Raw genomic sequence first — 104,551 nt, 5'->3', positions numbered from 1 at the left:
CACCTCTTTCACCGTCGGTCTTCGTTGCCGTAGTCGCAAGGTATCAATGCGGCTATCTGTTGCTCGACTGGATCTTCTGCATGACGACGTTCTGAGTCGCTCCGAACTCACCGTCAGGCAGGTCCGCTGCTTCGCGTAACCAGTGCCCATCCAACGGACCTGCCGAGTGACGATGGCCTTGAGTGAGCGGACGGGTTACAGAGTGACACAGCATCCATTGATCACAGAGATAGCTAGACTTGGTTGTCGTGATCGGAGGTACCTATCAGTGACGCCCGTATATAGGGGAAAACAGCCCAGCCACCGGGGAAAGCAACCCAGCCTGGCGCAGCTCCGTGCCTTCGCCGCCGTGGCCGAGTACCTGCACTTCAGGGATGCCGCCGCGGCCATCGGCATGAGCCAGCCCGCGCTGTCGGGGGCCGTGTCGGCGCTGGAGGAGACGCTGGGGGTGCAGCTGCTGGAGCGGACCACCCGCAAGGTGCTGCTGTCGCCCGCCGGGGAGCGGCTGGCGGCGCGTACCCGGGTGGTGCTGGACGCGGTGGGGGAGCTCATGGAGGAGGCCGACGCGGTACGGGCGCCCTTCACCGGGGTGCTCAGGCTCGGGGTGATCCCGACCGTCGCGCCGTATCTGCTGCCGACCGTGCTGCGGCTCGTCCACCGTACGTACCCCGAGCTCGACCTCCAGGTGCACGAGGAGCAGACCTCGTCGCTGGTCGAGGGGCTGACCGCCGGGCGGCTCGATCTGCTGCTGCTCGCGGTGCCGCTCGGGGTGCCGGGCGTGGTCGAACTGCCGCTGTTCGACGAGGAATTCGTGCTGGTCACGCCGCGTGAGCACTGGCTCGCGGGGCGCGAGGACGTCCCGCGTGACGCGCTGCGCGAGCTGGATCTGCTGCTGCTCGACGAGGGGCACTGCCTGCGGGACCAGACGTTGGACATCTGCCGGGAGGCGGGGCGGTCGGACGGCGTCCCGGTGACGACGACCGCGGCCGGGCTCTCCACGCTGGTCCAGCTGGTGGCGGGCGGCCTCGGGGTGACGCTGCTGCCGCGTACGGCGGTACGGGTGGAGACCGGGCGCAACGACCAGCTGGCCACGGCGTACTTCGCGGAGCCCGCGCCGATGCGGCGGATCGCGCTGGCGATGCGGGCGGGGGCCGCGCGCCAGGAGGAGTTCACGGCGTTCGCCGGGGCGCTGCGGGAGGGCGTACGGCCGTTGCCGGTGTGGCTGGCGTAGGCCGCCGCCCTCCCGCGGCTGGCGTCGGCCGCCGCCCTCCCGCCGTCCGGCCCTCCCGCGTCCCGCTACTCCGTACGCAGCCCCTCGGGCCGCATCAGCCGCCACAGCGGCGGCATGCTGATCGCCGTCACCAGGACGACGACACCCGCGCCGATGCCCGTCAGGGCCGTGACCGCGGACCAGTCGACGGTGACGGTGTGGCCGACCATCCGGAGCAGGACCGTTCCCAGGCCCAGCCCCACGGCCGCGGCCAGCACCAGACCGAGCGCGACCGGGACGGCGGTCTGCCACAGCACCGACCAGCTCATGGTGGAGCGGCGGGTACCGAAGGCCGCGAGGGCCGCCAGCAGCCGCCGGCGGTCGCGGAGCTGCTCCAGGACCGAGACGAGCAGGCTCGCGCCGATCAGCAGGAGCACGGCGGCGGCGCCCATGTACAGGCCCTTGCGGACGCCCGTGAAGCGGCTGTCCTCGCGGACCTCGTGCAGGGCGACGGTCTCGATCATCGGGTTGTACCTGGCCACGGTGTTACGGACCAGCTCGGTGGCGTCCGTCGCCGCCGGGTCGACGGTGACGTAGACCGTGCGCAGCATGGAGAGGTCCTTGGCCGGCGGCAGCGCGCCGGGGGTGATCAGCACGCCACCACCGCCGGAGCTGCCGGCCGGGTCGGTCCGCAGGCTCACCGAGCGGGTCCCGGCGGGCAGCGTCCAGGGGACCTGATGCCTGGCCTGTCCACCGAAGGACGAGCTGAGGAAGAGGTGCCTGCCCGGCTTGGCGATCTTCGGGAGGTTCGCGTCCCAGCCGCCGGTGGTGACGAACGTGTCGCCGTCCCTGCAACTGGGGAGGGTGGCGATCTCGCGCAGCGCGGTGCAGTCCCCGGAGAGCACCTCGCTGATGTCGCCCGCGGACTTCGTGGCCGAGACGGAGGCCCGGCTGACCGGCAGCGCCTTGGTGACGCCGGGCGTCCTGCGCAGCGCGTCGGTGATCCTGGTGCCCGAGTCGTCGTTGGTGACGACCAGTTGGGCGCGGGTGAGGTCGGCGCCCGTCTCCTTGCTGTAGTCGCTGTCGACCCCGGCGAACAGCATCTGGAGGGCGATGGCTCCGGCCACCGCGACGGCGATGCCGTTGACCAGGCGGGCCGCGTTTCCACTCGTCAACTGGAGCCTTCGGATGGCGAGTTGCCAGGAAGTCGGGCCGCCGCTGAGGCGGTTGACGACAGCTTCGACCAGCCAGGGCAGCAGCGCCGTCACGCCGATCAGCAGCAGCACCGTCCCGGAGATGACCTGGGCGTTGTTGAAATTGCCGTGGGTGCGGCCCGTGCCCGTCATCGGGAGGAGCAGGGCGAGTCCGGCGACCGGCAGCAGGACGCGCCACCAGACGCGGCGGCGGCGCGGCACCGACGTACGGACGACACCGAGCGGTTCGATCACCACGCCGCGCAGGGTGAGCAGGGTGACGCCGACGGCCGAGGCGGGCACCGAGGCGGCGACCAGCACGGCCAGGCCGATGCCCGGGTTCAGGTCGGCGGGGAAGAGGTTGATCCCGGCGACGTCGATGTCACCGGCGAAGCTGCGGGCCACCAGGAAGAACACGGCGCCGAGGAACAGCCCGAACAGGGAGCCCGCGAAGGATTCGCCCGCCGCGATACGGCGGGTCATCCGGGAATCCGTACCGATCAGCCGCAGAGCGGCCAGCCGGCGGTCGCGGCTGTCGCTGCCGAAACGGACGGCGGCGGCGATGAACACACCCACCGGCATCAGCAGGACGACGAAGATGATGACGACGAGCAGGCTCAGGACCGGGTCCATCGCGGGCTGGGGCGGTACGTCGGAGAACGCGTTGATGCGCCGTACGGTGCCGCCGTCCGACAGATCGAGACGGTCGCTGCCCGCGTAGTAGGCGAGTTCGTGCGGCCCGGTCAGCCCGGCGTCGCCGATGGTGCCGGCGATCCGGTACGGGATCCGCTCGCGCAGCAGCTTGCCGTCGGACGAGCCGAGCAGCGCCTTGAGCGCCGGGGACGCCAGCATCTCACCGGCCTTCGGGGCCGCCGGGATACCCGCGGGCACCGGCGCCTGCGGGCCCTCGGGCTTCATCAGCCGGCCGCGGACGTCCTTGCCCCGGTACGTGGTGTCCGACATGCCGAGCAGCAGCGTGTCGTTGCCGCGCTTGTCGACCATGGCGGCGCCGAAGTCGTTGCGGTTGTCCTTCCGCGCGTCCCGGGCCGCGAGCGCCCCGGGGATGGCGGTGGTGACCAGCAGCAGGGCCACGCCCAGGCCCACGCCGACCGCTGTCAGCAGCGTACGGGTCCAGCCCTCACGGCCCCCGCCGACAGCGAACTTCATGCCCATCGTGAGGTCTTGCGTCCAGCTCATACCGCGTGCTCCAGGTCCCGGGATCTGCCGTCGCGTACGACGACCTCGCGATCGGAGTAGGCGGCCACCCGCGGCTCGTGCGTGACGAGCACGACGGCCGCGTTGGCCGAGCGGGCGGCCTGGGTGAAGAGTTCCATGACGCGTTCGCCGTTGAGGGAGTCGAGCGCGCCGGTCGGCTCGTCCGCGAACAGCACGCGCGGCCCGGTCACCAGCGAACGGGCCACGGCGACCCGCTGTCCCTGACCGCCGGAGACCTCGCCGGGCCGCTTGTGCCCGAGGTCGGCGACTTCGAGGCGGTCCATCCACTCCAGCGCGCGACGCTCGGCCTCCTTGCGCTTGAGACCGTTCAGCCGGAGCGGCAGCGCGACGTTCTCCGTGCAGGTCAGCTCGGGGACGAGCTGCCCGAACTGGAAGACGAAGCCGAACTCGCTGCGGCGCAGGGAGCTGCGCTCGGAGTCCGACATCGCGGACAGCTCGCGCCCGTTGTAGGTGATGGTGCCCGAGTCGGGGCGGACGATGCCGGCCAGACAGTGCAGCAGCGTCGACTTGCCGGAGCCCGACGGGCCCATGACGGCGACGACTTCACCGGCGTGGATGGAGAACGAGGCGCCGTCGAGCGCGGGGGTCGGCCCGTACACCTTGTGCAGGCCGTCGGCGTGGAGAAGGGAGCCGGCGGGAGTCATGCGGACACCTCCGTGGCGAGCTGGTCGAGCCGGGCGGCGGTCAGTTCCAGCCAGCGCAGGTCGGCTTCGAGATGGAACAGGGCGTGGTCGCAGATCAGCTGGTCGGCGAGGTCGCCGCGGCGCTTGCGGTCGGTGAGGATGCGCATCAGCCGCAGGTGTTCGGCCCGTTGGGTGTCCAGCAGGTCGGCGGCGCTGCGTCCGGTGAGCAGCGCCAGGACGACCTTGGTGTACAGCGTGGACTGGAGGTACGGCTCGGGCTTCTCGGGCGACGCGAGCCACTGGTCGACGTCGCTGATCCCGGCGTCGGTGATCGCGTACCGCTTGCGCTCGGGGCCGCCGCCGGCTTCCACCCCGTCGACCTCGACGAGGCCGTTCTTGAGCAGCCGGGACATGGTCGAGTAGACCTGCCCGTAGTGCAGCGGTCTGTCATGACCGAACTTCTCGTCGAAGGCGCGCTTGAGGTCGTAGCCATGGCGCGGCCCCGACTCGAGGATGCCGAGCAGTGTGTGGCCGATGGACATGTGCGTGGCCCTTCCTATTCGGTACGGAGGCCGTCGGGGCGCATCATGCGCCACAGCGGAGGGAGGCTGAGCAGGGTGACGAGCAGGATCACTCCCGCTCCCGCACCGGCCAGCGGGACGAAGCCCCACCAGTCGGTGACGGACTTGCCGATGAGCCGCAGCAGTGCGGCGCCGAGCCCGAGACCGCCGGCGACGGCGAGCGCGAGGCCGAGCACCACGGGCAGCGCGGTCTGCCAGAGCACCGACCAGCCGAGGGTGGTACGGCGGGTGCCGAAGGCCACCAGGACGGACAACAGCCGCTTGCGTGCGCGCAGTTGCTCCAGCTGGGAGACGAGCATCGAGGCGGCGATCAGCACCATGGTCGCGGCGGAGGCGGCGAGCAGCGCGTTCTCGATGCTCGCGTACTGCTTGTCGCGCTCGACGGCAGAGATGTCCCACACCCGCATGAGCGGGTCGATCCCGGCCGCCGTGTTGCGTACGTGATCCGCGGCGTCCGGCACCGAACGGTCGGTCTTCACCAGGGCGGTGGTGTCCGCGTCCGGCAGCATCGACAGATCGATCGCGGACGGGGTGAGGAAGATGCCGTCGCGCGTCTGGCCCATCGGGTCGACGCGGGCGAAGACCGTGGGCGTGGACTTCGGGAGCGTCCAGAGCCTGGGGTGGCCGTCGCGGCCGACGTTGAGCTTGCCGCCCGGCCGTACGGTCTTGTCCACCCAGTCGTTGGACTCCTTGTGCCCCTTGATGTGGACGACGAAGGAGTCGCCGTCCTCGCAGGAGGGGAGGGTGGCCAGTTCGCGCAGGGTCGCGCAGTCGCCGATGGTGAGGGAGGTCGTCGGCCAGGGCCCGGCGGCGTTCGGGTCGCCGTCCGGCTTGTCGGCGTAGCCCTCGATGGCGCCGATGACGGCCTTGACGCCCTTGGTCTGCTGGAACGCGTGGATCATCTGATGGGCCCGTTCCGCGCTGGGGTACGACGCGCTGATGTGCATCTGGGCGCGGGCCGGGTTCTGGCCGGTGATCCTGTTGAAGTCGTCGTGCAGCCCGGCGAAGTACATCTGGAGCGCGACCGCCCCGGCGACGGCGACCGTGATGCCGCTGACCGCGCGGGCCGCCGATCCGCTGTTCAACTGGAGCCTGCGGGTGGCCAGCTGGAACGGCACGGGCCCGCCCCGCATCCGGCCGACGACCGCCTCGACGACCCAGGGCAGCAGGACGGTGAGCCCCGCGAGGATCAGGATCGCGCCGCCCGCGATGGGGTACGGATCGATGAACTCGGTCTTGTTGGTGACCCGGTTTGCCTTCAGCAGCAGGGCCAGTCCGGCGAGGGGCATCACCAGACGCCACCAGAACCGGCGGCGGCGGGTGGTCGTCTGCCGTGCGATGCCCAGCGGTTCGACCGTCACGGCGCGCATCGCGAAGAGGGTCACGGCGATGGCCGACAGCGGTACCGCCACGACGATCAGCGCGGCCAGCATCGGCACCGGGTCGAGATCGGACGGGAAGACGGACAGGTTCCACACCTGGACGCCGCCGATCAGCTCCCGGCCGATCAGGAAGAAGACCCAGCCGAGCAGCACCCCGAGCACCGCTCCGGCGAACGCCTCACCGGCCGCGACCCGCCTGGTCGTACGGGTGTCGGCGCCGACCAGCCGCAGCGAGGCGAGGCGCTGGTCCCGGCGGTCGCTGCCGAAGCGGACCGCGGTCGCGATGAACACGGCCACCGGCGTGAGCAGGACCACACAGCCGAGCACGGAGAGCACGACCAGGAACGGCGACAGCGGGACGCTGTCCGGACCGCCGCCGAAGTGCGCGAGCCGGTGGGCGCCGGTGTGCGGGGTGAGGGTGGAGCTGCCCGCGTAGTAGAACAGCTCGGCCGGGTCGTTCAGCCCGGCGTCCCCGATGGTGCCGGCGATCCGGTACGGGAGGCGCTCGCGGAGCAGCTTGCCGTCGTCGGATCCCAGCAGGTCCTTCAGCGCCGGCGAGACGAGCATCGTGCCGTCGGCGGGCAGTGCGGAGATCCCCGGCGGGACGACCGGGTGCTTGCCCTCGGCCCGGAGCAGATAGCCGTCGACGGTGGTCTTGCGGAACACGCTGTCGGCGTGGCCGTAGAGCACGGTGCTGTCGCTGCGCGGGACCGAGTGCCCGAAGGGGGGCTCGGTGACGGTGCGCGCGTGTGAGCGTTCGGTGCGGCTGTTCATCGCGTTCGGCACGGACGAGGCGGTGAGCAGCAGGGCCACCCCGAGCGCCACACCGACCGCGGTGAGCACGGTGCGCACCCAGGACTCCCGGCCGCCGGCCACGGCGAACCGGACCCCCATGGCGAGGTCGCTGCGGCGGCTCATGAGGCGAACTGCGCGGCGCGGTCGCGGGACTTGCCGTCGCGTACGACGACCTCGCGGTCGGAGTAGGCGGCGACCCGGGCCTCGTGGGTGACCAGGACGACGGCCGCGTTCGTGGAGCGGGCCGCCTCGGTGAAGAGCTCCATGACGCGTTCGCCGTTGAGGGAGTCGAGTGCGCCGGTCGGCTCGTCCGCGAACAGCACGCGCGGTCCCGCCACCAGCGAACGCGCGATGGCGACCCGCTGGCCCTGGCCGCCGGAGACCTCACCCGGCCGCTTGTGCCCGACCTCGGTGACTTCCAGCCGCTCCAGCCATTCCCGCGCCCGGCTCTCGGCCTCCTTGCGCTTGACGCCGTTCAGCCGGAGCGGCAGCGCGACGTTCTGCACACAGGTCAGCTCGGGGACGAGCTGACCGAACTGGAAGACGAACCCGAAGTCCGTGCGGCGGAGCTCGCTGCGGCCCATGTCGTTCATGCCCGTGAGGTTCAGGTCCCCGTACCGGATGGTCCCGGCATCGGGCTCCACTATCCCGGCGAGGCAGTGCAGCAGGGTCGACTTGCCGGACCCGGACGGTCCCATGACGGCGACGATCTCGCCGGGCGCGATGGCGAAGTCCGCACCGTCCAGGGCGGGGGTCGGGCCGTAGGCCTTGTGGAGGTCGGTTGCGCTGAGCAACGGAGGCTGGGATGGCATGCCGAGGACTATACGCACTACGTATACCCACGGTGTATACCGGGGGTGCATAGTGACCGGAAATGCTGACGAAGACTCTCAATTCGGGCGACTTTTGTGAGGAATTGATGAGGTGCGGCAACCTTGCGAGGGAGATACACGTCGGTTCCCTATGAGACGGGTGCTGATTGTCACGTACGGAAAAGACCGGATCGGGCGCCCTATGTCCGCAGGTGCGGTGTTAGCTTTCGACAGCTGACCTGGGTGAGAAGAAGGCGGAGTCACAGAGCGATGGGCCGTGCGGACGATCGACGGGCCCGGCAGCGCGGGGCGCGCCGGGCCAAATCCACGAAGAGCGGCATACGCCGGCTCTTCACCTGGAAGAAAATCCTGGGCAGCTTCTTCGTGCTCTGCCTGCTGGTGATGGGCGGCTTCGTCGCGCTCTACCTGTACGTGCCGATGCCGACGGCCAACGCCGACGCGGAGCTGCAGAGCAACGTCTACAAGCTCAGCAACGGCAAGGTGCTCGCCCGCACGGGCAAGGTCAACCGCGAGAAGGTCGACCTCTCGGAGGTCCCTCTCGACGTCCAGCACACCTTCGTCGCCGCCGAGAACATGTCCTTCTACAAGGACCACGGCGTCGACTTCCGGGGCACTGCCCGAGGGCTCTACAACACCCTCCAGGGCAGGAAGCAGGGTGGCTCGACGATCACCCAGCAGTACGTGAAGAACTACTACCTGAGCGCCGACCAGACCGTGACCCGCAAGCTCAAGGAGCTGGTGGTCTCGCTCAAGGTCGACAGGAAGTTGACCAAGGAGGACATCCTCGCCGGGTACATCAACACCAGCTACTACGGCCGGGGCGCCTTCGGCATCCAGGCCGCGTCGCAGGCGTACTACGGGATCGACGCCAAGAACCTGAACGTCAGCCAGGGTGCGTACCTGGCGTCGCTGCTCCAGGCGCCGAGCCAGTACGACTGGGCGGTGGCGACCGACGAGGGCAAGAAGCTCGTCCAGGAACGCTGGGGCTACACGCTCGACAACATGGTCAAGATGAACTGGCTCGACAGCGCCAAGCGCGGCGAGCAGAAGTTCCAGATACCGCAGAAGCCCAAGCCCGAGGAAGGTCTGAAGGGTGAGACCGGGTATCTGGTGAAGGCGGCCAACCAGGAGCTGGAGGCGCAGGGCCTCTCCGAGGCGGAGATCGACGCCGGCGGCTGGACGGTCACCCTCAACATCGACCCGAAGAAGCAGGCGGCCCTGGAGAAGACGCTCAAGGAGCAGCTGACCGACAAGCTCACGCCCAAGACGCGTCCGGTCGACGCGGACATCGAGGCGGGCGCGGTCTCGGTCAACCCGCACACCGGCGCGATCGAAGCGCTCTACGGCGGCCAGGACTACCTGAAGCACGAGATCAGCAACGCCAAGCGGACCGACTACCAGCCCGCTTCGACCTTCAAGCCGCTGATCCTCGCGGCGGCCCTGGAGTCCGGCGCCAAGACGCAGGACGGCAAGCCGATCACGGCCGACACCATCTACAACGGTGACAGCAAGCGCCAGGTCGTGGACAGCAACGGCAACAACGTCGGCTTCGACCCGCCCAACGAGGACGACCACAACTACGGCCCCATCACCGTCCAGACCGCGATGAACAACTCGGTCAACTCGGTGTTCGCGCAGATGGGTGTCGACGTCGGCCTCGGCAAGATCAAGACGCTCGGCGCCGACCTCGGCATGAGCCGGATGAAGACCGCGCAGGCGGTCCCCGCCATGACCCTGGGTTCGTACGGCGCCAGCCCGATGGAGATGGCCGGGGTGTACGCGACCCTCGACAACCACGGCAAGAAGGTCACGCCGACGATCGTGAAGTCGGCGACCCGGCCGGGCCGGGAACCGCTCACGATGCAGAAGGGCATCGGCGACCAGGTCATCAGCCGTCAGACGGCGGACGCGGTGACCTCGGTGCTGACCGGTGTGGTCGACCAGGGCACCGGCAAGGTGGTCAAGAACAAGGACCAGCAGGTCGCGGGCAAGACCGGTACCTCGGACGAGAACAAGTCCGCCTGGTTCACCGGCTACACCCCGAACCTGGTCACCTCGGTCGGTCTGTTCGGTGAGGCCGCCAAGACCCACACGGTGAACGGCAAGACCGTCCACCAGGGTGACCAGGTCACCATCAGCGGTGCGGCGGGCAGCCCGACGGGCCGTATCAACGGTGGTGGCTTCCCGGCCCAGATCTGGGCCGCGTTCACCTTCGGCCTCGATCTGAAGCCGAGCAAGTTCGACCTGGACACCGACCAGGGTGCGGCGGTCAAGCCGGACTACACCCCGCCGCCGCCGCCGTCGAACACGCCGTCCCCGCCCGCGAAGGACACTCCGCCCGCGTCGCCGCCGCCCGTGTCGAAGACCCCGCCCCCGCCGTCGGACCCCGGGACCCCGCCGCCGTCGGACCCGGGAACCCCGCCGCCGTCGGACCCCGGGACCCCACCCCCGCCGCCGGACCCCGGGAGTTCGCTGAACAACCAGTTGCAGCAGAACCAGCAGAACGGTCAGCAGCGCGACCGCTGACGTACGGGGAAGGGCCCCGCGGCTTCGTGCCGCGGGGCCCTTCCCCGTATGCGTGGCAGCAGCTCAGCCGTTCGGCTTGGCCCTCGCCGCGATCCGGTCGCCCGTCGCCTTGTCGATGTTGCGCCAGTACTGCAGCGCCCGGTCGAGGACCGGCGCGGAGACCCCCTGGGCCAGATGGCCGACGACGTTGTCGACGAGCCGTGCGCGCTGGTCGTCGTTGAGGACCTGGCGCACCATCGTGCCCGGCTGACCCCAGTCGTCGTCGTCCCGGCGCAGCGTGTACGCCTCACGGACCATCTCGCCGGCGGACTCCCACCCGGCGGGCTCCCCGTAGCGGGCGGTGTCCGCGGCGGGGCCGCCGTAGGAGTTGGGCGCGTACGGCGCGGACGCGGCGGACGGCTCGTACCGCATCGGCCCGTCCTTCGCGTACGAATTGACCGCCGAGCGCGGCCGGTTGGGCGGCAGCTGCGTGTAGTTCGGCCCGATCCGGTAGCGGTGCGTGTCCGGGTACGAGAACATCCGGCCGAGCAGCATCTTGTCCGGCGACGGGCCGATGCCGGGGACCATGTTCGAGGGCTCGAAGGACGCCTGCTCGATGTGGACGAAGTGGTCCTCGGGGTTCTTGTTCAGGGTCATCCGCCCGACATCGATCAACGGGTAGTCGCCGTGCGGCCACACCTTGGTCAGGTCGAAGGGGTTGAAGCGGTAGCCGGGGGCGTCGTCGAACGGCATGACCTGGACCTTCAGCGACCACGACGGGGCGTTCCCCGACTTGATCGACTCGAAGAGGTCCCGCCGGTGGTAGTCCGTGTCGACCCCGGCCATGGCGTCGGCGTCGGCCTGCGTCAGGAAGTCGATGCCCTGGTCGGTCTTGAAGTGGTACTTGACCCAGAACTTCTCGCCCGCGCCGTTCACCCACATGTAGGTGTGCGAGCTGTAGCCATTCATGTTGCGCCAGGTCTTGGGGATGCCCCGGTCGCCCATCAGCCAGGTGACCTGGTGCGCGGACTCGGGCGAGAGCGTCCAGAAGTCCCACTGCATGTCGTTGTCGCGCAGCCCGCTGTCGGGGCGGCGCTTCTGGCTGCGGATGAAGTCCTGGAACTTGATCGGGTCACGTACGAAGAAGACCGGCGTGTTGTTGCCGACCATGTCGTAATTGCCGTGCTCCGTATAGAACTTGAGGGCGAAACCGCGGGGGTCGCGCCAGGTGTCGGGGGAGCCCATCTCACCGGCGACCGTCGAGAAGCGGGCCAGCATCTCGGTGCGCCTGCCCGGCTGGAAGAGGTCCGCCTTGGTGAACTGGCTGACGTCGTTGGTGACTTCGAAGGTCCCGTACGCACCGGAACCCTTCGCGTGCACCACGCGCTCGGGGACCCGCTCCCGGTTGAACTGAGCCATCTTCTCGATGAGGTACGCGTCGTGCAGCAGGATCGGCCCGTCGGAGCTGACGGTGAGCGAGTGTTCGTCGCTCTCCACCGGAATTCCCGCGTTCGTGGTGGTGAAGGTGGCCTTCTGGGGTGCCTTGCTCACGAGCGTTTTCCCATCGTTCGAGGGGGTTGGGGGCGCTTCGTCCGCGAGCCCCAGTGAACCCCTCCGACGCCGGGTCGGCAACATGTGAACGGGCCCCGGGTGAGTGCGCGGGCAGCGGAACGGGCCCGCCCCCAGCAGGGGACGGGCCCGTTCCGTATCCGGGTCCTGTCACTCGTCAGGAGGAGCCGCGCGCCCCTACCGTGACGTCGTACCGATCTCGAACCACACCACCTTGCCGGTGGAGAGCCGGGTCGCCCCCCACCGCCTGGCCAGCCGGTTCACCAGGAAGAGACCCCGGCCGCCCTCGTCCGTCTCCCGGGCCCGGCGCTGGCGCGGCAGCTGCGGGGAGTCGTCGCCGACCTCGCAGCGCAGCACGTCGGTCCGCAGCAGCCGCAGGGTCACCGGCCGCTCGGCGTACCGCACGGCATTGGTCACTACCTCGCTGACCAGCAGCTCCACCGAGTCGGACAGCTCCTCCAGGCCCCAGCGCTCCAGCGCCTGGCGCACCAGCCGCCTGGCCCGGCGCGGGGCCTGCTCCTCCGGGTCGAGGGACCAGTACGCGACGTCGCTCGGCGCGATCCCGTCGAAGCGGGCCGCGAGCAGCGCGATGTCGTCGTCACGGTCGCCGGGGCCCAGCATGTCCAGGACGTCGTCGCAGAGGGCCTCCAGCGGCGGCGAGTGGTCCGGGCCGGTCAGCTCGGCGGTGGCGGCCAGCCGTTCCCGCAACTGCTCGATCCCGGTCCAGACGTCACGCAGCCGGGACTCCACGAGGCCGTCCGTGTAGAGCAGCAGCGTGGCGCCCGCGGGCGCGTCCAGCTCGACCGCCTCGAAGTCCACCCCGCCGACCCCGATCGGGGCGCCGGGCGGGACCCGCAGCACCTCCGCGCGACCGCCCAGGTGCAGCAGCACCGGCGGCGGGTGGCCCGCGTTGGCGATGGTGATCCGGTGCGCCACCGGGTCGTACACGGCGTACAGGCAGGTCGCCATCCGGTCCGAACCGAGCCGCTGCGCCTGTTCGTCCAGATGGTGCAGCACCTCGGCGGGCGGCAGATCCAGCTGCGCCAGCGTCTGGGCCGTCGTCCTGAGCTGGCCCATGATCGCGGCCGATGTCATGGAGTGCCCCATCACATCGCCCACCACCAGCGCGACCCTGCTGCCCGGCAGCGGGATCGCGTCGTACCAGTCGCCGCCGACCCGCGCGGTCTCGGCCGCGGGCAGATAGCGGGACGCCAGCTTCACGCCGGTCGGCTGCGGCAGCGAGTCCGGCAGCATCGTGCGCTGGAGCTCGTCGGCGATGTACGCCTCGCGCCCGTACAGCACCGCCTTGTCGATGCCCAGCGCGGTGTGCGTCGCCAACTGGGCGGCGACCAGCAGGTCGTTGGGCTCGAAGGGGGGCCGGTCCGGACGCCGTACGAAGACCGCGGCGCCGATCACCCGGCGCCTGCCCCGCAGCGGGGCGAGGATCGTGCGGTGTCCGTTCGGCACGGTCCGGTCGGGGCCCAGCAGCTCGGGCAGCGCGGCGCGGGCCGCGGCGGAGTCCCCGAAGACCGGGCGTACGCCCCGGAGCACTTCGGCGAGTGCGCCCCCGGGCAGCACTTCGCACAGCTCGGCGGCGAGCGGCTCCAGCGGCTCCTCCGCCTCTTCCTCGTCCACTAACCGCAGCCGGTCGGTACGGCGCAGCCGCAGCACGAACGGCACGGCCGGCCGCTCGTCACCCACCGGCAGCGGGTCACGGAGGAAGACGAGTATCGCGTCGGAGAACGTCGGCACGGTCGCTCTGCACAGGCCGAGCACGATCTCGTCGAGGTCTATGCCACGGGCGATGCGCCGGGTGGCGGCCCCTACGAAACGGAGTCTGTCGCCCTCGCTGCGGCCGGGCGAGGCCGTCGGCGGTGGCAGGGGCGCGGGGATGGCCCCCGCGGCCGCCACGTCGGCAGCCTGCTGCCGCGGGCGAGTGTGTTCGAGCGGCCTGGCAGCTGCTGGCTGTCGGCCTTCGTGGGAGGTGGTGTGCTCCGTCACGCGAGGGATTCCGTCCGTCCGAGGCAGGTGTGCGATGCAACCGCTTCGACGGTTCGTATACCCGCTGTCATGGCTGCACCCCCCTGTAGTGACATTCGGTCAGTTCATTTGCTGTACGGGATCGTTGTAGGGCGCGGCCCGGCGGACGACGATCCTACGTTTGGCCCCCGGGGGCGCATCAAGGGTCTCACGACGGCATGCGCGCGGGCGTGCGGTCCCAGTCCGCCGGGAGTGCGGGCACGGTCCACCGTGGGTCGGGGCGCCACTCCTCCCAGCCGTCGGCGAACGGCGACCCCCAGGCCTCGATCAGCTCGATCGCGGCACTGCCCGCCGCCCGCACCCGCCGGGCCTGCCCGGCATCCATCAGACCCACCTGCTGGGCCTGCGCGAACTCGTCCTCGTCCAGCCACTGCCAACTGCGGTCGGGCAGCACGGAGATGTCGAGGAAATGATCCTCGGAGTCGATCCCGCCGTCCCACCGCAGGTGCGGCTCCTCCAGGTTCACGTACCAGCTCTTGAAGCGCCAGTCCCGCTCCCACCACAGCCACACCGACCAGGGTTCACCGGGCCGCACCAGCTTCAGCACGCCCATGCCCCACCACCGGTCGCGCACGACGGTACGCGGTCTGGTGTAGCGGGTGGCCAGCGGCTCCCGGTGTACGGGAGTTCCGTCCGCGAGCGCGGGCTTCATGCACTCGGTGCCCGGGGCGACCCAGGCGGCGAGCAGCTCGTCCGTGTCCTGAACGACCGTCACCGGGCGGCAGATGTGCAGGCTGTCGGACGCGTTGCCGCGGTAGCGCCAGAGGATGTGGTCCCCGGGCGTCCAGTGTCGTGTTCCTCCTGCACCTGTCATGGAGAGATCCTAGACCTGTCCGCCCCTGCGAAGCCCTACGGCCGTGTCATCCCCAGCACGTCCAGCGCCGCGTCCAGTTCCGCCTCGGTGAGGACACCCCGGGACACGTAGCCGCCCTCCACCACCACCTCGCGGATCGTCTTCCGTTCGGCCACCGCCCGCTTCGCCACCTTCGCGGCCTCCTCGTACCCGAGGTACTTGTTCAGCGGCGTGACGACCGACGGCGAGGACTCCGCGTACTCCCGCGCCCGTTCCACATCCGCGGTGATCCCGTCGACCGTACGGTCCGCGAGCAGCCGGGAGACGCGGGCGAGGAGCCGTACCGACTCCAGGACGTTCTTGGCGATCACCGGCAGCATCACGTTCAGTTCGAAGTTGCCCGCGGCTCCGGCCGCCGCCACCGTCGCGTCGTTGCCGGTGACCTGCGCCGCCACCATCAGCACCGCCTCCGGGATCACCGGGTTGACCTTGCCCGGCATGATCGAGGAACCGGGCTGGAGGTCGGGCAGGGAGATCTCGGCGAGGCCGGTGCGCGGGCCCGATGCCATCCAGCGCAGATCGTTGGAGATCTTGGTGAGGCCGGCCCCGATGGTCCGCAGCTGGCCGGACGTCTCGACGATCCCGTCCCGGGCGCCCTGCGCCTCGAAGTGGTTGCGCGCCTCGGTCAGCGGCAGCCCGGTCGTGCGGGCCACCTCGGCGATCACCGCGGCCGAGAAGCCGGGTGGGGTGTTGATGCCGGTGCCCACCGCCGTACCGCCGAGGGGGAGTTCGGCGAGGCGGGGCAGCGAGGCGTGGAGCCGTTCGACGCCGTAGCGGATCTGCGCCGCGTACCCGCCGAACTCCTGGCCCAGGGTCACCGGGGTGGCGTCCATCAGGTGCGTACGCCCGGACTTCACGACCTCCGAGAACTCCTCGGCCTTGCGCTCCAGCGAGGCCGCCAGATGGTTCAGCGCCGGGATCAGATCGCCGGTGACGGCCGCGGTGGCCGCGATGTGGATGGACGAGGGGAAGACGTCGTTGGACGACTGGGAGGCGTTGACGTGGTCGTTGGGGTGCACGTCACGGCCCAGCCGCTCGGTGGCGAGCGTGGCGATGACCTCGTTCATGTTCATGTTCGACGAGGTGCCGGAGCCCGTCTGGAAGACGTCCACCGGGAACTCGCCGTCCCACCGCCCGTCCGCCACCTCGGCGGCGGCCTCCTGGACCGCCTGCGCGAGGTCCTTGTCGACGACCCCGAGCTCGGCGTTGACCTTGGCGGCTGCCGCCTTGATCCGGGCCAGCGCCTCGATGTGCGCCCGCTCCAGGGTCTGGCCCGAGACGGGGAAGTTCTCCACCGCACGCTGGGTCTGGGCGCGCCACTTGGCGGCGGCGGGGACCCGTACCTCACCCATGGAGTCGTGCTCGATCCGGTACTGCTCAGTCATCGTCGTACCTCCTTGTCGGACAGCAATGCCCCGGAGACGGGTGTTCCCGGCCGTACGCAAAAGATCACCCCGCACCGCCGGACGGCGGTGCGGGGTGATCCCGGGCAGTACGGCGGTCACGCCTGGCCGGGCGCCCTGACCGGGATGTTCAGGATCGTCGGCGCCCCGGCCGGCGCCTGGAAGAAGTCGTTGCCCTTGTCGTCGACCACGATGAAGGCCGGGAAGTCCTCCACCTCGATCTTCCACACGGCCTCCATGCCCAGCTCCTCGTACTCCAGGACCTCGACCTTCTTGATGCAGTCCTGGGCCAGCCGCGCGGCGGGGCCGCCGATCGAGCCGAGGTAGAAGCCGCCGTGCGCGCCGCAGGCGTCGGTGACCTGCTGGGAGCGGTTGCCCTTGGCGAGCATGACCTTCGAGCCGCCCGCGGCCTGGAACTGCGCCACGTAGGAGTCCATCCGCCCGGCCGTGGTCGGGCCGAACGAACCGGACGCGTACCCCTCGGGGGTCTTCGCCGGGCCCGCGTAGTACACCGGGTGGTCCTTCAGGTACTGCGGCATCTCCTCGCCCGCGTCCAGCCGCTCCTTGATCTTGGCGTGCGCGATGTCGCGGGCCACGACCAGCGGGCCGGTCAGCGAGAGCCGGGTCTTGACCGGGTACTTGGTCAGCTCGGCGAGGACGTCGTCCATCGGCCGGTTCAGGTCGACCTCGACGACGTCACCGCCCGCGTCCAGGTGCTCGTCCGTGGTGTCGGGGAGGAAGCGCGCCGGGTCGGTCTCCAGCTGCTCCAGGAAGACGCCCTCGGCGGTGATCTTCGCGACGGCCTGGCGGTCCGCCGAGCAGGAGACGGCGATGGCGACGGGCAGCGAGGCGCCGTGCCGGGGGAGCCGGACCACGCGGACGTCGTGGCAGAAGTACTTGCCGCCGAACTGGGCGCCGATGCCGATCTTCTGGGTCAGCTCGAAGACCTTCTGCTCCAGCTCCGTGTCACGGAAGCCGTGACCGGTCGGGGAGCCCTCGGTCGGCAGCTCGTCGAGGTAGTGCGCGGAGGCGTACTTCGCGGTCTTCAGCGCGAACTCGGCGGAGGTGCCGCCCACGGTGATCGCGAGGTGGTACGGCGGGCACGCGGCCGTACCCAGCGAACGGATCTTCTCCTCCAGGAACTTCATCATGGACGCCTCGTTGAGGACGGCCTTGGTCTCCTGGTAGAGGAAGGACTTGTTGGCCGAGCCGCCGCCCTTGGCCATGAAGAGGAACTTGTACGCGCCGCCGTCGGTCGCGTACAGCTCGATCTGCGCGGGCAGGTTCGAGCCGGTGTTCTTCTCCTCCCACATGGTGAGCGGGGCCATCTGCGAGTACCGCAGGTTGAGCTTGGTGTACGCGTCGAAGATGCCGTGCGACAGGGCCTCCTCGTCGCCGCCCTCGGTGAGGACGTTCTGGCCGCGCTTGCCCATGACGATCGCGGTGCCGGTGTCCTGGCACATCGGGAGCACACCGGCCGCGGCGATGTTGGCGTTCTTCAGCAGGTCGAGCGCGACGAACTTGTCGTTCGACGAGGCCTCGGGGTCGTCGATGATCTTGCGCAGCTGGGTGAGGTGGGCCGGGCGCAGGTAGTGCGAGATGTCGTGCATGGCCTCGGCGGCGAGCGTGCGCAGTGCCTCGGGCTCGACCTTGAGGAAAGTACGCCCGTCGGCCTCGAAGGTGGAGACGCCCTCGGCGGTCACCAGCCGGTACGGCGTGGTGTCGGCTCCCACAGGAAGCAGATCGGAGTACGCAAACTCTGGCATGACGGCCATTCCTCACTCGGCAGACGCGGGCTGGCCGCTATCGGCACAGCGTTCACCAGCGTAGAACCCCGGAGGGGGTGCGTGGCTGTGAGGTAGGGCTCAACGCCGGTGGGACCCCCGGGAAGGCGGGGCCGCCCAGTTGGCCCGGCGAAGTGCTAGTCGCGATCTATCGCGTTTGGGTACGCTGGGCCGGTGGACCTCGAAAAGCAGCCCCAGCAGCCGCAGCCCGTCGGCATCCGTGCGTCCGACGCCGACCGCGACCGGATCGCCGACATCCTCAGGGACGCCCTGGCCGAGGGGCGTCTGGACGCCGAAGAGCACTCCGAGCGGATCGAGTCGGTCTACCGCGCCAAGACCCTCGGCGAACTGGAGCCGCTGGTCCAGGACTTGCCCGGACACAGCAACCGCCGCGAGCCGGGCGCCGCGGGGCACCCGCTCCCGTCGGACGACTCCGGCACGCCGGTCACCGCGGACAACCTGATCGCGGTCTTCTCCAGTTCGACCCGCAAGGGGCGCTGGCGGATCGGCCGCAGGACGAACGCGTTCTCGCTCTTCGGCAACATCGAGATCGATCTCACCGAGGCGCTGTTCGAGCAGCGGCTCACGGTCATCAACGCCACTTCGATCTTCGGCAACGTCGAGGTCACGGTCCCGGAGAACATCACGCTGCGCGGCAACGGCACGGGGATCTTCGGCAACTTCGAGGTCGACACCCTCGAATCGGAGAACCCGGAGGCGCCGGTGGTCGTGGTGAACGGCTACTCGGTCTTCGGCAACATCGAGGCCAAGCCGAAGCGCGGCAAGCTGATCGCGGACCTGCACGACCACATCCAGAAGAAGCTGCGCAAACACCTCAAGTAGGCGGTGTGACGGCCCCGATGGGGCGGTCCGGCACCCCCGGCGGGACGGCCGCGTCCTTCGGTACACAGTGCATAGGCGCGCGCACAGCGGGTAGGGACTGCTGCATCGTCTCTCGCTCGCGAAGCCGTCGTCAGGAGTAGACCGTGCTGCATCCGCCGCATCAGTCCTTGCAGGTCGCTGCCGTGCCACCGCAGCGTCTTCCGGCTCGGGAGGATCAGGCAGGGCCCTGGCATGCGGAGGCGGTGTGCCGCCGGGACGAGGCGGGGCTCTTCTTCGCCCCGTCCAAGGAGCCGACGGCCGCCCGTCTCGCCCGCGAGGAGGCGGCGAAGCGGGTCTGCGCCCGCTGTCCGGTGATGGTCGAGTGCCAGGAGCACGCGCTGCTGCAGCCCGAGCCGTACGGAGTCTGGGGCGGGCTGACCGCGGCCGAGCGCCGCGTCGTCCTGGCCCGGCGCCGACGGCGCGAGGTGGAGCTGAGGAGCGCGGCGGCGGACCCCATGGCGCAGGCGGGCTGACCGCGGGAGACCCACGGCATGCGAGAAGGGGCGCCCCCGCCGCACACGGGGGCGCCCCTTCCGCCGGATTCCGCTTCGTCCGGCCCTCTGCGGCGCCGGGCTCCGCACCTGCTTCCAGGCGCTACTTGGCGCGGTCGAAGTCGACCGCGCTGTACGCGCGCAGCTTCGACAGCCGGTGCGTCGAGTCGATCTGCCGGATGGTGCCGGACTTCGAGCGCATGACCAGGGACTGGGTGGTCGCGGTCTCGGCCCGGTAGCGCACGCCGCGCAGCAGCTCGCCGTCGGTGATGCCGGTGGCGACGAAGAACACGTTGTCCCCGCTGACCAGGTCGGTCGTGGACAGCACCCGGTCCAGGTCGTGGCCCGCGTCGAGGGCACGCTGCCGCTCGGCCTCGTCCTTCGGCCAGAGCTTGCCCTGGATCGTGCCGCCGAGGCACTTGATCGCACAGGCGCTGATGATGCCCTCGGGCGTACCGCCGATGCCCATCAGCAGGTCGACGCCGGTGCCTTCCCGTACGGCCATGATCGAGCCGGCCACGTCGCCGTCCGAGATGAACTTGATCCGGGCGCCGGTCTCCCGGATCTCCTTGACGATCCCGTCGTGGCGGGGGCGGTCGAGGATGACCACGGTGACGTCCTCGGGCGACGACCTCTTCGCCTTGGCGACCCGGCGGATGTTGACCGAGACGGGGGCGTTGATGTCGACGAAGTCGGCGGCCTCCGGGCCGGTGACCAGCTTGTCCATGTAGAACACCGCGGACGGGTCGAACATCGAGCCGCGGTCGGCGGCGGCCAGCACGGCGATCGCGTTCGGCATGCCCTTGGCGTTGAGCGTGGTGCCGTCGATCGGGTCGACGGCGATGTCGACCTCCGGGCCGGTGCCGTCGCCGATGTGCTCTCCGTTGAAGAGCATCGGGGCTTCGTCCTTCTCGCCCTCGCCGATGACGACGACGCCGTTCATCGAGACGGTGGAGACGAGCGTCCGCATCGCGTTGACCGCGGCACCGTCCGCCCCGATCTTGTCGCCCCGCCCGACCCACCGGCCGGCGGCCATGGCGGCGGCCTCGGTGACCCGGACGAGCTCCAGGGCGAGGTTGCGGTCCGGGGCCTCGGGGGAGACCTCCAGCTGCGAAGGGAGATGATGCTCGGTCATCGGCACGCACCTTTCTGATACGACGACGGCCGTATGTAGAGGGTTCGTTCGATTCTATCGTCAGGCCGACAAAATGAGCAGCGGGCCCCACGTATGAGCGAGCGGGCGACCTGAGAGCATGGGGCCGTGGCAGGTACGCGAAGCAACAAGACGGTGCGGGGACTGGTGCAGTCGATGGCGGTCATCGGCGCCGCCGCCGCATGTATCTACGTATTCGTTCCGCATGCCGGGACTTCCGAACCGGTGAAGACGGTCGACTACCGCGTGGAGCAGCTCACGGCGCAGCGCGCGGCGCCGTACCCGGTGCAGGCGCCGGTCGGGCTCCCCGGGGGCTGGAAGGCGACGTCGGTCTCCTACGAGCGGCAGAACGGCAATGCGTGGCACCTGGGGTTCCTGGACCCGGAGGGGCAGTACGTGGCCGTGGAGCAGTCCACCGGCCCCGCGGCGGAGTTCGTCACGGCCGTGAGCAAGGACGCGTCGAAGACGTCCGGTACGCAGCAGGTGGGCGGCGAGACCTGGCAGCGCTGGAAGGGTGCCAAGTACGACGCCCTGGTGCGCCACGACAAGGGTTCCACCACGGTGGTGACGGGGACCGCGTCGTACGAGCAGCTGGCGAAGATGGCGGCGGCGCTCAAGTCCGGACAGGCGTGACGTCCCGGCGGTGCGAGCCGCCGGGTACGCCGAGAGGCCGCCGCGCCCCTGTGGGGTGCGGCGGCCTCTCGGTATGCCTGGGGTCCTGACGGACGGGTCAGACGGTGGTGATGACCTCGTCGAGGGACAGGCGCGGGGAGCGGGGGAACCACGCGTCGTCGCCCGGCTTGCCGATGTTGATGACCATCAGCGGGGTGTGGTCGTCGTCCAGGAACTCCTTCTGGATGCCGGCGAAGTCGAAGCCCGTCATCGGACCGGCGGCCAGACCGGCGGCGCGGATGCCGACGATGAAGTAACCGGCCTGGAGTGTGGCGTTGACCAGGGCGGCCTGCTCGCGGACCGGGCGCTCGGAGAAGAACGCGTCCTTGGCCGCGGGGAAGTGCGGGAGCAGCTGCGGGAGCTCCTCGTGGAACTCGTTGTCGGCGGAGAGGATCGCGACCAGCGGGGCGGTGGCGGTCTTCTGCGCGTTGCCCTCGGCCATGTGCTGCACGAGGCGCTCACGGGCCTCGGGGGAGCGGACGAGGGTGATGCGCAGCGGCGACTGGTTGAAGGCGGTCGGCCCGAACTTGACCAGGTCGTAGATCGCCTGCACCTGCTCCTCGGTCACCGGCTCGTCGGTGAAGGTGTTCGCGGTGCGCGCCTCACGGAAGAGGAGGTCCTGGGCGGCGGGGTCGAGAACGAGCGACATCTTTCGTACCTTCCGGGCATACGGGGGATCCGGGTGGTGGATCACGGGGGATCCAGGCGGTGGATCGCGGGCGTCCTCGACTGTACGACCGAGATGTATTAAGTTTCAACTAAATCCGCCCCGACGTGATCGGCCTCACAACCGGACCGGCCCTCCGGATACGGCCCCCCGAACGTCGGCCCTCACCCCGCTCCGCCGGGGCCGTCAGTCCTCGCCCCGCTCCGTGCCCTCGGCCAGCGCCGCGTCCAGGCGCGCCCGCGCCCCGTCCAGCCAGCCCCGGCACACCTTCGCCAGCTCCTCGCCCCGCTCCCAGAGCGCCAGGGACTCCTCCAGCGTCGTCCCCCCGGTCTCCAACCGCCGCACGACATCGATCAGTTCGTCGCGCGCCTGCTCGTAGCCCGGCGCCGCTTCATCCGTCTTGGCCATCTCGTCCACCCTTCGCCTTCACTCGTGCTCTTCGTCCGGTCGCGTCCGTTCTTCGCCCGGTGGTACCGCCGGATCCCTCGGTGCGACCGTGACGTCCAGCTCGCCCCCGGCCACCCGGGCCCGCAGCGGCTCTCCGTCCGCCACCTCGTCCGGGACCCGCACCACCGCCCCGTCCGCCCGCTGCAACACCGCGTACCCCCGCTCCAGCGTCGCCGCCGGGGAGAGCGCCACCACCCGCGCGCGGGTGTGCGCGAGCTCCGAGTCCGCACGGTCCAGCAGGTGCCGCAGCGTGCGCCTGCTCCGCTCGACGAGCGCGTCGACGACCTCCTCGCGCTCCTCCACCATCCGCCGCGGTCGCTCCATCGAGGGCCTGGCCAGTGCGGCGGCCAGCCCGCGCTGCTCCCGGTCGAGCAGCCCCTGGACGGACCGCAGCGCGCGGTCCCGCAGCAGCCGGACCCGGTCCAGCTCCTCCCCGACGTCCGGTACGACCTTCTTCGCCGCGTCCGTCGGGGTGGACGCCCGGACATCCGCCACCAGATCCAGCAGCGGCGAATCCGGCTCGTGCCCGATCGCCGAGACGACCGGCGTACCGCACGCGGCCACCGCCCGGACCAGCTGCTCGTCGGAGAACGGCAGCAGATCCTCCACGCTGCCCCCGCCCCGCGCCACGATGATCACGTCCACGTCCGGAAGCCCGTCCAGCTCCCGCACCGCTTCGACCACCTGCGGCACGGCGTGCACCCCCTGCACCGCCACATTCCGCACCTCGAACCGCACGGCGGGCCAGCGCCGCCGTGCGTTCTCCAGCACGTCCCGCTCCGCCGCCGAGGCCCGGCCCGTCACCAGACCGACCAGCTGCGGCAGGAAGGGCACCGGCTTCTTACGGTCCAGGGCGAACAGGCCTTCCCCGGCCAGCGTCCTCTTCAGCTGTTCCAGGCGGGCCAGCAGTTCACCGATCCCCACCGGCTTCATCTCCACGGCCCGCAACGACAACTGGCCGCGCGGCGCGTACCACTCGGGCTTCGCGTGGACGACGACCCGCGCGCCCTCCGCCACCACGTCCGCGACCGCGTCGAAGACCTGCCGGAAGCAGGTCACGGACACCGAGATGTCGTACGAGGGGTCGCGCAGCGTCAGGAACACCACCCCCGCGCCCGGCCGGCGCGACAGCTGGGTGATCTGCCCCTCGACCCACACCGCGCCGAGCCGGTCGATCCACCCCCCGATGAGCCGCGACACCTCGCCCACGGGCAGCGGTGCGTCCGCACTCGTATTCAGAGCCATGCACGCAGGCTATGCGGTGCCACTGACATCGACGGCCGCCGACGGGTCCGGGGTGAGCCCGCCGACGGATCCGGGAGAGACGGCGGGGCCGCCGGGAAAGAACCACGGATCCGCCGGGAAGGACAGCGACAGGTCCCGTCAGGAGAGACAGGTCCCGTCAGGAGAGACCGCCGACCCGGCGCCCGCGCTGCACGGCGAACACCACGAGCCCGGCCGCCAGCCAGATCAGCCCGACCCACTGCGCCGTGCTCGTCGCCTCCACGATCACCGCGACCGTCACCGCCGCACCCAGCACCGGCATCAGCACATGCCGCCACCAGACCGGCGGCCCCTCCTCCTTCTTCACCGCGAACCAGCCCACCACCGAGGCGTGCAGCAGGACGAACGCGGTCAGCGCCCCGATGTCGACCACCGACACCAGCCGGTCCAGGCCGTCGTCGCGCCGCGCCGCCCACACCGCCGCCACCAGCGTCACCACCGCGGCCAGCAGCAGCGCGACCCGCGGCACCCCGGACGGGCCGTCCACCTTCGCGAGGACGCGCGGCAGCCGCCGGTTGCGGCCCATCGCGAAGAGCAGCCGTCCCGCCGCCGCCTGTCCCGCCAGTGCCGCGAAGGCCGCCCCGATCGCCTTGCTCACCGCGACCAGGTCGTGCAGCCAGCTGCCGACCGCGGAGTCCACCGTGTCGTAGAAGGCCGACCCCTGCGCGGCCGGATCGGCGGCCAACTTCGCCGACGACACCGGCTCCAGAACCGCCGCCAGGTACCCCTGCACGATGAACAGCACACCCGCGAGCACCAGGCAGAACAGCACCGCCCGCGCGACCTTCGCCGACCCCCCGGTGACCTCCTCCGCGAACGAGGCGATCGCGTCGAACCCCAGGTACGACAGCACCGCCACGGACACCGCCCCGAGCACCGCCGACAACGAGAACCCGGTGTCGGCGGTGAACGGCGTCGCCCAGCCCTGCCGCGGCCCGTGCTGGATCAGCACCACCACCGCGGCCACCACGAACACCCCGAGCACAACGATCTCCAGCGCGAGCACCGCGAAGCCGACCCGGGCCGCCGCCCGTACGCCCCAGAGGTTCAGCAGCGTGGTCACCACCACGGCGAGCGCGGTCCACACCCACCGCGACACCGAGGGCACGAGCGCGTTCAGCGCGATCCCGGAGAAGAGGTACGCGACCGCCGGGATCAGCAGGTAGTCGAGCAGCGCCATCCACCCGGCGATGAAGCCGGGCCCCTCGCCGAGGCCCTTGCGCGCGTAGGCGAAGACCGATCCGGCCTGCGGGACGACCCGCACCATCTGGGCGTAGCTGAACGCGGTGAATCCCATCGCGATCGTGGCCACGACGTAGACGAGTGCCACCGCGCCGTGCGCTTTCGCGTCGAGGGTGCCGAAGATCCCCACGGGCGCCATCGGGGCGATGAAGAGCAGCCCGTAGACGACCAGATCCCGGAAACCGAGATTCCGTCGAAGGGTAGGCGCTGCCCCACCACTGTCCGTAGTCGTGCCATCGGTAGTCATGACGCCAGTCTTCCCGCAAGCGCGAGCCCCGGCCCGCAGGGCACGGCCTTACGATGGACGGTATGACTGCACAGACTGCCCGTCGTGTCCTGCTCGCCGCCCCCCGTGGGTACTGCGCCGGTGTGGACCGTGCCGTGATCGCCGTCGAGAAGGCCCTTGAGCAGTACGGTGCGCCCGTCTACGTCCGCAAGGAGATCGTGCACAACAAATACGTCGTGCAGACCCTGGAGAAGAAGGGCGCCGTCTTCGTCGACGAGACGCAGGAGGTCCCGGAGGGCTCCATCGTGGTCTTCTCCGCGCACGGCGTCGCGCCCGTCGTCCACGACGAGGCGGCGCAGCGCAGTCTCGCGACGATCGACGCCACCTGCCCGCTGGTCACCAAGGTCCACAAGGAAGCCGTCCGCTTCGCCAACGACGACTACGACATCCTGCTGATCGGCCACGAGGGCCACGAGGAGGTCGTCGGGACGAGCGGTGAGGCGCCCGAACACATCACGCTCGTGGACGGCCCCGAGGACGTCGCCAACGTCACCGTGCGCGACGAGTCGAAGGTGGTCTGGCTCTCCCAGACCACCCTCTCCGTGGACGAGACCATGGAGACGGTCGACGCGCTCAAGGAGAAGTTCCCGCAGCTCATCTCGCCGCCCAGCGACGACATCTGCTACGCCACCCAGAACCGGCAGACCGCCGTCAAGCAGATGGGCGCGGACGCCGACCTGGTCATCGTCGTCGGCTCCAAGAACTCGTCGAACTCGGTACGGCTGGTCGAGGTGGCGCTCGGCGCGGGCGCCCGCGCCTCCCATCTGGTGGACTTCGCCGAGGAGCTGGACGAGGCCTGGCTGGAGGGCGTCAGCACGGTCGGCGTCACCTCGGGCGCCTCGGTCCCGGAGATCCTGGTCGACGGCGTACTGGAATGGCTGGCCGCGCGCGGCTTCGGCGATGTGGAGATCGTGAAGGCGGCCGAGGAGTCGATCACCTTCTCGCTCCCCAAGGAACTCCGCCGTGACCTGCGAGCCGAGGCGGCGAGTCTCTCCGCCGACGCGGCGGGGAGTCACCCCGCGGAGCCTTCCGGCAAGTGACGGAGCGTTCCGCGCCGTAACGTGGGAGCCATGCAGATCTTCGGTGTGGACATCGGCGGATCCGGGATCAAGGGCGCTCCCGTGGACCTGGACCGCGGAGACCTCGCGCAGGAACGTCACAAAGTGCTGACCCCGCATCCGGCCACGCCCGACGGTGTGGCCGACGGGGTCGCCGAGGTGGTCAAGAACTTCGCCTGGACCGGCACGGTGGGGATCACCTTCCCCGGTGTCGTCACCGAAGGCACCGTCCGCACGGCGGCCAATGTCGACAAGAGCTGGATCGGCGTCGACGCGGCGGCTCTGATCGGCGGCAGGCTGGACCTGCCGGTGACCGTACTCAACGACGGGGACGCCGCGGGCATCGCGGAGATGACCTTCGGGGCGGGCCGCGACCGCACGGGCACGGTCATCCTGCTCACGCTCGGTACGGGCATCGGCTCGGCCGTCTTCCGTAACGGGAACCTGCTGCCCAACACCGAGCTGGGCCACCTCGAACTGCACGGCCACGACGCGGAGACGCGCGCGTCGACGAAGGCCAAGGAGGACGAGGACCTGAGCTGGCACCACTGGGCGCACCGCGTGCAGAAGTACCTGGCGCACGTGGAGATGCTCTTCTCGCCGGAACTCTTCATCATCGGCGGCGGCGTGAGCCGCAAGTCCGAGAAGTTCCTTCCCCTGATCGAGGGGATCCGCGCGGAGATCGTGCCGGCCCAGCTGCAGAACAACGCGGGCATCGTGGGCGCGGCGATGGCGGCGTCCCGCCGCTGACCGGTTCCGGCCCGGAAGCCTGGGGCCCAGGGTTCGATCCCGGCCGCCCCTCCGGCCCCTGAGGCCCCTGACTACCGGTACCGCCGCCGGATCATCCGTACCTTTCGCACGGTCGCGATCACCCCGGCGACCAGCGTCCCGCCGTACAGCCACCCGGCGTTCAGCGCGAGCGTCGTGATCACGGCGAGTACCCGCCCGCCGACCCCGCCGGTGCCACCGGCGATCGGCAGCGTGCCGAAGGCGAACGCGATCGGCACGCTGACCGGCGCGGTGACCAGATCGGCGGGGCGCACCCAGACCGCGGTCAGTGCGGCGACCGGCAGGAACAGCAGCCCGTACATCAGCGGCCCGCCGTCGAACAGCAGCCAGTCCACGCAGCCGAGCAGGAACATCACCCCCGCGGCGAAGATCCCGCCGCCCAGGCCGGTCAGCCGCGGATTCGGCAGCCGCCGCAGCGCGACCACCACCGGCGGTACGGGTCGCCGGGCCCGGACCGGGGCCGTCCGGTAGACGGTCGCCGACGGGGGCGGAGGCGGGGGCGCCGCGATGCTGCTCTCGGAAGGACCGTCCGGCTGAGACGTACGAATCCTGGGTCGCTGGTCCACTTGACCAAAGTAGGTTGCGGGACGGGATGAATCCGGCGTTGGACACGCGCTTTGAGCGAGCTTGGCGATCAGTTCGATGACACGGGGCGCCGGGTCCCGTACGACACGCCCGTAAACTGGGCGATCGGCCCACCTCCGGGCCGGGTACATCAGCTCTCGCTACGGGAAGTCGCCAACGTGTCGCTCACGATCGGAATCGTCGGTCTGCCGAATGTCGGCAAGTCGACCCTGTTCAACGCCCTGACCAAGAACGACGTGCTGGCGGCCAACTACCCGTTCGCCACCATCGAGCCGAACGTCGGCGTCGTCGGTGTCCCCGACGTCCGCCTGGCCAAGCTCGCCGAGGTCTTCGGCTCCCAGAAGATCATCCCGGCGACGGTCGACTTCGTCGACATCGCGGGCATCGTGCGCGGGGCGTCGGAGGGCGAGGGGCTGGGCAACAAGTTCCTGGCGAACATCCGCGAATCCGATGCGATCTGCCAGGTCATCCGCGCCTTCAAGGACGAGAACGTCGTCCACGTCGACGGCAAGGTCTCGCCCAAGGACGACATCGAGACGATCAACACCGAGCTGATCCTCGCCGACCTCCAGTCCGTGGAGAAGGCGGTCCCGCGCCTCACGAAGGAGTCCCGCCTCCAGAAGGAGAAGGTCGCGGTCCTGGCGGCCGTCGAGGAGGCCCAGAAGATCCTCGAAGCGGGCACCACGCTCTTCGCGGCAGGCATCACGGCCAACACCGAGAAGGGCCGCCTCCTCCACGAGCTGCACCTCCTCACCACGAAGCCCTTCCTGTACGTCTTCAACGTCGACGAGGACGAACTGGTCGACGAGGACTTCAAGAACGAGCAGCGCGCCCTGGTCGCCCCCGCCGAGGCGATCTTCCTCAACGCCAAGATCGAGTCCGAGCTGATCGAACTCGACGACGCGGAGGCGCTCGAACTCCTCCAGTCGATGGGCCAGGAAGAGCCGGGCCTGGCCACACTCGGCCGCGTCGGCTTCGACACGCTGGGCCTCCAGACGTACCTGACGGCAGGCCCCAAGGAGTCCCGCGCCTGGACGATCAAGAAGGGCGCGACGGCTCCCGAGGCGGCCGGTGTGATCCACACCGACTTCCAGAAGGGCTTCATCAAGGCCGAGGTGATCTCGTTCGCGGACCTGATGGAGACGGGCTCGGTCGCGGAGGCACGCGCGAAGGGCAAGGCCCGGATGGAGGGCAAGGAGTACGTGATGCAGGACGGGGATGTGGTGGAGTTCCGCTTCAACGTGTAGTTGATCTAGCGAAAGGCCGTCTGACCTGTGGCGGAGTGGGTTGGGCGGCCTTTGCGGTCCGCACGGAGTCCGCAGCGTGCTGACTTCGGTCAGCGCACGGGGGAGCGGTTACGCCGCTTCGTCGACCTGAGGCTGGGCCTCGGCGGACCGGTCCGCGTACGCCTTGTCGACGGCGGCCCGGGTCCGCTCCTCGGAGTCGGGCCACAGGTGTAATGGTGACGTCGGGTATTGGAACTGTCCGAATGCCTTGGGCGTGATCGCACCCGATGACACCCTTGGCCATGTAGGTCACTCATCCCAGTCCAACGTGAACTCGCCGGTAGCGCTGTCGCGAGTGGCGTGGCAGCGGCGGGGTGCCAGAGAGAACTCCGCTTCGGCCCACCCGGCGATCGCCGGCGCGAGGGCCACCTCTGCGTAATCGACCTCGAAGATCTCCAGTGCTCGGACTGCGATCAGTATGTAAGGGCTGCTTTCGACGAGTTCGATGTCGCCAGAGACCTTGCCCAGGCCGACTCGCAGCGTGGCGACTTCACTCTCGGTGAGTGTCAGCCGGTTGCCGTAGTAGGCGTTGTTGACCTCGGAAGCGTCTAGCCAGACCCGGTCGCTGACGGGGGCGCCGGCAGTTGGCGGGACCGTCAGCCGGATGGCTTCGGCTGCGATCCCGAGAAACAGTCCGAAGCCACTCTTCTGCACCTTGTAGCGATAGGTTCGCATTGGATCTCATTCGTGTCGTGAGTCGCGGCACCGGTCGCCGGACGCGATTTCGTGGTCGTGGCGACTTGCTCTGTGGCTGATCTCGGCGGCGTAGGTGGCCCAGTCGCCCGCGGAGAGACGTTGCCAGGCGACGGCGACGTCGGTGTGGATGCCCAGGGTGCGGGCGAGGATTGCGGCAGGAATCTGGGTGGCGAGCTGGAAGAGCGCGGTGCTGCGGGCCTGGTTGGGCCGGATTCCGAGCTGGTTGAGGCGATGTGTCAGCTGTGTGGTGCTGATCGGCCGTCCGGGCTGGCCGCCGGGGAAGAGCCATGGAGACGGGGCCAAGGCCCCGATGGTCGCGTGCCCCTTGCGGTTCGCGGCGACCGCGCGGGCCAGCGCGGCGACGGGCTCAGGCAATTGGACGGGGGCATCGCCGAGGTGGAGACGTACTTCCTGAGCGCCGACCTCGACGTCCTCGATGGTCAACCGGCTGATCGCCGACGCCCCTTGGGCATAGAGGAGGAGAAGCAGTCCTGCGAGGCGGTCTTCGGGCTTGAGGGTGTAGTCGTGCAGGAGTCGGCGTGCGACGTTCCAGCGATGCTCGTCATCGAGCGGCTGAGTGGGGCCGTTCCAGCGGACGGCGGGGACGTGGACGGTGGTGAGCTTGTTGGTGCGAGCCCAGCGGATGAAGTGCCCGGCCGTCTGGCGGTAAGTGGCGGAGTCGTCGGTGAGCCACCGGTCGAGGTCGGGCTGCCGACAGATCTCCAGGGTGAGGTCGTGGGCCGCCAGCCAGTTCAGGAAGGCGACGGCCGCGTGGGTGCGTTGACGTGCAGATATGAACTGCTGCGGGGTGATGGGGCGGCCGTTGTTGCGTCGGCGAAGTCGCCGGAGCAGGTGCCAGATCGCGTACCGGTGTAGGACTTTGCGTTGTTCGGGGTCCTGATGGGATGCGAGGAGGCCGGTGAGGAAGCGTTCGAGGCGGACCATGTACTCGTCGCGCTCGGGCAGGGCACCGACGCCGACGAGGACTTGGCGGAGGTGGGAAAGGGGCGGGCTGTCGGGCAGTTCGTCGAGGGCCTCGTGGGTGAGGGCTCGTCGGCCGACCGCGAGGTCGGACAGGACCGGGGAGACGGACGGCTTGTTCAGCCACCGTCTGGCGGTGATGGGGTGCTCGGTGGTGGCGATGTTGTGCCGGAGGGCTTCGAGGCCGGGGTGGAGGGCATCGGACGGAGGGCCCAGCAGTTCGTTGAGGCGCCGGTTGATGAGGCAGCGAGCGCACTGGCCGGGGTGCGGGTAGTCGGGGTCGTCGCAGGTGGGACAGGTGTGCCAGACCTCAGGGGCGGTGCAGTCCACGCAAAGGGGCTCGGTGAGGGTGCCGGAGACGACCGCCGCGACGCCTCCGCAGGCCGAGCACGAGGCTGACAGGCGCTGACATTCCGGGCACCACGGTCGGCCTGTGGTGCGGGAGGTGCCGCAGGGCTTCTCCTCGCCGCAGATGCTGCAGGCCATGGTGGGGAGCGCGGGGCAGCTCGGGCAGAGCGGGCCGTCCGGCGTGCGAGTGCTCACTACCTTTCGTCTGCCGCAGTTGATGCAGGTCTCCAGGTTCGCCGGGTCGCTGACCAGGCAATTGGGACACAGCGGTCGGCCATGGTCGTCGCGGGTGGCCGGCTCGCGTCGGGCTCCGCAGCCTGAGCACTCCTCGATGCGGGAGTGGGAGATGCAGGTGCGGCAGACCCGCTGTCCGTCCAGGGGCTTGTCGATGCGTACGACTCTGTGGCAGCCGGGGCAGGACGGCCGGACGATCCCAGTGACGTCGGCCTCGTGCAGCAGGTCGATGAGTCGGAGGATCGCGCGGTGAGGTGCGAGATGGCCGTCCCCGGTCAGCAGGGAGGGGTTGGATTCTAGGGCCCAGGCGAGTTTCTGCTGGTAGGAGGGGCGGGGTGCCGCTCGGTGGACCGCGTCGGCGATCACTTCCTGCAGGGCCTGCGGGTCAAGTTCGGTGATCAGGGCGCCGATCACCGCGATGGGGTCGCGTCCATCGGTGTCCGGGCACTTGCCGCATCGTGGTCGTCCGGCCCGGTCGCGTGAAGCGACCCGGCGGGTGTTTCCGCAGGAAGCACACGGCTCGGACAGTGGTCCGCAGTTCCAGCAGTACCAGTCCTGGCCGCGGCGCTGGAGGGTGCGCATCTGTCTGCCGCACTCGGCGCAACACGGCGGCGACACCGTCTGGGCGCCGACCTCGCGCAGGGCGATGAGCAGGTCGCCGACGGCCCTGGGCGCCGGAGAGCGGCCGTCGGTCAGCACGCTGGGATGCTCGACCAGATGCGACGCGAGGCGGCGTGACTTCGAGCGGCCGCCCGCGACGCTTATGACCACGGCGCGGACCCGGTCGGGCTCCAGGTCATGCTCGACGGCCCCGACCAGGTCCACGATCAGCCCAACCGGAGAGGAGCCCTCACCTCTGCCGCGGCTATTTCCTTTCGGCCAGGCTGTACGGCCTCCAGGCCACTCCGGTCTTGTCAGGTCCCCAGTATTCGGCGTACTCCGCGTCGTCAAGGACGCCGGATACGCGGAACACGCCGGGGACGGAGCCCGGGTCCTTCACCTGGAGGGAGTGCTTGATCCCCTTGCTGTCGATGTAGTCCACCCTCAGGTGGTACTCGACGTACTCCTTGCCCATCAGCTTCGACTCCACGGCCATGACGAAACCGTCGCCGGTCTTGAGGGTCTGCGACTGCCGGGAGAAGTAGGGCTTTCCGTGCTGAGTGAACTTGGGGTACCGGTTGTCCAGGTCGAGTTCCGCCGGGATGTTGTCCGATCCGATCCCTCCCAGAGGTTCGATCATCGTGGTGCTGATCGCTTCGGTGCGCCGTGTGATCACGGGCACGATGTCCACCACCCTGATGGGCGTGGAGGACACATTGGTGACCGTCAGCTTGTAGGCGGTCTTGTTGACGGAGACCGCGGCGATCTTCCGGAGCAGATGGTTCCAGGACTCCGGAGTTCTTGTGCCTGTGAGTACGGCCCTGTCTGCAGCGCCGGTGACTTTGTGGTCCGAGACCATATACGTGCCGCCCTCCTCCCGTACGACCGCCACCTCAAGGGGAGTGGACGCTCTCGGATCAGGTCGGGCTGAAGCGGCCGGCTTGTCGTCACCCGAGAGCGCGTCGGTGACGAACCCCTGAAGCGACGACCCCAGGCCGGTGATGAGGCTCACGACGACGGCGGACAAGCCGGTGAGAACAGCAGCCACCAGTGCGGTCCGGGTCGATGGCTTGTTGGATTCGGGTTCTGTCGCAGTGCGATGCCGTTCGGACACGCGCCTAAGGTGTCCACGCTGACCGGTCCGCCGCGCCATGTTGCCCCCTGTGTCCATGACCTGTCGTCAGGGCGGCGTGCTCAGGATCTGACCTGAACCGGTCCGTTTCCTTTGCCTCGCTCATGTCTGCGCGGGGCAGGCACGAGCACCCCCTGCACCGGAGTGTCGACGACGTGTCAGAGTATCGAAAGTCCTTGATCCTAGACCGGGCCGGGCGCGGCGGGCCAGCGGATTGCATGGCGCCGGATCTCCCCTGCGGCGCTCACTGTCCCTTCGCGTCGGCGGCGCCGAAGAACCGTGGCCCGTCCCGCCTCTTCGACCCTCCGACGCTTCGAACTCGACCTGTACGCACGGGACATGTTCACCGGTGAGCCTTCAGTGCGCTCTCGGCGGCTGCCAGCACCGTGCGGGTCTGGTGTTCCACCTGATGGCGCACAGGCACTCGGCGTACCTGCAGCGCCTTCTCGAAGTCCGTGCACCATGCGGTGAAGAGCGCGTCCAGCTCGTGGTGCAGTCCCGGGGCCGCGTCGTCGTCCGCAGCCTTCAGCAGTCGGAGCAGCAGGCCCGCCGCCCTGAGCGGTTGGCGGCGGGCCACGATGTCCAGAGCGGACACCTGGGCCGTCGTCAACTGCCGTGGATCGTCACCGTGCGACGCTGCGGCTGCCTGCCGGGCGAGCGGTTCCCAGGACGTGGCGACCAGGTCGTAGAGGCCGTCGGACATCCACTCCACCACGCGTCTGAACGGGCTGTCCTGGGCCGGCGGCAGGAATCCGCGTGCCCTGTCGAGGACGGCGGTGACCTGCCGTCCGCCGTCCCGTACCAGCTCGGCCAAGTCGCGCAGTGCCCGGTCGGCTCCCGGGTACGGGGACAGGTCCGCGGCCATGTCGGTCGCCCACATGGGCACTTCGACGATCGCCGTGACGCCGCCGTACTCCAGCGGCGCGCACCAGGTGGACAGCCCAATGTTCTCCGACCCGGCCGCCAGGCGGTCGGAGCTGTCCGGCGGGGGCAGGACGTAGACCGCAGGGCTGGGGTTCTCCCAGTACAGGGCGTCGTACGTGCCGTGCTGGAGCGGGATTCCGAGCTCTTCAGCGGACGAGTGGAAAGACGCGGCCAGTTCGGGGAGGTCTCGGGTCAACTGCAGCCAGCTGCCGCCCACATCGGTGCTGTGGAGGGAGCACTGGAGAATCGGGCGCAGTTCGTCGATCACATCGAACAGCGTCCGGCTCTCCGGGAGCGGCTGCGAGGCGATCGGTGCCCACTCCGGCTGTTCCGCCGCGACGGGCCGGTAGGCGGTGCGGTAGTAGCTCTTCAGGGTGTGGCCGGCCGCAGCTGTCGTCCCTTCGGTTCCGCCCTCGCTCAGCGCGGCGCCGTCCGGGTCGAGGCACAGGACGATGTCCCAGGTGACGATGGCGGGGTCGGTCGCCGCGGACAGCCGGTCTCCGCGTGCCACCTGCTCCGCCAGCGCGAGGGCGGTCGCGCCGCCGACCGGCTCGTCGGGGTGGGGTCCGGCGACCACCAGGACGTGGTGCGGCCCGTGCCCCACGGACAGCATCAGGATCGGACGTCCGGCGCGCGACATCCCGATCCGGCGCAGCCTGCCGACTCCCGGGAACCGGGAGACCAACTGCCGCGCCGACCCGGTGACCTCCGCGCCCGTGGGGTAGCGGTCCATCACGTCGATTCCGGTCAGGAGCCGCCGTTGCCACCGCTGTCGCTGGTGGTCTCCTTCTTGTCCAGCGGACGGATCTCGATCTTGTTCGCCATGCCGTGTCCTTCCGGTAGCAGGTGCGGCGTGCAGTGAACTGAGGTGCTCTTGCCAGGATTTGCGCAGGGAGTGAATGTTGTCAACGACTGTTGGTGCTAGAGGAGTTGGTGTTGACGACAATGGCGCGAAGATGACGGTGCAAGCGATGCGGCGGCCTCGGATCAAGCCGGAACACCGGGCCTATCGGGCGATGGACGGCCACATAAGGATCGGGAGCGTCGTCTACGGCATCGGTTCCGAGCTCAAGGATCCCGACGGCTGGGTGTGGACGCTGGTCGAGGCCATGGACGGCACGCGGAACACCGCGGAAATCGTCGCCGAGGTGTCCCGCCGCCACCCGGGACCACGGATACCGGCCCCGGACATCGTCCAGGCGATGACGGACCTGACCACGGCCGGGTTCGTGGAGGATGCCGGTGCCGCGCCGCCCGCGGAGCTGTCCGAGCGGGAACGGGAGCGGTACAGCAGGGGCATGACGTTGCTGCGCTGGATGGATCTCCGGCCGAGGGAGAGTGCCTGGGAGCCGCAGGTGCAACTGCACCGTGCGCGGGTCCTGTTGATCGGCGTCGGCGGTACCGGCGGAGCCGCCGCACGGGATCTGGTGGCCTCCGGAGTCGGGCAGCTGCACTGCGTCGACCCGGATGTCGTCGAGCTGTCCAACCTCAATCGGCAGACGCTCTTCCGCGAGTACGACCTCGGTACGCCCAAGGTGGACGCGGCGCTGACGGCGTTACGAGCCCTGAACTCGCAGACGACCGTGACCGGCGAGCGCCGGGAGGTACGGGGGCCGGCGGACCTCGAAGCTCTGCTGACCGGCGTCCCCGACCGCTACCGCCGCGAGCCGGGGTACGACGTGCTGTTGCTGGCCGCCGACCGCCCCGCCGAAATCCGGAGATGGGCCAACCGGGTCTGCCTGGCCTCCGGCACGTCGTGGGCGGAAGCCGGCTACCGAGGCCCACTGGTGAGCGCCGGGGTCTTCACGCCTGGCCGGGGCGCGTGCTGGGAGTGCCTGCGCATTGCCGAGGCCGAACGGCGCGATCTGCGGCTTGCGCCCGGACAGGACGAGGATGTCGCCTCGCCCCGAATGCCGTGGAATCCGGCCAACGCCATGACCGCGGGCCTGTCCGGCAGCCTGCTGGCCCACGCCGCCGTCACGCTGCTGTGCGGGGTCCCGCCGGTCGACCCCGGATACCGGTTCGGCCTCAACCTCATGGTGCCCGGCGACGCGATCATGCAGCGGTCGGGCCGCCGCCCGGACTGCCCCGGCTGCGGGGTGGAACGGGTTGCGAACCTGGAGTCGGGTGTGGGTCCGGAGTCAGCCGTGAACCTGGAGCCGGGTGCGAGCCCGGAGCCGGCTGTCAGCCCGGAGCCGACCGTGATCCAGGAACGGGCTGTGAACCAGGAACGGGCTGTGAACCAGGAACGGATTGCGAGTCCGGATCCGGGGACCTTCCGTGACTGACATCGAGGCGGAGGAGCGTCCTCGGATCAGGCCGTCGACTCGCGTCGTGCTGCACGACCTGGCAGTGCGTCGTGACCGGGACGAGTGGATCGTGGGCCGTATGGCCACCCGAACCTTCGTCGCCATGCCGGTGGTTGGAGCAAGGGCGGTGGAACTCCTGGGCGACGGGCTGAGCGTGGCCCGCACGGCGGCGATGCTGCGTGAGGAGACCGGTGAAGAGGTCGAGATCACGGATTTCGTCAGGGATCTGGCCGCCCTGGGGTTCGTGGCACGGATCGGGGACTGCCCGATTCCGGACATCGAACCGCCACGCGCGTCCCTGCCACGACTCCGCCCGCCCCACGCCCGGTTCGCCCTGCACCCGGCGCTTCCCGTATGCGTCGGAGCACTGCTGGTGGCTGCCGTCACTGCCCTGATCTGCCGCCCCGGCTTGCGGCCCGGCTACCGCGACCTGCTGTGGAGTCCGCACGGCAGCCTGGTCCTGTTCACCGGAGCGGCAGCCGGGTGGGCGCTGGTGCTGGCCCACGAGCTGGCGCACCTCGTCACCGCCCGCGCCGCCGGCGTGCCGGGGAGGATGCGGCTGGGCACCCGGCTGCAGTTCCTCGTCATGCAGACCGACATCAGCGGCATCGAGCTCGCGCCCCGCCGCCACCGGCTGACGGCCTACCTGGCCGGTATCGCCCTCAACCTGTGCGTCGCATCGTCCCTGGTCCTGATCCTCGCCCTGGCAGACACCGGTCCAACGGCCCACCGGTTGCTGTCTGCAGCCCTGCTGCTGGCCCTGATGCCGCTGCCCTTCCAGCTCATGGTGTTCACCCGTACGGATCTGTACTTCGTGCTCCAGGATCTCACCGGCTGCCGGAACCTGTACGGCGACGGTCTCGCCTACGCCCGGTACCTGTCCCGGCGGGCGCTGCGATCGCTGCGTCCGGGGAGGACCACCGGGGCGGACGACCCGAGCACGCGATTGCCCCCGCACGAGCGCCGGGCCGTTCGCCTCTACAGCGTCGTCCTCGTGGTCGGCACGGTGGCCTGCCTGACGTTCATGGCCGCCGTCACCCTTCCTGTCGACGTCACCTTGCTGGTCCGCGCGGCACGGGGCCTGGGGCCGGAGCACGGCCTTGCGCGCGAGGCCGACTCGGCGGCAGTACTGATCACCCTGGGCGGAATCAACGTCCTGTGGGTGGTGACCCGGTGGCGCAACCGCCCGTCACGCAGGGCTGCGGGAGTGACCTGAAAGCGGCCCTTCCAGGGCGCTCGCGCTATGCGGGGCGCCGGTTCGGCCCTCGCGGGGATCGTGAGTAGCTTGGCCCGTGCCTCACCGGAAGTTGGGTGGTAAGCGCGTTCCGTCATGAGTGCATCGTCCCGCGCTGCGACGTGCTGGACGCCGGGCTTCCGGCTGGGGTCGGCCGACGGCAAATCCGGATGAATTGCTCAACTAGCTGCATGTATAGGCCTGTTGAGTGCGCGGTGCGCGAGTGGAGACCTTCGCCGGTCTATTGACGGCGAGAGAAAACGCTTACTACTTTGTGCGCACTCGTCGGTGTCAGAGCGACGGTGAACGATCACGCGCGACAGAGGAGAGACCATGAAGCTTCTTCGCCTGGCCACGGCCGCAGGTGCCGCCGTTCTGATCACGTTGGGGGCCGCGGGGCAGAGCTGGGCGTCGACGCCCATCGCCCGGTGGTCGACAGGTGCTCCCGGGCCCGTGACCCGGCTGACGCTTCCGATGGCGTTCGATGCCGCGCCCGACGCGTCGGGGATCTACTTCGCGTACTACACCACCCTGGAGAGCGGGACCCGGCCGTACGCGGGCTTCCAGCCGAAGCCCGCCGGTGCCGATGGGAAGCCCAACCTGCAAGCGGTGTTCAGCTCGTTCAACGCCGACGCCACCACCACGGACAGCAACTGCACGTACGGCGCCGACGGCGGGGCCGGGGTCAGCTGCGCCGTGCGTTTCGCCTACACCAAGGGGACGATGTACGGCCTTCAGCTGGAACGGGCGAGTGACGACGGCACGACCCAGCTGATGACCGGTGACGTGGTGAACACCGCGACGGGCGCGCACGTGGCGCACATCGGCAGCTTTCGGCTCCCCATCGCATCGGGTCGCTTCAAGCCCGCGGACCAGGGCTTCGTCGAGCCGTACCTCACCGCCGGATGCACGCAGCAGGTCACCGTGGTCTACGGCGCTCCTGTCGGGACCGAGGGCGGCACCGACTACACGGGCGGCCTGCCCACGGTGACCGATCCCGCTTCGGGCAGCTGTCTGAGTTCGACCTCGACCGTCACGGGCGGCGGGCAGCAGGTCACGGTGACCGGTGATCAGTACGCGCCGGCAGGTCGGACGGGCGGGGTGCGGCGGTAGGGCGCGTCAGGCGGGAGGGGCGCGGCGGTAGGGCGCGACGGGTCGGGGTGAGGTGGCAACTGTCGTGCGACGTGAGCCACTTGCCCGGTAGTTACCGGAAGGCCGCCGAGCGGAACCGGTGGGACAGTAGCTCAGTAGCTCAGTAGCTCAGTAGCCCGGTGGCCTCGGTGGTCCCATGCCCCGGTCGCCCGCCTCCGTCTCACCCCCGCAGCGTCACGTCGTGCGGCCCGTCGAACGCCGCCAGGCACCGTACGGTCCTCGGCGTCCGCAGCCCCTCGTTCTCCAGGAACAGCCGTCGTGCCGCGGCGAACCGGACTTCGTCGCCCGTCACCTCCGACGCCTCGTCGTACAGGGCGTGGAGCGCGTCCGTCATCCCGGCGTCGTCGTCCGCGCCCGCTCCCCAGACGTCCCAGAGCAGGGTTTCGGTCCGGTTGAGCGCGGCGAGGTCCAGCCGTACGTTGCCCGCCACGAACCACAGGCCGATCAGTGAGGCGTCCGGGATCCGGAGCCCGAAGGTCTTCGGGTCCGCCTCGCCCGCCCGGATGGCCCGCCATGCGGCGCCCGCGACCAGGAAGCGGTCGCGCGGCACGTCCATGGTGTCGAACGGGGCCGCGTACCGCGCCGCGATCGTGGGATCGGTCAGTTCCGCGTCCGCGAGCAGCCAGCCGCGCCGGGCGTCCCAGTACTCGGTGACCACATGGTCGTCGTGGAAGCCGTCCGTGCCGAAGTAGTCGGCGAAGCCGGACCGCAGCCGGGCGGGTACGCCCGCGTGGCGCAGGAACGAGCAGTGCAGCAGGGCGATGTCGCGGCAGACCCCGACGAAGCGGTCCGCGGGCGCCCTCGGTTCGGTCAGCGGTGCGTCGTTCCGGTCGGTGATGATCCGCAGGATGTCGTCCGTGTAGCGCGTCTCGGCGTCGTGGTGCAGACGGTCCTCGGGGATGGTGTGGCCGAAGGCCTCACCCTCCAGGCGGTGGATCACCAAGTCCCGTGCTGTGCGGGCGAGTTCGGCCGGGTCGGTGGGCAGGGCCGCATAGCGCGGGGTCAGTGCCCCGGGGTCGGAGAAGACGCTCTGTGCGGTGTAGAACTCTGCGACTTCCGGCGTGAGGCTGGTGGACGGCATGGTGGACGGCATGACGGGGCCCCGGATTCCTGTCGATCTTCCTATCGGTCACACGTTCGATTAGTGGACCGGTGGGCCTACCGTGCCAAATTTCCCCGTCGCGCGTCCAGGTGTTCGCCGGGTTGCGTGTGCCCGCGTGTGCCCGCGAAGAAGGTGGACAGGGCAACTTGCAAGGCTTCCTGTCCATCTCGTACCGTGACCGCCATGGTCGCCAACCCCGCCGAACCCGGATCCGAACAGATCGCCGCAGAGCTGGCGGCCGTTCTCGGGCGGGTGGCACGGCGGCTCAGGCAGGCGTCTCCCGGCCTCGAACTCACGCACTCGCAGCGGTCCGCGCTCGCCCTGTTGGAGAGGGAGGGACCGACGACCACCGCCGCCCTGGCCCGCATCGAGCTGGTCCGGCCGCAGTCCATGCGGCTGACCGTCGGCGCGCTGGAGCAGCGGGGGTTCGTGGCGCGCGCCCCCGATCCGACCGACGGGCGGCAGTCCGTCATGTCGGTCACCGACCTCGGCCGCCGTACGCTCGCGGCTGTACGGGCCGACAAGCAGGGCTGGCTGGCCCGTGCCATCGGCGAGGAACTCGACGGGGCGGAGCGGCGCACGCTCGTCGAGGCCGCCGCGCTCCTCGAACGGTTGGCACAACGGTGAGGACGGAGCCGAAGGCGGTGACGGTCCCAGCGGCAGAAGCGGCAACCCGGACCGGCACGGCTGTGTCCGGGACCAGCACCGGTTTCGGCGCCCGGCTCACCGCGCCGCTCCTCCTCGGCTCGCTGCTCAACCCGCTCAACACCACCATGATCTCCACCGGACTGGTGGCGATCGGCCACGACTTCGGCATCGGCGCGTCCAGCACCGTGTGGCTGGTGTCGGTGCTCTACCTCGCCAGCGCGGTCGCCCAGCCGGTGCTCGGCAGGCTCGCCGACTCCGTCGGGCCGCGCCGGGTCTTCCTCGCCGGGCTCGTGGTCGTCCTGGCGTCCGGGCTCGTCGGCGTCCTGGCCCCCGGTTTCGGCTGGCTGATCGCCTCCCGGCTGCTGCTCGGTATCGGTACGTCGGCCGCGTACCCCGCTGCCATGGCCGTACTGCGTGCCGAGTCGCGCAGGCTCGGCCGGCCCACCCCGCGTACCGTCCTCGGCCGGCTGTCCTTCGCCGCGCTCGGCAGCGCCGCCGTCGGGCCCACCCTCGGCGGGCTGCTCGTCGCGACCTGCGGCTGGCGCGGCATCTTCGCCGTCAATGTGCCGCTCGCCCTCATCGCCTTCGTCTGCGCCCTCCGGTGGATCCCCGAGGACAGCGCAGTGGAGGCGGGTACGGACCGCGAACCGGCCGGGCTCGACGTGCTCGGCATCGTGCTCTTCACCGGCGCGCTCACCGCGCTGGTCTTCTTCCTGCTCGATCTGGCCCACCCGGTCTGGTGGCTGCCGGTTCTCGCCCTCGTCCTCTCCGCCGCCCTCACCCGGTGGCAACTGCGCTGCCCGCACCCCTTCATCGACCTGCGGATGCTCGGCCGCAACCACGCACTCGCCCGTACGTACCTGCGGCACGGTCTGAGCTATCTCGTCATCTACTGCGTGATGTACGGCTTCACCCAGTGGCTGGAGGAGGGCCGCGGCCTCTCCTCCCTGCACACCGGCCTGCTGATGCTGCCCATGTCGGTGACCGCGCTGGTGTGTTCGCTGCTCGGAGCCCGTACGAAGGGGATCCGTGCGCCCCTCACCGTGGCGGCCGTCCTCGTCACCGCGGGCAGCGCGCTCCTCGTCGTCGCCTCCGGCGCGACGCCGATCGCCGTACTGCTCCTCACCGGGGCCTGCTTCGGCATCCCGCAGGGGCTCATCGGCACCAGCAACCAGGCCGCCGTGTACGAGCACGCGCCCGCCGACGCCGTCGGGTCCGCCGCCGGACTCCAGCGGACCGCCCAGTACCTGGGAGCCATCACGGCCTCCAGCCTCATCGCCCTCGCCTACGGGCAGCGGGCCAGTGACGGCGGGCTGCATCTGATGGCCGCCGTCTCCGTTGTCCTCGGTCTGGTGCTCGTCGCACTGACCGTCTCAGACCGGGCACTGCATGCCCGTAACCGAAAGAGAGCTTCGTCATGACTGCCACCACCCTCGACGCGAAGACCGCGCTGATCCTCGTCGATCTCCAGAAGGGCATCGTCGGCCTGCCGACCGCGCACCCGATCGACGAGGTCGTCGCCCACGCCGCCGAACTGGCCACCGCGTTCCGTGCGCACGACCTGCCGGTCGTTCTCGTACGGGTCACGGGTGGCGCCCCCGGCCGCAACGAGACGCCGGGCGGCCGGGGCACGCCCCCCGCGGACTGGGCCGAGCTGGTTCCCGAGCTGGGCCGGCAGGACAGCGACATCGTCGTCACCAAGCAGACGTGGGGCGCCTTCCACGGCACCGACCTCGACATGCAGCTGCGCCGCCGCGGCGTCACCCAGGTCGTCCTGGGCGGGGTGGCCACGGCCATCGGCGTCGAGTCGACGGCCCGGTCGGCGTACGAGCACGGGTACCACGTGACCATCGCCACCGACGCCATCACCGACATGGACGCGGAGATGCACCGCAACTCCGTGGAGCGGGTCTTCCCGCGTCTCGGCGAGTCGGACACCGCCGCCGCGATCATCGAGCTGCTCGGCTGAGCCCTGGCGCAGTGATTGGCGTGGGCCGGTCCTGACGTCACATCTGCGGGGCCGGGGCCATCCCCGTCTTGGCACCGGCCCCGCACAGCGGCACCACCACGGACCGCCCTCCGGTGACTCCGCCCGCCGCGACGGCGGCCCAGCAGGCCACCCCCGTCGACTCGACGTACAGCCCCCGGGCCGCCAGGTCGCGCTGGGCGGACCTGATCTGGTCCTCGGTGACCGTCAGGAACGTGCCGCCGGACTTCCGTACGGCGGCCAGGATCTGCCGGGCGCGCGGGGGGCGGGGGATGGCGATCCCCTCGGCCAGGGTGGTGGCCGCCGGACGGTCCGCGCCCGCCGGGCCGTCCGCGCCCGCCAGATGATCCGCGCCCGTTGGGTGATCCGCGCCCGCCAAATGATCCGCGTCCACCAAGTCGTCGGCGCCTGCCCGGAATGCCGTGGCCAGCGGGGAGACCGCCTCGGCCTGGACCGCGTACAGCGCCGGGCGCTCGGTGATCAGCCCGTGCGCGGACAACTCGTCGACGGCCAGCGCGGCGCCGAGCAGCAGGGTGCCGTTGCCGACGGGAAGCACGATCACGTCGGGGAGCCGGCCGCCCCACTCCTCCCAGAGTTCGTACACATAGGTCTTCGTGCCGTGCAGGAAGTACGGGTTGAAGACGTGCGACGCGTAGAACGTGCCGGGGACGTCGGCGGCTGCGCGGGCCGCCGAGGCTGTCGCGTCGCGGTCGCCCGGGACCCGTCGCAACTCCGCTCCGTGCGCCCGGATCTGCTCGGCCTTCTTCGCCGACGTGCCCTCGGGCACGTACACCGTGCACGGCAGCCCGGCGCGTGCGCAGTACGCCGCGACCGCCGTCCCCGCGTTGCCGCTGCTGTCGGCGACGACCCGTCCGGGGGCGAGCCTCCGGGCCAGTTCCGCGAGCATCACCGCGCCCCGGTCCTTGAAGGAGAGGGTGGGCATCAGGAAGTCGAGCTTCGCGGAGACGGTGCCGGTGAGGGGCACGAGCGGGGTGCGCCCCTCGCCGAGAGTGACCGCCGCGGGGCCGGCCAGCGGCAGCGCCTCCGCGTACCGCCACAGCGAATTGACCCGTGCGGCCAGGGAGTTGAGAGGGACGGCGCCGGGTGTGAAATCCAGGTCCCAGGGGCCGCGGCACCGCGGGCAGCACCACGGCGCCGTGTCGACGGGGGAGGTCGTGGAGTCCACCGGGCAGCGGTACGTGATCGTCACGGGTCGAGCGTAGCCGCGGGCCGACCCGGTGGCCGGAAGAGGTGGTGGGACGGGCGTCCGGCACCTGCGCCCCCAATTGCCGGTCGGTCTAAACACCCGTCATCACTTCGAGTGAAACCCTGGCCTTTGGTTGCGGTCAACAACCCACGGTTGTCACGCTGTTGCGGTCTGTCAACCTTCATGGGGAGTGGCCAGTGACTTTCGGTGAGCAGCCGGCCTATCTACGCGTCGCGAGTGACCTTCGGCAGAAGATCACCGACGGTTCACTGCCACCGCACACCAGACTGCCGTCGCAGGCTCGCATCCGTGAGGAGTACGGCGTCTCCGACACCGTCGCTCTCGAAGCGCGCAAGGTGCTGATGGCCGAGGGGCTGGTCGAGGGCCGCTCCGGATCGGGTACGTACGTCCGCGAGCGTCTCGTCCCGCGCCGTATCGCCCGCTCCGGCTACCGGCCGGCCGAGGGTGCGACGCCGTTCCGTCAGGAGCAGGCGGACGAGAGCGCGCACGGCACATGGGAGTCCAGCAGCGAACAGGACGTCGCGGACACCGACATCGCGCTGCGGCTCAACGTCCCGCCGGGCGAGCGGGTGATGCGTACGAGATACGTCTACCGCGACGCAGGCGAAACGATGATGCTGTCCACCTCCTGGGAGCCTCTGGGTATCACCGGGCGTACGCCGGTGATGCTCCCCGAGGAGGGGCCGCTCGGCGGCTGCGGTGTCGTCGAGCGGATGGCGGCGATCGATGTCGTCGTGGACAACGTGGCGGAGGAAGTGGGCGCGCGGCCCGGACTGGCGGAGGAACTGCTCGCGCTCGGCGGGGTGCCCGGCCATGTGGTGCTGGTCGTCTCCCGGACGTACTACGCGTCGGGGCGGCCGGTGGAGACCGCGGACATCGTCGTCCCCGCCGACCGCTACCGGGTCGCGTACCACCTGCCGGTGAAGTGAGCCGGTCCGGATGACCTGTCACCTGCCGCCTTGTCGTGGTGGGGAGTTGGCGTAGCCGCATCGGGGTGATCCCGTGCCGGGCCCACGGGTTGGTCTCGGCGCGTTGTCAACTCCCGCCGATGCGGCGGAAGTCCGGCCGTGTCAGGTGGTCGTGGCTGCCGTCGATCGCTCGGTGAAAATTGCAGAGTGGCTTGATGCGTACCTCTTTGTGTAAATGCGTATCCGCTGCGTGAGGGTCAGGCGTAGGCTCCGGCATATGCGGATTGCGGTTTCCTGGGGATCAACGACCACCTGCACACCGGCGTACGACGGGGGCACACGATGACGGACGGCGGTGTCGCGCTCCCTTGGCAGGTGATACGGCGCGACGACAACGGCAACCGCTATCGCGTCGGTAGTTACGCGACGAGGGACGAGGCGCAGCGGACCGCTGACACCCTCGATTCCCACGGGCACACACAGCTCTACTGGATCGAGCGCGTCGGGCAGAGCGTTCCGTAGCCGTTCGGCACCCCGTTCGCCGTTGACCGGCCGCTGTGGCAGCCGTCGTGTGGCAGCAGTCTTGCGGCGGCCGGTGGTCGGTAGGCTCCGGGTATGGCTGATCGGGTAGTTGTGGGTGGAGCGTTGTACGACCAGGGGCGGCTGCTGGCCGCGCGCCGTAGCGCCCCGCCCGAGCTGGCGGGACGCTGGGAACTGCCCGGCGGGAAGCTGGAGCCGGGGGAGGGCGCCGAAGAGGCGCTGGTGCGCGAGCTGCGCGAAGAGCTGGGCGTGGAGGCGGAACCCCTGGAGCGGATTCCGGGCGAGTGGCCGCTCAAGCCCGGACTCGTTCTTCAGGTATGGACCGCCCGGCTGGTCTCCGGCGAGGCGAAACCCCTGGAGGACCACGACGAGCTGCGCTGGCTCGGCCCGCACGAGATCGACACCGTGGACTGGCTCGACCAGGACCGGCCCGCCGTGGCCGAGGCCGCCCGCCGGCTGGCTGCCGGGGTGTGGACCTGACCCACCACCGGCGGTGTGCGGGGACGCGGGCGTCGGGGTGCGGGTGCGGAAGTGCGCGAAACCCCCGAATTGTGTGCGCTTGTCCCCGTGTGCGTCAGGTGCGGGCATAAGGCCGATAGCGCATGGTAAATAGCGGGTATGTGCAGAATGACCCCATGAATCGGGATGCATGGGGTGCATGCCCGTGGTCGGCCTTGGGAAGTGAGCGGTTTGATCGGCACCGAAGGCGGATGCGCCCAGTGGACCTTCCCCGCCGAGCCCGGCGCCGTACGTGTCGCGCGCCGGGCCGTGCGGGACACCCTGCGCACGTGGGAGCTGCACGAGCCGTTCGGTGATATCGCCGTACTGCTCGTGAGCGAACTGGTGACCAACTCGCTGCGCCATGCCACCGGGCCCATCGGAGTCCGGGTCGCCCGGCTGGATCAAGCCGGTCTTCGCGTGGAGGTTTCGGATCCGCTTCCGGATCCGCCCCGGGAGCGGTCCGCGGGACCCGATGACGAGGGGGGCCGGGGCATTCAGCTGGTGGCCTGCTCCGCACAGCGCTGGGGGACGCAGCACGGCAGATCGGGCAAGACCGTGTGGTTCGAGCTGGCTCAGCCTGGTTAGAAGTGGGGTGGGACGACGAGCGCGGTAGTCGTGTCCGAAAATGACTGAGACCGTGCTGTGATCGTGAACGCCGTGCCGGTGAGGGCCGTAGTGCTGAATACTGCGGATGCCACCTAGGCCGGTCCGGTGCGTGGTGAGCTGGAGGGGACGGTCGCGTGAGCGATATATCTGGTGCGACGGGCGATGTCGTATGGCAGAGCAGTCCGCCCGGCTCGATCTATGACTACATCAGGGTGGCCTCGTTCTCGATCGGGGCCGACGGGCTGGTGGAGCAGTGGAGCAAGCGGGCCGAGGAACTGTTCGGGGTGTCCGCGCGCGATGCCGTGGGTGCGGACCCGATTGAAGTGTTCATGCCCGCGGAGTTGCGTGGCAGAGGTCGTAGCCGGGTCGCGGAGATACTCGACGGCAAGGAGTGGACGGGCCTGGTCCCCTTCCGGTTGCCCGACCGGCCGGAGATCCACGGGCTCGCCGAGCTCTATGTGATGCCCAGCGAGACGGCGAACGGCGAACGGGCCGCGGTCTGCATCGTCGTCGACGTCAGGGTGCTGCGCCACATCGAAACGGACCTCGCGGCCTCGCAGGCCATATTCGGCCAATCTCCCTTCGGTTTCCTGCTGTTCGGTACGGACCTCACGGTGCGGCGCGTCAACCGGCGGTTCGCCGCTCTCTTCGGCGACGACGTGGCGGAGCACCGGGGCCGTACGGTCCACGACTACCTGGCCCGGCCCGAGGCCGACCGGATGACCGCCGCGCTCCAGCGGGTCCTGGAGACCGGTGACCCCGTCACCGACCTCCAGCTGATCGGTTCCCCGCCGGGCAGCCCCGAGCGCAGGCACTGGTCGGTCAACCTCTACCGGGTGCACAGCGGAGCGGGCGTCCCCATCGGGGTCGCCGGCCTGGGCACCGATGTGACCCGCCGCCATGTCGCGGCCCGTGAGGCGGCCAACGCCCGGCGCAACCTCGCCCTGCTCAACGAGGCGGGCGCCCGCATAGGGAACTCCCTCGATCTGGAGACCACCGCCCGCGAACTCCTCGACGTCTCCGTCCCCGGCTTCTGCGACCTGGCCTCCGTCGACCTGTACCAAGGACTGCTGGCCGGGGACGAGGCCCCGAAGGGCAGCGCCGACGGCAGTGCGGAACTGCGCCGCGTCGCCTATGCCAGCGCCGTTTCGGACGTTCTGCTGAAGGGGTCGGAGGACGGCCCGAGGCTCGGCGCCGTACACCGCTACGCCTTCCACTCGCCCTGCGCGCGGGCCCTGCGCACCGGCCGGGCGCGCTCCGTGCCGGGCGCCGAGGGCAGCCATGTCCAGTCCACCCTCGCCGTGCCGATGGTCGCCCACGACACGGTGGTGGGGCTCGTGCAGTTCTCCCGTACGAAGGGCAGCGAACCCTTCGGGGAGCGCGACCGGTCCCTCGCCGTGGAACTCGCCTCGCGCGCCGCCGTCTGTATCGACAACGCCCGGCTCTACCGGCGTGAACACGAACGGGCGCTGATACTGCAGCGCTCCCTGCTGCCGCCCGGCGACCCCGAGGCGGCCGGGCTCGACATCGCCTGCCGCTATCTTCCGGGCAACACGGCGAGCGAGGTGGGCGGCGACTGGTTCGACGTCATCGAGCTGCCCGGTCACCGCACGGCCCTGGTCGTCGGCGACGTCATGGGACACGGGCTGCGGGCCGCGGTCGCCATGGGTGAACTCCGCACCGCGGTGAGGACCTTGGCGCTGCTCGACCTGGAGCCCGCCGAAGTCCTCGAAGCGCTCGACGAGATCGCCCGGGGCCTCGGCACGCCGAGCGGCACCCAGCAGGCCTCGCGCGCCGCCCACAAGTCCCGCGAGGCCGACCTCTCCGAGGTCTACCTCGCGACTGCCGTGTACGCGGTGTACGACCCGATCACCCGCCGCTGCACCTTCGCCAACGCCGGGCACCTGCCGCCCGTCCTGGTCGAACCCGGCGAGGACGCGCTGCTGCTCGACGTACCGCCGGGCATGCCGCTGGGGGTCGGAGGTGAACCCTTCGAGGAGATCGAGGTCGAGATACCGGAGGGCGCGCTCCTGGCCCTCTACACCGACGGCCTCGTGGAGTCCCGCGAACACCCGCTGGACGAAGGACTGCGTGCCTTCCGCAGCGCCCTCACCCACTCCGAGCGCCCGCTGGAAGACATCTGTGACCACGTCCTCAGCACGCTGGACACCCAGCACGGCGAGGACGACATCGCCCTGCTGATGGCCCGTATGCAGGGGCTGCCCACCGAGGCGGTCGGCGACTGGCAGCTGCCGCGCGAGCCGCGTTCGGTGGGCCGGGCCCGTGAACTGGCGCGGGAGCAACTGGTGTCCTGGGGCCTGGAGGACCTGGTCGACACGACCGAACTGCTGGTCAGCGAACTCGTCACCAACGCCCTGCGGTACGGCGAGGGCGAGATCCGGCTCCGGCTGCTGCTCGACCGCACGCTGGTCTGCGAGGTCTGGGACGCGGGCCTGGTCCAGCCCCGGCGGCGGCGGGCGCGCGACACGGACGAGGGCGGCCGGGGCCTGCAACTGGTCGGGATGCTCAGCGCGGCCTGGGGATCACGGCGCACACCGCGGGGCAAGACGGTCTGGTTCGAACTGGCGCTGCCGGACGGGTCGCCGGAGGCCGAGCTGAGTGTGGAGCAGCTGCTGAGCATGTACTGAGGCAGGTCGCTCGGCGGGGCGGGACCACGGACGTGTCAGAACCGGCCGCCGCCCCTCCGGCCACGCGTACCGCCGCCCCCGAAGCTGCCGGGACCGCTCCCGAAGCCCCTGCCCGCGCCGAGCCGTCCGCCGAGAACGATTCCGCCGAGCAGGGCGCCGCCCGTCCCGTCGCCACGGCCGCCGCCCGTGCCTCCGCCGTACCGGACGCCGTACTCCCGTACGTCCTGCTCGGCGAGGTGCTGGGCGTCCCCGGCCAGCGAGTCGGCCTGCTGGACCTCGGCCAGCGCGGCCCGCGCGTCCTGCGGGGCGAGCGCGTGGGACTCCGCCAGGTGACGTTCGGCCTCCGCGAGCCGGGTACGGGCCCGGCTGCCGACCGCCCCGCGGTTCGTCGTGATGCGGTCGGCGGCGGCGGCGACCGTGGAGCGCGCCGCTAGCGTGGCGGACGCGAGCAGGTCTGCGGCCCGCCGGGTGCCCGCCTCACGGTCACCGAGCCCCGCCAGCGCCTCGTCGAGTCCGGCACCGGCCTCGGCGATCCTGCGCAGCGCGTCGATCGGGTCGTAGCGGCCCGCCTGCTCGCGCCGTACGTCGGCGACGGCCGACTCCGCCCGTGCGATGCGCCCTCGCAGGTCCGCCGTGGACGTCCCGGCGGCCGTGTCCCCGAGCAGCCCGTGCGCCTCGGACAGATCGGTCCCGGTGTCCGCCAGCGCACCCGCCAGTGCGGCCTCCGCGCCGGAGGTCTCCCGGGCGGTGCGGTCGACCGCGCCGACGAGGACGGTCGCCTGCCCCACCGCGCCCTCGGCGGCCCGCACGTACACGGCGGCCTTGGCGTTGTCGCCGGTGTCCGCGGCCTGCCGGGCCGTGTCGAGGGCGGAGGTCGCGAAGAGCAGCCGGTCCTTGGCCTGCTCGACGTTCCCCGCGACGGCGGCCGTCGCGGAGTCCGCGTACCGCTGCCGGAGCCCGGCGAGCGTGGCCCCGGCGGCGCCGGTCCGCCCGGCGGTCTCCCGGAAGGCGGTCTCCGCGGCTGCCAGGGCCTGCGGGGCGTTCCGCTCCAGGGCCCGCAGCCGGTCGAAGTCCTCCGCCTCCTCGTCGAGGCGCCGGTTGGCCTCCGCGCACCGTTCGATGATCTCCTCCAGCAGTCGGCGCCGCTCCGTGTCACCCTCGGCCGGACCGCCCTGCGGAGGACGCGGCGGGGCGTCGTCGAGCTGCTGGCGGAGCCGGAAGGCGGTGGCGAGCTCGCTCTGCGCGTACGACAGCGCCGCCGTGAAGGGCCGCGCCGCCTCCTCGCCGAACCCGGCCGCAGCGACGCCGAGTTCCTCCGTACTGGTACGGACCGCGTCGTCGGTCCCGACCAGCAGCTGCCCGGCCTCGGCGTCGAGCTGGGAGAGCGGGACCGCCGCCGGGCCGCCGCCCCAGCCCTGCTGCTGTGCGCCGCTGCCGGGAGTGGTCCTGGTCTCGGCGCGCTGCCGTCTGCGGGTGTACGCGTAGATCGCCAGCCCGCCGATCACGATCACCACGATGAGCGGCACGAGAAGGGCCCCGGTCCCCATGTCGGTGGTGCCGCTGCCCAGGTCGGCCCTGCCGGGGGTGACGGCCCCGGCGGGCACCGGCGGCCCGGCGGGCGACAGCGCCGGCGGATCCGCCGCGACGGCCGTCGGGACAGCCGCGGCCAGCAGACATACCGCGGTGAGCGCGGCGGCCAGGGCGGCGCGGTGCGGCCGTGCGGATATCTCGGGCGGCGTCACATTTGGGAGCGTATGACCGTCCTGGGTGTCCCGCTACCGCGGCTACGCTGTGGGCTCGATTCGCACAGCTCGTGGGGGGCATCGGTGCAGGAACGACCCTTCGGCGTACGCATACGCCGCATCCGGTTCCGCAGATGGCTGAGGTGGGCGGCGCCGGCACTCGCCGTCCTGGTGGTGGTTCCCGTGCTCACCGCGGGGGTCACACTCCGCCTCAACGACGCGGGGGACTACCGGGACGGCACCCGCACCCGCGGCCGTGACGCGATCTGGCTGGGCCACGCCTGGGTCGACGGGCGCAAGAAGGACGCCGACGTGGACGCGCTCGCGAAGCGGCTGGAGGGGACGGGCCTGCGGGACCTCTACGTCCACGCGGGGCCGCTGGAACACGACGGCACCCTGCCCGCCGACCGCTACGCACGGGCGACGTGGCTGATCGACGCCGTGCACCGCAAGCTCCCCGGCGTACGCGTCCAGGCCTGGCTCGGCGACAAGCTGTCCACCGAGAGCCCCGACGGTCTCGACCTCGCCGACGCCGCGACCCGCGGCGCGATCGTCGTCTCCACCCGGGGGATCGTCGACGCCGGGTTCGAGGGGGCGCACTTCGACCTGGAGCCGCTGCACTCCGGTGACCGCCACTACCTGTCACTCCTGGACGACCTGCGGAGCCTCACCAGGGACCGGGGCGTCCTGCTGTCCGTGGCGGCCCATCAGATCGACCCGCTGCCCGCGACCCACACCGTCGCCGGGGCCCTCACGGGGCATCCCAAATGGTGGTCGCAGAAGTTCTTCGGGCAGGTCGCCCGCAAGGTCGACCAGATCGCCGTGATGTCGTACGACACCTCGCTGCCGCTCCAGAGCCTGTACGGCGGCTATGTCGCCGAGCAGACCACGCTGGCCCTCGAAGTCACCCCCGACAGCACGGACCTGCTGATGGGGCTGCCCTTCTACCACGAGACCAAGCCCGGCCACCTCGCCTCGGCCGAGACGGTCGCGGCGGCGGTGCGCGGGGTCCGGCTCGGGCTGGGCCGCGAGGACCGTCAGCGCGAACGGTTCGGGGTCGCGCTGTACGTCGACTTCGCGGCCACCGGGACCGACTGGACGGCGTACCGCAAGGGCTGGTGCTGAACCCGCGCCGGTACGGGACGTGAACCGGCGCTCGCACGACACATGAGCCCGCGCCCGTACGAGACGTGAACCCGTGCCCGTACGACACGTAGAAGGGAGCCGACGGCGTCAGGACCGTCGGCTCCCCGGTCGAACTGACCGGCACATGGGGGTGCGGGGGCTGGTCCCATGTGCCGGCCGGTCTCAGTGGCGCGTCAGGAAGCGACGCGCGGCAGCTCCCGGGTGGCGCCGAGACCGCCGAGCCAGACCGCGGACGGCTTGGCGGTACGGGCGAAGGTCTCCGGGTCCACCGAGATCAGCCCGAACGTGGGGCGGTAGGAGCCCCACTCGTAGTTGTCCAGCGCGCTCCACGCCAGGTACCCGGCGATGTTGAGGCCGTCCTCGATGGCGTCGGCCACCGCGCTGAGCGCTCCGGTGTAGTAGTCGACACGGCGGGCGTCGTCCGCGGTCGCTATGCCGTTCTCGGTGACCACCAGCGGGACGTCGCCGACGACATCGGCGGTGTGCCGCAGCGCGTGGCCGACGGCCTCCGGGTAGTACTCCCACTGCGTCAGGGTGCGCTCGGCGTCCTCGGGCGCGGGGATCGGACCGTCCTGGCCGATCTTGGTCCGGGTGTAGGACTGGACACCGATCCAGTCGTCGCCGCGCGCCGCCTCGATGAAGACGTCCTCGCGCGGGTGACGGTAGGCGGCGGTGACGTCCTCGGCGCCGGGCAGCGCCTGGTAGACCTGGTTGGCGATCGTCCAGCCGGCCTGGATCTCCGGGTTGATGGCCTTGACGGCCTTCATGGCCGCGTGGTGCGCGGCGATGATCGCGTCCGTCGTGTCGGCGTCGGGCGTCGGCAGACCGGCGGGCGGGAAGCCGTCGTTGCCGGACTTGGCGAGACCGGCCATCACGGCGATCATGTTCGGCTCGTTGATGGTGCAGACGTACGGCACGCCCTCGCCGATGACCGGCGCGCAGGCCGCTACGTACCGGGCGAACAGCTCGACGGCGCCCTCGGCGGTCCAGCTGCCCCGCTCCTCGAACCAGCGCGGCACGGTGAAGTGGTGCAGCGTGACCATCGGGCGCAGACCGCGCGCGATCGCACCCTCGACCATGCGCCGGTAGTGCGCCAGCTCGGCGCGCGAGAAGTGGCCCTCGGCGGGCTCGATGCGGGCCCACTCGATGCTGAACCGGTAGTCGGTGAAGCCCAGTTCGGCCAGCAGGTCCATGTCCTCGGACCAGCGGTGGTAGCTGTCGCACGCGTCCAGGCTCGGCTGCTCGACGTGCTCGGTACCGCTGTGCTCCTTGTACCACCAGTCGCTGTTGGTGTTGTTGCCCTCGATCTGGTGGGCGGCGGTGGAGGCCCCCCACAGGAAGCCGTCGGGGAACGGGGTCGGGGTGTGCGTCATCGATCTGTCTCTCTTTACGTACGTGAGGGGGGCAGGGAGGAGCGTCCTGCGCGGGGGGAAGTGGCGGCCCGGGGGCAGACCCGGGGGCGGCCTACTTCAGACCGGCGGTCGCGACGCCCTGGGTGAAGTGCCGCTGGAGCACGGCGAACAGCAGCAGGACGGGGAGCACCACGAGGAGGGACCCGGCCATCAGCATGCCGTTGGAGCCCGCCGACTGGTTCGGGTCGGTGGCGAAGGTCGCCAGCGCCACCGGCAGCGTGTACTTGTCCGGGTCGTTGGTCGCGATCAGCGGCCAGACGAAGTTGTTCCAGGACCCCAGGAAGGTGATGATCGACAGGGTCGCGAGGGCGGGCTTGACCAGCGGCATCACGATCCGCCAGAAGATGTACCACTCGCGGGCGCCGTCCATCCGGGCCGCTTCGAGCAGCTCGTCCGGGATCGACTGCATGAACTGCCGCATCAGGAAGACACCGAAGGCTCCGGCCGCGAACGGCAGTACCAGGCCCGCGTAGGTGTCGATCAGGTGCAGCTTGCTCATCAGCACGAAGAGCGGCAGCAGCATCAGGTTGCCGGGGACCATCAGGGCGCCCAGCACCAGCGCGAAGACCTTGTCACGGCCGGTGAACTTCAGCTTGGCCAGCGCGTAGCCGAGCATCGAGCAGAACACCAGGTTGCAGACGGTGACCAGCACCGCCACGATCACCGAGTTCATGAAGTACAGCGGCAGGTTCAGCTTGTCGAGCAGTTCGCTGAAGTGCGACAGGGTCCACTCGGTGGGGATCCAGACGGGCGGGCTCGCGCCCAGCTCGGCGTTGGTCTTGAAGGCGGAGAGCGCCATCCAGAGGAAGGGCGCCGACATGACCAGCAGACCGGCCGAGAGCAGGACGTAGACGAGCGGCTTCTTGAACCCGAGCTTCTTGCGGTCCGGGTTCTTGCGGTCCTTCCCGCCGGGGTTCTTCCAGCCGGTCGGCTCCGGTCCGGTCGCGTTCGGCCGGGGGGTCTTCTTCAGGCGTGCGCCGCCTGTGGCACGGATGTCGCTCACTTGGTGTTGTCCTTCAGCAGTCGGAGCTGGAGCACCGTGATGCCCATGATCACAACGAAGAGGACATACGCCATCGCGCTCGCATAACCCATGTGGAAGAAGTTGAAGCCTTCGCGGTACATGTCCAGCGACACCGTCAGAGTGGAGTCCGAGGGCCCGCCCTGGGTCATCACGAACGGCTCCTCGAACACATTGAGGTAGCCGATGGTGGTGATGATGGTCGCGTACAGCATCGTCGGCCGCAGCAGCGGCACGGTGATCCGGCGGAACTCCTGCCAGGCCCCGGCGCCGTCCAGCTTGGCCGCTTCCCGTACATCGGTGGGGATCGCCTGGAGTCCGGCGATGAAGAGCACCATGACCGTGCCCATGTTGCGCCACACGGCCATCGCGATCATCGACGGCATGGCGAGCGTCGTGGAACCCAGGAAGTCCGGTGCGGTCAGGCCCACTTCGGAGAAGAGGCCCGCGATCAGACCGTCCGACGGGTCCAGCACGAAGCGCCACACGACGGCGACGGCGACGATGGTGGTCACCACCGGGGCGTAGAACCCGATCCGGAAGAACGTACGCGCCCGGTCGATGCCGTTGTTCAGCAGTACGGCGACGACGAGGCCCAGGAGGATCGTCAGCGGAACCCCGACCACCACGAAGTACGCGGTGTTGAACAGCGACTTGATGAACTTGTCGTCGCTGAACAGGTGCGTGTAGTTGTCGAAGCCGATGAACTTGGCGCTGAGCGGGTCGGTGACGTTGCGCAGCCCGAAGTCGGTGAAGCTCATGACGAGCGTCGCGACGATCGGGAACGCCATGAACACGGTGAACAGCACGAGGAACGGGGTGGAGAAGAGCCATCCCGCCGCGTTCTGCACACCCATGGACCGGCGTCTGCCGTCCGGCCGGCGCTTCGAGGGCCCGGCGGCCGGGGACTTCGCAGTCCCCGGTGCCGCCTGCTTGTCGGCCGTCTCCGCGGCCGATCCGGTCGTGGTGCTCATGGTGCCTACTTCACGAGGCTTTCGATCTCGGACTGGGCCTTCTTGGCGGCGGCCTCGGCCGACGACTTGCCCTGGGTGACGGACTCGATGGCCGTGTCGACCTTCGAGGTGATCTCGGTCCACTTGGGCTGGACGGGAGAGGTCTTCGCCGTCTTCATCTGCTCGCCGTAGACCTTCAGGCTCGGGTCGGTGGCGAGCTCACCGGTCTTCCACGCCGAGGTGTTGGCGGGCAGGTCCTTGGACCGCTCGAACCAGTCGGCCTGGCCCTTGGTGTTGGTCAGGTACGAGATGAACGCCTTGGCCGCGTCCTTGTGGTCGCTGTCCTTGGAGATCACCAGGCTGGAGCCGCCCGCCATGGAGACCGAGGCCTTGTCGGCGGGGATCTTCGCGACGGCCCACTTGCCCTTGAGCTGCGGCTGGCCCTCGTTGATCATGCTGGTCTGCCAGGGACCACCGAAGAACATCGGGACCGTGCTGTTGCCGAAGTCCTTGATGACGTCGTAGCCGGGCTGGACGCTCTTCTTGATCAGGCCCTTGCTGAAGTACGAGCCGTACTCCTTGAACGCGCGGATCGCGGCGGGGCTGTCGATGACGACCTTGCCGTTGTCGTCCACGATCTCGCCACCGGCCGAGTACAGGAACGGGTAGAAGCTCTGCACCGTGTCCAGGCCGCTGGGCTGGATGTAGGCGCCCCACTTCGTGCCCTGCTTCTGGTAGGCGGAGGCGAGCTGCTCCATCTCCTTCCAGTTGCTGGGGGCCTTGTCGATACCGGCCTTCTTGGCCAGGTCGGTGCGGTAGTAGAGGACCCGGGTGTCGACGTACCACGGCACGCCGTACGCCTTGTCGTCGATGACGCCCTGCTTCCAGGAGGCGGGGAAGAAGTCACCCTCCTTGAACGTCTTGGTGTCGACCGGCTCCAGCACGCCGAGGTCGGCGAACTCTCCCATGTAGCTGCCGCCCATCTGCGCGATGTCCGGCATCGTGCCCGCGGCGGCTGCCGAGACCAGCTTCTGGTGGGCGACGTCCCAGCCGACCGGAGTCACCTTGACGGTGATGTTCGGGTTGGCCTTCTGGTATTCCTTCGCGACGTCCGCGAGCTTCTCGCCCTCGGCGCCCATGGCCCAGACGGTGAGCGTCTGCTTCTTGTCGGCGGCGACGCTCCCGCCACCGGAACTGCCGCACGCGGCGAGAGTGAAGGCCGACGCGATCGCGATGGCAGCCGATGCGGTTCTGGTGGCGCGGTTCATGGACGGCTCCTCCTTGAGCTTCCCCGATGTATGCGCTGTCTGTAAGCGCATACATCACTCTGTGGCACGTTCCCGGAAAGTTGCAAGGGGGGTCTTGGTCACACTCCCGTAACGGGAGTGACATCCAGGGTGTGTGGCTTTAAGTAAGTTATGCCGGAACTTTACGTATTGGAAGCGAAAGTGACCGATTTCGCTTCCGGCCGAGTGCGGGGGCGGGCGGAGCTTCCAGGGCACGGTGCGCGCACCCGATCCCGCTCGACCCCGCTCCTCCTTCCGTCCCCCCATTGCCGGTCGGTCTAAGGTCGCGCGCATGGGCGCTCTCTTCACACACGACTTCCCCTTCGACCCCTCGTACGGCCGCACCCTCGACGACCTGCTGCGGATCCCGGCCCCGGCCGCCCCCGACGGCTTCGACGCGTTCTGGCGGGCCAGGTACGAAGCCGCCAGGGAGGTCAGGACGGCGCCGGAGGTGGGCCCGCTGGAGGAAGAGCGGGACGGGGTCCGGGTCTTCGCTGTGACGTACACCTCGGTCGGCGGGGTGCGGATCGGCGGGCGGCTGGTGCTGCCCGCCGAGGGGCCGGTGGAACACGGCTTCGTCCTCGGCCACGGCTACGGGGGGCGCGACGCCGCCGGGCCCGACGTCCCGCTGCCGCTGCCCGGGTCGGCGGCGCTGCTGCCCTGCGTGCGGGGGATGGGTGACCGGAGCCTGCTTCCCGACGTCCCCGCCACGTCCGGCGCCCATGTCCTGCACGGCATCGGGTCGCCGGAGACCTATGTCATCGGCGACTGCGTGGCCGACCTCTGGTGCGCGGCGTCGGCGCTGCTGGAACTGGTCCCGGACCTGGCCCGCGCCGCCGGTTCGGGCCGCGGCCTGGGCTATCTCGGAGAGAGTTTCGGCGGCGGTCTGGGCGCGCTCGCCCTGCCCTGGGACGAGCGCTTCACGGCGGGCCAGCTGACGGTTCCGACGTTCGGCAACCATCCGCTGCGGCTGACGCTGCCGTGCGCGGGGAGCGGGGAGTCGGTGCGTACGTACCACCGTGCACACCCCGAAGTCACCGAGGTGCTGCGGTACTTCGACGCGGCGACGGCGGCCACCCGGGTGCGGGTGCCGGTGCTGGTCGCGGCGGCACTCTTCGATCCTTCGGTGCCGCCGCCCGGACAGTTCGCCGTGTTCAACGGCCTGGCGGAGGCAGGGGAGTTGCACGTGCTGGCCGCCGGGCACTTCGAGCATCCGGGCACGGCGGCCGATGAGCGGCAACTCGCCCTGGCGAAGGGCGAGTTCTTCGCGCGGCAGCGGGTCTGACGGCGTTCTCCGCACCGTCTGTGCGCCGACCCGCCCTGTCCCGCCCCGTCCCGGCCCGTCCCGGTCATGCGGTCATGGCTGCGCGCGGTCGTCGAGTGCCTGCTCCCCGGCGGCGGTCCGGTCCTCCGCCGGAAGGGACCGGCCCAGCCGGGCCAGCGGCGACAGGGCCATGACCAGCGGAGACAGCGACAGGAGCAGGGCGGTCGCCAACAGGGCGGAGCGCAGCCCCCATCGGCCCGCCAGCCAGCCGCCGAGCAGCGATCCGAGCGGAGTCAGCCCCATGCCGACGAAGTTGACCGTCGCCACGACACGGCCCTGGAGCCGGGCGGGCGTGACGGCTTGCCGTACGGCCATGACGGTGACGTCGACCAGCTGACTGAAGGCGCCGAACAGGAAGTTGACGGCCATGAGCAGGGGAACGGTGACCGCCGTGGCCCCGTGCAGCGCCGGTACGCAGAGCATCACGCCGTCGGCGAGCGCCGCCGAGGTCACCAGCACCGTGCCGTACCCGAACCGCCTCGGCAGCCCGGCGGAGAGCAGCGAGCCCACGACCGCACCTGGACCTGTCGCCGCCAGGACCAGGCCGACCGCGGCGCCCGACAGGTGCAGGGCGCGGGGCAGGAAGAGCAGGTAGACGGTCATCAGCGCCGCGAAGGAGAACTGGAAGACGGCGGAGGCGAGCCCCACGGCCCGCAACGAGGGGTTGCCGGCGACGAGTCGGAGACCTTCGTGGATCTGCCGCCGGAGGCGCGGAGGCCGCTCAGCGCCCACGGGTATCCGCTCGCGGTGGCGGATCTGCCGGATCGACAGGAAGGACAGCACGAAGAAGAACGCGCCCGCCGCCGCGGCGACCGGCGCCGAGAACAGCGAGACCAGTGCGCCGCCGAGTGCCGGACCGCCGATCTGCGCCGCGGACCGGCTGCTCTCCAGCGCGCTGTTGCTCCGCGCCAGCTGATCGCGTTTCACCAGCCGTACCAGCGAGGCCTGGTAGGCCACGTCGAAGAAGACCGAGAGGGCGCCGACCAGGAAGGCCACGACGAGCAGCGCCGGAATGCCGAGCACGCCGAGCAGATACGCGGCGGGGACGGCGGCCAGTGCCAGTGCCCGGCCGGAGTCCGCCAGCACCATCACGGTGCGGGAGCGCCGCCGGTCCACCCACGCACCGGCGAAGAGGGACAACAGCAGGATCGGCGCCTGCTCCACGGCGCGCAGCAGACCGAGCTGGCCGGCGCCCGCGCCGAGGGTCACCACCGCGAGCAGCGGCAGGGTCACCTGTCCGGTCTGCGCCCCGAGCTGGGAGGCGGTCTGACCGGCCCAGAGCCTACGGAAATCAGCGTCCCGCCAGAGCGTGGGAGAACGGCGTGCGGAGGAACGGCGTACGGAGGAACGGCGGACGGGAGAGCGGCGTGCGGGCACGCCAGGAGTACGGGACGGCACAGGAGGCCCCTTGAACGGCGGAGGGCAAGGCCCGCTACCCGACGCGCGGAAGAACGCACCGGGACATGGGCGGGGGAAGGCTCGCTGTGCCGCAGATCAAGGGCGGCACGCGATGACGGGTCGGTCGCGACCTATGACGTCAACGCGCGCCGGGGTAGCCGGGCATTCCAACTCCTAGAGGGCCAGGGCCTGTTCGCCGAACCGAGGTTACCCGCCGAACGGCCCGCGCGCTCCTACTCGCCGCACCCGCAGCTCGCCCGGTACACCGGCGTGACCGGCAGCATCAGCGAAACCGGTTCGTCGCCCTCCGGACCCGCGAGCCGTTGCACCAGCCGCTCGACCGCCTCCTCGCCCATCCTGCGCATCGGCTGGCGCACCGTCGTCAGCGCGGGCCGTACGAGGCGGCTCAGCGGAATGCCGTCGAACCCGGTCACGGCCACGTCGTCGGGCACCCGCAGCCCTCGCCGCTGCAGCGCGTGCAAGGCGCCCGCCGCCATCTGGTCGTTGGCGAACAGCATGGCCTGTGGCGGGCCCGCGGTGTCGCGGTCGATCAGCGCGTCCGCGGCCTTCGCGCCCTCCGCCTGCGTCATCATCACCGCGCGCAGATCGGGCTCGTCGCGTACCGGCAGCCCGGCCGCGCGGCACGCCTCCTGGTATCCGCGGAACCGCGCCTCCGCGTCCGGCGATTCCTTCTCGCCCGCGATGAAGGCGAGCCGCCGCAGGCCGTGGTGCTCGATGAGGTGGCGGGTCAACTCCCGTTCCCCGTCGGAGTTCGCGGCCTCGATGTGGTCGAGGTGGTCTATCTCGCGCGGCCCCGCGAGCATCACCACGGGCAGCCGGCGCGAGATGACCTCCAGGTCCTCGGTCGGCACGGTCCTGGCCAGCACGGCGAAGCCGTCGACCCGCCCCGCCACCTTGGCCACCAGGCTCTCGGGTCCGCCCTTCAGGGACGCGGCGATCAGCAGCGCGTACCCGTGCCGCCGCGCGGCCCGCTCCATCCCGCGGATGATCTGGTCCGAGTAGAGCATCGCGGCATTGTCGTCGGCCTCGTCCTCCGCCCCGGAGTCGGTGTCCGGGTCGGCCATGTCCGGGAAGCACAGCCCGAGCACACCGGTGGAGCGGCTGGCCAGTCCCCGGGCGTTCCCGCTCGGTACGTACCCCAGCTCGCGGGCCGCGGCGAGCACCCGCTCACGGGTCTGGGCCCGCACCGAATCGGGGGTGCGGTAGACCCGTGACACGGTCGCGATGGAGACGCCCGACCGCTCGGCGACGTCGTACACCGTGGGGGCTGTGCTCACCCGATCGACCGCCCGTTTCTCGTTCCTGTGCCGTTTCCCGACTGCCAATGAAAGCGCATTCACCCTAGGCGTGGACCCTGCGAGTGGGCAAGGCCCACCGGTCGGCGGCGGCGCCCCGGGGCACGGTTCCCGGGCGGGCGCCACCCGGTGAGCCGCCCCTTGAGCCGCCCGGGTGGGGTTCGGGCGCGCCCCGCCGTGTCTCCCACGGACCGCGCGACCCCTCCCCTTCAGTGAAGGGGTCATAGGTGTGATCAACATGAAATGCCACCAAACCCGTAGATTCTCGTGCGTTCCCTCCCGGAATGCCGAGGTCGGCCCCGGAGGTACCAGCCATGTCCCACGTCGGCGTTCCACACGGGAGAGCAAAGCGCCGCAGCGTCGCGCTCCTCGCCACCGGTGTACTCGCGCTGCCCGTGCTGGCCGGGTGCGGTTCGAGCGACCACCACAGCAAGGACGCGAAGGCGGTGGCCCCGGACGTCGGGACGGCCGCGCGGGCGAAGCTGGCCGACGGCGGAACGCTGCGCTGGGCGGTCGACTCGATGCCCGCGACGCTCAACACCTTCCAGGCCGACGCGGGCACGGCCACCTCACGCGTCGCGGGCGCCGTCCTGCCCGCGCTGTTCACCCTCGACGCGGCGGGGCGTCCGCAGCTCAACGGCGACTACCTGGAATCGGCGGACGTCATCAAGACGGAGCCGAAGCAGGTCGTCCGCTACCGGATCAACCAGAAGGCTGTCTGGAGCAACGGCCGGGAGATCGGCGCACCCGACTTCGTGGCCCAGTGGCGGGCCCTGAGCGGCAAGGACTCCGGGTACTGGACAGCGCGCAACGCGGGCTACGACCGGATCGAGAAGATCGAGAAGGGAAAGGACGACCTGGAGGTCGAGGTCACCTTCAACAGGCCCTACGCGGACTGGCGTTCACTCTTCACGCCGCTGTACCCGAAGGAGGTCATGGGCACCCCGGACTCCTTCAACGACGGCGCGCGCAAGACGATCGCGGCCACGGCGGGGCCGTTCGGCATCAAGGGTGTGGACCGCGACGCGAAGGAGACCACGCTCGTACGCAACCCGCACTGGTGGGGGCAGCAGCCCAAGCTCGACTCGCTCGTGCTGGCCGCCGTACCGGCCGACCGGCGCACCGCGGCGCTGACCGCCGGTTCGCTCGACATCGCGGACGTGGACGAGTCGGCCGCCGGCCGGATCACCCTCGCCGACAAGGACGGGAACAGCGGCCAGCCGCTGACGCACGGCCCCGGCAGCGAGGTGCGGCCCGCCGACGCGCTGCTGGCCTGGGCGGCGGCGCACGGCGCCGACGGCGAGCAGGCACAGGAGGCGGCGAGCCGGGCGGCGGCCCGGACGAGGGAAGCACGCCAGGAGTACGCGAAGCAGCAGGCGGCCCTGCACAGCTACGTCGTCCGCAAGTCCCTGCAGCCCGCCTTCACCCAGCTCGCCATGAACGGCAGCTCGGGCCCGCTCTCCGACGAGCGGGTGCGCCGCGCGGTCGCCAGGGCGCTGGACCGCGAGCAGATCGCGACCGACGTACTGAAGCCGCTCGGCCTGCCCGCCCGGCCGCCGGGCAGCCACCTCGCGCTGGCCGGCCAGCAGGACTACGCGGACAACAGCGGGTCCCTCGGCGGCCACGACCCGGGGAAGGCCCAGGCGCTGCTGGCCGACGCGGGCTGGACGATCGGAGGCGCCCGCAGGACCGAGGAGGGCACCAAGGCCGGGAGCAAGCCCGACAAGGGGGAGAGCCGGGCGCCCGGGAGCCCGGCGGCGTCCGACGGACCGTCGGCCTCCGGGAAGCCGGAGCAGTCGGCGGCGCCGTCGAAGTCCGCGAAGCCGGAGAGCTCCTCGCAGGACGACTCGAAGCCGATCGGTCAGGCGAGGGGTCAGGCGATGGGTCAGTCGGGGGACGAGAAGCACCGGATCGCGGGTGCCTACGCCCCCGAGGGCACCGCGGCTCCGGCCGCGGCGGCCCCCGCTGGAGCACTCGGCAAGGACGGCAAGGCGCTGTCCCTGCGGTTCGTGCTCCCCTCGGGGCCCGGTACCGAGTCGCTGAACAGCGTCGGCACCAAGATCACGCGGGAGCTGGACGCGGTCGGCATCCGGACGGAGATCACCAAGGTCGACAGCGCCTCCTACTTCAAGGACCACATCGCGTCCGGCGACTACGACCTGGCCCTCTACTCCTGGCCCGCCACCGCCTACCCGGCCACGGACGCCCGGCCGATCTACGCCAAGCCCGCGGTGGCCTCCGACGGCTCGCTGATGGTCGACCAGAACTACACCCGGGTCGGCACGGACCGCATCGACCAGCTCTTCGACCGCGCGGCCGGTGAGCTCGACGCGAAAGCGGCACAGGACCTGGTCAAGCAGGCCGACGCCCATATCTGGGCCGCCGCAGGGTCGATCCCGCTCTATCAGCGCCCGGAACTGGTCGCCGTGAAGCCCGCCGTGGCCAACGCGGGTGCCTTCGGTTTCGCGACCCCCCGCTACCAGGACATCGGCTTCCTGAAATCCGCCAGGAAGTCCTGAGGACCCACCGGATCCGGCCCGTACCGGAAACGCCCTGGCCCGCCGTTCCCCCGGCGGGCCAGGGCGTTTCCGTACCCCGTGGCCAGGGCGGACAGCGAGGCGCACAGCTCCGCGCGGACCCCGCGGACCCCTTGGGGCGCCCGGCCGCGGGGCCCGTATCGCTCGCCCGGGAAGCCCCGGGTGCGCAGGCCCCGTACCATGGGACTGGCCGTGGCGCGTCCGCCCGGCGGGCGTACCAGGACAGACGCCGCATCCCACGAGCTGAGAGAAGCGCAAGCCACCCATGCCCACGCGCCACGACATCCGTAACGTAGCCATCGTCGCCCACGTCGACCACGGCAAGACCACCCTGGTCGACGCCATGCTCAAGCAGGCGGGCGCCTTCGCCGCGCACGCCGCCGAGCACCTCGACGACCGCATGATGGACTCGAACGACCTGGAGCGTGAGAAGGGCATCACGATCCTGGCCAAGAACACGGCCGTGAAGTACCACCCGAAGGATGGCGGCGACGTCATCACGATCAACATCATCGACACCCCCGGCCACGCCGACTTCGGCGGTGAGGTCGAGCGCGGTCTCTCGATGGTGGACGCGGTCGTTCTCCTCGTCGACGCCTCCGAGGGACCGCTGCCGCAGACCCGCTTCGTGCTGCGCAAGGCGCTGGACGCGCGGATGCCGGTCATCCTCTGCATCAACAAGACGGACCGTCCCGACTCCCGGATCGACGAGGTCGTCAACGAGACGTACGACCTGTTCCTGGACCTGGACGCCGACGAGGACCAGATCGAGTTCCCGATCGTCTACGCCTGCGCCCGTGACGGTGTCGCCTCGCTGACCAAGCCGGAGGACGGCACGGTCCCGCAGGACAGCGAGAACCTGGAGCCGTTCTTCAGCACGATCCTGTCGCACGTCCCGGCACCCGAGTACGACGAGGACGCCCCGCTCCAGGCGCACGTCACCAACCTCGACGCCGACAACTTCCTCGGCCGTATCGCGCTCTGCCGTGTCGAGCAGGGCGAGCTGCGCAAGGGCCAGACCGTCGCCTGGATCAAGCGTGACGGCTCGATGTCCAACGTCCGCATCACCGAGCTGATGATGACGGAGGCGCTCACCCGCAAGCCGGCCGAGAAGGCCGGTCCGGGCGACATCTGCGCCATCGCCGGTATCCCGGACATCATGATCGGCGAGACGCTGGCCGACCCGGAGAACCCGATCGCGCTGCCGCTGATCACGGTCGACGAGCCCGCCATCTCGATGACCATCGGTGCGAACACCTCGCCGCTGGTGGGCAAGGGCGGCAAGGGCCACAAGGTCACCGCCCGGCAGATCAAGGACCGTCTGGACCGTGAGCTGGTCGGTAACGTCTCGCTCCGCGTCCTGGACACCGAGCGCCCCGACGCCTGGGAGGTCCAGGGCCGTGGTGAGCTCGCGCTCGCCATCCTGGTCGAGCAGATGCGCCGCGAGGGCTTCGAGCTGACCGTCGGCAAGCCCGAGGTCGTCACCAAGCAGATCGACGGCAAGACGCACGAGCCGATCGAGCGCATGACGATCGACTCGCCGGAGGAGCACCTCGGCGCCATCACGCAGCTGATGGCGACCCGCAAGGGCCGCATGGAGACCATGACGAACCACGGTTCGGGCTGGGTCCGCATGGAGTGGATCGTGCCGTCCCGCGGACTCATCGGCTTCCGTACGGAGTTCCTCACGCAGACCCGCGGTACCGGCATCGCGCACTCCCTCTTCGAGGGCCACGAGCCGTGGTTCGGCGAGCTGCGGACCCGTCACAACGGTTCGCTGGTCGCGGACCGCGCGGGCGTCGTGACGCCGTTCGCGATGGTCAACCTCCAGGAGCGCGGTGTCATCTTCACCGAGGCCACCACGGAGGTCTACGAGGGCATGATCATCGGCGAGAACTCGCGCGCCGACGACATGGACGTGAACATCACCAAGGAGAAGAAGCTCACCAACATGCGTGCGGCTTCCGCGGACACCACGGAGAACGTGGTGCCCGCCAGGAAGCTGTCGCTGGAGCAGTCGCTGGAGTTCTGCCGCGACGACGAGTGCATCGAGGTGACCCCGGAGACCGTGCGTATCCGCAAGGTCGTCCTGGACCAGAAGGAGCGCGGCCGGAGCGCGTCGCGCGCCAAGCGCTGACGCCCCGGGGTACTCCTCTGTGACGACCCGGTCACCCCGCGCTGCGGGGTGACCGGGTCGTTCGTTTGCGAGAGGGATCGCAACTCCCGGCTCGGCAACCGATTTTCGGGAGTCAAGTGTCCGGATATCGGTCGGCACTCTCCGGAAGTTGCGTTAACAGTCCGTTTCGCGGGTGTCTGTCTGTGCTTGGTTTGTCCGGATTTCGGGCAAGGCGCCGGGGCCGATGTTGTAAAAACGAGACCCTTTAAGTGTGGTTTACGGCCCGGTCGTACTTAATAGTTGGCGTTACTGAGCTCGGGTCAATGGGTCAAGCACTGTGGGGAGTGTCGACTCACGAGCACACTCGGGGCACTTGAAAACGCACGCTGTCAGGGGTGTCAGCGCGCGTAGAACGTGCCCCTCTTTCTTGATTCAGTGGACTCATGAGGAGGAACCCATGCGCGGTGCCAAGAGCGCCAAGTGGGTCGCGGGGGCGGCAGTTGTCGCACTGGCAGCGACCGCCTGTGGCGGCAACGACAAGTCCGGCAGCGACAACGCCGGCGGGACTGTCGACCCGAAGGGCGTGCTCAGCTACCAGAGCAGCGAGCCGCAGCACCCGATCCAGCCGGCCAACGGTATGGAGACCGGCGGTGGCCGCATCGCCGACGCCATCTTCGACGGCCTCGTCGACTACGACGCCAAGACGGGTGCGCTGACCAACACGGTCGCCGAGTCGATCAAGCAGGACGACGCCAGCCACTACACCATCAAGGTGAAGAAGGGCTGGACGTTCCACAACGGCGAGACGGTCACCGCCAAGTCGTTCGTGGACGCCTGGAACTGGGGCGCCAACGCCAAGAACCAGCAGCAGAACGCCTCTTGGTTCTCCGACATCGAGGGCTACGACAAGGTCCACCCGGCGAAGGGTGACCCGAAGGCCGCGACCATGTCGGGTCTGTCCACCCCGGACGACTACACGATCAAGGTCACGCTCGCCAACCCGGCGCCGTACTGGACCTACAAGCTGGGCTACACCGCCTTCGCGCCGCTCCCCAAGGTCTTCTACACGAACCCGAAGAAGTACGGCCAGGAGCCCATCGGCAACGGCCCGTACGAGTACGTCAAGTGGAACCACAACAAGGACTTCCTGACCAAGACGTACGCGAAGTACGCGGGTCCGAACAAGCCGAAGAACGGTGGTGTGGACTTCAAGTTCTACACGACCGCCGAGGCCGCCTACCAGGACGCCGTCTCCAACAACCTCGACGTGCTGGACCAGGTCGCCCCCGCCGACATGGCCAAGTACCACCAGGACCTGGGCAAGCGCGCGGTGGACGCCCCGCAGAACTCCATCCAGACCATTGCCGTCGCCGAGTACGCGCCGACGATCAAGGGCCTGAAGGACCGCGGGAAGTTCATGCAGGGCATCTCGATGGCGATCGACCGGGACACGATCACCAAGACGGTGCTCGCCGGTTCGCGTATCCCGGCCACCGGCTTCGTGCCGCCGGCCGTCAAGGGCTACAACGCCGACGCCTGTGGTGAGGCCTGCACGTACAACCCCACCAAGGCCAAGCAGCTCGTCACGGAGGCCGGTGGCGCCAACGCCAAGGTCTCGGTGCTGTACAACGCCGACGGTGGCCACAAGGAGTGGGTGACGGCCGTCTGCGCCAACATCACCCAGAACACCGGCGTCAAGTGCGAGCCCGACTCGAAGGCCGACTTCAAGACGACCCTCGACGTCCGCACCAACCACAAGGTCCAGAGCTTCTACCGCTCGGGCTGGGTGCAGGACTACCCGCTGAACGCCAACTTCCTGAAGGACCTGTACGGCACCACCGCCGCGGGTAACGAGGGTGGCTACTCCAACAAGGAGTTCGACAAGCTCTCCGCCAACGCCGACAAGGCCGCGACGCTGGACGAGTCCGTCAAGCTCTACCAGGAGGCGGAGAAGGCGCTCATCAAGGACATGCCGGCCATCCCGCTCTGGTACTACAAGACGAACGCCGGCTACTCCAAGAACGTTGAGGATGTCACCTACGACACCTTCGGTGTTCCGGTCTTCGCCGACATTCAGGTCTTCAAGAAGTAATCAGGCCGCTAACGGTCGAATCACCCCGGCGCCCCCGCGAGGCATAGGCGCCAACCGTGTGCACGACGGCCGGGTCCGCCGCTCCCCCACAAGGGGAGCGGTGGACCGGCCGCCGCGGCGGCTGACAATGGAGGCTTCATGGGGCGCTACGTCGCGAGGCGACTGCTCCAGATGATCCCGGTGTTCATCGGGACCACTCTGCTCATCTTCCTGATGGTGTACTCACTTCCCGGCGACCCCGTCCGGGCCCTGTGGGGCGACAGACCTGCCGACCCGCAGGCAATGGCGCGGTTGAGGCACGAGTACTGGTTCGACCGACCGGTACTGATGCAGTACCTGCACTACATGAACGGGCTCATCCACCTGGACTTCGGTACCAGCTTCGTCACCGGCCGCCAGGTCATCGACGTGATCAAGGACGCCTTCCCGGTCACGATCAGGCTCGCGCTGGTGGCCTTTGTCATCGAGATCGTCGTGGGCCTCGGCCTCGGCCTCTTCTCCGGGCTCAACCGCGGGAAGCTCCCGGACAAGCTGGTGCTGCTGATCACGCTGCTGCTGATCTCGATTCCGGTGTTCGTGCTCGGATTCATCTTCCAGACGGTCTTCGGCAACCAGCTCGGCTGGATCACCCCAACCGTCCAGGACTCCAGCGACATCACCCAACTGCTGCTGCCAGGCATCGTGTTGGGCTCGCTCTCCTTCTCGTACGTCGCCCGGCTCAGCCGGACCTCGCTCGCGGAGAACCTGCGCGCGGACTACATCCGTACCGCCGTGGCCAAGGGGCTTCCCCGCCGCCGCGTCATCGGTATCCACCTGCTGCGCAACTCCCTGATCCCCGTGGTCACCTTCCTCGGTACGGACCTGGGCGCCCTGATGGGCGGTGCCATCGTCACCGAGGGCATCTTCAACGTCCACGGAATCGGCAATGAGCTGTACCGGTCGATCAACCAGTCGGACAACACGACAGTGGTCGGCATCGTGACGATCCTGGTGATCATTTTCCTGCTCTCCAGCCTCATTGTCGACCTGCTGTACGCCGCTCTGGACCCGAGGATCCGTTATGCCTGAGTCCCTCACCACCAAGTCCGAGGCAGGCACGGAGACCCCCGCCGTCCTCCCGGCGACGCCTGCTCCCGACAAGGCGCGCAGCCTCTGGTCCGACGCCTGGCAGGACCTGCGGCGCAACCCGTTCTTCGTCGTCTCCGCCGTGCTGATCGTCTTCCTCGTCCTGGTCGCGGTCGCCCCGGGTCTCTTCACCTCGGTCGATCCCGCTCACGCGGACCTCGCCAAGCACTACCTGGGCAAGCCCAACTACTCGCACGTCTTCCAGGGCGACTGGTTCGGCTACGACGTCCAGGGCCGCAGCATCTACTCCCGGGTCCTCTACGGCGCCCGGTCGTCGATCATCGTCGGTGTCTGTGCCACCGCGGCGGTCGCGATCGTCGGCGGTGTGGTCGGCATGATCGCCGGTTACTACGGCGGCTGGATCGACTCGCTGCTCTCCCGGATCACCGACGTCTTCTTCGGTATCCCGCTGCTGCTCGGCGCGATCGTCATCCTCAACGCCTTCGCCCACCGCACCGTGTGGTCCGTGGTGCTCGGGCTCGGCTTCCTGGGCTGGACCCAGATCGCCCGTGTCATGCGCGGTTCGGTGATGACGGTCAAGCAGGCCGACTACGTCCAGGCCGCCAAGGCCCTGGGTGCGGGCACCCGTCGGATCATGCTCCGGCACATCCTGCCCAACGCCATCGCTCCGGTGATCGTCGTCTCCACCATCGCGCTCGGCGGTTACATCGCCACCGAGGCGACGCTGTCGTACCTCGGCATCGGGCTGCCGCCCAGCGCCGTCTCGTGGGGCAACGACATCTCCTCGGCGCAGAACGCGGTCCGGGACGCCCCGCACGTGCTGTTCTTCCCCAGCGCGATGCTGAGCGTCACCGTCCTCGCGTTCATCATGCTCGGCGACGCGGTGCGCGACGCCCTCGACCCCAAGCTGCGCTGAGGAGGGCGTACGACGTGACCATCATCGAAGAAACCGCGAACGTCCCGGCGCCCCGGTCCGGCGACTCCGACAGCTCTCCGCTGCTCGAAGTCCGCGACCTGCACGTCGAGTTCCACACCCGTGAGGGTGTCGCCAAGGCCGTCAACGGCGTCAACTACACCGTCGGTGCGGGCGAGACCCTCGCCGTGCTCGGCGAGTCCGGCTCCGGCAAGTCCGTCACCGCTCAGGCGATCATGGGCATCCTCGACATGCCGCCCGGCAAGATCCCGCAGGGCGAGATCCTCTTCCGCGGCCAGGACATGCTCACGATGTCCAACGAGGAGCGCCGGAAGATCCGCGGCCAGAAGATCGCGATGATCTTCCAGGACGCGCTCTCCTCGCTCAACCCGGTGCTCTCCGTGGGCTACCAGCTCGGCGAGATGTTCCGCGTACACCAGGGCCTGTCCCGCAAGGACGCCAAGGCCAGGTCCATCGAGCTGATGGACCGCGTCAAGATCCCGGCCGCCAAGGCGCGGATCAACGACTACGCCCACCAGTTCTCGGGCGGTATGCGTCAGCGCATCATGATCGCGATGGCGCTGGCCCTGGAGCCGGACCTGATCATCGCGGACGAGCCGACCACGGCGCTCGACGTGACCGTGCAGGCCCAGGTGATGGACCTGCTCGCCGAGCTCCAGCGCGAGCTCAACATGGGGCTCATCCTGATCACCCACGACCTCGGCGTGGTCGCCGACGTCGCGGACAAGATCGCCGTGATGTACGCGGGCCGGATCGTCGAGACGGCGCCCGTGCACGAGCTCTACAAGCGCCCGGCCCACCCGTACACCCGGGGGCTGCTGGACTCGATCCCGCGGCTGGACCAGAAGGGCCAGGAGCTCTACGCGATCAAGGGCCTGCCGCCCAACCTGCTGCACATCCCGTCCGGTTGTGCGTTCAACCCGCGCTGCCCCAAGGCGACGGACCTCTGCCGTACGGACACCCCGGCCCTGCTGCCGGTCACTGAGCAGGACGGCGGCGCGCTGCCGGGCCGCGGCAGCGCGTGCCACTTCTGGAAGGAGACGATCCATGGCTGAGCTCGGCAAGAACGGCGAGGCCGTCTCCGAGGCCGTGCCCTCCGAGGGCACCCCGAACCTGGCCAAGGTCGAGGTGGTCGACGTCTCGACGACCACCGAGGTGGAAGCCGTACTGGACGCTCCCGTCGAGCGCGGCGAGCCGATCCTTCAGGTCCGGAACCTGGTCAAGCACTTCCCGCTCTCCCAGGGCATCCTCTTCAAGCGCCAGATCGGTGCCGTCAAGGCGGTCGACGGGATCTCCTTCGACCTCTACCAGGGCGAGACCCTCGGTATCGTCGGCGAGTCCGGCTGTGGCAAGTCCACCGTCGCGAAGCTGCTGATGACGCTGGAGACCGCCACGGCGGGCGAGGTCTTCTTCAAGGGCCAGGACATCACCAAGCTGTCCGGGCGGGCGCTGAAGGCGGTGCGGCGGAACATCCAGATGGTGTTCCAGGACCCGTACACGTCGCTCAATCCGCGTATGACGGTGGGTGACATCATCGGGGAGCCGTACGAGATCCACCCCGAGGTGGCTCCGAAGGGTGACCGGCGCCGCAAGGTGCAGGAGCTGCTCGATGTCGTGGGTCTGAACCCGGAGTACATCAACCGGTATCCGCACCAGTTCTCCGGCGGTCAGCGTCAGCGCATCGGCATCGCCCGCGGCCTCGCGCTCAACCCCGAGATCATCATCTGCGACGAGCCCGTCTCGGCGCTGGACGTGTCGGTGCAGGCGCAGGTCATCAACCTGATGGCGAAGCTGCAGGACGAGTTCAACCTCTCCTACCTCTTCATCGCGCACGACCTGTCGATCGTCCGGCACATCTCCGACCGGGTCGGCGTGATGTACCTCGGCAAGATGGCCGAGATCGGTACGGACGAGCAGATCTACGAGCACCCGACGCACCCGTACACCCAGGCGCTGCTCTCGGCGGTCCCGGTGCCGGACCCGGAGGCCCGCGAGGGCCGCGAGCGGATCATCCTGGTCGGGGACGTCCCCTCGCCGGCGAACCCGCCGTCCGGCTGCCGGTTCCGTACCCGCTGCTGGAAGGCCGAGGCGCGCTGCGCCGAGGAGCTTCCGCTGCTGGCGATCCCGGAGCGCTTCCAGGGGCAGAACACCCCGGCGGCGCACGAGTCGGCGTGCCACTTCGCCGAGGAGAAGGACGTCGTGGGCGCGGCCTGATCCTGATCCACCCGTACGCACACGGAGCCCCCGCCCGACCGGCCCGGCGGGGGCTCCGTGCTGTCCGATGGCGGCGTCCCCGACGGGGGCGTACGCGGGCGGTCGTCGGAGCATCGAAACACAATCCCGTTGCGGGGCCGGGCCGGAGCCTGTTGAGTGGCCGGATGGATCTGGGGACCGATGAGTACGAGCAGGCCGCGCCGACCGCCCCGGTGCCGTCCGCGTACGACGTACGCGCGCGGGAGGCGGCCCGCAACAACGCCGAATGGTGCGACGCCCTCTGCCGGACGCACGGCGTGCGGGGCGAGTTCGGTGCCGCCGCCTGGACGGCCGCCGAGCGGACTCCGCCGTTCTACCCGGACGCGGTGACGCTGACCCCGGGCGCTCCGGTACGCGAGGTGCTGACCGCGGTCGACACCGCGACGCCCGGCTGCACCGTCAAGGACAGCTTCGCCGACCTGGACCTGACCGGGGACGGCTTCGAGGTCCTCTTCGACGCCCAGTGGATCCACCGCCCGGCCGGTGCGCCGGTCCCGGCCGCACCGGAGGGCGTGCGCTGGGCGCGGATCCGTACGGAGGAAGAGCTGGCGGACTGGGAACGCGCCTGGGACGGCGGGGTGTCGGACCTCTTCCGCCCGGGACTCCTCGCGGACCCGGGCACCTCGGTCCTCGGCGGTTACGCGGGGGACCGCCTGGTCGCGGGCGCGGTGGCCACCCGGAGCGGAGCGGTCGTCGGAGTGTCCAACCTGTTCGCAGTGGACGGCACGGAGCCGGACGCCGCCTGGGCGGGCTGCCTGGGAGCACTGGCGGAACTCTTCCCCACGGCGCCGGTGGTCGGCTACGAACACGGCGACGACCTGACCGCCGCACTCCGCAACGGCTTCGACGCGGTGGGACCGCTGCGGATCTGGCTGCGCAGCGCCTGACGTGTCCGCCTACGGTTCGCTCAAGGGGCCGTGGGCGGTCGGGCTGTTCCCGGATCAGGCCGGCGGCTCCTCGGGGAAGTGGCAGGCCGTCAGGTGGCTCTCCTTGCTGTCCGTCAGCCGGAGCAGCGGGGGCTCGTCCGTGGCGCACTTCTCCGTGGCCTTCCAGCAGCGCGTACGGAACCGGCAGCCGGACGGCGGGTTCAGCGGCGAGGGGACGTCGCCCGTGAGGCGGATACGGCTGTCCTGCTGCTCGGCGTCGGCGTCGGGGACCGTCGCCTCGGGGACGGCGGACAGGAGCGCCCGGGTGTACGGGTGGCGCGGGGCGCTGTAGAGGCTCTCCCGGTCGGCGATCTCGACGATCTTGCCGAGGTACATCACCGCGACCCGGTGCGAGAAGTGCCGGACGATCGCCAGGTCGTGGGCGATGAAGAGGAACGAGATCCCCATGTCGCGCTGGAGCTGCTGGAGGAGGTTGACGACCTGCGCCTGGATGGAGACGTCCAGGGCGGAGACCGGCTCGTCCGCGACGATCAGCTTCGGCTGGAGGGCCAACGCCCGTGCCACGCCGATGCGCTGGCGCTGCCCGCCGGAGAACTCGTGCGGGAAGCGGTTGTAGTGCTCCGGGCTCAGCCCGACGATCTCCAGCAGCTCGCGGACCCGCTTCTCCTGGCCCCCGGGCGGATTGATGCCGTTGACCTCCATCGGACCACCGACGATCTTGCCGACCGTCTGGCGCGGGTTGAGGGAGGAGTACGGGTCCTGGAAGATCATCTGGATCTCGGAGCGGACCGGCGCCAGTTCCTTGCGGGAGGCGTGCGAGATGTCGCGGCCGGCGTAGGTGATGCGACCACGGGTGGGTTCGAGGAGCCGGGTGATGAGGCGGCCCGTCGTCGACTTGCCGCAGCCCGACTCGCCTACCAGGCCCAGAGATTCGCCCTCGTGGACGGTGAAGTCCAGACCGTCCACGGCCTGCACGTCCGCGATCCTGCGCTTGAAGGGGAAGCCACCCATCACCGGGAAGTACTTGGTGAGGCCGCTGACTTCGAGCAGGGGGGTGGGGGTTGTCATGGTCGGTGTCCCTTGGCTCTCGGTCAGCTCAGCCGGGGCTGGATCTGGTGGGTGAAGAGGTCCTGTCGCTGTTCCGCACTGAGGTGGCAGGCCGCGCCGCGCCCGGCGGTGACGTCCAGCGGCGGCTGCTGGGTGACGCAGGCGTCGCCCTCGACCTGGTCCTTGAAGGTACAGCGCGGGTGGAAGCGGCAGCCCGTCGGCGGGTTGAGCAGGCTCGGCGGGGTGCCGGGGATCGGGGTCAGCGGAATGCCCAGCGGCGAGGACAGACTCGGCATCGACGCCAGCAGGCCCCAGGTGTACGGGTGCTGGGGTGCGGTGAGCACTTCCTTCGTGGTGCCCCGCTCCACGCACCGGCCGCCGTACATCACCAGGACGTCGTCCGCGACGTTGGCGATCACCCCCAGGTCGTGGGTGATGAAGATGATCGACGTCCCGGTCTGCTGCTGGAGGTCCTTGAGCACATCGAGGATCTGCGCCTGCACGGTGACGTCGAGCGCGGTCGTCGGCTCGTCGGCGATCACCAGCTCGGGATCGCAGACCAGTGCCATCGCGATCATCGCGCGCTGCCGCATACCGCCACTGAACTGGTGCGGGTAGTCGTCCACCCGCAGGTCCGGCTGCGGGATGCCGACCTTGGCCAGCATCTCGATCGCCCGCTTACGGGCTTCGCCCCGGGAAGCGCCGTTGTGCTTGCGGTAGGGCTGCGCGATCTGTGCGCCGACGGTGTGGTACGGCGAGAGAGCGGTCAGCGCGTCCTGGAAGATCATCGACATCTTCTTGCCGCGAAGCCGCTCCAGCGTCCGCTCCGGGGCCCTGGAGAGCTCTTCACCGTCGAGGACGATCTCACCTTCGACAGAGGTCGTCTCCGGGTTGTGCAGGCCCAGGATCGTCAGGTTGGTGACCGACTTGCCCGATCCGGACTCACCTACGATGCCCAGCGTTCTGCCGCGCTCCACGTCGAAGGAGAGCCCGTCGACGGCCTTGACGGTGCCGTCCTCGGTGGAGAAGTGCACCTTCAGGTCGCGTACCGAGAGAAAGGGGGTGGTGGCGCTCATGCTCTTGTCTACTCCTCGGGCCTCAGGCCAGCCGCACGCGCGGGTCGATCATGGCGTACACCGCATCGATGATGATGTTGAAGATGACGATCGCGCCCGCGGCGACCAGGACGACACCCAGCAGCATCGGCAGATCGCTGTTGGAGACGGCCTTGATGGAGAGTTCACCGATGCCGTGCAGGGTGAACACCTGCTCGGTGATGATCGCGCCGCCGAAGAGCACCCCGAGGTCCAGGCCGAAGATGGTGGCGATCGGCCCCATCGCGCCGCGCCAGGCGAACTGGAAGAAGACCGTGGCGCGTGACAGGCCCTTGGCACGGGCGGTGCGTACGTAGTCCTCGCTGAGCGTCTCGACGAGCTGGGAGCGTGTCATACGGGTGTAGTTGGCCGTGAAGATGATCGACAGGACCAGCCAGGGCAGCAGCAGCCCGGTGGCCCAGGAGACCGGGTTCTGGGTGAACGGCGTGTAGGTGGCCCGGCTCAGCAGATGCCACTGGTCGACCAGGAAGTACGTGGCCAGGACGCCGACGACGTAGATCTGCATCGAGGAGCCGAGGAGCGAGGCCGAGCTGGCGATCTTGTCGACCGCCTTGCCCTGCTTGACGGCGGCGAGCATGCCTGTACCGACACCGAAGATCAGGTAGACCACGGAGGCGCCGATGGCCAGCGAGACGGTGGTCGGGAACCGGTCCAGGATGGTGCCCCAGACCGGCTCGCGGTTGGCGAACGAGTAGCCCAGGCAGGGCGCGTCGCAGTGCCCGAAGGTGGCGTAGTCGCGGCCGGCGAAGACACCGACGAGCCAGTGCCAGTACTGGACCGGGACCGGGTCGGAGATCCCCAGGTTGTGGCGTACGAGTTCCAGGGTCTGCGGGGTGCAGATCTTGCCGCAGGCCATCCGGGCGGGATCGCGTGGGGCGGCGTAGAAGAGGTAGAAGGTGACGGCGCTGATGATCAGCAGGATCACGAGTGCGCCGAGTGTCCGGCGAATGAGGAAGCGGAGCATGGGCGTTCGTGGCTTTCCTGGGGAGCGCCGTCAGGCGGATGGACAGGACCTGGGAGGCGGCGGCACGAACTCCCGCCGCCTCGTGGCCGGTTACTTCTTGACGTACAGCTTGTAGAGCATGCAGCCGTCGAAGTTCGGGTCCATCTGGACGTTGCCGACCTTGGAGCCGTGCAGATACATGCGGCGCATGTAGAACTCGGGGATGACCGGAGCCTGCTCCATGATCTGCTTGTCCAGCGCGGCCCACGCCTTGCCGGCCTGCTCCTGGTCGGCGATCGCGGTGGCCGCCGCGATGGCCTTGGTGACGGCCGGGCTGGTGAAGTGCGCGTAGTTCGGGGAGTTGTCGAAGACGGTTCCCTTGTCGAACAGCGGCTGGAAGACGGTGTAGCCGGTCGGCCAGTCCGCGGACCAGGCGGTCCAGTAGACGTCGTACTTGTTGTCGACCTTGCCGAAGATGTCGTACATGGAGTTCTGGTCCACCGGCTTGGTGATGCAGTTGAAGCCGGCCTTCTCCAGTGCCCGCTGGATGACGACCGCGATCTTGTCGTAGGTGTCCGTCTGCGGGTAGGCGAGGACGATCTTCTGGCCGACCTTGCCGATCTTCTTCAGCATGGCCTTGGCCTTGACCGGGTCGCCGGTCGGGGTCGTCAGCTTGCCGTAGAGGTCGAACTTCTCGTAGCCGGAGACGAGCGGCGACATGATCGTGGTGGCGTAGTCGCCGAAGGAGTCGCCGCCCGCGGTCTGCCGGATCTGCTGCAGCGGCCAGGCGATGTTGAGGGCCTTACGGACCTCGGTGTCGGTGATCCGGGTGGTGTTGATGGACCACATGCTGGTGCCGGAGCCGATGCCCTGGACGATGCGGCTCTTGAACTTGGGGTCGGTGAGGACCGTTTGCACCCGCTCGGTGGCGACGTTGATGTCGATGGTCACCGCGTACTTGTCCTTGCCGGCGTCCGCGATGAAGCGGTCGGTGCCGGCCAGCGACGTCGGGCCGAACTCGAACTCGAACTTGTCCGGGTACGCGTTGCGGATCGGGTCGGTCTTCGGGTCCCAGTGCTCGTTGCGCACCAGCTCCATGGACTTGTCGGTCACATGGCTGGTGATGCGGTACGGGCCGCAGGAGTAAGGCTTCTTGTCGTACGCCTGCTTGGTGTCGTGCTTCTTCGACGCCACCGCGTACGTGTACATCGCGAGCGTGAAGTTGAAGTCCTGACGGGCCGTCTGGAGCTTGAAGACGACGGTCTTGTCGTCCGGGGTCTGGACGGCGTCGAGGCTCTTGCCCGTGTAGGGGCCGGAGTACTTCTTGCGGAAGTCGGTGAGCGAACCGGTCAGCCAGCCCTGGGCGTACGTGGCGCCCTCCGTGGTGAAGTCCGCGAAACCGCGCTCGATGGAGTACTTGACGTCGGCGGAGGTGACGGCCGAGCCGTCCTCCCACTTCAGCCCGTCCTTGAGCGTGAACGTCCAGGTCTTGCCGTTGTCACTGACGGTGCCGACATCGGTGGCGAGGTCGCCGACGAGGGTCATGGAACCGTCGTCGGCGATCTTGTAGCCGGTGAGGGCCCGGGTGACCATCAGGTCGAGGGACGAGTTGGGCGCGTAGTAGATGCGCTGCGGGTCCAGGTGCGTGAAGTCGCCGCGGTTGATGACCTGGACGGTGCCGCCCTTGGTGGCGCCGGGGGCCTCCGGGGCAGGACCGGTGGAGTCGGCCTTGGTGCCGACCGCGATCTTCGAGGTCTTGGCCGCGTCGTGCTTGCCGTTCGAACCCGAGCCGGAGCCGCCACCGGCGTTGCCGGAGCTGCAGCCGGCGAGCCCCATGGTGCTCGCGGCCGCGACCGCCGTGGCGGAGATCAAAAAGGTTCTGCGCGAGGTCGTCATCAAGTCCTGCCTTGTCGATGGAGATCAGGGAGAAGCGGAAGGAGCGAGGTGGCCCGGGAGCCGGGAGGCGTCACCGCCGGGTGCAGGGTCAGCGGTTCGTCTTCGGGTCGACCGCGTCGCGGACCGAGTCGCCGAGAAGGTTGAAGGCGAGCACGAAGACCACCATCGCCACACCGGGGAAGAGCATGAAGGTGATGTCGTCGCTGTAGACCGCGGCGCCGCGCTGGATCATCACACCCCAGTCGGGCGTCGGGTCGACGATGCCGACGCCGAGGAACGCGAGGCCGGCCTCCGCGGTCACGAACGCGGGCAGCCCGAGCGTCGCCTGGATGAGGATCGGCGTCCACAGGTTGGGCAGCAGCTCCTTGAAGATGATCCGGGCCGGCGAGGCGCCCGTCACCTTGGCGGCCTCGACGAACTCCCGCTCCCGCAGGGCCAGTACCTGACCGCGCAGCAGCCGGGCGATCGAGGCCCAGCCGAACGCGGTGAGTACCCCGACGAGACAGAGCACCGTGAGCCAGATCGGCGTGCTCTCCTCGGGAGAGACGAAGACGCTCAGGACGATCGGCATGAACGCGATGAAGAAGAGCGTGGAGGGGAACGCCAGCAGGATGTCGATGACCCGGCCGACGAAGTAGTCCGTCTTCCCGCCCAGGTATCCGGCTGTGACGCCCACGGCCACGCCGATCAGGACGGTGAACAGGGTGGCCGCAGTGGCGATCAGCAGCGAGTTCCGGATGCCGTACAGGAGGAAGGTGAAGACGTCCCGTCCCAGGCCGGGCTCGATACCGAACCAGAAGTCGGAGCTGATGCCGCCGTTGGGTTTGACCGGGTTGGCGAAGTCGTTGAGGAGCCCCGGGGTGTCCTGGCCGTAGGTGTCGTACGGGTTCTTGCCGTACAGCGCCGAGATCAGGGGCGCGCATATCCCGATCAGGAAGAAGAAGAGGACGACGCAGGCAGAGACCACCCCGGTCCTGTCGCGCTTGAACCTGAGCCAGGCCAGCTGGCCTGGACTCCGGGCTTCGGCGCCCTTGTCGGGGCCGTCGGGGTGCCGGGACTCCTCAGCGGCTGCGATGGCGTTGGTGTCCACCGAGAAGCTGGGGGCCGGGGATGGCGTGGTCATCGAACTCCTGTCCCCGAACGGAAAGCGGCGTCCTCCGGGTGGGAGGAGCTAAGGGGTTGGAACGGACCCAACCAATGGAGTTGACAGTGGTCAATGCACGGTGCAAGTCATCGACGGGTCTTTAGGTTGTTGATCTGAACTTGACAAAATAAATGATCTTCAGGGATTGACTCGTTCCCTGACGGAGCGGCAAACCGGGGTGAGCCGGACGGCTGCGTCCGGTCAAAGGTGTGTCCCTTTCGTTATGCGGGGCATCCGGGCGTTCTGGTGACGGATGGACACAGACGGCCCTGGTGGAAGTGCATTGCTCCTACTGTCGGGTGATATTGGGCCCTAAGTGCGATTTGGGACCAGAAGGAGGCACTCCATGCGCGGAGCCACACACGCCAAGTGGGCCGCATGCGCGGTTACCGTCGCGCTGGCGGCGACGGCCTGCGGCGGCGGAGGGAGCAGCAGTGGCGGTGGCGGGAGCAACGGAGTCCTGAGCTCCTCCTGGGGAGACCCGCAGAACCCGCTGGAGCCGGCGAACACCAACGAGGTCCAGGGCGGCAAGGTCCTCGACATGGTCTTCCGTGGTCTCAAGCGGTACAACCCGAAGACCGGCAAGGCCGAGAACATGCTGGCCAGCAAGATCGAAACCACTGACTCGGTCAACTTCAAGATCACCATCAAGTCCGGCTGGACCTTCAGCAACGGCGAGAAGATCACCGCGAAGTCCTTCGTGGACGCCTGGAACTACGGCGCCGACCTGAAGAACAACCAGAAGAACGCGTACTTCTTCGGCTACATCGACGGCTACGACAAGGTCCACCCGGACACCGGCAGCGCCACGGCCACCACACTGTCCGGGCTGAAGGTCGTCAACGACACGACCTTCACGGTCAAGCTCAACCAGAAGTTCTCCACCTTCCCGGACACCCTCGGGTACGCCGCCTTCGCCCCGCTGCCCTCGGAGTTCTACACGAACCACTCGGCGTGGCTGTCCAAGCCGATCGGCAACGGCCCGTACACCATCAAGTCGTACACCAAGGGCTCGGAGATGAGCCTGCGCACGTGGGACAAGTACCCGGGCTCCGACAAGGCGCAGAACGGCGGGGTCGACCTCAAGGTCTACACCGACAACAACACCGCGTACACCGACCTGACCGCGGGCAACCTCGACCTGGTCGACGACATCCCCGCCGCGCAGCTCAAGAACGTCAAGTCCGACCTGAGCGGGCGCTACATCAACACCCCGGCCGGCATCATCCAGACGCTCGCCTTCCCCTTCTACAAGCCCGAGTGGAACACCGCCGGGGCCAAGAAGGTCCGGATCGGCCTCTCGATGGCGATCAACCGGCCCCAGATCACCAAGACGATCTTCGCGGACACCCGGACCCCGGCGACCGACTGGACCTCACCGGTCCTCGGTGCCGCGGGCGGGTACAAGGCCGGGCTCTGCGGCAGCTCCTGCACGTACAACCCCACCGAGGCGAAGAAGATGATCAAGGAGGGCGGCGGCATCCCCGGCGGTCAGCTGAAGATCACGTACAACGCGGACACCGGCTCCCACAAGGAGTGGATCGACGCCATCTGCAACAACGTCAACAACGCGCTCGGCAACGACAAGGCCTGTGTCGGCAACCCGGTCGGCACCTTCGCCGACTTCCGCAACCAGATCAGCGCGAAGAAGCTGTCGGGCCCGTTCCGCGCCGGCTGGCAGATGGACTACCCGCTCATCCAGAACTTCCTGCAGCCGCTGTACTACACCAACGCCTCGTCCAACGACGGCCACTGGACCAACAAGACCTTCGACAAGCTGGTCAACGAGGCCAACGCGGACACCGACACCGCCTCCGCCGTGCAGAAGTTCCAGCAGGCCGAAGGGGTACTGCGGGACGACATGGGCGCCATTCCGCTCTGGTACCAGAACGGCAGCGCAGGCTACTCGGACCGCATCTCGAACGTCGCGCTGAACCCGTTCAGCGTCCCGGTCTACAACGAGATCAAGGTCCACTGACGCCACTGGGAGTACGGCCCGGCGCACCGCGAGCGCCGGGCCGTACTCCCTCCTACAACGACCCCCGGAGCCCCTCATGGGACGTTATGTGATCAGGCGTCTGCTCCAGATGATCCCGGTGTTCATCGGTGCCACGCTACTGATCTTCCTGATGGTGAACGTGATGGGTGACCCCATCGCCGGCCTCTGCGGAGACCGCGCCTGCGACCCGGCGACCGCTGCTCAGCTGCGCTCCCAGTTCGGCCTCGACAAGTCCGTGTGGCAGCAGTACCTGACCTACATGGGCAATGTCTTCACCGGGGACTTCGGCACCGCGTTCAACGGTGAGAAGGTCACCGACCTGATGGGCAGCGCCTTCCCCGTCACCATCAGACTCACCGTGGTGGCGATCGTGTTCGAGATCATCATCGGCATCACCTTCGGTGTGATCACCGGGCTCCGCCGGGGCCGCCCGATCGACAGCACGGTCCTGCTGCTCACCCTGGTCGTCATCTCGGTCCCGACCTTCGTGACCGGTCTGCTCGCCCAGCTGTTCCTCGGGGTGAACTGGGGGATCATCGAGCCCGCCGTCTCGCCCTCGGCCCCCCTGAACCAACTCATCGTGCCCGGACTGGTGCTGGCGTCCGTCTCCCTCGCGTACGTCACCCGGCTGACCCGGACGTCGATCGCGGAGAACCGCCGCGCCGACTACGTCCGCACCGCCGTCGCCAAGGGCCTGCCGAAGCGCCGCATCATCGTCCGGCACCTGCTGCGCAACTCGCTGATCCCGGTGGTGACGTTCATCGGTACGGACATCGGCGCACTGATGGGCGGTGCCATCGTCACCGAGCGCATCTTCAACATCCACGGTGTCGGTTACCAGCTCTACCAGGGCATTCTCCGCCAGAACAGCCAGACGGTCGTCGGCTTCGTCACGGTCCTCGTCATCGTCTTCCTGGTGGCGAACCTCATCGTCGACCTCCTCTACGCCGTTCTCGACCCGAGGATCCGGTATGCCTGAGTCCCAGAATCCCGACGAGGCGATCGCCGGCACCGGCGCCGGTGGGCCCATGGACCTCGCGACCGGCGAGGGCGCCACGCTGGAGGGCGCGAAGCAGGCCCACGACGGAGGCCCCGAGGAACGGCCCCGCAGCCTCTGGTCCGACGCCTGGCGCGATCTGCGCCGGAACCCGATCTTCATCATCTCCGGCCTGATCATCCTGTTCCTGGTGGTGATCTCGATCTGGCCGCAGCTGATCGCCACCCAGAACCCGCTCAACTGCAACCTCGACAAGGCCCAGCAGGGCTCCCAGCCAGGGCACCCGTTCGGTTTCACGGGCCAGGGCTGCGACGTCTACACCCGTACCGTCTACGGGGCCCGCCAGTCGGTGACCGTCGGTGTCTGCGCCACCGTCGGAGTGGCCCTCATCGGCAGCTTCCTCGGCGGTCTCGCCGGGTTCTTCGGCGGCGCCGGCGACGCGATCCTCTCCCGGATCACCGACATCTTCTTCGGCATCCCGGTGGTCCTCGGCGGTCTGGTCCTGCTGTCCGTGGTCACCAGCAGCACCGTCTGGCCGGTCATCGGCTTCATGGTGCTCCTCGGCTGGCCGCAGATCGCCCGTATCGCGCGCGGCTCGGTCATCACCGTCAAACAGAACGACTACGTCCAGGCAGCACGGGCGCTCGGCGCGTCCAACTCCCGGATGCTGCTGCGCCACATCACACCGAACGCGGTCGCCCCGGTGATCGTGGTGGCGACCATCGCCCTCGGTACGTACATCTCGCTGGAGGCGACGCTCTCGTACCTCGGCGTCGGCCTGAAGCCGCCCACCGTGTCCTGGGGCATCGACATCTCCGCCGCCTCCCCGTACATCCGCAACGCCCCGCACATGCTGCTCTGGCCGGCCGGTGCGCTGGCCGTCACGGTGCTCGCGTTCATCATGCTCGGCGACGCGGTGCGCGACGCCCTCGACCCCAAGCTGCGCTGAGGAGCCGGACCATGTTGCTCGAAGTGCGCGATCTGCACGTGGAGTTCCGGACCCGCGACGGGGTCGCGAAGGCGGTGAACGGCGTCGACTACACCGTGGACTCCGGTGAGACGCTCGCCGTCCTCGGGGAGTCCGGCTCCGGCAAGTCCGTCACGGCCCAGGCGATCATGGGCATCCTCGACGTGCCGCCCGGACACATCGCCGGTGGCGAGATCATCTTCCAGGGCCAGGACCTGCTGAAGCTCAAGGAGGAGCAGCGGCGGAAGGTCCGCGGCGCCAAGATGGCGATGATCTTCCAGGACGCGCTCTCCTCGCTCAACCCGGTGCTCAGCGTGGGTGAACAGCTCGGTGAGATGTTCACGGTCCACAAGGGCATGTCCCACAAGGCAGCCAAGGCCAAGGCCGTCGAACTGATGGACACGGTACGGATCCCGGCGGCCAAGGAGCGCGTCGGGCAGTACCCGCACCAGTTCTCGGGCGGTATGCGTCAGCGCATCATGATCGCGATGGCGCTGGCCCTGGAGCCGGATCTGATCATCGCGGACGAGCCGACCACGGCGCTCGACGTGACCGTGCAGGCCCAGGTGATGGACCTGCTCGCCGAGCTCCAGCGGGAGTTCAACATGGGGCTCATCCTGATCACCCACGACCTCGGCGTGGTCGCCGACGTCGCGGACAAGATCGCGGTGATGTACGCGGGCCGGATCGTCGAGACGTCGCCGGTCCACCAGATCTACCGGGCCCCCGCCCACCCGTACACCAAGGGTCTCCTCGCCTCGATCCCGCGGCTGGACCAGAAGGGCCAGGACCTCTACGCGATCAAGGGCCTGCCGCCCAACCTGCTGCACATCCCGCCCGGTTGTGCCTTCAACCCCCGTTGCCCGATGGCCCAGGAGGTGTGCCGTACCGACGTGCCGCCCCTGTACGAGGTGAACCAGGAACGCCGGAGCGCCTGCCACTTCTGGAAGGAGACGCTCGATGCACGCTGACCACTCGGGGCGCCGGGACGCACGCGACGCGGCCGAGGCCGAGCGTGACCTGATGGAGAAGTCGCACGCGGAGACGGCGTTCGCGAACGAGGTACACCCCATCCTCGAAGTCCGGGACCTGGTCAAGCACTACCCGCTGACCCAGGGCATCCTCTTCAAGAAGAGCGTCGGCGCGGTCAAGGCCGTCGACGGGGTGTCGTTCGCGCTCAGCCAGGGCGAGACGCTCGGCATCGTGGGGGAGTCCGGCTGCGGCAAGTCCACCGTCGCCAGGATGCTGGTCAACCTGGAGGCCCCGACGGGCGGTTCGATCAAGTACAAGGGCGAGGACATCACCAAGCTGTCCGGGCGGGCGCTGAAGGCGGTGCGGCGGAACATCCAGATGGTGTTCCAGGACCCGTACACGTCGCTCAATCCGCGTATGACGGTGGGTGACATCATCGGGGAGCCGTACGAGATCCACCCCGAGGTGGCTCCGAAGGGTGACCGGCGCCGCAAGGTGCAGGACCTGCTGGACGTGGTCGGTCTGAACCCGGAGTACATCAACCGGTATCCGCACCAGTTCTCCGGCGGTCAGCGTCAGCGCATCGGCATCGCCCGCGGCCTCGCGCTCAACCCCGAGATCATCGTGGCCGACGAGCCGGTCTCGGCGCTGGACGTGTCGGTGCAGGCGCAGGTCATCAACCTGATGGACCGGCTGCAGAAAGAGTTCAACCTGGCGTACGTGTTCATCGCGCACGACCTGTCGATCGTCCGGCACATCTCCGACCGGGTCGGCGTGATGTACCTCGGGCGGATCGTCGAGGTCGGCTCGGACGCGGAGATCTACGAGCACCCGACACACCCGTACACCCAGGCGCTGCTCTCCGCCGTGCCGCTGCCCGACCCGGAGGCGCGGGAACGGCGGGAACGGATCATCCTGGTCGGGGACGTGCCGTCGCCCGCCAATCCGCCGTCGGGCTGCCGGTTCCGTACCCGCTGCTGGAAGGCGCAGGAGCGGTGCGCGCAGGAGGTGCCCGCGCTGGCCGTGCCCGCGGTGTTCCGGATGGTCGATGGCCCGGTGCACCACGACTCGGCCTGTCACTTCGCCGAGGAGAAGCAGGTCGTACCGGACATCGGGCTGGGGCCGGACGAGGGGCCGCCGGGGCCGCCGCGGCCGTTGGAGGGCCCGCCCGGACAGCCGGGGGCGTCAGGGCCGTCGGGAGGCGCGCCCCCGGGCCCTCCGGGGTCCGGTCCTGAGGGGCCGCCGACCGGGGCGACGCCCGCCTGACAGCGACGCCCGCCTGACAGCGTGGCGCGACCGGCCGGGGCGGCACCATGCCCCGGCCGGACAGGCCTTCGAACCGTCGGCCTAGTGGCTTTCGCCGTCCGCGCCGGGCGCCAGGGACCGCTTGATGAAGTCCACCTGGAGCAGCAGCAGATTTTCGGCCACCTGTTCCTGCGGTGTCATGTGCGTCACCCCGGACAGCGGCAGCACCTCGTGCGGGCGGCCCGCGGCGAGCAGGGCCGAGGAGAGCCGCAGGGTGTGCGCCGCGACCACGTTGTCGTCGGCGAGCCCGTGGATGATCATCAGGGGCCGCGCGGGGTTCTCCGGGGCGGAGAGCCCGTCGTCGGTGACCAGCCCGCTCGCCGCGTACACCTCGGGCTGCTCCTGCGGGTCGCCGAGGTAGCGCTCCGTGTAATGCGTGTCGTACAGCCGCCAGTCGGTGACCGGAGCGCCCGCGACGCCCGCGTGGAAGACGTCGGGGCGGCGCAGTACGGCGAGCGCGGCGAGGTAGCCGCCGTACGACCAGCCGCGGATCGCGACCCGCTCCAGGTCCAGCGGGAAGCCCTGTTCGGCCAGGCTGTGCAGGGCGTCGACCTGGTCGTCGAGCGTCAGTGGGAAGTTGTCCTTGACCGCCTTCTCCCAGGCCGGGGAGCGGCCGGGGGTGCCCCGGCCGTCCGCGACGATCACCGCGAAGCCCTGGTCGGCGAACCACTGGGACGTGAGGTGCGGGTTGTGCGCCGCGAGCACCCGCTGGCCGTGCGGGCCGCCGTACGGGTCGAGCAGGACCGGCAGCTTGCCGTCCGATTCCCGGTGGCCGGTGGGGAGCAGGACGGCGCACGGAATTTTCCGTGCGCCCCCCTCGGCGAAGGTCACGCGGGGAGTGAGGCCCGGCTTCTCCGCGTACGAGGCGACCGTGGCCACCTCCTTGCCGTCCCGCAGCACCCGTACGGTCGCGCCCGGCACCTCCGTACCGGCCGAGACGAGCACCGTCACACCCCCGGAGCGCACCGCGGAGTGCACACCCGGATCTGCCGAGACGCGCTCCACGCCCAGTTCGTTGACCCGGTACACGTGGATCTCGCCGGTCTCGGGAACCGCGGCGGTCTCGCCCGCCGAGGCGGAAACGAGGATGTCGTCAACCGAGATGTCCAGCACCGCCCGAACGTGCAACTCCGGCCCGGTGAGCAGCCGGTCGCCGACCGCGAGCACCCGCGCTCCGCCCTCGTCGGCGATCCGTACCAGGCCGCCGGCCGGTGCCCAGGCGGGCACGCCGGGGAACAGATCGAGCCACACCGGGTCCTCGTCGACATGCACGGTCCTGGTCGCGCCGGTCTCCGTACTGACCCCCAGATACCGCTGACTGCGCTGGTCACGCGCCTGCGTGAGCAGCAGGGGTGCGCCGTCGTCCGACCAGTGCACGGCGGCCAGGTACGGATACCGGCCACGGTCCCAGACCACCTCGGTACGCGAACCGTCCAGGCGGTAGAGGAAGAGCCGCACCTCGGCGTTGGGCGTCCCGGCCGCCGGATAGCCGACCTGTGCGGGCTCGCGGTCCGGATGCGCGGGATCGGCGATCCACCACCGCTGTACGGCGCTGTCGTCGGCCCGCGCGACCAGCAGGGACTGCGAGTCCGGCGCCCACCAGTAGCCGCGTGAGCGCTGCATCTCCTCGGCCGCGACGAACTCGGCCAGACCGTACGAGACATGGGCGTCCTCGGGCTCGGCGAGGGCCTTGTCGCCCTCCCCGTCCGCCCCCACGACGCGCAGTGCGCCGCCGGTCACATAGGCGACGAGGCGGCCGTCGGGGGACGGGCGGGGGTCGATCGCGGACCCCGGCACCCGGATCTCGCGGGTGGAACCGGCCCGCAGTTCAGCGGTGAACAGCCGTCCGGACAGGGCGAATGCGGCCAGCTCGGCCGCCGCGTCGACCGCGTACCCGACGATGCCCGCCGAGCCCTCCCGGCTCCGCTCGCGGCGTGCCCGCTCCTGGGCCGAGAGCTGCTCGTCCGCGCCGCCGAGGAGCGCCTGAGGATCGGCGGCCACGCGCTCCTGTGCGCCCCGTTCGAGGTCGAGCACCCAGAGCTGGTTCGTACGGTCGGTGCCGGACGAGGAGCGCAGGTAGAGCACCCGGTTCCCGTCGGGCGACACCGTGAAGGCGCGCGGGGCCCCCAGCGTGAAGCGCTGGGTTCTCGCGAATTGGCGCGGGAAGGAGAGTTCGTTCGAAGTCATGGCACTGAACTTACGACTTGGCCGCGCGGGCGGGGACCGGCCCGACAGGTCTTAGACCTGAGGCATGTGCCGACCGGTTCTGTCCGTGGCGTACGTCCGTGCGCCCCTCGTGCTGCCGTGCATCGATCATGCACGCCCCCGGATAGTTATGATCCGTAGCGCTAGGTGGGTATGACGCTACCGGCAGTTGTGGCATGCCCCTGTCCCGTACGCAATGTGGAGGTGAACCGTCATGGCACTCTCGATCTCGGCGGTGGTGCTGCTGGCGATCATCGTTGTGCTGCTGGTCAGGAAGTCGGGGCTGAAAGCGGCGCACGCGCTGGTCTGTGCACTCCTGGGTTTCTATCTGGCCAGCTCGTCCATGGCGCCCAGCATCCACTCCCTGACCACGAATGTGGCCGGGATGATCGGCGGCCTCAAGTTCTGAGAGGGGCGGACCGGCGGGTGCGGCTCGTAGGCTGTTCCCATGACGGACCTCCCCGCCCAGCGTCTGCTTCTGGTGCACGCGCACCCCGACGACGAGTCGATCAACAACGGCGCCACCATGGCCGCGTACGCGGCCACGGGCGCCCACGTCACCCTGGTGACCTGCACCCTCGGTGAGGAGGGTGAGGTCATTCCGCCCGGACTGGCGCATCTGGCAGCCGACCGGGAGGACGCCCTGGGGGCGCATCGCATCGGTGAACTGGCCGCCGCGATGCGGGAGCTGGGTGTGCGGGACCACCGTTTCCTGGGCGGGCCCGGCCGCTACCGGGACTCCGGGATGATGGGTGTCGAGCAGAACCACCGGGCGGGCGCCTTCTGGAACACCCCCGTGGACGAGGCGGCCCCGTACCTCGTGGAGGTGATCCGTTCGGTACGTCCGCAGGTCCTGGTGACGTACGACCCGAACGGCGGTTACGGCCACCCCGACCACATCCAGGCGCACCGCGTCGCCATGCGCGCCGCCGAGCTGGCGGCCGAGCCCGCCTTCCGGCAGGACCTCGGTGAGCCGCACGCGATCGGGAAGATCTACTGGAACCGGGTGCCGCGGTCGGTGGCCGAGGAGGGCTTCGCCCGACTGCGGGCGGCCGGTGCGGACTTCCAGGGCATCGCGGACATCGGTGATGTACCGGGCGTGGTGGACGACGCGCTCGTCACCACGGAGATCGACGGCACGGCGTACACGGCTGCCAAGTCCGCCGCGATGCGCGCGCACGCCAGCCAGATCGCGGTGGACGGACCGTTCTTCGCGCTCTCCAACGACCGCTGGCAGCCGCTCTTCGCGCGTGAGTACTACGAGCTGGTGCGGGGCGCCTCCGGGGCGCCGGAGGGCGAGCGGGAGACTGATCTCTTCGCAGGCGTCACAGGCGTCACAGGCGTCGCGGGAACGGTGGGGCCGGCGTGAACCAGCGTGGTACGGGAGCAGTCGGATGAGCACGGTCCAGGGCGGTACGGGAGCAGTCGAATGAGTACGAATCAGAGCGGTACCGGCTTGGCGGCGCCGCTGAACCCCCGCCGGATCGCTGCCTACTTCGGGCTGCTCGTCCTCGGCGCGCTGGTCGGCTTCGCGGGCGCGCTCATCCAGGCCGCCTGGTTCCCCGGCGGCCTGGTGCTCGCCCTGGTCGGCGCCGCCGCGCTCTTCTACGGCGGCCGGGTCGCCACCGGCACGGGCATCGGGGTCGGCGCGCCCGCGGTCGGATGGCTGGTCTCCGTCATGCTGTTGACGGCCACCCGCCCGGAGGGTGACTTCGTCTTCGGCGCGGGCGTGGCCTCGTACGTGTTCCTGCTGGGCGGCATGGTGGCCGCTGTGATCTGCGCCACCCTGCGCGTACTGCCGCAGGCGGGCCCGGATTCCGCCCGACCTGGCAAGTGATGTGCCGCTTCGCCCGGTGAACCTGCCGCACGTGTCAGGCCCCCGGAACGTCGCATTCCCATGGGCGTGGGGTGTCATCGCGCCGTGGCCAGTATGGTGGTGCGCGCCGCCGAACCTCCCGCACAAGTAAGAACGGGCGGCGGAGCCAACCGGGAGAACCTGCCTTGAGTCGTGAAACTGACAGTTCGTCCACCGGCCCTCAGGGGCGTGGCGGGGCCGCGTACCCCTCGGGCACGCCGCCGTACGGAACCCGCCAGTCTCCGGAGGACGCCGTGTCCCCGGCTCCGGCCACCGGGCCGCAGCCGGATGAGCCCAGGACCGAGACCACGCTGACCACGCGTATCCGGATCAACATCCCTGGCTCGCGGCCGATTCCACCGGTCGTCATGCGTACGCCGATGGCCGAGAGCGACCTCGCCGATGCGCCGGACGCCGAGCGCACGGCGACCATGCCCCGGCCGCCGGAGCCGGAGGCGGAGCCCGCCCCCGAGCCGCCCGCCGAGCGGCCGACCAGTGACTGGTTCGCGCCGCGCAAGCCTGCGGCGTCCTCGGCCGCCGCCCCGCCCGCAGCACCGGCCGCCCCCGCGGCGCCCGTTGCTCCCGGGTCCGGAGCGGCTCCCGGGACCGGAGCGCCGGACGAGGCCGGGCAGCGCCCCGACCTCCCCTACTTCTCGGAGCCGCCGCAGCGCGGCACCGTGCCCCCCGGACCGGCCGCACCCGCAGCACCCACCGGACCGACCACCGGTCCGGTCACCGGCACCAGTTCGCTGACGCCGCCGCTCGACTCGCTTCCGCCCTTCCCGGCGGCCACGCCGCCGCCGATGTCGGACGACACAGCGGTACTGACCCCGCAGCAGCCCGCCCCGGGATTCCCGCAGGGGATGAACGGCCAGGGCCTGAAGGGCCAGGGCCCGGCCGCCGCCCCGGCGGGCGGCAACGTCTCGGGCTCCACGCTGAACAGCGGCAGCCCGGTGGCCCCGCCGGAGCGCCGTTCGCCGTTCCCGCCGGGCCCCGGAGCCGGTCCTGGCGCGCCCCGGCAGTCCGACGGGAAAGCAGCCTTCGACCCGTCCGCGCCGTCGAACCCCATCACCGCCCCCACGCCCGGACCCGCCCCGGTCCGTCCGGCCACGCCCGGCAAGAAGAAGGGCGGCCGTTCCAAACTGGGCCTCATCGGGGTCGGCATCGTCGTGCTGGCCGGTGTGGCGTACGGCGCGGGCCTGTTGATGAACCACTCCGCCGTGCCCAAGGGCACCACGGTGCTCGGCGTCGACATCGGCGGCGGCACCCGGGACGAGGCCGTCAACAAGCTCGACACCGTTCTCGGCAAGCGGGTCGGCGCGCCGATCCAGCTCAGCGTCGACGGCCGTAAAACCGAACTCAGGACCGCCGCCGCGGGTCTCTCCCTGGACACCCAGGCCACCGTCCGCCAGGCCGCGGGCAGCGACTACAACCCCGTCTCGGTCATCGGTTCGCTCTTCGGCGGGCAGCGGGTGGTCGACCCGATCCTGCCCACCGACCAGGAGAAGCTCGGCGCCGCGCTGACGGATCTGGCGGGCGTCTCGGGCTCCGCGTCGGAGGGCACCATCAAGTTCGAGCCGGGCAAGGCCGTTGCCGTGCCGGGCAAGGCGGGCAAGTCGCTGGACGTCGACCGGTCGATGGTCGCGGTCCAGGACGCGTTCCGCGCCCAGGTGCAGACGGGCAAGCCGCACACCGTCGTGCTGCCGGTCGCGGCCAGGCAGCCGACCGTCACCCGGACCGAGATCGACCGGGCGATGAAGGAGTTCGCGCAGCCCGCGATGTCCGGCCTGATCACGATCAAGGCGGGCACCAAGCAGATCCAGTTCGGCCCCGAGAGGTCACTGCCGAAGATCCTCTCCATGAAGGCGGTCAACGGCCGGCTGGTCGAGGTCTACAACCGGCCCGCGATCACCCAGCTCCTCGAAGGGGTCTTCGACGGCGTCATGATCACCAAGGGCGACGGGCAGAAGCACCCGGTCTCCGCGACCGACGTGGCGCAGGCCATGGGGACCGCGCTGCTCGGCAAGACCCCCGCCGAGCGCACGGCCACGATCAACCTCGACGCGGGCTGATCCCACCCCCGTACAGCTCTTACGCACACCTCGCACGGCCCCCGTCCGGACACCGGCACAGCGTCGGAACACCGGCCCGGGGGCCGTGTCATGTGTAGGGCATGACATCTGTCACCGCCGACTCACGACAGACCGCACTGCCGCCGCACCGCCCGCTGCGGGACGCTTGACCCATGACGACGACAGCACCGCCCACCACTGTGGTGAGCTTCGAGCAAGTGAACAAGAGCTACGGGCCGGTGCACGCCGTGGCCGGCCTTTCCCTCGATCTGCACCCCGGTGAGACGGTCGCGCTCCTCGGTCCCAACGGAGCGGGCAAGTCCTCGACGCTCGACCTCCTGCTGGGCCTGCGCAGGCCCGACTCGGGGACCGTCCGGGTCTTCGGTACGACGCCCGAGCAGGCCATCAAGGACGGCCGGGTCGGGGCGATGCTGCAGAGCGGCGGCCTGATGGAGGAGGTCACGGTGCGCGAGCTGGTGAAGCTCGGCTGCGACCTGCACCGCCGTCCGCGTCCCGTCGCCGAGGTACTGGACCGGGCCGGGATCACCCAGATCGCGGACCGTATGGTCAACAAACTCTCCGGCGGCCAGGAGCAGCGCGTCCGGTTCGCCCTGGCGACCGCGGGCGACAGCGACCTGATCGTCCTCGACGAGCCGACCACCGGGATGGACGTCTCCGCCCGGCACTCCTTCTGGGCCACCATGCGGGAACAGGCCGACCAGGGCCGTACGGTCCTCTTCGCCACCCACTACCTGGAGGAGGCGGACGCGATCGCCGACCGGGTGCTCGTCCTGCACAAGGGCCGCCTCCTCGCCGACGGCACCGCCTCCGAGATCAAGGCGAAGGCGGGGGCCCGCCGGATCGCCTTCGACCTCGAAGGGGTCATCGACGAGGCGGCGCTGCGCGGACTGCCGTTCCTCACCGCGTGCGACGTGTCCGGCCGTACGGTCCGCATCCAGTCGTCCGACGCCGACGGGACCGTCCACGCCGTGTACGGACTCGGGCTCTACCCGCACAACCTCGAAGTCGCCGGACTCGGCCTGGAACAGGCCTTCGTCGCCATCACGGAGGCCGAGGAGGCCAAAGCAGCATGAGCACCCTGATCAGGCTCGAAATCACCCGGACCCTGCGGAACAAGAAGTTCATGTTCTTCTCGATCCTCTACCCCTCGATGCTCTACCTGATCATCGCGAGCGGGGCGTCGTCCACGGACAAGGTGGACGGCACCAGCCTCACCCTGCAGAGCTTCTACGTGGTTGCGATGGCGTCCTTCGGCGCGCTGACCGCCGTACTGATGGGCAACAGCGAACGCATCGCCAAGGAGCGCGAGAAGGGCTGGGTCCGTCAGCTGCGGCTCACCTCGCTGCCCGGCCGCGGCTACGTCCTGGCGAAGATCGCCAGCGCGGCCGTGGTCACCCTGCCGTGCATCGTCGTCGTCTTCGTCGTGGCCGCCGCGTTCAAACACGTACGGTTCGACGCCTGGCAGTGGCTGGCGCTGACCGGGGTCATCTGGGCCGGGAGCCTGGTCTTCGCCGCGCTCGGGGTCGCCATCGGCTACCTCGCCAGCGGGGACGCGGTCCGGCCGATCACGATGATCATCTACTTCGGCCTCTCCATCCTCGGCGGCCTCTGGCTGCCCACCACGTCCTTCCCGCAGTGGCTCCAGAACATCGCCGAGTGGCTTCCCACCCACGCGTACGCCGCACTCGGCCAGTCCATCGAACTGGGCAGCGCCCCGCACGCCAAGGACGTGGGCATCCTCTTCGTCTACTTCCTGGTCTTCGCGGGCGGCGCGGCCTGGCTGTACCGGAAGGACACCCTGAAGGCGTGAACGAGGAACGAGTCGTCGGCATCGGGAGGGTCCCGGAGAACGCGCGGCTGGCCGCCAAGAAGATGATCTGGATCGGCATCTGGCTGGCCTTCATGAGCCCGCCCCTGAACAAGCTCCTCGACGGCGGCTACTCCACCGTCGGGGAGGTGTTCGGCTGGACGGGACTCGTGGTCTTCGTCCTCGCGTACCTGGTGCTGGTCTTCCGGCACACCGCGCGGCGGCTCACCACGCCCGTGGTCCGCGGCACGCTGGTCTTCCTCGGGGCGCTCGCCGTGGCGCTCTCGCTGACGCTCGGTCCGACCTGGCTCGTGCTCTTCGTGTACGTGGCGGTGAGCTGCGGGGCGGTCCTGCCGGCCCGGCAGGCCGGCTGGTCGATCATCGGATCCACCGCCGTGATGTGCCTCCTCGCCCTCCGCGGCGACCAGCCCGTGGAGGCGGTCGGCGGACTCCTCGTCCCGGCGCTGCTCGGCGGGTTCGCGATGACCGGGGTGGGGCAGCTGATCCGTACGACGGTCCAGTTGAAGGAGGCCCGCGCCACGGTCGCCCAGCTCGCCGCCAACGAGGAACGGCTGCGGATGTCCCGCGACCTGCACGACCTCCTCGGCCACTCCCTGTCGCTGATTGCCCTCAAGTCCGAACTGGCGGGCCGGATGCTCCCCGACCAGCCCGGCCGGGCAGCCGCCCAGATCGAGGACATCCAGCAGGTCAGCAGGCAGGCCCTGAAGGACGTACGGGAAGCGGTCACCGGCTACCGGCGGCCCACCCTGCCCGGCGAACTGGCCGGGGCGCGCACGGCGCTGGCCGCCGCGGGCGTGGTGGCGGACGTACCGGCCGACTGCCCGACCGACGGGCTGGACGAGGACCAGGAGGCCGCTCTGGCCTGGGCGTTGCGCGAAGGGGTCACCAACGTCGTACGCCACAGCGGCGCCCGGAACTGCACCGTCACGGTCCAGGTCCGGCAGAACCTCGACGGGCGTCACTACGAACTCACCGTGCGGGACGACGGCGACAACTCCGGTGGGAGCGCCGCCCCGAAGGGCAACGGCCTGACCGGGATGACCGAGCGGCTCGAAATGGTCGGCGGCACCCTCGACACACGATCCGGGAAGGGCTTCACCCTCACCGCCCGGGTCCCCCTAGGATCCGGTACATGATCAGGCTCTTGCTCGCCGAGGACCAGTCGATGGTCCGGGAGGCCCTTGCCGCGCTGCTCGGCCTGGAGCCGGACTTCGAAGTCGTCGCCCAAGTGGCCCGTGGCGACGAGGTACTGGCCGCCGCCCGGACGCACACGGTCGATGTCGCCCTGCTCGACATCGAGATGCCGGGCATGACCGGCATCGACGCGGCGGCCGAGCTGCAGCGCGAACTGCCCGCCCTCAAGGTCGTCGTCCTCACCACCTTCGGCCGCCCCGGCTATCTGCGCCGCGCCATGGAGTCGGGCGCCCACGCCTTCCTGGTCAAGGACGCCCCCGCCGCCCAACTGGCCGCCGCAGTACGGAAGGTGCTCGCCGGTGAACGGGTCATCGACCCGACGCTGGCCGCCGCGGCCCTCTCCGACGGAGCGAACCCGCTGACGGAGCGCGAACGCGCGGTGCTGCGCGCGGCGGCCGACGGTTCGACCAACGCGGAACTGGCCGCGGCGCTGCACCTGTCGCAGGGCACCGTCCGCAACTACCTCTCGACGGCGATCCAGAAGCTGACGGCCCGCAACCGGGCCGAGGCGGTGCGGATCGCCCGCGAGAAGGGCTGGCTGTAGGCGCTGTTCCGGACGCGGCCGGTCCGGGCGGCCCGGCGCGGTCCCGGTCAGGGATGCATCCGCGCACCCTTGAGGACCTTGTCCACCGCGTTCCGCGGCCCGTACACGGCCAGCCCCACCAGGTCCAGCTCGTCGCGCGGTACCGCCGCCACCGCCGCGCGGTTGTCGCGGTCGTTGCCCGTGCCGAACAGGTCGCGGGTGAAGACCGCCCTCGGCAGCGCGCGGGACAGCACCCGCGCGTGCGCGGCCGTCAGGTTCTCCTTCGTGCCCTCGAAGACCAGGACCGGCTGCCGGAACATCGGCAGATAGCCGGTGCCGTCGGCGTCCGCGTACGGTTCGCCGATCACCTCGGGGGCCGCCGGGCCGAGCCCGCTGACCAGGAAGGCCGTCACGTTCAGCCGCTGCCAGGTCTCCAGGTCCTCGCGCAGCAGGACGGCGATCTTGGTATCGAAGCGGACGGGCGGGGCGGCGGGGACATCAGCGGTCAGGTTCTCGGTTCTCATGCTTCGAGACTGCCGACTGCCCCGCCCCGCCGTCTTGTACGTTCCTTGCATGGTGGCCCGGCAGGAGATCTCCGCATGGCGCCCGCCGGTCGCGGGCATCGTGGAGGTCTTCCACGCCCACTTCACGGAGCACGCCTACCCGATGCACGTCCACGACGCCTGGACGCTGCTGATCGTCGACGACGGCGCCGTGCGCTACGACCTGGACCGGCACGAGCACGGCACTCCGCGCGGCACGGTGTCGCTGCTGCCGCCGCAGGTGCCCCACAACGGCTCGCCCGCCACCCCCCACGGCTTCCGCAAGCGGGTGCTCTACCTGGACATGACGCAGCTGGACGCGGGCTACATCGGCCCCGCGGTCGACGGCCCCGATCTGGTCGACCCGGTGCTGCGACAGCGCGTCGGGCAACTGCACACGGCCCTCGCGCACCCCGGGGACGAGCTGGAGGCGGAGAGCAGACTCGCACTGATCGGCGAACGGCTGCGCGGGCATCTGCGGCCCCGGCCGGTGAACCGCCCGCCGGCTCCCGCCCCGGCCCTCGCGCACCGGCTGCGCGAGCTCCTCGACGAGCGGCTGGTCCAGGGGGTGACCCTGGACGAGGCCGGCACGCTGGTGCACGCCCACCCCGCCCACCTGGTACGGGCCTTCAGCGCCGCTTTCGGGATCGCCCCGCACCAGTACCTGATGTCCCGCCGGATCGACCGCGCCCGCCGGCTGCTGCTGGACGGCCGGCCGCCCGGCGAGGTGGCCGTGGCCACCGGGTTCTACGACCAGTCCCACCTGACCCGGCACTTCAAGCGGGTCGTGGGCATCGCACCGGGGCGGTACGCCGGCACCGGGCCGACGCGGGCCGGCGTCAGTTGAGCATCGCGCGCGCCGACCGGGCCCGCCTCCGGATCGCCTCGGCCGCCCCCGGTTCGACCGCGGCGACCACCTCCGCGTACTCGTCCAGCTCCGCCGCCCCGCGCACGAAGTCACCGCGTTCGACGAGCAGTTGGGCGTGCTCGTAGCGGAGCCGGGCCGGATGGGCGGGGAGCAGCAGGGAGAGCTCGATCGCCCACAGGTGCACGTCGGTGCGCTCCGGGCGGGCGGCGGCCCAGGCGCGGATGTTGTTCAGGACGCGCAGGACGATCTCCAGCGGGCCCGCCGGGGCGAGCATCGAGGGGTCCAGGGGTGCACCCGTCGTCCCCGTGACCAGGATCCCGGCGTCCTGGGCGGTCAGCTGCCGGCCTCCGGCGAACGGATCGACCAGGACCTGTTCGTCCGCCGGGTCCGACGGGTGCCCGAGGCCGACCACGAAATGACCGGGCAGCGCCACGCCGTACACCGGGGCTCCGGCCCGGCGTGCGACCTCGGTCCAGACCACCGAGAGCAGGATCGGCAGCCCGCGGCGGCGGCGCAGCACCTCGTGCAGGAGCGAGGACTCCAGTCGTTGGTAGTCGCCCGGGGTGCCCCTGAACCCGGTCCGTACGCCGAGGAGTTCACCGAGGGCCGCCGCCCAGGCCCGGGGCCCGGAGGTCCCGTACGGCAACAGGCCTGCCAGCCGGTCCAGTTCGATCTGGGCCGCGTCGATGCCGTCCTGCCCCAGCGCGGGGTCGGCCTCGGTGCCCAGCAGCAGACACAGCAGCGCGAGATCGGGCCGCTCGGAGCGCGCCTCCTCGGCGAACTGCCGTCGCCAGTCGGTCGATTGCCCGTCCATCCGAGTCCCGTCCCCGTCCGTCCCTGTCCCGTGTCCTGTGCCGTGCCTGTGGCGAATCTGTTCAGCCCGGACGCCTCAGGCCGCCGCGGAGGTCTGCCGGTAATGGTGGTAGCTGTGGTGGGTCCGGAACCCCATCCCGTCGTACAGCGCACGGGCTCCGGCGTTCTCCTCCTCGACCTGGAGCCACGCGGCCGACGCACCCTCGTCCAGCGCCTTGCGGGCGAGCGCCGCCATCACCGTGCTCGCCAGCCCCCGGCGGCGGGCGGCGGGAGCCACCTCTATCGCCATGAAGCCCGCCCAGCGGCCGTCGACCACACAGCGCCCGATCGCCGCGGGCGCCGGGCCGGGACCCGCGACCGAGGCGAACCAGGTCGAGGGGCCGCTGCCGAGCACCTTCAGGACATCGCCGCCCGGGGTGTCCCGGTCGTCGAACCGGTGGTAGCGCCTGAGCCAGGACTCGTCGCAGGTACGGGAGAGCGAGACCCGGGAGACGTCCGTGTCCAGATCACCGATCGGGGCCAGCGCGCCGATCCGGACCAGCGCGCTCACCTCACGGGTCCAGCCACGCTGCTCCAGACCGGCGGCCAGCAGTTCCTGCGTGCCCTCGTTGCCCGTCGCCAGCTGGACGTACGCGGGCAGACCCCGGGCCGCGTACCACTCCCGTGCGTACTCCAGCGCGTCGTCCAGCGGACGGCCCGGATCGCCCAGCGGAAGCACGGAGTTGGCGCGGCGGGTGAATCCGGACGCCGCCCGGAGCTCCCACTCGCCCAGCCGCTCGCTCTCCACCGGCTGCCAGGCGCGGGCAGTGGCCCGCGCCAGCTCGGCGAAGGTGGCCGAGGGGCCGCGCCTGCGGGCGGGCGCGGCCGGTACCGTCTTCCCCGCGACGAGGGCCGACTCCGGGATGCGTACCGACACGCCCGATCTCTGTGTGACGGACAGCACACCGGAATCCCATGATGTGAGAACGCCCACCGTGTCCGTGTACTTCTCACCTGGTGGGGCCTCATCGGTCAGCTGCCTGACTGATACCCGTTTGCCCACGTCATCGGGTGTAATTCGGACCTCAAGCCGTCCGCCGGTAGTGAATTCCACAGCTCTCTCCGCCCCTCCTGTTCGGATCGCGCCCAGGAACGGAGATACTAGGTGCGGGCATCGACGACGCCGCGCTCCCGCGCAGAGCAGCCCTACCGAGGAGGAACGACAGCGTGACTTACGTCATCGCGCAGCCTTGTGTCGACGTCAAGGACAAGGCGTGCATCGAGGAGTGCCCCGTCGACTGCATCTACGAGGGCTCCAGGTCCTTGTACATCCACCCGGACGAATGCGTCGACTGTGGTGCCTGTGAGCCGGTATGTCCGGTGGAGGCGATCTTCTACGAGGACGACACCCCGGAGGAGTGGAAGGACTACTACAAGGCGAACGTCGAATACTTCGACGATCTCGGCTCGCCCGGTGGTGCCTCCAAGCTCGGTCTCATCGAGCGCGACCACCCCTTCATCGCGGCGCTGCCTCCGCAGAACGGCTGACTCCGTAGGGCCTGTCCCGGCCGCCCCCGGTCCCGTACGGCTCGTCCGCGTACGGGACCGCGGTGTTTTCCTTGCAGCCTTGGACAGATACCGACAGATACGCAGCAGCCGGCATACGGCCGGCATACGTACGAGAAAGTGAAGCCCGTGTCCGCAGTCTCATCGCGTCTCCCCGTCTTTCCCTGGGACAAGTTGGAGCCGTACAAGGCAACAGCGACCGCCCACCCGGACGGCATCGTGGATCTCTCCGTCGGCACCCCGGTCGACCCGGTCCCCGGGATCGTCCGGAACGCGCTGATCGCGGCGGCCGACTCACCGGGGTATCCGACGGTGTGGGGGACGGTGGCGCTGCGTGACGCGCTCACCGGCTGGTGCGAGCGCCGGCTCGGTGCGCGCGGGGTCGCGCACACCAATGTCCTGCCGGTCGTCGGTTCCAAGGAACTGGTGGCCTGGCTGCCCACCCAGCTCGGTCTGGGGGCGGGGGACCGGGTGGCGTACCCGCGGCTCGCGTACCCGACGTACGAGGTGGGCGCGCGGCTCTGCGGCGCGGAGCCCGTCGTGTACGACGACCCGACGGAGCTCGACCCCACGGGTCTCGAGCTGCTCTGGCTGAACTCGCCGTCCAACCCGACGGGCCGGGTCCTCGCCAAGGACGAGCTGGTGCGGATCGTCGCCTGGGCGCGCGAGCACGGGATCCTGATCGCCAGCGACGAGTGCTACCTGGAACTGGGCTGGGAGGCCGAGCCGGTCTCCGTACTGCACCCGGACGTCTGCGGTGGCACGTACGAGGGCCTGATCGCCGTCCACTCGCTCTCCAAGCGGTCCAACCTGGCCGGGTACCGTGCCGCGTTCTGCGCGGGCGACGCCGAGGTGCTGGGCGAGCTGCTGAAGATCCGCAAGCACGGCGGGATGATGACGCCCGCTCCGGTACAGGCCGCCACGGTCGCCGCACTCGGTGACGACGTGCACGTGGCCGAGCAGCGGGCGCGGTACCTGGCCCGGCGCGCTTCGCTGCGCGCGGCGCTGGAGTCGCACGGCTTCCGCATCGAGCACAGCGAGGCGAGCCTCTACCTGTGGGCGACGCGCGACGAGCCGTGCTGGACGACGGTCGCCCACCTCGCCGAGCTGGGCATCCTGGTGGCGCCCGGCGACTTCTACGGGGTGGCGGGTGAGCAGTTCGTGCGGGTGGCGCTGACGGCTACGGACGAGCGGGTGGCCGCCGCGGTGAAGCGGCTGGGCGACGGCGGCTGAGCCGGTCCGGCTTTCGCGCCGGCGGGGAGTCCGCGCCGGTACGCGGTCCGAGTCGGTACGCGGAGGGGCCCCGGGGAGTTCGCTTCCCCGGGGCCCCTCCGCGTATCAGGCCGCATCGGCCCGTATTGTCTTGTATCGGGCTGTATCCGACCAAGTCGGGCCGTATCGGCGCCTCCGGTCAGCCGAGCGGCAGCCCGCCGGTGGGCTGACCGCCGGCCGACAGGCCGCCGTCCGTGGCGCTCTGGGCGGCCCCGCCGACGACACCGGCGGCGGTGGCCGCGGTGTCCCCGGCGGCCTGCTGCGCGGCCGGAACCGCGGTCCTGCCCGCGGCGCCGACGGCCTTGCCCGCGGTCGGGACGGCCTTGTTGACGGCCTTGCCGCCGGTGTCACCGGCCAGGCCGGTGGCCTTCTGGGCGGCGCCGTCGACGGAGTTGCCCAGGCCGGCGCCGTCGAGGGCGGTCACGCCGCCCAGGTTCGGGGTCTGCGGGAGCTCAGCGGCGCTCGCGACACCGGCCGCGGCGACCACGGGGACCGCACCCGCCGCGATGAGCAGCGCGGTACGGGCGATCCGGCGGGGCAGGGAGAGGGACATGACGCTCCTTGAGCGGGAGGGGACAACGGACTGTCCGGCGTTCGGACGCTGTGACAACCGCTCGGGGGCAGGGGGAAGTTGCGGTGAGCCGAGGTAAAGAGTGTGCAATGCGTCGCATAATCAGGTTCGGATAAAAACGGACAAACGACGGATGCCCGCCTCGGTTGCCGAACCGTCACTCCCCTTGATTCCCAAGGGATCCCAGGACCGGCAGGGGAGGGGCGCGCGAGGGGCGCAGAAGATTCCCACCGGCGGTCGGTACGGGACGCTTCCGGGCGACGGGTCGCACGGTCGTGCGGGGGCGCCTCCGGTGTGACTTCGCCGGTCTCCGGCGCTACTTCGCCAGGGAGATGCGGACTTCGTCCGGGCTCTGCCCCGCTGTGCCGCCGGACCTGGTGTCCGCCTTGCCCCAGGAGGTCTCGTCGGTGCCGGCGGCCCACACCCGGCCCCCGTAGGAGACCCGTTCGATGCCGAGCGCGGCGGAGTTGGCCACCGCCCAGTGCGCCAGCTCCCAGCCGCGCTGCTTCCCGGACCCGGCGTCGGCGCCCGGCCCGGACCCGGAGCGGTGCGCCGTGCCCCCGGCCGCCGCCTTGGTGCCGTGCACCGGAAGCCGTACGTCCGTCGACGGCGCGGGCCGGCCGGCCGGCAGCACTCCGGGCCCGAACTCCCGGGCCAGCCGGGACCGTACCTTCGCCGGATCACCCGCCACGGCGCTCTTCGTCGCCGAGCAGGTGAACGAGGCGGGCGCCCGGCCGGTGAGCGCGGACGCCAGCAGCGCCGCGTCCGGCTCGTGCTTCGCGTACGCCTCCGGGAAAGCGCTCCGCTGCACGCGCTGCGCCGCGACCGTCAGCGGCAGGTGCGCGTAGTCGTGGACCTTGTCGAGGTGCTCGTAGAACTTCCGCGCCGAGTAGACCGGGTCCATGATCTGCTTCGTGGTGCCCCAGCCCTGCGAGGGCCGCTGCTGGAAGAGACCGAGCGAATCCAGGTCGCCGTGGTCGAGATTGCGCAGCCCCGACTCCTGGAGCGCGGTCGCCAGCGCGATGGTCACCGCGCGCTCCGGCATCCCGCGCGAAGTGCCGACAGCGGAGATCGTCGCCGCGTTGACGGCCTGTTCGGGGCTCAGTTCGTAGGTGGTCCCGTCGGAGGAACCGGCCGTGCAGCGCGGTGGCCCACTGCCCCCGCCCCCGTTGAGGTACTGCACCACCACATAGCCCGCCAGCGCGAGCAGCACGGCGACGGCGGCCGTGACGCGGAAGAGACGGCCGCGGCGTGGGGCGGCAGAGGGACGGGACACAGGGGTCACCGTACTGGAGCCCGCGCTAGGGTCGGACCATGTCCGAGACCCCGCTTGACCTCACCATCGACGCATCGGCCCTGACGGCGCGGCTCGTCGATTTCCCGTCCGTGAGCGGCACCGAGAAGCCTCTCGCGGACGCGGTCGAGGAGGCGCTGCGCGCCCTGCCTCACCTGACTGTCGACCGCTACGGGAACAACGTCGTCGCCCGTACCAACCTGGGTCGCGCCGAGCGTGTCGTGCTGGCCGGGCATCTCGACACGGTGCCGATCGCGGACAACGTCCCGTCCCGGCTCGACGAGGACGGCATCCTCTGGGGCTGCGGCACCAGCGACATGAAGTCCGGTGTCGCCGTGCAGCTGCGGATCGCGGCGACCCTGCCCAGCCCCAACCGGGATCTCACCTTCGTCTTCTACGACAACGAAGAGGTCGCCGCCGACCTGAACGGCCTGAAGCACGTGGCCGAGGCGCACCCCGACTGGCTGGCCGCCGACTTCGCCGTACTCCTGGAGTCCTCCGACTGCGAGGTCGAGGGCGGCTGCCAGGGCACGCTGCGGGTCATCCTGACCACGAAGGGCGAGCGGTCCCACTCGGCGCGCAGCTGGATGGGGTCCAACGCGATCCACACGGCGGCCCCGATCCTGGCGAAGCTGGCCTCCTACGAGCCGCGCAGGCCGGTGATCGACGGACTGGAGTTCCACGAGGGCCTCAACGCCGTACGGATCGAGGCGGGTGTCGCCAACAACGTCATCCCGGACGCCTGCACGGTGGTCGTCAACTTCCGTTACGCACCGGACCGCAGCGAGGCGGACGCACTGGCGTACGTCAAGGAGTTCTTCGCGGACTGCGACGTCGACACCTTCACCGTGGACGACCACAGCGGCGGCGCCCTTCCGGGCCTCGCGCACCCGGCCGCGGCGGCGTTCATGGCGGCCGTCGGCGGCACGGCCAGGCCGAAGTTCGGCTGGACGGACGTCTCACGCTTCAGCGCGCTCGGCGTCCCCGCGGTGAACTACGGCCCCGGCAACCCGCTGCTCGCGCACAAGCGGGACGAACGGGTCGCGGTCGCCATGATCGAGCAGGCGGAGGAACGACTCCGTGCCTGGCTGACCGCCTGAATTTCCCTCTTCGTCACATCTGTCGACCTAGGCTGTCGGGACACGCACAGCGGAGGGAGCAACAGCATGGGCAACCCTGAGGGAGCACGGGCGCCGGAGGAACAGCGACTCGGACCGGTGGTGCGCCGCCGGGAACAGGTCCAGCCCGGTACCACCGACCAGCGGCTGCTCGACACCTCCGAGGGCGGCGCCGACTGGCTGCACACCGACCCCTGGCGGGTCATGCGCATCCAGTCGGAGTTCGTGGAGGGTTTCGGCGCACTGGCCGAACTGCCCAGCGCCATCAGCGTCTTCGGCTCGGCCCGCACGGCGCCCGGTTCACCGGAGTACGAGGCGGGCGTACGGATCGGCCGGGCGCTGGTCGACGCGGGCTTCGCCGTGATCACCGGCGGCGGGCCGGGCGCGATGGAAGCGGCGAACAAGGGGGCCCGGGAGGCGAACGGGGTCTCCGTCGGGCTCGGCATCGAGCTGCCCTTCGAGCAGGGGCTCAACCAGCACGTCGACATCGGCGTCAACTTCCGGTACTTCTTTGTCCGGAAGACGATGTTTGTGAAGTATGCGCAGGGCTTCGTGGTCCTGCCGGGCGGACTCGGCACGCTGGACGAACTGTTCGAAGCGCTGACCCTGGTCCAGACGCGGAAGGTGACACGGTTCCCGATCGTGCTCTTCGGCACGGAGTACTGGGGCGGCCTGGTGGACTGGCTGCGCGGGACGGTGATCGCCCAGGGCAAGGCGTCCGAGCGGGACCTGCTGCTGTTCCACGTCACGGACGACGTGGACGAGGCGGTGGCGCTGGTGACGAAGGAGACCGGGCTGTAGGGCGGTTGGCCGTGGGGCGGTCGGCCGCGGGACGGTCGGTCGCCGGGCGGTCGGTCGTGGAGCGATTCTGCCGCCGGAGGGGCTCGACGGCCCGTCCGGCGGCAGACGGCTGCCGGGGCCTGGGACGGGACGGGCGTCCGGGCCTCAGGCCAGTCCCCGGGTCCGGACGGCTGCCCGGGTCTCAGGCCAGTCCCCGCCGTGCCACCGCCGGTTCCCGGTGCCCGGCGATCGTCGCCACCATGTCCAGCACCTGCCGGGTCTCCTCGACCTCGTGCACCCGGTACACCTGCGCCCCCAGCCACGCCGACACCGCGGTGGTGGCCAGCGTCCCCAGCAGCCGTTCCTTCACCGGCCTGTCGAGCGTCTCGCCCACGAAGTCCTTGTTGGACAGCGACACCAGCACCGGCCAGCCGGTCGCGGTCATCTCGCCCAGCCTGCGGGTGGCCTCCAGCGAGTGCCGGGTGTTCTTCCCGAAGTCGTGGCCGGGGTCGATCATGATGCCGTCGCGGCGCACCCCGAGCGAGACCGCACGCTCGGCGAGACCGACCGTGACCCGCAGGATGTCGGCCATCACGTCCTCGTACGTGACCCGGTGCGGCCGGGTGCGCGGCTGCGCGCCGCCCGCGTGCGTACACACCAGACCGGCGCCGAACCGCGCGGCCACCGCGGCGAGTTGCGGGTCCACCCCGCCCCAGGCGTCGTTGAGCAGGTCCGCGCCCGCTTCGCAGACCGCCTCGCCCACGTCGTGGCGCCAGGTGTCGACGCTGATGACCACATCGGGGTGGCGCCGCCGTACCTCGGCGACGAAACCGACCGTGCGCCGGGCCTCCTCGGCGGCGGTGACCTCCTCGCCGGGGCCCGCCTTGACCCCGCCGATGTCGATGATGGCCGCCCCCTGGGAGACCGCCTCCTCGACCCGGGCCAGCGCCGGCTCGTCACGGAATGTCGCTCCCTGGTCGTAGAACGAGTCCGGGGTCCGGTTGACGATCGCCATGATCACCGGTTCGTGCGCGTCGAACTCGCGCCGTCCCAACCGCAACATTCGCCGTATCCTCCATAGCCTCTGAGTCGCCTGCGACCCTACGACCCGGTGCACGACAGACGGCGGATCGGGTCGTTGGACCTCAGGTTTGCATGGCACGATCGGACGCACGATTTCGGTACCCGGGGAGAGGCTCGCTCGTGTTCTTGTTCTTGCTGATCGCGATGGTCGTGGTGGTCGCGGCGGTCACCCTCGCGGTGATCGGCGGCGGCGAAGGCGAAGTGCTGCCCGAGGTGTCCCCCGAACTGCCCGTCGACCCGCTGCCCGTGGCCCGCCCGGTCGGCCGCGCGGACATCGAGGCGCTGCGGCTGCCCATGGTGGTGCGCGGCTACCGGATGGCCGACGTGGACGACGTACTGAGCAGGCTGGGCGCCGAACTCGCCGAGCGGGACGCGCGGATCGCGGAGCTGGAATCGGCGCTCGCCGGTGCGCGGGCCGCCGCGGTCGGCGACGAGGACCCGCAGCGATGAGC

The 104,551-nt window shown here is 70.0% G+C and carries 90 protein-coding genes (1 of these 90 running past the window's edge); 49 read left to right on the top strand and 41 right to left on the bottom strand.

The window, feature by feature from the left end:
- Positions 1-268: 268 nt before the first annotated feature.
- Positions 269-1,231 carry a hydrogen peroxide-inducible genes activator gene (locus NBY69_RS03685; protein ID WP_250298174.1) on the top strand — a complete coding sequence of 321 codons (963 nt, stop codon included), beginning with the start codon at positions 269-271 and terminating at the stop codon, positions 1,229-1,231.
- A 65-nt stretch (positions 1,232-1,296) separates the two neighbouring features.
- Here the strand turns inward: NBY69_RS03685 and NBY69_RS03680 are convergent, their stop codons facing one another.
- From NBY69_RS03680 to NBY69_RS03660, 5 genes are read right to left on the bottom strand one after another with little or no spacing between them, the layout of a single operon-like run.
- A complete protein-coding gene (locus tag NBY69_RS03680) occupies positions 1,297-3,600 on the bottom strand; it encodes an FtsX-like permease family protein (RefSeq protein ID WP_250298173.1) in 2,304 nt (767 codons plus the stop codon).
- A complete protein-coding gene (locus tag NBY69_RS03675; RefSeq protein ID WP_250298172.1) occupies positions 3,597-4,283 on the bottom strand; it encodes an ABC transporter ATP-binding protein in 687 nt (228 codons plus the stop codon). The genes NBY69_RS03680 and NBY69_RS03675 overlap by 4 nt, the downstream gene beginning before the upstream one ends.
- On the bottom strand, positions 4,280-4,804 hold the full coding sequence (locus tag NBY69_RS03670) for a PadR family transcriptional regulator (protein WP_250298170.1): 525 nt from the start codon (positions 4,802-4,804) through the stop codon (positions 4,280-4,282). The genes NBY69_RS03675 and NBY69_RS03670 overlap by 4 nt, the downstream gene beginning before the upstream one ends.
- A gap of 14 nt (positions 4,805-4,818) precedes the next feature.
- A complete protein-coding gene (locus NBY69_RS03665) occupies positions 4,819-7,143 on the bottom strand; it encodes an ABC transporter permease (protein WP_250298169.1) in 2,325 nt (774 codons plus the stop codon).
- Positions 7,140-7,832 carry an ABC transporter ATP-binding protein gene (locus NBY69_RS03660; RefSeq protein WP_250298167.1) on the bottom strand — a complete coding sequence of 231 codons (693 nt, stop codon included), beginning with the start codon at positions 7,830-7,832 and terminating at the stop codon, positions 7,140-7,142. Before NBY69_RS03660 ends, NBY69_RS03665 begins: the two co-directional genes overlap by 4 nt.
- A 270-nt stretch (positions 7,833-8,102) precedes the next feature.
- Here NBY69_RS03660 and NBY69_RS03655 point away from each other — a divergent pair, with 270 nt between their 5' ends.
- The gene (locus tag NBY69_RS03655) at positions 8,103-10,379 is read left to right on the top strand and encodes a transglycosylase domain-containing protein (protein ID WP_250298165.1); all 2,277 of its coding nucleotides are present in this window, start codon (positions 8,103-8,105) and stop codon (positions 10,377-10,379) included.
- A 63-nt stretch (positions 10,380-10,442) separates the two neighbouring features.
- Here the strand turns inward: NBY69_RS03655 and NBY69_RS03650 are convergent, their stop codons facing one another.
- From NBY69_RS03650 to NBY69_RS03630, 5 genes are all read right to left on the bottom strand, one after another.
- Positions 10,443-11,909: a catalase gene (locus NBY69_RS03650; protein ID WP_250298163.1), complete on the bottom strand. Its 1,467-nt coding sequence runs from the start codon at positions 11,907-11,909 to the stop codon at positions 10,443-10,445.
- Between the two features lie 195 nt (positions 11,910-12,104).
- Positions 12,105-13,928 (bottom strand): SpoIIE family protein phosphatase, encoded by a 1,824-nt coding sequence (locus NBY69_RS03645; RefSeq protein WP_250298162.1) that lies wholly within the window; start codon positions 13,926-13,928, stop codon positions 12,105-12,107.
- A gap of 187 nt (positions 13,929-14,115) precedes the next feature.
- Entirely contained in the window at positions 14,116-14,781 is a 666-nt protein-coding gene (locus NBY69_RS03640) for a DUF402 domain-containing protein (RefSeq protein ID WP_250298161.1), read from the bottom strand.
- A gap of 35 nt (positions 14,782-14,816) precedes the next feature.
- On the bottom strand, positions 14,817-16,205 hold the full coding sequence (locus NBY69_RS03635; RefSeq protein ID WP_250298158.1) for an aspartate ammonia-lyase: 1,389 nt from the start codon (positions 16,203-16,205) through the stop codon (positions 14,817-14,819).
- A gap of 116 nt (positions 16,206-16,321) precedes the next feature.
- Positions 16,322-17,998 (bottom strand): fumarate hydratase, encoded by a 1,677-nt coding sequence (locus tag NBY69_RS03630; RefSeq protein ID WP_250298156.1) that lies wholly within the window; start codon positions 17,996-17,998, stop codon positions 16,322-16,324.
- 183 nt (positions 17,999-18,181) lie between these two features.
- Between NBY69_RS03630 and NBY69_RS03625 the strand changes: the two genes are divergently transcribed.
- A complete protein-coding gene (locus tag NBY69_RS03625; protein WP_250298155.1) occupies positions 18,182-18,850 on the top strand; it encodes a DUF1707 domain-containing protein in 669 nt (222 codons plus the stop codon).
- Positions 18,851-18,993: 143 nt separating this feature from the next.
- Entirely contained in the window at positions 18,994-19,362 is a 369-nt protein-coding gene (locus NBY69_RS03620) for a WhiB family transcriptional regulator (RefSeq protein WP_250298154.1), read from the top strand.
- Between the two features lie 121 nt (positions 19,363-19,483).
- Here NBY69_RS03620 and glpX read toward each other — a convergent pair whose 3' ends face one another.
- Entirely contained in the window at positions 19,484-20,515 is a 1,032-nt protein-coding gene (gene glpX / locus NBY69_RS03615; RefSeq protein WP_250298152.1) for a class II fructose-bisphosphatase, read from the bottom strand.
- Positions 20,516-20,641: 126 nt separating this feature from the next.
- Here glpX and NBY69_RS03610 point away from each other — a divergent pair, with 126 nt between their 5' ends.
- Complete coding sequence (locus NBY69_RS03610) at positions 20,642-21,166, top strand: DUF4245 domain-containing protein (protein ID WP_266641029.1); 525 nt, start codon at positions 20,642-20,644, stop codon at positions 21,164-21,166.
- A 97-nt stretch (positions 21,167-21,263) separates the two neighbouring features.
- Here the strand turns inward: NBY69_RS03610 and NBY69_RS03605 are convergent, their stop codons facing one another.
- From NBY69_RS03605 to NBY69_RS03590, 4 genes are all read right to left on the bottom strand, one after another.
- On the bottom strand, positions 21,264-21,854 hold the full coding sequence (locus tag NBY69_RS03605; protein ID WP_250298151.1) for a malonic semialdehyde reductase: 591 nt from the start codon (positions 21,852-21,854) through the stop codon (positions 21,264-21,266).
- A 204-nt stretch (positions 21,855-22,058) separates the two neighbouring features.
- On the bottom strand, positions 22,059-22,280 hold the full coding sequence (locus NBY69_RS03600) for an exodeoxyribonuclease VII small subunit (protein WP_250298149.1): 222 nt from the start codon (positions 22,278-22,280) through the stop codon (positions 22,059-22,061).
- A gap of 18 nt (positions 22,281-22,298) precedes the next feature.
- Complete coding sequence (gene xseA, locus NBY69_RS03595; RefSeq protein ID WP_250298148.1) at positions 22,299-23,564, bottom strand: exodeoxyribonuclease VII large subunit; 1,266 nt, start codon at positions 23,562-23,564, stop codon at positions 22,299-22,301.
- 157 nt (positions 23,565-23,721) lie between these two features.
- Positions 23,722-25,092, bottom strand: a complete 1,371-nt coding sequence (locus NBY69_RS03590) for an APC family permease (RefSeq protein ID WP_250298147.1) — start codon at positions 25,090-25,092, stop codon at positions 23,722-23,724.
- A 53-nt stretch (positions 25,093-25,145) separates the two neighbouring features.
- Between NBY69_RS03590 and NBY69_RS03585 the strand changes: the two genes are divergently transcribed.
- Both NBY69_RS03585 and ppgK read left to right on the top strand, forming a co-directional pair.
- Positions 25,146-26,171, top strand: a complete 1,026-nt coding sequence (locus NBY69_RS03585; protein WP_250298146.1) for a 4-hydroxy-3-methylbut-2-enyl diphosphate reductase — start codon at positions 25,146-25,148, stop codon at positions 26,169-26,171.
- Positions 26,172-26,201: 30 nt separating this feature from the next.
- A complete protein-coding gene (gene ppgK, locus NBY69_RS03580) occupies positions 26,202-26,939 on the top strand; it encodes a polyphosphate--glucose phosphotransferase (protein WP_250298145.1) in 738 nt (245 codons plus the stop codon).
- A gap of 71 nt (positions 26,940-27,010) precedes the next feature.
- Here ppgK and NBY69_RS03575 read toward each other — a convergent pair whose 3' ends face one another.
- Positions 27,011-27,487 carry a DUF6542 domain-containing protein gene (locus NBY69_RS03575; protein WP_374211203.1) on the bottom strand — a complete coding sequence of 159 codons (477 nt, stop codon included), beginning with the start codon at positions 27,485-27,487 and terminating at the stop codon, positions 27,011-27,013.
- Between the two features lie 234 nt (positions 27,488-27,721).
- Here NBY69_RS03575 and ychF point away from each other — a divergent pair, with 234 nt between their 5' ends.
- A complete protein-coding gene (gene ychF / locus NBY69_RS03570) occupies positions 27,722-28,810 on the top strand; it encodes a redox-regulated ATPase YchF (RefSeq protein WP_250298143.1) in 1,089 nt (362 codons plus the stop codon).
- A 288-nt stretch (positions 28,811-29,098) separates the two neighbouring features.
- Here the strand turns inward: ychF and NBY69_RS03565 are convergent, their stop codons facing one another.
- The 4 genes from NBY69_RS03565 to NBY69_RS03550 all read right to left on the bottom strand — a co-directional run bounded on the left by NBY69_RS03565 (position 29,099) and on the right by NBY69_RS03550 (position 34,497).
- Entirely contained in the window at positions 29,099-29,524 is a 426-nt protein-coding gene (locus NBY69_RS03565; protein WP_250298141.1) for a hypothetical protein, read from the bottom strand.
- Positions 29,525-29,530: 6 nt separating this feature from the next.
- On the bottom strand, positions 29,531-31,933 hold the full coding sequence (locus tag NBY69_RS03560; RefSeq protein ID WP_250298140.1) for a site-specific integrase: 2,403 nt from the start codon (positions 31,931-31,933) through the stop codon (positions 29,531-29,533).
- A gap of 40 nt (positions 31,934-31,973) precedes the next feature.
- Complete coding sequence (locus NBY69_RS03555) at positions 31,974-32,879, bottom strand: hypothetical protein (protein WP_250298138.1); 906 nt, start codon at positions 32,877-32,879, stop codon at positions 31,974-31,976.
- Between the two features lie 304 nt (positions 32,880-33,183).
- Positions 33,184-34,497, bottom strand: coding sequence for a M14 family zinc carboxypeptidase (locus NBY69_RS03550; RefSeq protein ID WP_250298136.1), 1,314 nt, complete (start codon positions 34,495-34,497; stop codon positions 33,184-33,186).
- A gap of 223 nt (positions 34,498-34,720) precedes the next feature.
- Here NBY69_RS03550 and NBY69_RS03545 point away from each other — a divergent pair, with 223 nt between their 5' ends.
- The 3 genes from NBY69_RS03545 to NBY69_RS03535 all read left to right on the top strand — a co-directional run bounded on the left by NBY69_RS03545 (position 34,721) and on the right by NBY69_RS03535 (position 38,420).
- A complete protein-coding gene (locus tag NBY69_RS03545) occupies positions 34,721-36,052 on the top strand; it encodes a ThiF family adenylyltransferase (protein ID WP_250298135.1) in 1,332 nt (443 codons plus the stop codon).
- The gene (locus NBY69_RS03540) at positions 36,045-37,289 is read left to right on the top strand and encodes a hypothetical protein (protein WP_250298133.1); all 1,245 of its coding nucleotides are present in this window, start codon (positions 36,045-36,047) and stop codon (positions 37,287-37,289) included. Before NBY69_RS03545 ends, NBY69_RS03540 begins: the two co-directional genes overlap by 8 nt.
- Before the next feature lie 351 nt (positions 37,290-37,640).
- Positions 37,641-38,420, top strand: a complete 780-nt coding sequence (locus tag NBY69_RS03535) for a hypothetical protein (protein WP_250298132.1) — start codon at positions 37,641-37,643, stop codon at positions 38,418-38,420.
- Between the two features lie 199 nt (positions 38,421-38,619).
- Here the strand turns inward: NBY69_RS03535 and NBY69_RS03530 are convergent, their stop codons facing one another.
- Positions 38,620-39,552 carry a transglutaminase family protein gene (locus NBY69_RS03530; RefSeq protein ID WP_250298131.1) on the bottom strand — a complete coding sequence of 311 codons (933 nt, stop codon included), beginning with the start codon at positions 39,550-39,552 and terminating at the stop codon, positions 38,620-38,622.
- Positions 39,553-39,744: 192 nt separating this feature from the next.
- On the opposite strand from NBY69_RS03530, the gene NBY69_RS03525 reads away from it, so the two are divergent.
- The 3 genes from NBY69_RS03525 to NBY69_RS03515 all read left to right on the top strand — a co-directional run bounded on the left by NBY69_RS03525 (position 39,745) and on the right by NBY69_RS03515 (position 42,178).
- Positions 39,745-40,188 (top strand): MarR family winged helix-turn-helix transcriptional regulator, encoded by a 444-nt coding sequence (locus NBY69_RS03525; protein ID WP_250298129.1) that lies wholly within the window; start codon positions 39,745-39,747, stop codon positions 40,186-40,188.
- 146 nt (positions 40,189-40,334) lie between these two features.
- Positions 40,335-41,630, top strand: coding sequence for an MFS transporter (locus NBY69_RS03520; protein ID WP_374211202.1), 1,296 nt, complete (start codon positions 40,335-40,337; stop codon positions 41,628-41,630).
- Positions 41,627-42,178 (top strand): isochorismatase family protein, encoded by a 552-nt coding sequence (locus NBY69_RS03515; RefSeq protein ID WP_250298127.1) that lies wholly within the window; start codon positions 41,627-41,629, stop codon positions 42,176-42,178. Before NBY69_RS03520 ends, NBY69_RS03515 begins: the two co-directional genes overlap by 4 nt.
- Before the next feature lie 37 nt (positions 42,179-42,215).
- Here NBY69_RS03515 and NBY69_RS03510 read toward each other — a convergent pair whose 3' ends face one another.
- Positions 42,216-43,406: a threonine synthase gene (locus tag NBY69_RS03510; protein WP_250298126.1), complete on the bottom strand. Its 1,191-nt coding sequence runs from the start codon at positions 43,404-43,406 to the stop codon at positions 42,216-42,218.
- A 194-nt stretch (positions 43,407-43,600) separates the two neighbouring features.
- On the opposite strand from NBY69_RS03510, the gene NBY69_RS03505 reads away from it, so the two are divergent.
- The 5 genes from NBY69_RS03505 (at position 43,601) to NBY69_RS03485 (ending at position 48,627) form a co-directional block, all read left to right on the top strand.
- Entirely contained in the window at positions 43,601-44,353 is a 753-nt protein-coding gene (locus tag NBY69_RS03505; RefSeq protein ID WP_250298125.1) for a GntR family transcriptional regulator, read from the top strand.
- A gap of 321 nt (positions 44,354-44,674) precedes the next feature.
- Positions 44,675-44,854, top strand: a complete 180-nt coding sequence (locus NBY69_RS03500; protein WP_250298123.1) for an SPOR domain-containing protein — start codon at positions 44,675-44,677, stop codon at positions 44,852-44,854.
- 93 nt (positions 44,855-44,947) lie between these two features.
- The gene (locus tag NBY69_RS03495; protein ID WP_250298122.1) at positions 44,948-45,352 is read left to right on the top strand and encodes a (deoxy)nucleoside triphosphate pyrophosphohydrolase; all 405 of its coding nucleotides are present in this window, start codon (positions 44,948-44,950) and stop codon (positions 45,350-45,352) included.
- 201 nt (positions 45,353-45,553) lie between these two features.
- Positions 45,554-45,958 (top strand): ATP-binding protein, encoded by a 405-nt coding sequence (locus NBY69_RS03490; protein WP_250298121.1) that lies wholly within the window; start codon positions 45,554-45,556, stop codon positions 45,956-45,958.
- Between the two features lie 155 nt (positions 45,959-46,113).
- A complete protein-coding gene (locus NBY69_RS03485; RefSeq protein ID WP_250298120.1) occupies positions 46,114-48,627 on the top strand; it encodes a SpoIIE family protein phosphatase in 2,514 nt (837 codons plus the stop codon).
- Positions 48,628-48,662: 35 nt separating this feature from the next.
- On the opposite strand, the gene NBY69_RS03480 is transcribed toward NBY69_RS03485, so the two are convergent.
- Positions 48,663-50,369 (bottom strand): TPM domain-containing protein, encoded by a 1,707-nt coding sequence (locus NBY69_RS03480; protein ID WP_250298119.1) that lies wholly within the window; start codon positions 50,367-50,369, stop codon positions 48,663-48,665.
- Between the two features lie 12 nt (positions 50,370-50,381).
- Between NBY69_RS03480 and NBY69_RS03475 the strand changes: the two genes are divergently transcribed.
- Positions 50,382-51,494 carry a hypothetical protein gene (locus NBY69_RS03475; protein WP_374211199.1) on the top strand — a complete coding sequence of 371 codons (1,113 nt, stop codon included), beginning with the start codon at positions 50,382-50,384 and terminating at the stop codon, positions 51,492-51,494.
- A 194-nt stretch (positions 51,495-51,688) separates the two neighbouring features.
- Here NBY69_RS03475 and NBY69_RS03470 read toward each other — a convergent pair whose 3' ends face one another.
- The 4 genes from NBY69_RS03470 to NBY69_RS03455 form a co-directional block, all read right to left on the bottom strand.
- Positions 51,689-52,888: a glycoside hydrolase family 1 protein gene (locus NBY69_RS03470; RefSeq protein WP_250298118.1), complete on the bottom strand. Its 1,200-nt coding sequence runs from the start codon at positions 52,886-52,888 to the stop codon at positions 51,689-51,691.
- 91 nt (positions 52,889-52,979) lie between these two features.
- Positions 52,980-53,771 carry a carbohydrate ABC transporter permease gene (locus NBY69_RS03465; protein ID WP_250298184.1) on the bottom strand — a complete coding sequence of 264 codons (792 nt, stop codon included), beginning with the start codon at positions 53,769-53,771 and terminating at the stop codon, positions 52,980-52,982.
- A gap of 155 nt (positions 53,772-53,926) precedes the next feature.
- Positions 53,927-54,922 carry a carbohydrate ABC transporter permease gene (locus NBY69_RS03460; RefSeq protein ID WP_250298117.1) on the bottom strand — a complete coding sequence of 332 codons (996 nt, stop codon included), beginning with the start codon at positions 54,920-54,922 and terminating at the stop codon, positions 53,927-53,929.
- A gap of 5 nt (positions 54,923-54,927) precedes the next feature.
- The gene (locus NBY69_RS03455) at positions 54,928-56,169 is read right to left on the bottom strand and encodes a sugar ABC transporter substrate-binding protein (RefSeq protein ID WP_250298116.1); all 1,242 of its coding nucleotides are present in this window, start codon (positions 56,167-56,169) and stop codon (positions 54,928-54,930) included.
- A 310-nt stretch (positions 56,170-56,479) separates the two neighbouring features.
- On the opposite strand from NBY69_RS03455, the gene NBY69_RS03450 reads away from it, so the two are divergent.
- Complete coding sequence (locus NBY69_RS03450; RefSeq protein WP_250298115.1) at positions 56,480-57,472, top strand: acetylxylan esterase; 993 nt, start codon at positions 56,480-56,482, stop codon at positions 57,470-57,472.
- 72 nt (positions 57,473-57,544) lie between these two features.
- Here NBY69_RS03450 and NBY69_RS03445 read toward each other — a convergent pair whose 3' ends face one another.
- Together NBY69_RS03445 and NBY69_RS03440 are read right to left on the bottom strand one after the other, a co-directional pair.
- Positions 57,545-58,888, bottom strand: a complete 1,344-nt coding sequence (locus NBY69_RS03445; RefSeq protein ID WP_250298114.1) for an MFS transporter — start codon at positions 58,886-58,888, stop codon at positions 57,545-57,547.
- A 254-nt stretch (positions 58,889-59,142) separates the two neighbouring features.
- On the bottom strand, positions 59,143-60,189 hold the full coding sequence (locus tag NBY69_RS03440) for a LacI family DNA-binding transcriptional regulator (RefSeq protein WP_250298182.1): 1,047 nt from the start codon (positions 60,187-60,189) through the stop codon (positions 59,143-59,145).
- 350 nt (positions 60,190-60,539) lie between these two features.
- On the opposite strand from NBY69_RS03440, the gene NBY69_RS03435 reads away from it, so the two are divergent.
- The 8 genes from NBY69_RS03435 to NBY69_RS03400 all read left to right on the top strand — a co-directional run bounded on the left by NBY69_RS03435 (position 60,540) and on the right by NBY69_RS03400 (position 72,130).
- A complete protein-coding gene (locus NBY69_RS03435) occupies positions 60,540-62,744 on the top strand; it encodes an ABC transporter family substrate-binding protein (RefSeq protein WP_250298113.1) in 2,205 nt (734 codons plus the stop codon).
- Positions 62,745-63,027: 283 nt separating this feature from the next.
- Positions 63,028-64,899 carry a translational GTPase TypA gene (gene typA, locus NBY69_RS03430; RefSeq protein ID WP_250298112.1) on the top strand — a complete coding sequence of 624 codons (1,872 nt, stop codon included), beginning with the start codon at positions 63,028-63,030 and terminating at the stop codon, positions 64,897-64,899.
- A 436-nt stretch (positions 64,900-65,335) separates the two neighbouring features.
- On the top strand, positions 65,336-66,970 hold the full coding sequence (locus NBY69_RS03425; RefSeq protein ID WP_250298111.1) for an ABC transporter substrate-binding protein: 1,635 nt from the start codon (positions 65,336-65,338) through the stop codon (positions 66,968-66,970).
- A 138-nt stretch (positions 66,971-67,108) separates the two neighbouring features.
- Entirely contained in the window at positions 67,109-68,038 is a 930-nt protein-coding gene (locus NBY69_RS03420) for an ABC transporter permease (RefSeq protein ID WP_250298110.1), read from the top strand.
- Positions 68,031-68,972, top strand: a complete 942-nt coding sequence (locus NBY69_RS03415; protein ID WP_250298109.1) for an ABC transporter permease — start codon at positions 68,031-68,033, stop codon at positions 68,970-68,972. Before NBY69_RS03420 ends, NBY69_RS03415 begins: the two co-directional genes overlap by 8 nt.
- 14 nt (positions 68,973-68,986) lie before the next feature.
- Positions 68,987-70,045: an ABC transporter ATP-binding protein gene (locus tag NBY69_RS03410; RefSeq protein ID WP_250298108.1), complete on the top strand. Its 1,059-nt coding sequence runs from the start codon at positions 68,987-68,989 to the stop codon at positions 70,043-70,045.
- Positions 70,038-71,204: an ABC transporter ATP-binding protein gene (locus tag NBY69_RS03405; RefSeq protein WP_250298107.1), complete on the top strand. Its 1,167-nt coding sequence runs from the start codon at positions 70,038-70,040 to the stop codon at positions 71,202-71,204. The genes NBY69_RS03410 and NBY69_RS03405 overlap by 8 nt, the downstream gene beginning before the upstream one ends.
- Before the next feature lie 164 nt (positions 71,205-71,368).
- Complete coding sequence (locus NBY69_RS03400) at positions 71,369-72,130, top strand: hypothetical protein (protein ID WP_250298106.1); 762 nt, start codon at positions 71,369-71,371, stop codon at positions 72,128-72,130.
- Between the two features lie 54 nt (positions 72,131-72,184).
- Here the strand turns inward: NBY69_RS03400 and NBY69_RS03395 are convergent, their stop codons facing one another.
- From NBY69_RS03395 to NBY69_RS03375, 5 genes are all read right to left on the bottom strand, one after another.
- Positions 72,185-73,198, bottom strand: a complete 1,014-nt coding sequence (locus NBY69_RS03395) for an ABC transporter ATP-binding protein (protein ID WP_250298105.1) — start codon at positions 73,196-73,198, stop codon at positions 72,185-72,187.
- A 23-nt stretch (positions 73,199-73,221) separates the two neighbouring features.
- Entirely contained in the window at positions 73,222-74,253 is a 1,032-nt protein-coding gene (locus NBY69_RS03390; RefSeq protein ID WP_250298104.1) for an ABC transporter ATP-binding protein, read from the bottom strand.
- A 22-nt stretch (positions 74,254-74,275) separates the two neighbouring features.
- Positions 74,276-75,256: an ABC transporter permease gene (locus tag NBY69_RS03385; RefSeq protein WP_250298103.1), complete on the bottom strand. Its 981-nt coding sequence runs from the start codon at positions 75,254-75,256 to the stop codon at positions 74,276-74,278.
- A 90-nt stretch (positions 75,257-75,346) separates the two neighbouring features.
- The gene (locus NBY69_RS03380; protein ID WP_250298102.1) at positions 75,347-77,131 is read right to left on the bottom strand and encodes an ABC transporter substrate-binding protein; all 1,785 of its coding nucleotides are present in this window, start codon (positions 77,129-77,131) and stop codon (positions 75,347-75,349) included.
- Between the two features lie 88 nt (positions 77,132-77,219).
- Positions 77,220-78,254 carry an ABC transporter permease gene (locus NBY69_RS03375; RefSeq protein WP_250298101.1) on the bottom strand — a complete coding sequence of 345 codons (1,035 nt, stop codon included), beginning with the start codon at positions 78,252-78,254 and terminating at the stop codon, positions 77,220-77,222.
- A 367-nt stretch (positions 78,255-78,621) separates the two neighbouring features.
- Between NBY69_RS03375 and NBY69_RS03370 the strand changes: the two genes are divergently transcribed.
- The 5 genes from NBY69_RS03370 to NBY69_RS03350 all read left to right on the top strand — a co-directional run bounded on the left by NBY69_RS03370 (position 78,622) and on the right by NBY69_RS03350 (position 84,476).
- Positions 78,622-80,253, top strand: coding sequence for an ABC transporter substrate-binding protein (locus tag NBY69_RS03370; RefSeq protein ID WP_250298100.1), 1,632 nt, complete (start codon positions 78,622-78,624; stop codon positions 80,251-80,253).
- A 76-nt stretch (positions 80,254-80,329) separates the two neighbouring features.
- Complete coding sequence (locus NBY69_RS03365) at positions 80,330-81,253, top strand: ABC transporter permease (protein ID WP_250298099.1); 924 nt, start codon at positions 80,330-80,332, stop codon at positions 81,251-81,253.
- Entirely contained in the window at positions 81,246-82,220 is a 975-nt protein-coding gene (locus tag NBY69_RS03360) for an ABC transporter permease (RefSeq protein WP_250298098.1), read from the top strand. The genes NBY69_RS03365 and NBY69_RS03360 overlap by 8 nt, the downstream gene beginning before the upstream one ends.
- An 11-nt stretch (positions 82,221-82,231) precedes the next feature.
- On the top strand, positions 82,232-83,209 hold the full coding sequence (locus NBY69_RS03355) for an ABC transporter ATP-binding protein (protein WP_250298097.1): 978 nt from the start codon (positions 82,232-82,234) through the stop codon (positions 83,207-83,209).
- A complete protein-coding gene (locus tag NBY69_RS03350) occupies positions 83,199-84,476 on the top strand; it encodes an ABC transporter ATP-binding protein (protein WP_250298096.1) in 1,278 nt (425 codons plus the stop codon). The genes NBY69_RS03355 and NBY69_RS03350 overlap by 11 nt, the downstream gene beginning before the upstream one ends.
- Positions 84,477-84,557: 81 nt before the next feature.
- Here NBY69_RS03350 and NBY69_RS03345 read toward each other — a convergent pair whose 3' ends face one another.
- On the bottom strand, positions 84,558-86,702 hold the full coding sequence (locus NBY69_RS03345) for a S9 family peptidase (protein ID WP_250298095.1): 2,145 nt from the start codon (positions 86,700-86,702) through the stop codon (positions 84,558-84,560).
- A 232-nt stretch (positions 86,703-86,934) separates the two neighbouring features.
- Between NBY69_RS03345 and NBY69_RS03340 the strand changes: the two genes are divergently transcribed.
- The 8 genes from NBY69_RS03340 to NBY69_RS03305 all read left to right on the top strand — a co-directional run bounded on the left by NBY69_RS03340 (position 86,935) and on the right by NBY69_RS03305 (position 94,234).
- A complete protein-coding gene (locus tag NBY69_RS03340; RefSeq protein ID WP_250298094.1) occupies positions 86,935-87,129 on the top strand; it encodes a hypothetical protein in 195 nt (64 codons plus the stop codon).
- Positions 87,130-87,168: 39 nt separating this feature from the next.
- Positions 87,169-88,089, top strand: a complete 921-nt coding sequence (gene mshB / locus NBY69_RS03335; RefSeq protein ID WP_250298093.1) for an N-acetyl-1-D-myo-inositol-2-amino-2-deoxy-alpha-D-glucopyranoside deacetylase — start codon at positions 87,169-87,171, stop codon at positions 88,087-88,089.
- Positions 88,090-88,149: 60 nt separating this feature from the next.
- Positions 88,150-88,557: a DUF6113 family protein gene (locus NBY69_RS03330; protein ID WP_250298092.1), complete on the top strand. Its 408-nt coding sequence runs from the start codon at positions 88,150-88,152 to the stop codon at positions 88,555-88,557.
- 164 nt (positions 88,558-88,721) lie between these two features.
- Positions 88,722-90,647 carry a hypothetical protein gene (locus NBY69_RS03325; RefSeq protein WP_250298091.1) on the top strand — a complete coding sequence of 642 codons (1,926 nt, stop codon included), beginning with the start codon at positions 88,722-88,724 and terminating at the stop codon, positions 90,645-90,647.
- Positions 90,648-90,820: 173 nt separating this feature from the next.
- Positions 90,821-91,741, top strand: a complete 921-nt coding sequence (locus NBY69_RS03320) for an ABC transporter ATP-binding protein (protein WP_250298090.1) — start codon at positions 90,821-90,823, stop codon at positions 91,739-91,741.
- Entirely contained in the window at positions 91,738-92,478 is a 741-nt protein-coding gene (locus NBY69_RS03315; protein ID WP_250298089.1) for an ABC transporter permease, read from the top strand. Before NBY69_RS03320 ends, NBY69_RS03315 begins: the two co-directional genes overlap by 4 nt.
- Positions 92,479-92,540: 62 nt before the next feature.
- The gene (locus NBY69_RS03310; protein WP_374211201.1) at positions 92,541-93,632 is read left to right on the top strand and encodes a sensor histidine kinase; all 1,092 of its coding nucleotides are present in this window, start codon (positions 92,541-92,543) and stop codon (positions 93,630-93,632) included.
- Positions 93,629-94,234, top strand: coding sequence for a DNA-binding response regulator (locus NBY69_RS03305; RefSeq protein WP_374211198.1), 606 nt, complete (start codon positions 93,629-93,631; stop codon positions 94,232-94,234). Before NBY69_RS03310 ends, NBY69_RS03305 begins: the two co-directional genes overlap by 4 nt.
- Before the next feature lie 47 nt (positions 94,235-94,281).
- Here NBY69_RS03305 and NBY69_RS03300 read toward each other — a convergent pair whose 3' ends face one another.
- Entirely contained in the window at positions 94,282-94,737 is a 456-nt protein-coding gene (locus tag NBY69_RS03300; protein ID WP_250298087.1) for a DUF2000 domain-containing protein, read from the bottom strand.
- A gap of 49 nt (positions 94,738-94,786) precedes the next feature.
- On the opposite strand from NBY69_RS03300, the gene NBY69_RS03295 reads away from it, so the two are divergent.
- Positions 94,787-95,602: an AraC family transcriptional regulator gene (locus tag NBY69_RS03295; protein ID WP_250298086.1), complete on the top strand. Its 816-nt coding sequence runs from the start codon at positions 94,787-94,789 to the stop codon at positions 95,600-95,602.
- Here NBY69_RS03295 and NBY69_RS03290 read toward each other — a convergent pair.
- Both NBY69_RS03290 and NBY69_RS03285 read right to left on the bottom strand, forming a co-directional pair.
- Positions 95,595-96,437 carry a transglutaminase-like domain-containing protein gene (locus NBY69_RS03290; protein WP_250298085.1) on the bottom strand — a complete coding sequence of 281 codons (843 nt, stop codon included), beginning with the start codon at positions 96,435-96,437 and terminating at the stop codon, positions 95,595-95,597. The genes NBY69_RS03295 and NBY69_RS03290 overlap by 8 nt on opposite strands.
- 75 nt (positions 96,438-96,512) lie before the next feature.
- Positions 96,513-97,529, bottom strand: coding sequence for a GNAT family N-acetyltransferase (locus NBY69_RS03285; RefSeq protein WP_250298084.1), 1,017 nt, complete (start codon positions 97,527-97,529; stop codon positions 96,513-96,515).
- A gap of 113 nt (positions 97,530-97,642) precedes the next feature.
- Between NBY69_RS03285 and fdxA the strand changes: the two genes are divergently transcribed.
- On the top strand, positions 97,643-97,963 hold the full coding sequence (gene fdxA, locus NBY69_RS03280) for a ferredoxin (protein ID WP_250298083.1): 321 nt from the start codon (positions 97,643-97,645) through the stop codon (positions 97,961-97,963).
- Positions 97,964-98,110: 147 nt separating this feature from the next.
- Positions 98,111-99,214: a succinyldiaminopimelate transaminase gene (gene dapC / locus NBY69_RS03275; protein ID WP_250298082.1), complete on the top strand. Its 1,104-nt coding sequence runs from the start codon at positions 98,111-98,113 to the stop codon at positions 99,212-99,214.
- A gap of 178 nt (positions 99,215-99,392) precedes the next feature.
- Here dapC and NBY69_RS03270 read toward each other — a convergent pair whose 3' ends face one another.
- The gene (locus NBY69_RS03270; RefSeq protein ID WP_250298081.1) at positions 99,393-99,806 is read right to left on the bottom strand and encodes an ATP-binding protein; all 414 of its coding nucleotides are present in this window, start codon (positions 99,804-99,806) and stop codon (positions 99,393-99,395) included.
- A 334-nt stretch (positions 99,807-100,140) separates the two neighbouring features.
- A complete protein-coding gene (locus NBY69_RS03265) occupies positions 100,141-101,100 on the bottom strand; it encodes a heavy metal transporter (protein ID WP_374211197.1) in 960 nt (319 codons plus the stop codon).
- Between the two features lie 38 nt (positions 101,101-101,138).
- Here NBY69_RS03265 and dapE point away from each other — a divergent pair, with 38 nt between their 5' ends.
- Together dapE and NBY69_RS03255 are read left to right on the top strand one after the other, a co-directional pair.
- Positions 101,139-102,218 carry a succinyl-diaminopimelate desuccinylase gene (gene dapE / locus NBY69_RS03260; RefSeq protein ID WP_250298079.1) on the top strand — a complete coding sequence of 360 codons (1,080 nt, stop codon included), beginning with the start codon at positions 101,139-101,141 and terminating at the stop codon, positions 102,216-102,218.
- A 66-nt stretch (positions 102,219-102,284) separates the two neighbouring features.
- A complete protein-coding gene (locus NBY69_RS03255; protein ID WP_250298078.1) occupies positions 102,285-103,037 on the top strand; it encodes a TIGR00730 family Rossman fold protein in 753 nt (250 codons plus the stop codon).
- A gap of 181 nt (positions 103,038-103,218) precedes the next feature.
- On the opposite strand, the gene folP is transcribed toward NBY69_RS03255, so the two are convergent.
- Positions 103,219-104,079, bottom strand: a complete 861-nt coding sequence (gene folP / locus NBY69_RS03250) for a dihydropteroate synthase (protein WP_250298077.1) — start codon at positions 104,077-104,079, stop codon at positions 103,219-103,221.
- Between the two features lie 140 nt (positions 104,080-104,219).
- Between folP and NBY69_RS03245 the strand changes: the two genes are divergently transcribed.
- The gene (locus NBY69_RS03245) at positions 104,220-104,549 is read left to right on the top strand and encodes a DivIVA domain-containing protein (RefSeq protein WP_250298076.1); all 330 of its coding nucleotides are present in this window, start codon (positions 104,220-104,222) and stop codon (positions 104,547-104,549) included.
- A protein-coding gene (locus NBY69_RS03240) for a DNA-3-methyladenine glycosylase I (RefSeq protein ID WP_250298075.1) crosses the window boundary here: on the top strand, positions 104,546-104,551 show its beginning. 588 nt of this gene lie beyond the right edge of the window; the window shows 6 of its 594 coding nt (coding positions 1-6); the start codon lies at positions 104,546-104,548; its stop codon lies beyond the right edge, outside the window. Before NBY69_RS03245 ends, NBY69_RS03240 begins: the two co-directional genes overlap by 4 nt.

This window comes from Streptomyces sp. A 4/2 (assembly GCF_940670765.1).
Lineage (GTDB): Bacteria > Actinomycetota > Actinomycetes > Streptomycetales > Streptomycetaceae > Streptomyces.
Note: the sequence above shows the minus strand (reverse complement) of the source record. Positions and strands in the feature narration are given on the sequence as shown.

Coding starts and splice junctions, on each gene's coding strand:
- NBY69_RS03495 (WP_250298122.1), top strand. CDS start 44,948: ATGGCTGATCGGGTAGTTGTGGGTGGAGCGTTGTACGACCAGGGGCGG.
- NBY69_RS03375 (WP_250298101.1), bottom strand. CDS start 78,254: ATGACCACGCCATCCCCGGCCCCCAGCTTCTCGGTGGACACCAACGCC.
- NBY69_RS03475 (WP_374211199.1), top strand. CDS start 50,382: ATGACCGTCCTGGGTGTCCCGCTACCGCGGCTACGCTGTGGGCTCGAT.
- ppgK (WP_250298145.1), top strand. CDS start 26,202: ATGCAGATCTTCGGTGTGGACATCGGCGGATCCGGGATCAAGGGCGCT.
- NBY69_RS03535 (WP_250298132.1), top strand. CDS start 37,641: ATGAAGCTTCTTCGCCTGGCCACGGCCGCAGGTGCCGCCGTTCTGATC.
- NBY69_RS03420 (WP_250298110.1), top strand. CDS start 67,109: ATGGGGCGCTACGTCGCGAGGCGACTGCTCCAGATGATCCCGGTGTTC.
- NBY69_RS03395 (WP_250298105.1), bottom strand. CDS start 73,198: ATGACAACCCCCACCCCCCTGCTCGAAGTCAGCGGCCTCACCAAGTAC.
- xseA (WP_250298148.1), bottom strand. CDS start 23,564: ATGGCTCTGAATACGAGTGCGGACGCACCGCTGCCCGTGGGCGAGGTG.
- NBY69_RS03390 (WP_250298104.1), bottom strand. CDS start 74,253: ATGAGCGCCACCACCCCCTTTCTCTCGGTACGCGACCTGAAGGTGCAC.
- NBY69_RS03315 (WP_250298089.1), top strand. CDS start 91,738: ATGAGCACCCTGATCAGGCTCGAAATCACCCGGACCCTGCGGAACAAG.
- NBY69_RS03590 (WP_250298147.1), bottom strand. CDS start 25,092: ATGACTACCGATGGCACGACTACGGACAGTGGTGGGGCAGCGCCTACC.
- NBY69_RS03550 (WP_250298136.1), bottom strand. CDS start 34,497: ATGGACCGCTACCCCACGGGCGCGGAGGTCACCGGGTCGGCGCGGCAG.
- NBY69_RS03515 (WP_250298127.1), top strand. CDS start 41,627: ATGACTGCCACCACCCTCGACGCGAAGACCGCGCTGATCCTCGTCGAT.
- mshB (WP_250298093.1), top strand. CDS start 87,169: ATGACGGACCTCCCCGCCCAGCGTCTGCTTCTGGTGCACGCGCACCCC.
- NBY69_RS03345 (WP_250298095.1), bottom strand. CDS start 86,702: ATGACTTCGAACGAACTCTCCTTCCCGCGCCAATTCGCGAGAACCCAG.
- NBY69_RS03305 (WP_374211198.1), top strand. CDS start 93,629: ATGATCAGGCTCTTGCTCGCCGAGGACCAGTCGATGGTCCGGGAGGCC.
- NBY69_RS03295 (WP_250298086.1), top strand. CDS start 94,787: ATGGTGGCCCGGCAGGAGATCTCCGCATGGCGCCCGCCGGTCGCGGGC.
- NBY69_RS03640 (WP_250298161.1), bottom strand. CDS start 14,781: ATGACAGGTGCAGGAGGAACACGACACTGGACGCCCGGGGACCACATC.
- NBY69_RS03675 (WP_250298172.1), bottom strand. CDS start 4,283: ATGACTCCCGCCGGCTCCCTTCTCCACGCCGACGGCCTGCACAAGGTG.
- NBY69_RS03425 (WP_250298111.1), top strand. CDS start 65,336: ATGCGCGGTGCCAAGAGCGCCAAGTGGGTCGCGGGGGCGGCAGTTGTC.
- NBY69_RS03365 (WP_250298099.1), top strand. CDS start 80,330: ATGGGACGTTATGTGATCAGGCGTCTGCTCCAGATGATCCCGGTGTTC.
- NBY69_RS03415 (WP_250298109.1), top strand. CDS start 68,031: ATGCCTGAGTCCCTCACCACCAAGTCCGAGGCAGGCACGGAGACCCCC.
- NBY69_RS03340 (WP_250298094.1), top strand. CDS start 86,935: ATGGCACTCTCGATCTCGGCGGTGGTGCTGCTGGCGATCATCGTTGTG.
- NBY69_RS03450 (WP_250298115.1), top strand. CDS start 56,480: ATGGGCGCTCTCTTCACACACGACTTCCCCTTCGACCCCTCGTACGGC.
- folP (WP_250298077.1), bottom strand. CDS start 104,079: ATGTTGCGGTTGGGACGGCGCGAGTTCGACGCGCACGAACCGGTGATC.
- NBY69_RS03635 (WP_250298158.1), bottom strand. CDS start 16,205: ATGACTGAGCAGTACCGGATCGAGCACGACTCCATGGGTGAGGTACGG.
- NBY69_RS03600 (WP_250298149.1), bottom strand. CDS start 22,280: ATGGCCAAGACGGATGAAGCGGCGCCGGGCTACGAGCAGGCGCGCGAC.
- NBY69_RS03665 (WP_250298169.1), bottom strand. CDS start 7,143: ATGAGCCGCCGCAGCGACCTCGCCATGGGGGTCCGGTTCGCCGTGGCC.
- NBY69_RS03435 (WP_250298113.1), top strand. CDS start 60,540: ATGTCCCACGTCGGCGTTCCACACGGGAGAGCAAAGCGCCGCAGCGTC.
- NBY69_RS03585 (WP_250298146.1), top strand. CDS start 25,146: ATGGACGGTATGACTGCACAGACTGCCCGTCGTGTCCTGCTCGCCGCC.
- NBY69_RS03655 (WP_250298165.1), top strand. CDS start 8,103: ATGGGCCGTGCGGACGATCGACGGGCCCGGCAGCGCGGGGCGCGCCGG.
- NBY69_RS03290 (WP_250298085.1), bottom strand. CDS start 96,437: ATGGACGGGCAATCGACCGACTGGCGACGGCAGTTCGCCGAGGAGGCG.
- NBY69_RS03405 (WP_250298107.1), top strand. CDS start 70,038: ATGGCTGAGCTCGGCAAGAACGGCGAGGCCGTCTCCGAGGCCGTGCCC.
- NBY69_RS03630 (WP_250298156.1), bottom strand. CDS start 17,998: ATGGCCGTCATGCCAGAGTTTGCGTACTCCGATCTGCTTCCTGTGGGA.
- NBY69_RS03530 (WP_250298131.1), bottom strand. CDS start 39,552: ATGCCGTCCACCATGCCGTCCACCAGCCTCACGCCGGAAGTCGCAGAG.
- dapE (WP_250298079.1), top strand. CDS start 101,139: ATGTCCGAGACCCCGCTTGACCTCACCATCGACGCATCGGCCCTGACG.
- NBY69_RS03455 (WP_250298116.1), bottom strand. CDS start 56,169: ATGAACCGCGCCACCAGAACCGCATCGGCTGCCATCGCGATCGCGTCG.
- NBY69_RS03300 (WP_250298087.1), bottom strand. CDS start 94,737: ATGAGAACCGAGAACCTGACCGCTGATGTCCCCGCCGCCCCGCCCGTC.
- NBY69_RS03520 (WP_374211202.1), top strand. CDS start 40,335: ATGATCTCCACCGGACTGGTGGCGATCGGCCACGACTTCGGCATCGGC.
- NBY69_RS03605 (WP_250298151.1), bottom strand. CDS start 21,854: ATGTCGCTCGTTCTCGACCCCGCCGCCCAGGACCTCCTCTTCCGTGAG.
- NBY69_RS03370 (WP_250298100.1), top strand. CDS start 78,622: ATGCGCGGAGCCACACACGCCAAGTGGGCCGCATGCGCGGTTACCGTC.
- glpX (WP_250298152.1), bottom strand. CDS start 20,515: ATGACCGAGCATCATCTCCCTTCGCAGCTGGAGGTCTCCCCCGAGGCC.
- NBY69_RS03460 (WP_250298117.1), bottom strand. CDS start 54,922: ATGAGCACCACGACCGGATCGGCCGCGGAGACGGCCGACAAGCAGGCG.
- NBY69_RS03330 (WP_250298092.1), top strand. CDS start 88,150: ATGAGTACGAATCAGAGCGGTACCGGCTTGGCGGCGCCGCTGAACCCC.
- NBY69_RS03545 (WP_250298135.1), top strand. CDS start 34,721: ATGACGGTGCAAGCGATGCGGCGGCCTCGGATCAAGCCGGAACACCGG.
- NBY69_RS03525 (WP_250298129.1), top strand. CDS start 39,745: ATGGTCGCCAACCCCGCCGAACCCGGATCCGAACAGATCGCCGCAGAG.
- NBY69_RS03555 (WP_250298138.1), bottom strand. CDS start 32,879: ATGGACACAGGGGGCAACATGGCGCGGCGGACCGGTCAGCGTGGACAC.
- NBY69_RS03565 (WP_250298141.1), bottom strand. CDS start 29,524: ATGCGAACCTATCGCTACAAGGTGCAGAAGAGTGGCTTCGGACTGTTT.
- NBY69_RS03670 (WP_250298170.1), bottom strand. CDS start 4,804: ATGTCCATCGGCCACACACTGCTCGGCATCCTCGAGTCGGGGCCGCGC.
- NBY69_RS03680 (WP_250298173.1), bottom strand. CDS start 3,600: ATGAGCTGGACGCAAGACCTCACGATGGGCATGAAGTTCGCTGTCGGC.
- NBY69_RS03385 (WP_250298103.1), bottom strand. CDS start 75,256: ATGCTCCGCTTCCTCATTCGCCGGACACTCGGCGCACTCGTGATCCTG.
- NBY69_RS03270 (WP_250298081.1), bottom strand. CDS start 99,806: ATGTCCCTCTCCCTGCCCCGCCGGATCGCCCGTACCGCGCTGCTCATC.
- NBY69_RS03360 (WP_250298098.1), top strand. CDS start 81,246: ATGCCTGAGTCCCAGAATCCCGACGAGGCGATCGCCGGCACCGGCGCC.
- NBY69_RS03355 (WP_250298097.1), top strand. CDS start 82,232: ATGTTGCTCGAAGTGCGCGATCTGCACGTGGAGTTCCGGACCCGCGAC.
- NBY69_RS03255 (WP_250298078.1), top strand. CDS start 102,285: ATGGGCAACCCTGAGGGAGCACGGGCGCCGGAGGAACAGCGACTCGGA.
- NBY69_RS03400 (WP_250298106.1), top strand. CDS start 71,369: ATGGATCTGGGGACCGATGAGTACGAGCAGGCCGCGCCGACCGCCCCG.
- NBY69_RS03660 (WP_250298167.1), bottom strand. CDS start 7,832: ATGCCATCCCAGCCTCCGTTGCTCAGCGCAACCGACCTCCACAAGGCC.
- NBY69_RS03320 (WP_250298090.1), top strand. CDS start 90,821: ATGACGACGACAGCACCGCCCACCACTGTGGTGAGCTTCGAGCAAGTG.
- typA (WP_250298112.1), top strand. CDS start 63,028: ATGCCCACGCGCCACGACATCCGTAACGTAGCCATCGTCGCCCACGTC.
- NBY69_RS03500 (WP_250298123.1), top strand. CDS start 44,675: ATGACGGACGGCGGTGTCGCGCTCCCTTGGCAGGTGATACGGCGCGAC.
- NBY69_RS03470 (WP_250298118.1), bottom strand. CDS start 52,888: ATGACGCACACCCCGACCCCGTTCCCCGACGGCTTCCTGTGGGGGGCC.
- NBY69_RS03310 (WP_374211201.1), top strand. CDS start 92,541: ATGATCTGGATCGGCATCTGGCTGGCCTTCATGAGCCCGCCCCTGAAC.
- NBY69_RS03350 (WP_250298096.1), top strand. CDS start 83,199: ATGCACGCTGACCACTCGGGGCGCCGGGACGCACGCGACGCGGCCGAG.
- NBY69_RS03380 (WP_250298102.1), bottom strand. CDS start 77,131: ATGACGACCTCGCGCAGAACCTTTTTGATCTCCGCCACGGCGGTCGCG.